The sequence below is a fragment of the Kitasatospora sp. NPDC090091 genome (assembly GCF_044747365.1).
Classification (GTDB): Bacteria; Actinomycetota; Actinomycetes; order Streptomycetales; family Streptomycetaceae; genus Kitasatospora.
Map to the genome: position 1 here is coordinate 112,051 of NZ_JBIVDY010000010.1, position 113,005 is coordinate 225,055.

At 72.7% G+C, this 113,005-nt stretch carries 103 protein-coding genes and 2 pseudogenes (1 of these 105 cut by a window edge); 61 read left to right on the plus strand and 44 right to left on the minus strand.

What is annotated here, in order from left to right:
• Positions 1–175 precede the first annotated feature (175 nt).
• From ACIPSC_RS19040 to ACIPSC_RS19060, 5 genes are read left to right on the plus strand one after another with little or no spacing between them, the layout of a single operon-like run.
• Positions 176–2,194: an ATP-binding protein gene (locus ACIPSC_RS19040; RefSeq protein ID WP_400826953.1), complete on the plus strand. Its 2,019-nt coding sequence runs from the start codon at positions 176–178 to the stop codon at positions 2,192–2,194.
• Entirely contained in the window at positions 2,191–2,622 is a 432-nt protein-coding gene (locus tag ACIPSC_RS19045) for a roadblock/LC7 domain-containing protein (protein WP_400826954.1), read from the plus strand. The genes ACIPSC_RS19040 and ACIPSC_RS19045 overlap by 4 nt, the downstream gene beginning before the upstream one ends.
• Positions 2,619–2,981 carry a DUF742 domain-containing protein gene (locus ACIPSC_RS19050; protein WP_400826955.1) on the plus strand — a complete coding sequence of 121 codons (363 nt, stop codon included), beginning with the start codon at positions 2,619–2,621 and terminating at the stop codon, positions 2,979–2,981. Before ACIPSC_RS19045 ends, ACIPSC_RS19050 begins: the two co-directional genes overlap by 4 nt.
• Entirely contained in the window at positions 2,959–3,606 is a 648-nt protein-coding gene (locus tag ACIPSC_RS19055; RefSeq protein WP_400826956.1) for a GTP-binding protein, read from the plus strand. The genes ACIPSC_RS19050 and ACIPSC_RS19055 overlap by 23 nt, the downstream gene beginning before the upstream one ends.
• Positions 3,603–4,865 carry a cytochrome P450 gene (locus ACIPSC_RS19060; protein ID WP_400826957.1) on the plus strand — a complete coding sequence of 421 codons (1,263 nt, stop codon included), beginning with the start codon at positions 3,603–3,605 and terminating at the stop codon, positions 4,863–4,865. Before ACIPSC_RS19055 ends, ACIPSC_RS19060 begins: the two co-directional genes overlap by 4 nt.
• A 54-nt stretch (positions 4,866–4,919) precedes the next feature.
• Here the strand turns inward: ACIPSC_RS19060 and msrB are convergent, their stop codons facing one another.
• The 4 genes from msrB to ACIPSC_RS19080 form a co-directional block, all read right to left on the minus strand.
• Positions 4,920–5,330, minus strand: coding sequence for a peptide-methionine (R)-S-oxide reductase MsrB (msrB, locus tag ACIPSC_RS19065; RefSeq protein ID WP_400826959.1), 411 nt, complete (start codon positions 5,328–5,330; stop codon positions 4,920–4,922).
• Positions 5,331–5,351: 21 nt separating this feature from the next.
• On the minus strand, positions 5,352–6,761 hold the full coding sequence (gene murC / locus ACIPSC_RS19070; protein WP_400826960.1) for a UDP-N-acetylmuramate--L-alanine ligase: 1,410 nt from the start codon (positions 6,759–6,761) through the stop codon (positions 5,352–5,354).
• A gap of 151 nt (positions 6,762–6,912) precedes the next feature.
• On the minus strand, positions 6,913–7,374 hold the full coding sequence (locus ACIPSC_RS19075; RefSeq protein WP_313765903.1) for an indole-3-glycerol phosphate synthase: 462 nt from the start codon (positions 7,372–7,374) through the stop codon (positions 6,913–6,915).
• A 142-nt stretch (positions 7,375–7,516) separates the two neighbouring features.
• On the minus strand, positions 7,517–8,302 hold the full coding sequence (locus tag ACIPSC_RS19080; RefSeq protein ID WP_400826962.1) for a dihydrofolate reductase family protein: 786 nt from the start codon (positions 8,300–8,302) through the stop codon (positions 7,517–7,519).
• A 75-nt stretch (positions 8,303–8,377) separates the two neighbouring features.
• On the opposite strand from ACIPSC_RS19080, the gene zapE reads away from it, so the two are divergent.
• From zapE to ACIPSC_RS19100, 4 genes are all read left to right on the plus strand, one after another.
• Complete coding sequence (zapE, locus tag ACIPSC_RS19085) at positions 8,378–9,463, plus strand: cell division protein ZapE (RefSeq protein WP_400826964.1); 1,086 nt, start codon at positions 8,378–8,380, stop codon at positions 9,461–9,463.
• Between the two features lie 104 nt (positions 9,464–9,567).
• The gene (gene uvrB / locus ACIPSC_RS19090) at positions 9,568–11,661 is read left to right on the plus strand and encodes an excinuclease ABC subunit UvrB (protein WP_400826965.1); all 2,094 of its coding nucleotides are present in this window, start codon (positions 9,568–9,570) and stop codon (positions 11,659–11,661) included.
• A 287-nt stretch (positions 11,662–11,948) separates the two neighbouring features.
• Complete coding sequence (locus ACIPSC_RS19095; protein WP_238863064.1) at positions 11,949–12,530, plus strand: TerD family protein; 582 nt, start codon at positions 11,949–11,951, stop codon at positions 12,528–12,530.
• Positions 12,531–12,770: 240 nt separating this feature from the next.
• Positions 12,771–13,754: a TerC family protein gene (locus tag ACIPSC_RS19100; protein WP_400826967.1), complete on the plus strand. Its 984-nt coding sequence runs from the start codon at positions 12,771–12,773 to the stop codon at positions 13,752–13,754.
• 74 nt (positions 13,755–13,828) lie between these two features.
• On the opposite strand, the gene ACIPSC_RS19105 is transcribed toward ACIPSC_RS19100, so the two are convergent.
• Positions 13,829–14,482, minus strand: a complete 654-nt coding sequence (locus ACIPSC_RS19105) for an MBL fold metallo-hydrolase (RefSeq protein WP_400826968.1) — start codon at positions 14,480–14,482, stop codon at positions 13,829–13,831.
• 45 nt (positions 14,483–14,527) lie between these two features.
• A complete protein-coding gene (locus ACIPSC_RS19110; RefSeq protein WP_400826969.1) occupies positions 14,528–15,262 on the minus strand; it encodes a maleylpyruvate isomerase family mycothiol-dependent enzyme in 735 nt (244 codons plus the stop codon).
• A gap of 267 nt (positions 15,263–15,529) precedes the next feature.
• On the opposite strand from ACIPSC_RS19110, the gene uvrA reads away from it, so the two are divergent.
• The 12 genes from uvrA (at position 15,530) to ACIPSC_RS19170 (ending at position 29,982) form a co-directional block, all read left to right on the plus strand.
• Entirely contained in the window at positions 15,530–18,430 is a 2,901-nt protein-coding gene (gene uvrA / locus ACIPSC_RS19115; RefSeq protein WP_400826971.1) for an excinuclease ABC subunit UvrA, read from the plus strand.
• Between the two features lie 126 nt (positions 18,431–18,556).
• Positions 18,557–19,009 carry a Rieske (2Fe-2S) protein gene (locus ACIPSC_RS19120; RefSeq protein WP_400826972.1) on the plus strand — a complete coding sequence of 151 codons (453 nt, stop codon included), beginning with the start codon at positions 18,557–18,559 and terminating at the stop codon, positions 19,007–19,009.
• Between the two features lie 203 nt (positions 19,010–19,212).
• Positions 19,213–20,235: a DUF5937 family protein gene (locus ACIPSC_RS19125; protein WP_400826973.1), complete on the plus strand. Its 1,023-nt coding sequence runs from the start codon at positions 19,213–19,215 to the stop codon at positions 20,233–20,235.
• Between the two features lie 111 nt (positions 20,236–20,346).
• Positions 20,347–22,521 (plus strand): excinuclease ABC subunit UvrC, encoded by a 2,175-nt coding sequence (uvrC, locus tag ACIPSC_RS19130; RefSeq protein WP_400826974.1) that lies wholly within the window; start codon positions 20,347–20,349, stop codon positions 22,519–22,521.
• A 124-nt stretch (positions 22,522–22,645) separates the two neighbouring features.
• Complete coding sequence (rapZ, locus tag ACIPSC_RS19135; protein WP_400826975.1) at positions 22,646–23,548, plus strand: RNase adapter RapZ; 903 nt, start codon at positions 22,646–22,648, stop codon at positions 23,546–23,548.
• Between the two features lie 224 nt (positions 23,549–23,772).
• Positions 23,773–24,744 (plus strand): uridine diphosphate-N-acetylglucosamine-binding protein YvcK, encoded by a 972-nt coding sequence (gene yvcK, locus ACIPSC_RS19140; RefSeq protein WP_400827176.1) that lies wholly within the window; start codon positions 23,773–23,775, stop codon positions 24,742–24,744.
• Entirely contained in the window at positions 24,735–25,715 is a 981-nt protein-coding gene (gene whiA, locus ACIPSC_RS19145; RefSeq protein ID WP_209411690.1) for a DNA-binding protein WhiA, read from the plus strand. The genes yvcK and whiA overlap by 10 nt, the downstream gene beginning before the upstream one ends.
• A gap of 300 nt (positions 25,716–26,015) precedes the next feature.
• A complete protein-coding gene (gene gap / locus ACIPSC_RS19150) occupies positions 26,016–27,020 on the plus strand; it encodes a type I glyceraldehyde-3-phosphate dehydrogenase (RefSeq protein ID WP_400826977.1) in 1,005 nt (334 codons plus the stop codon).
• Between the two features lie 147 nt (positions 27,021–27,167).
• Positions 27,168–28,373: a phosphoglycerate kinase gene (locus ACIPSC_RS19155; protein ID WP_400826979.1), complete on the plus strand. Its 1,206-nt coding sequence runs from the start codon at positions 27,168–27,170 to the stop codon at positions 28,371–28,373.
• A 4-nt stretch (positions 28,374–28,377) separates the two neighbouring features.
• The gene (gene tpiA / locus ACIPSC_RS19160) at positions 28,378–29,163 is read left to right on the plus strand and encodes a triose-phosphate isomerase (protein ID WP_400826980.1); all 786 of its coding nucleotides are present in this window, start codon (positions 28,378–28,380) and stop codon (positions 29,161–29,163) included.
• Positions 29,164–29,251: 88 nt separating this feature from the next.
• Positions 29,252–29,488, plus strand: coding sequence for a preprotein translocase subunit SecG (gene secG, locus ACIPSC_RS19165; protein ID WP_313765917.1), 237 nt, complete (start codon positions 29,252–29,254; stop codon positions 29,486–29,488).
• Between the two features lie 206 nt (positions 29,489–29,694).
• Entirely contained in the window at positions 29,695–29,982 is a 288-nt protein-coding gene (locus ACIPSC_RS19170) for an RNA polymerase-binding protein RbpA (RefSeq protein ID WP_030308030.1), read from the plus strand.
• 91 nt (positions 29,983–30,073) lie between these two features.
• Here ACIPSC_RS19170 and pgl read toward each other — a convergent pair whose 3' ends face one another.
• The 5 genes from pgl to tkt form a co-directional block, all read right to left on the minus strand.
• Positions 30,074–30,862, minus strand: a complete 789-nt coding sequence (gene pgl / locus ACIPSC_RS19175; protein ID WP_400826981.1) for a 6-phosphogluconolactonase — start codon at positions 30,860–30,862, stop codon at positions 30,074–30,076.
• 73 nt (positions 30,863–30,935) lie between these two features.
• Positions 30,936–32,027: a glucose-6-phosphate dehydrogenase assembly protein OpcA gene (opcA, locus tag ACIPSC_RS19180; protein ID WP_400826983.1), complete on the minus strand. Its 1,092-nt coding sequence runs from the start codon at positions 32,025–32,027 to the stop codon at positions 30,936–30,938.
• Positions 32,024–33,550, minus strand: a complete 1,527-nt coding sequence (gene zwf, locus ACIPSC_RS19185; protein ID WP_400827178.1) for a glucose-6-phosphate dehydrogenase — start codon at positions 33,548–33,550, stop codon at positions 32,024–32,026. Before zwf ends, opcA begins: the two co-directional genes overlap by 4 nt.
• Positions 33,551–33,641: 91 nt before the next feature.
• Entirely contained in the window at positions 33,642–34,784 is a 1,143-nt protein-coding gene (gene tal, locus ACIPSC_RS19190) for a transaldolase (protein ID WP_400826984.1), read from the minus strand.
• 110 nt (positions 34,785–34,894) lie between these two features.
• Positions 34,895–36,994, minus strand: coding sequence for a transketolase (tkt, locus tag ACIPSC_RS19195; protein ID WP_400826986.1), 2,100 nt, complete (start codon positions 36,992–36,994; stop codon positions 34,895–34,897).
• Positions 36,995–37,449: 455 nt separating this feature from the next.
• On the opposite strand from tkt, the gene ACIPSC_RS19200 reads away from it, so the two are divergent.
• Positions 37,450–38,391: a heme o synthase gene (locus ACIPSC_RS19200; protein ID WP_400826987.1), complete on the plus strand. Its 942-nt coding sequence runs from the start codon at positions 37,450–37,452 to the stop codon at positions 38,389–38,391.
• A gap of 85 nt (positions 38,392–38,476) precedes the next feature.
• Here ACIPSC_RS19200 and ACIPSC_RS19205 read toward each other — a convergent pair whose 3' ends face one another.
• Entirely contained in the window at positions 38,477–39,118 is a 642-nt protein-coding gene (locus ACIPSC_RS19205; protein WP_400826989.1) for a DUF2461 domain-containing protein, read from the minus strand.
• Between the two features lie 72 nt (positions 39,119–39,190).
• On the opposite strand from ACIPSC_RS19205, the gene ACIPSC_RS19210 reads away from it, so the two are divergent.
• Complete coding sequence (locus tag ACIPSC_RS19210; protein ID WP_400826990.1) at positions 39,191–39,529, plus strand: hypothetical protein; 339 nt, start codon at positions 39,191–39,193, stop codon at positions 39,527–39,529.
• A gap of 77 nt (positions 39,530–39,606) precedes the next feature.
• On the opposite strand, the gene ACIPSC_RS19215 is transcribed toward ACIPSC_RS19210, so the two are convergent.
• On the minus strand, positions 39,607–40,614 hold the full coding sequence (locus tag ACIPSC_RS19215; protein WP_400827179.1) for a heme A synthase: 1,008 nt from the start codon (positions 40,612–40,614) through the stop codon (positions 39,607–39,609).
• Between the two features lie 227 nt (positions 40,615–40,841).
• On the opposite strand from ACIPSC_RS19215, the gene ACIPSC_RS19220 reads away from it, so the two are divergent.
• Complete coding sequence (locus ACIPSC_RS19220; protein WP_400826992.1) at positions 40,842–42,209, plus strand: choice-of-anchor A family protein; 1,368 nt, start codon at positions 40,842–40,844, stop codon at positions 42,207–42,209.
• A 297-nt stretch (positions 42,210–42,506) separates the two neighbouring features.
• Positions 42,507–43,214, plus strand: coding sequence for an LAETG motif-containing sortase-dependent surface protein (locus tag ACIPSC_RS19225; protein WP_400826994.1), 708 nt, complete (start codon positions 42,507–42,509; stop codon positions 43,212–43,214).
• Between the two features lie 201 nt (positions 43,215–43,415).
• Here the strand turns inward: ACIPSC_RS19225 and ACIPSC_RS19230 are convergent, their stop codons facing one another.
• Complete coding sequence (locus ACIPSC_RS19230) at positions 43,416–44,582, minus strand: damage-control phosphatase ARMT1 family protein (RefSeq protein WP_400826995.1); 1,167 nt, start codon at positions 44,580–44,582, stop codon at positions 43,416–43,418.
• 405 nt (positions 44,583–44,987) lie between these two features.
• On the opposite strand from ACIPSC_RS19230, the gene ACIPSC_RS19235 reads away from it, so the two are divergent.
• The 3 genes from ACIPSC_RS19235 to ACIPSC_RS19245 all read left to right on the plus strand — a co-directional run bounded on the left by ACIPSC_RS19235 (position 44,988) and on the right by ACIPSC_RS19245 (position 47,235).
• Positions 44,988–45,155, plus strand: coding sequence for a hypothetical protein (locus tag ACIPSC_RS19235; protein WP_400826996.1), 168 nt, complete (start codon positions 44,988–44,990; stop codon positions 45,153–45,155).
• Positions 45,156–45,241: 86 nt separating this feature from the next.
• On the plus strand, positions 45,242–46,438 hold the full coding sequence (locus ACIPSC_RS19240; protein WP_400827181.1) for a JmjC domain-containing protein: 1,197 nt from the start codon (positions 45,242–45,244) through the stop codon (positions 46,436–46,438).
• Positions 46,439–46,446: 8 nt separating this feature from the next.
• Complete coding sequence (locus tag ACIPSC_RS19245; RefSeq protein WP_400826997.1) at positions 46,447–47,235, plus strand: aldo/keto reductase; 789 nt, start codon at positions 46,447–46,449, stop codon at positions 47,233–47,235.
• Here the strand turns inward: ACIPSC_RS19245 and ACIPSC_RS19250 are convergent.
• From ACIPSC_RS19250 to ACIPSC_RS19265, 4 genes and pseudogenes are all read right to left on the minus strand, one after another.
• Positions 47,223–48,074: a hypothetical protein gene (locus tag ACIPSC_RS19250; RefSeq protein WP_400826998.1), complete on the minus strand. Its 852-nt coding sequence runs from the start codon at positions 48,072–48,074 to the stop codon at positions 47,223–47,225. The genes ACIPSC_RS19245 and ACIPSC_RS19250 overlap by 13 nt on opposite strands.
• Positions 48,075–48,164: 90 nt before the next feature.
• Positions 48,165–48,887 (minus strand): HAD family hydrolase, encoded by a 723-nt coding sequence (locus ACIPSC_RS19255; RefSeq protein ID WP_400826999.1) that lies wholly within the window; start codon positions 48,885–48,887, stop codon positions 48,165–48,167.
• Positions 48,884–49,912, minus strand: coding sequence for an XRE family transcriptional regulator (locus ACIPSC_RS19260; RefSeq protein ID WP_400827194.1), 1,029 nt, complete (start codon positions 49,910–49,912; stop codon positions 48,884–48,886). The genes ACIPSC_RS19255 and ACIPSC_RS19260 overlap by 4 nt, the downstream gene beginning before the upstream one ends.
• Positions 49,913–50,065: 153 nt before the next feature.
• A pseudogene (locus ACIPSC_RS19265) lies at positions 50,066–50,704 on the minus strand (helix-turn-helix domain-containing protein); the annotation flags it as partial.
• 18 nt (positions 50,705–50,722) lie between these two features.
• On the opposite strand from ACIPSC_RS19265, the gene ACIPSC_RS19270 reads away from it, so the two are divergent.
• Entirely contained in the window at positions 50,723–51,898 is a 1,176-nt protein-coding gene (locus tag ACIPSC_RS19270) for a serine hydrolase domain-containing protein (protein WP_400827001.1), read from the plus strand.
• Positions 51,899–51,939: 41 nt separating this feature from the next.
• Here the strand turns inward: ACIPSC_RS19270 and ACIPSC_RS19275 are convergent, their stop codons facing one another.
• From ACIPSC_RS19275 to ACIPSC_RS19285, 3 genes are all read right to left on the minus strand, one after another.
• The gene (locus ACIPSC_RS19275) at positions 51,940–52,143 is read right to left on the minus strand and encodes a DUF397 domain-containing protein (protein ID WP_400827002.1); all 204 of its coding nucleotides are present in this window, start codon (positions 52,141–52,143) and stop codon (positions 51,940–51,942) included.
• 85 nt (positions 52,144–52,228) lie between these two features.
• Entirely contained in the window at positions 52,229–52,423 is a 195-nt protein-coding gene (locus tag ACIPSC_RS19280; RefSeq protein ID WP_400827004.1) for a DUF397 domain-containing protein, read from the minus strand.
• Positions 52,416–53,279 carry a helix-turn-helix domain-containing protein gene (locus ACIPSC_RS19285; protein WP_400827005.1) on the minus strand — a complete coding sequence of 288 codons (864 nt, stop codon included), beginning with the start codon at positions 53,277–53,279 and terminating at the stop codon, positions 52,416–52,418. Before ACIPSC_RS19285 ends, ACIPSC_RS19280 begins: the two co-directional genes overlap by 8 nt.
• Before the next feature lie 298 nt (positions 53,280–53,577).
• Between ACIPSC_RS19285 and ACIPSC_RS19290 the strand changes: the two genes are divergently transcribed.
• The gene (locus ACIPSC_RS19290) at positions 53,578–53,961 is read left to right on the plus strand and encodes an ATP-binding protein (protein ID WP_400827007.1); all 384 of its coding nucleotides are present in this window, start codon (positions 53,578–53,580) and stop codon (positions 53,959–53,961) included.
• Between the two features lie 10 nt (positions 53,962–53,971).
• Positions 53,972–54,241, plus strand: coding sequence for a hypothetical protein (locus ACIPSC_RS19295; protein WP_400827008.1), 270 nt, complete (start codon positions 53,972–53,974; stop codon positions 54,239–54,241).
• A gap of 63 nt (positions 54,242–54,304) precedes the next feature.
• On the opposite strand, the gene ACIPSC_RS19300 is transcribed toward ACIPSC_RS19295, so the two are convergent.
• Both ACIPSC_RS19300 and ACIPSC_RS19305 read right to left on the minus strand, forming a co-directional pair.
• Positions 54,305–55,024 (minus strand): ABC transporter permease, encoded by a 720-nt coding sequence (locus tag ACIPSC_RS19300; protein ID WP_400827182.1) that lies wholly within the window; start codon positions 55,022–55,024, stop codon positions 54,305–54,307.
• 47 nt (positions 55,025–55,071) lie between these two features.
• Positions 55,072–55,998: an ABC transporter ATP-binding protein gene (locus ACIPSC_RS19305; protein WP_400827010.1), complete on the minus strand. Its 927-nt coding sequence runs from the start codon at positions 55,996–55,998 to the stop codon at positions 55,072–55,074.
• Positions 55,999–56,299: 301 nt separating this feature from the next.
• Between ACIPSC_RS19305 and ACIPSC_RS19310 the strand changes: the two genes are divergently transcribed.
• The 9 genes from ACIPSC_RS19310 (at position 56,300) to ACIPSC_RS19350 (ending at position 63,877) form a co-directional block, all read left to right on the plus strand.
• Entirely contained in the window at positions 56,300–57,139 is an 840-nt protein-coding gene (locus ACIPSC_RS19310; RefSeq protein ID WP_400827011.1) for a helix-turn-helix transcriptional regulator, read from the plus strand.
• A gap of 9 nt (positions 57,140–57,148) precedes the next feature.
• Complete coding sequence (sufB, locus tag ACIPSC_RS19315) at positions 57,149–58,564, plus strand: Fe-S cluster assembly protein SufB (RefSeq protein WP_313765939.1); 1,416 nt, start codon at positions 57,149–57,151, stop codon at positions 58,562–58,564.
• Between the two features lie 57 nt (positions 58,565–58,621).
• Positions 58,622–59,854: a Fe-S cluster assembly protein SufD gene (gene sufD / locus ACIPSC_RS19320; RefSeq protein WP_400827012.1), complete on the plus strand. Its 1,233-nt coding sequence runs from the start codon at positions 58,622–58,624 to the stop codon at positions 59,852–59,854.
• 5 nt (positions 59,855–59,859) lie between these two features.
• Complete coding sequence (locus ACIPSC_RS19325; RefSeq protein ID WP_238863127.1) at positions 59,860–60,177, plus strand: bifunctional 3-phenylpropionate/cinnamic acid dioxygenase ferredoxin subunit; 318 nt, start codon at positions 59,860–59,862, stop codon at positions 60,175–60,177.
• Positions 60,178–60,183: 6 nt separating this feature from the next.
• The gene (gene sufC, locus ACIPSC_RS19330; protein WP_400827014.1) at positions 60,184–60,948 is read left to right on the plus strand and encodes a Fe-S cluster assembly ATPase SufC; all 765 of its coding nucleotides are present in this window, start codon (positions 60,184–60,186) and stop codon (positions 60,946–60,948) included.
• A gap of 23 nt (positions 60,949–60,971) precedes the next feature.
• Complete coding sequence (locus tag ACIPSC_RS19335; protein ID WP_400827183.1) at positions 60,972–62,219, plus strand: cysteine desulfurase; 1,248 nt, start codon at positions 60,972–60,974, stop codon at positions 62,217–62,219.
• 19 nt (positions 62,220–62,238) lie between these two features.
• Positions 62,239–62,691, plus strand: coding sequence for a Fe-S cluster assembly sulfur transfer protein SufU (gene sufU, locus ACIPSC_RS19340; protein WP_400827015.1), 453 nt, complete (start codon positions 62,239–62,241; stop codon positions 62,689–62,691).
• 21 nt (positions 62,692–62,712) lie between these two features.
• Complete coding sequence (locus ACIPSC_RS19345; protein WP_400827017.1) at positions 62,713–63,093, plus strand: metal-sulfur cluster assembly factor; 381 nt, start codon at positions 62,713–62,715, stop codon at positions 63,091–63,093.
• Between the two features lie 124 nt (positions 63,094–63,217).
• On the plus strand, positions 63,218–63,877 hold the full coding sequence (locus ACIPSC_RS19350; RefSeq protein WP_400827019.1) for a Uma2 family endonuclease: 660 nt from the start codon (positions 63,218–63,220) through the stop codon (positions 63,875–63,877).
• Between the two features lie 67 nt (positions 63,878–63,944).
• On the opposite strand, the gene ACIPSC_RS19355 is transcribed toward ACIPSC_RS19350, so the two are convergent.
• Positions 63,945–65,276, minus strand: coding sequence for an MFS transporter (locus ACIPSC_RS19355; protein WP_400827021.1), 1,332 nt, complete (start codon positions 65,274–65,276; stop codon positions 63,945–63,947).
• 327 nt (positions 65,277–65,603) lie between these two features.
• Here ACIPSC_RS19355 and ACIPSC_RS19360 point away from each other — a divergent pair, with 327 nt between their 5' ends.
• On the plus strand, positions 65,604–67,256 hold the full coding sequence (locus ACIPSC_RS19360; protein WP_400827023.1) for a hypothetical protein: 1,653 nt from the start codon (positions 65,604–65,606) through the stop codon (positions 67,254–67,256).
• A 136-nt stretch (positions 67,257–67,392) separates the two neighbouring features.
• On the opposite strand, the gene ACIPSC_RS19365 is transcribed toward ACIPSC_RS19360, so the two are convergent.
• Entirely contained in the window at positions 67,393–67,836 is a 444-nt protein-coding gene (locus tag ACIPSC_RS19365) for a VOC family protein (protein WP_400827025.1), read from the minus strand.
• Between the two features lie 248 nt (positions 67,837–68,084).
• On the opposite strand from ACIPSC_RS19365, the gene ACIPSC_RS19370 reads away from it, so the two are divergent.
• Together ACIPSC_RS19370 and ACIPSC_RS19375 are read left to right on the plus strand one after the other, a co-directional pair.
• Complete coding sequence (locus tag ACIPSC_RS19370) at positions 68,085–69,290, plus strand: hypothetical protein (protein WP_400827027.1); 1,206 nt, start codon at positions 68,085–68,087, stop codon at positions 69,288–69,290.
• 238 nt (positions 69,291–69,528) lie between these two features.
• On the plus strand, positions 69,529–71,010 hold the full coding sequence (locus ACIPSC_RS19375; RefSeq protein ID WP_400827029.1) for an alkaline phosphatase PhoX: 1,482 nt from the start codon (positions 69,529–69,531) through the stop codon (positions 71,008–71,010).
• A 127-nt stretch (positions 71,011–71,137) separates the two neighbouring features.
• Here ACIPSC_RS19375 and ACIPSC_RS19380 read toward each other — a convergent pair whose 3' ends face one another.
• A complete protein-coding gene (locus ACIPSC_RS19380) occupies positions 71,138–72,739 on the minus strand; it encodes a PucR family transcriptional regulator (protein ID WP_400827030.1) in 1,602 nt (533 codons plus the stop codon).
• A gap of 319 nt (positions 72,740–73,058) precedes the next feature.
• Here ACIPSC_RS19380 and pruA point away from each other — a divergent pair, with 319 nt between their 5' ends.
• The 3 genes from pruA to ACIPSC_RS19395 all read left to right on the plus strand — a co-directional run bounded on the left by pruA (position 73,059) and on the right by ACIPSC_RS19395 (position 76,621).
• Entirely contained in the window at positions 73,059–74,687 is a 1,629-nt protein-coding gene (gene pruA, locus ACIPSC_RS19385) for an L-glutamate gamma-semialdehyde dehydrogenase (RefSeq protein WP_400827031.1), read from the plus strand.
• Positions 74,688–74,809: 122 nt separating this feature from the next.
• The gene (locus tag ACIPSC_RS19390; protein WP_400827033.1) at positions 74,810–75,739 is read left to right on the plus strand and encodes a proline dehydrogenase family protein; all 930 of its coding nucleotides are present in this window, start codon (positions 74,810–74,812) and stop codon (positions 75,737–75,739) included.
• Between the two features lie 189 nt (positions 75,740–75,928).
• Positions 75,929–76,621 (plus strand): RraA family protein, encoded by a 693-nt coding sequence (locus ACIPSC_RS19395; RefSeq protein ID WP_400827035.1) that lies wholly within the window; start codon positions 75,929–75,931, stop codon positions 76,619–76,621.
• Positions 76,622–76,691: 70 nt separating this feature from the next.
• On the opposite strand, the gene ACIPSC_RS19400 is transcribed toward ACIPSC_RS19395, so the two are convergent.
• The 3 genes from ACIPSC_RS19400 to ACIPSC_RS19410 all read right to left on the minus strand — a co-directional run bounded on the left by ACIPSC_RS19400 (position 76,692) and on the right by ACIPSC_RS19410 (position 80,223).
• Entirely contained in the window at positions 76,692–77,183 is a 492-nt protein-coding gene (locus tag ACIPSC_RS19400) for a GNAT family N-acetyltransferase (RefSeq protein WP_400827037.1), read from the minus strand.
• An 85-nt stretch (positions 77,184–77,268) separates the two neighbouring features.
• On the minus strand, positions 77,269–78,546 hold the full coding sequence (locus ACIPSC_RS19405) for a TerD family protein (RefSeq protein WP_400827184.1): 1,278 nt from the start codon (positions 78,544–78,546) through the stop codon (positions 77,269–77,271).
• 150 nt (positions 78,547–78,696) lie between these two features.
• The gene (locus ACIPSC_RS19410) at positions 78,697–80,223 is read right to left on the minus strand and encodes a hypothetical protein (RefSeq protein ID WP_400827039.1); all 1,527 of its coding nucleotides are present in this window, start codon (positions 80,221–80,223) and stop codon (positions 78,697–78,699) included.
• Between the two features lie 423 nt (positions 80,224–80,646).
• Here ACIPSC_RS19410 and ACIPSC_RS19415 point away from each other — a divergent pair, with 423 nt between their 5' ends.
• Positions 80,647–81,147, plus strand: coding sequence for an SsgA family sporulation/cell division regulator (locus ACIPSC_RS19415; protein WP_400827041.1), 501 nt, complete (start codon positions 80,647–80,649; stop codon positions 81,145–81,147).
• Here the strand turns inward: ACIPSC_RS19415 and ACIPSC_RS19420 are convergent.
• Entirely contained in the window at positions 81,066–82,640 is a 1,575-nt protein-coding gene (locus tag ACIPSC_RS19420) for a GAF domain-containing protein (RefSeq protein WP_400827042.1), read from the minus strand. The two genes, ACIPSC_RS19415 and ACIPSC_RS19420, sit on opposite strands and share 82 nt — an antisense overlap.
• A gap of 347 nt (positions 82,641–82,987) precedes the next feature.
• On the opposite strand from ACIPSC_RS19420, the gene ACIPSC_RS19425 reads away from it, so the two are divergent.
• The 5 genes from ACIPSC_RS19425 (at position 82,988) to ACIPSC_RS19445 (ending at position 86,980) form a co-directional block, all read left to right on the plus strand.
• Complete coding sequence (locus tag ACIPSC_RS19425; protein ID WP_400827185.1) at positions 82,988–83,659, plus strand: DedA family protein; 672 nt, start codon at positions 82,988–82,990, stop codon at positions 83,657–83,659.
• Positions 83,656–84,348, plus strand: coding sequence for a phosphatase PAP2 family protein (locus ACIPSC_RS19430; RefSeq protein ID WP_400827043.1), 693 nt, complete (start codon positions 83,656–83,658; stop codon positions 84,346–84,348). The genes ACIPSC_RS19425 and ACIPSC_RS19430 overlap by 4 nt, the downstream gene beginning before the upstream one ends.
• Positions 84,349–84,541: 193 nt before the next feature.
• Positions 84,542–85,054 carry a pyridoxamine 5'-phosphate oxidase family protein gene (locus tag ACIPSC_RS19435; protein ID WP_400827045.1) on the plus strand — a complete coding sequence of 171 codons (513 nt, stop codon included), beginning with the start codon at positions 84,542–84,544 and terminating at the stop codon, positions 85,052–85,054.
• Between the two features lie 114 nt (positions 85,055–85,168).
• Entirely contained in the window at positions 85,169–86,290 is a 1,122-nt protein-coding gene (locus tag ACIPSC_RS19440) for a TIGR03364 family FAD-dependent oxidoreductase (protein WP_400827047.1), read from the plus strand.
• Positions 86,291–86,302: 12 nt separating this feature from the next.
• A complete protein-coding gene (locus ACIPSC_RS19445; RefSeq protein WP_400827049.1) occupies positions 86,303–86,980 on the plus strand; it encodes a phosphonatase-like hydrolase in 678 nt (225 codons plus the stop codon).
• Between the two features lie 42 nt (positions 86,981–87,022).
• Here ACIPSC_RS19445 and ACIPSC_RS19450 read toward each other — a convergent pair whose 3' ends face one another.
• The gene (locus tag ACIPSC_RS19450; RefSeq protein WP_400827050.1) at positions 87,023–87,844 is read right to left on the minus strand and encodes a hypothetical protein; all 822 of its coding nucleotides are present in this window, start codon (positions 87,842–87,844) and stop codon (positions 87,023–87,025) included.
• A gap of 51 nt (positions 87,845–87,895) precedes the next feature.
• Positions 87,896–88,405, minus strand: coding sequence for a SigE family RNA polymerase sigma factor (locus tag ACIPSC_RS19455; RefSeq protein WP_400827052.1), 510 nt, complete (start codon positions 88,403–88,405; stop codon positions 87,896–87,898).
• A gap of 85 nt (positions 88,406–88,490) precedes the next feature.
• Here ACIPSC_RS19455 and ACIPSC_RS19460 point away from each other — a divergent pair, with 85 nt between their 5' ends.
• Positions 88,491–88,856 (plus strand): VOC family protein, encoded by a 366-nt coding sequence (locus ACIPSC_RS19460; protein WP_400827054.1) that lies wholly within the window; start codon positions 88,491–88,493, stop codon positions 88,854–88,856.
• A gap of 40 nt (positions 88,857–88,896) precedes the next feature.
• Here ACIPSC_RS19460 and ACIPSC_RS19465 read toward each other — a convergent pair whose 3' ends face one another.
• From ACIPSC_RS19465 to ACIPSC_RS19505, 9 genes are all read right to left on the minus strand, one after another.
• On the minus strand, positions 88,897–89,547 hold the full coding sequence (locus tag ACIPSC_RS19465; RefSeq protein ID WP_400827055.1) for an HAD family hydrolase: 651 nt from the start codon (positions 89,545–89,547) through the stop codon (positions 88,897–88,899).
• A 166-nt stretch (positions 89,548–89,713) separates the two neighbouring features.
• Entirely contained in the window at positions 89,714–91,663 is a 1,950-nt protein-coding gene (locus tag ACIPSC_RS19470) for a phosphocholine-specific phospholipase C (RefSeq protein WP_400827057.1), read from the minus strand.
• Positions 91,664–91,677: 14 nt separating this feature from the next.
• Positions 91,678–93,099, minus strand: coding sequence for an endonuclease/exonuclease/phosphatase family protein (locus ACIPSC_RS19475; RefSeq protein WP_400827058.1), 1,422 nt, complete (start codon positions 93,097–93,099; stop codon positions 91,678–91,680).
• 210 nt (positions 93,100–93,309) lie between these two features.
• Positions 93,310–93,630 (minus strand): multidrug efflux SMR transporter, encoded by a 321-nt coding sequence (locus ACIPSC_RS19480; protein WP_313765969.1) that lies wholly within the window; start codon positions 93,628–93,630, stop codon positions 93,310–93,312.
• Between the two features lie 7 nt (positions 93,631–93,637).
• Positions 93,638–94,321, minus strand: coding sequence for an HAD family hydrolase (locus tag ACIPSC_RS19485; protein WP_400827060.1), 684 nt, complete (start codon positions 94,319–94,321; stop codon positions 93,638–93,640).
• A 42-nt stretch (positions 94,322–94,363) separates the two neighbouring features.
• Positions 94,364–95,449 (minus strand): ABC transporter ATP-binding protein, encoded by a 1,086-nt coding sequence (locus ACIPSC_RS19490; RefSeq protein ID WP_400827061.1) that lies wholly within the window; start codon positions 95,447–95,449, stop codon positions 94,364–94,366.
• Positions 95,450–95,469: 20 nt separating this feature from the next.
• Positions 95,470–96,315: an ABC transporter permease gene (locus ACIPSC_RS19495; RefSeq protein ID WP_400827062.1), complete on the minus strand. Its 846-nt coding sequence runs from the start codon at positions 96,313–96,315 to the stop codon at positions 95,470–95,472.
• Positions 96,303–97,268, minus strand: a complete 966-nt coding sequence (locus ACIPSC_RS19500; protein ID WP_400827063.1) for an ABC transporter permease — start codon at positions 97,266–97,268, stop codon at positions 96,303–96,305. The genes ACIPSC_RS19495 and ACIPSC_RS19500 overlap by 13 nt, the downstream gene beginning before the upstream one ends.
• A 38-nt stretch (positions 97,269–97,306) precedes the next feature.
• Positions 97,307–98,479, minus strand: a complete 1,173-nt coding sequence (locus ACIPSC_RS19505; protein WP_400827064.1) for an ABC transporter substrate-binding protein — start codon at positions 98,477–98,479, stop codon at positions 97,307–97,309.
• A 307-nt stretch (positions 98,480–98,786) separates the two neighbouring features.
• Here ACIPSC_RS19505 and ACIPSC_RS19510 point away from each other — a divergent pair, with 307 nt between their 5' ends.
• The gene (locus ACIPSC_RS19510; RefSeq protein WP_395298533.1) at positions 98,787–99,572 is read left to right on the plus strand and encodes a GntR family transcriptional regulator; all 786 of its coding nucleotides are present in this window, start codon (positions 98,787–98,789) and stop codon (positions 99,570–99,572) included.
• 148 nt (positions 99,573–99,720) lie between these two features.
• On the opposite strand, the gene ACIPSC_RS19515 is transcribed toward ACIPSC_RS19510, so the two are convergent.
• The gene (locus ACIPSC_RS19515; protein ID WP_400827066.1) at positions 99,721–101,301 is read right to left on the minus strand and encodes a phosphonate degradation HD-domain oxygenase; all 1,581 of its coding nucleotides are present in this window, start codon (positions 101,299–101,301) and stop codon (positions 99,721–99,723) included.
• Between the two features lie 370 nt (positions 101,302–101,671).
• On the opposite strand from ACIPSC_RS19515, the gene ACIPSC_RS19520 reads away from it, so the two are divergent.
• Positions 101,672–103,246: an APC family permease gene (locus ACIPSC_RS19520; protein ID WP_400827068.1), complete on the plus strand. Its 1,575-nt coding sequence runs from the start codon at positions 101,672–101,674 to the stop codon at positions 103,244–103,246.
• A 56-nt stretch (positions 103,247–103,302) separates the two neighbouring features.
• Here the strand turns inward: ACIPSC_RS19520 and ACIPSC_RS19525 are convergent.
• Positions 103,303–104,405, minus strand: a pseudogene (locus ACIPSC_RS19525) (pyridoxal-phosphate-dependent aminotransferase family protein).
• A gap of 95 nt (positions 104,406–104,500) precedes the next feature.
• On the opposite strand from ACIPSC_RS19525, the gene ACIPSC_RS19530 reads away from it, so the two are divergent.
• The 5 genes from ACIPSC_RS19530 to ACIPSC_RS19550 all read left to right on the plus strand — a co-directional run bounded on the left by ACIPSC_RS19530 (position 104,501) and on the right by ACIPSC_RS19550 (position 110,179).
• The gene (locus tag ACIPSC_RS19530; RefSeq protein ID WP_400827070.1) at positions 104,501–105,592 is read left to right on the plus strand and encodes an amidohydrolase family protein; all 1,092 of its coding nucleotides are present in this window, start codon (positions 104,501–104,503) and stop codon (positions 105,590–105,592) included.
• A gap of 114 nt (positions 105,593–105,706) precedes the next feature.
• Positions 105,707–106,384 carry a uracil-DNA glycosylase gene (locus ACIPSC_RS19535; protein ID WP_400827072.1) on the plus strand — a complete coding sequence of 226 codons (678 nt, stop codon included), beginning with the start codon at positions 105,707–105,709 and terminating at the stop codon, positions 106,382–106,384.
• Between the two features lie 216 nt (positions 106,385–106,600).
• Positions 106,601–107,647, plus strand: coding sequence for an SCO1860 family LAETG-anchored protein (locus ACIPSC_RS19540; RefSeq protein WP_400827073.1), 1,047 nt, complete (start codon positions 106,601–106,603; stop codon positions 107,645–107,647).
• 167 nt (positions 107,648–107,814) lie between these two features.
• Positions 107,815–108,837: a glutamine synthetase GlnII gene (glnII, locus tag ACIPSC_RS19545; protein WP_313765981.1), complete on the plus strand. Its 1,023-nt coding sequence runs from the start codon at positions 107,815–107,817 to the stop codon at positions 108,835–108,837.
• A 244-nt stretch (positions 108,838–109,081) separates the two neighbouring features.
• On the plus strand, positions 109,082–110,179 hold the full coding sequence (locus ACIPSC_RS19550) for an LLM class flavin-dependent oxidoreductase (protein ID WP_400827074.1): 1,098 nt from the start codon (positions 109,082–109,084) through the stop codon (positions 110,177–110,179).
• Positions 110,180–110,206: 27 nt separating this feature from the next.
• Here the strand turns inward: ACIPSC_RS19550 and ACIPSC_RS19555 are convergent, their stop codons facing one another.
• Positions 110,207–112,231, minus strand: a complete 2,025-nt coding sequence (locus ACIPSC_RS19555) for a serine/threonine-protein kinase (RefSeq protein WP_400827076.1) — start codon at positions 112,229–112,231, stop codon at positions 110,207–110,209.
• Positions 112,232–112,579: 348 nt separating this feature from the next.
• Between ACIPSC_RS19555 and ACIPSC_RS19560 the strand changes: the two genes are divergently transcribed.
• On the plus strand, positions 112,580–113,005 hold the 5' portion of the coding sequence (locus ACIPSC_RS19560; protein WP_400827077.1) for a hypothetical protein. Its footprint extends 108 nt past the window's final position; the window shows 426 of its 534 coding nt (coding positions 1–426); the start codon lies at positions 112,580–112,582; the stop codon falls past the right edge of the window.

Consider the following 113,005-nt stretch of genomic DNA (forward strand, 5'->3'; position numbering starts at 1 on the left):
GGGCGGCGCGGGGGCGCGCGCGGCCCGCCCGCCCGCCGCCCCGCGCGCGGGGGGGGGGGGGGGGGGGGGGCCCCCCCCCCCCCCCCCCCCCCGCGGCCGCCCGTCCGGGCCGCGCCACCCGTCCCGCCCCGCGCCACCCTCCAGCCCCTTCGACCGAGGACCTCCGAGGACTTCGATGACGCAGATCGCGCTGCTCGCCCTGGCCGTGACGGCGGTCGCCGCGCTCGCGGCGGCCGGCCTCCTCGCCCGCGGACGGTCCCGGGCCCTCGCCCGCGCCGGCACGGCCGAGACGGCCGCCGCCCACGGCGAGGAGCGCGCCCGCGCCGCCGACGCCCGGCTGGCCCGGGGCGAGCAACAGCTCCGCGACGCGCAGGCGGTCACCCGCCGGGCCACCGAGGAGACCAAGCGCGCCGAGACCCGCGCGCTGGCCGCCGAGGGCCGGGTCCGCGAGGCGGACCAGCGCACCGCGACGGCGGAACACCGGGCCGCCGAGGCCGAACTGCACGCCCGCGCCGCCGAGGACCGCACCGCCGAGGCCGGCCGGCTGCTCGCCGCCGCCGAGGAGCGCACCGCGGCGCTGCTGGCCGAGATCGGCCACCTGGCCGGCGAACGGGTGGCCACCGGCGCGCTGCGGCTCAGCCACCCCAACGCCCCCGCCGCCGGGCCGCTGGACGCCGAGGCGGTCGGCCCGGAGGCGGTCCGGCTGCTGCAGACCGTGCTGGACGCCTCGGCCGCCGCGGTGACCGAGGAGCGCGAGCGGGTCGACGCCGCCGCCCGGGCCGCGATGCGCGGCGCCACCTCCAAGATCCAGACCCTGCTCTACCAGATCCAGAGCCTCGTCCAGCAGCTCCAGAACGACAACGACGACCCGCGGCTGCTGGAGGTCGACTTCCGCAACGAGGTCGCGCTGCGCCGGATCCAGACCATCGCCGTGCTCTGCGAGGCCTGGCCGGGCCTGGCCCGGACCGACTCGCCGCTGGCCGAGGTCGTGATCGGCGCGCTCTCCCGGGTGCCCGGCTACGCCCGGATCAAGGTGGCCAACCACCTGCGGGAGAACCGGCTGGCGGTGGTGGCCCGCGCCGCCGAGCCGCTCGCCATCACCATCGCCGAGCTGCTCGCCAACGCCACCTCGTACTCGCACCCGGAGACGGACGTGCCGGTCACCGTCCAGCAGGGCGGCCGCGGGGCGCTGGTGATCGTCGACGACAGCGGGATCGGGATGGAGGAGGACCAGCTGGGCCGGGCCCGCCGGCTGCTGGCCGGCCCGCCCGAGGTGCTGCTGACCGAACTGGGCAACCCGCCGAAGACCGGCTTCGCGGTGGTCGGCAAGCTCGCCCGGCAGTACGGCTTCTCCTGTCACATCGAACCCTCGCCGTACGGCGGCATGCGGACCATCGTGCGGATCCCGGCAGCCCTGCTGACCCTGGTCGACGGCGAGCAGCCGCTCTCGGTGCTCACCCCGCTGCCGCTGCGGGCCGGCTCCGGCCCGGCCCCGGCCTCCACCGTGCAGGCGCTGCCCACGCGGCGGGGCGGGGCGGACGAACCGGCCGGGCACGAGGTGCCGGACCGGCAGCACGCGCCGGCCATGCACGTCGTGCCGCCGGTGCACGCCGTGCCGGACGACGGCACCGGACTGCCCAGCCGCCGCCGGCGGCAGCCGCTCGGCCACCGTCCGCAGCCCGCCGACGGCGCGGCCGCGGCCGACCCGGCGACGGCGTCGGGGGCTTCGACGGAGGCTCCGACGGCCGAGGCCGCGGTGGACGCGGACGCGCGGACGCCGGAGCAGGCGGCCGCCCGCTGGCAGGCGCTGCAGCAGGGCACCGGCTCCGGCCGGGCCGCCGTCGCAGCGGCCGCAGCCGCCGACGGGGCCACGACCGGCACCGACCCCGCTGCCGCTCTCGCCCCCGAGACCGACCCCATCTCCGCTGCCGCTCTCGCTGTCGCCCCCGAGACCGACCCGGCCGCCGTCCCGACGGCCGGCACCGCCCCCGAGACCGACCCGGCCCCCGCGGCCACCCCGTCCCCCGCCCCGACCACCACGCAGCCCCTCACTGCGAGGACCAGCACCGACGCCCGGGCCGCCGACCACGGCGACCCCGACGACGGCGCGGCCGACCACACCGGCCCCGCCGCCGCCCGCACGGGCCAGACCGGCCACCGTCCCGCCCCCTCCCCCGAAGGAGCCGAGCAGTGAGCAGCACGCCCAGCCCCACCGCCACCGACGAGATCTCGTGGGTGCTGACCCCGCTGCTGGAGCTGCCGGGCGTCCTGCACGCGGTCATCGCCACCGGTGACGGTCTCGTCGAGGGCGCCTCGGACGGCCTCGGCCGCGCCTCTGCCGAGCGGGTCGCCGCGATGACGGCCACCCTGCACGCCGCCTCCCGGGCGTTCACCACCTCGTTCACCGACGTCGAACAGCCCCGGCTGGCCCAGACCGTGGTCGAGTCCGACCTCGGCTTCGCCATCGTCGTCCCGGCCGGCGAGAACACCTCGCTCGCGGTGTTCACCACCCCGGAGGCCCAACTCGGCAACGTGGCCTACCAGATGCAGGTCCAGGTGGCCGCCCTCGGCCGCGCCCTGGCGAGCCCGGCCAGGCGGCAGGACGCGACAGCGCGGTCATGACCGCCGTCCCCCGCAGGCGGATGGTCCCCGCCTACCTGGCCACCGGCGGCCGGTCGCGGCCGGGCACCGCCGGCTTCGAGCGGCTCACCGTGCTGTGCGCGACGGGCACCGAGCCGTCGCCGGAGTCGCCGGAGCTGGAGGCCGAGCACCGCCGGCTCTGGGAGTTGCTGAGGCCCGGAGCACTGACCGTGGTGGAGGCCGCCGCGCACCTGCGGCTCCCGGTGAGCGCCACCGTCTTCCTTGCGGCCGATCTGGTCGAGGCGGGCTGCCTCCGGGCCCGTGCCCCGATCCCCCGCGCCCAGCAGACCGACCGCACCATCGTCGAGAGGCTCCTCGTTGGACTCCGCGCACTCCGGTAGCCCGGCCGACCGCACCGGTCGGGCGAGCCGCGTGGGCTACCTGCCCGACCGGGACCAGACCCTGATGAAGCTGGTCGTCGCCGGCCCGTTCGGCGTCGGCAAGACGACGCTGATCCGCACCCTGTCGGAGATCGCGACCCTCCACACCGAGGAGGCGATGACCGAGACCGGGGCGCCCGTCGACGACGCCGCACTGCTGCCCGGCAAGAGCACCACCACGGTGGCGGTCGACTTCGGCCGCCTCACCCTGCCCGGCCAAGTGGTGCTGTACCTGTTCGGCACCCCCGGACAGCGCCGGTTCTTCCCGCTCTGGCAGGACATCGCCCGCGGCGCCGTGGGCGCGCTGGTGCTGGCCGACACCCGCCGGCTGGCCGACTCCTTCGAGATCATGGACATGGTCGAGGAGCAGGGCCTGCCCTACGCGGTGGCGGTCAACGGCTTCCCCGACGCGCCGGTGCACTCCGTCGACGTGCTCCGGGCCCACCTGGACCTGCACCCCGCCACCCCGCTGGTGCTCTGCGACGCCCGCGAGCGCCGTTCCAGCCTGGACGCGCTGATCGCGCTCGCCGAGCACGTCCTGCACGGCCTGCCCCCAGCCCCCGATCCCGCCCCGGAGGGGCCGTGACCGACACCCGCACCGCCACCGACGCCCCGGCCACGGAGGTCGCCGAGGCTCCGGCCCCCACCGCCCCCGCGACGGCCGCGCGGCCGACCCCGATCTACGGCCCGGCGTTCGCCGCCGACCCGCAGCTCGTCTACGACCGGCTGCGCCGCCACGGCGCCGTCGCCCCGGTGGAGATCGCCCCCGGCGTCGAGGCCCTGCTGGTCACCGACTACCAGGCGGCCCTGGACCTGCTGCGCGACACCGACACCTTCTCCAAGGACTCCCGGGCCTGGCAGCAGACCCTCCCGCCGGCCTCCCCGCTGCTGCCGATGCTCGGCTACCGCCCCACCGCCCTGTTCAGCGACGGCGAGGTGCACGCCCGCTACCGCCGGGTGATCACCGACGGGCTCGCCCTGCTCGAACCGCACCTGCTCCAGCGCAAGGTGGCCGAGGTCGCCCACCGGCTGATCGGCGCCTTCGAGTCGGTCGGCACCGCCGACCTGATCGCCGAGTACGCCCGGCAGCTGCCGATCTCCGTCGTCACCACCTGGTTCGGCGTGCCCGAGGAGCACAGCGACCGGCTGGTGGCCGGCATCGCCGGGATGATCGAGTCCACCGAGAAGGCCGTGGCCGCCTACGGGGACCTCATCGCGGTGGTCACCGCCATGGTCGCCGAGCGGCGCGAGCACCCCCGGCACGACCTCACCTCGTGGTTCGTCACCCACCCCGCCGGGCTGGACAACGAGGAGGTGATCCGGCAGATCACCCTGACCATGATCGCCGGGCACGAGCCGACCACCAACCTGATCGGCAACGCCCTGCTGCGCCTGCTCACCGACGCCCGCTACGCCGGCTCGCTGATCGGCGGCGCGATGACCGCCTACCAGGCGATCGACGAGGTGCTCTGGCACGAGCCGCCGATGGCCAACCTCTCGGCGCACTACCCGCGGTACGACATCACCTTCCACGGCCGGGAGATCCCGGCCGGCTCGCTGGTGCTGGTCTCCTACGCGGCCGCCAACTCCCAGGCCGCGCCGCCCGCGGAGGGCACCGGGCTGCGCAGCGGCGAGTCCGCGCACCTGGCCTGGGCGGCCGGCCCGCACGCCTGCCCGGCCCGCGACCCCGCGCTGCTGATCGCGATCACCGCGATCGAGCAGCTCACCAGCCGGCTCAGCGACCTCGAACTGACCACCCCCGCCACGGAGCTCCTCTGGCGCCCGGGCCCGTTCCACCGCGCCCTGGTCCACCTCCCGGTCCGCTTCCACCCGGTCTCCGGATAGCACGCGGGCCCGGGAGCCGATGATCGGCTCCCGGGCCCGCGCGGCCCTGCTCCGTCAGGCCTCGTCGGCCGGCTTCAGGGTCAGCGAGATGCTGTTGATGCAGTACCGCTGGTCCGTCGGCGTGCCGTAGCCCTCGCCCTCGAAGACGTGGCCGAGGTGCCCGCCGCAGCGGGCGCAACGGACCTCGACCCGGCGCATGCCGAGCGAGGTGTCCTCGATGTACTGGACGCGGTCCTCGGCCAGCGGCGCGAAGTAGGACGGCCAGCCGCAGTGGCTGTCGAACTTGGTCTCCGAGCTGAACAGCTCGGCGCCGCAGGCCCGGCAGCCGTAGACGCCGACCGTCTTGGTGTCGGTGTACTCACCGGTGAAGGGGCGCTCGGTGCCCGCCTCGCGGAGGACGTGGTACTCCTCCGGCGTGAGCTGGGCGCGCCACTCGGCGTCGGACTTCTCGATCTCGTAGCTCATCACGGCTCCCGTCGGGCGGAATCAGACGTTGGTGGCAACGCTTTCGAGGTGCGTCAGGATTTCCGGGCCCAGGTTGGTGACGTCGCCGGCGCCCATGGTCAGCAGCAGGTCGCCCGGGCGGGCCAGGCCGGCCAGCAGCGCGGGGGCGGCGTCGAAGGCGTGCTCGGCGGTGACGTCGGCGCCGGCCCGGCGGGCCGCGTCGATGATCAGTTCGCTGGTGACGCCGGGGATCGGGTCCTCGCGGGCCGGGTAGATGTCCAGGACGACGGAGGCGTCGGCCAGGGCCAGAGCGGCGCCCATCTCCTCGGCGAGCTGCTGGGTGCGGCTGAACAGGTGCGGCTGGAAGACCACCAGCACCCGGCCGGCGCCCTCCAGACCCTCGCGGATCGCCTCCAGGTCGGCGGTCATCTCGGTCGGGTGGTGGGCGTAGGAGTCGATCACCTGGACGCCGGCGGCCTCGCCCTTGAGCTGGAGCCGGCGCCGCACGCCGGTGTAGGAGCCGAGCGCCTTGGCCAGGTCGGCGGCCGGGACGCCGAGGGCCGCGCCGGCGGCCAGGGCGGCGACCGCGTTGTGGGCGTAGTGGCGGCCGGGCACCGAGACGGTGAAGGCCAGCTCCTCGCCGTCCAGCAGGACGGTGACCTCGCTGGTCATGCCGCGGGCGGTGACCGACAGGACGCGGACGTCGGCGTCCTCGGCAGCGCCGACGGTGACCACGTTCAGGCCCTCGCGTCCGGCCACCCGGGAGGTCAGCTCGCGGGCGCCGTCGTGGTCGGCGGAGACGACCAGGGTGCCGCCGGGGGTGATCCGGCCGACGAAGGTCTCGAAGGACTCGTAGATCTCGTCGATCGAGGCGTAGTTGGCGTGGTGGTCCAGCTCCACGTTGAGCACGATCGCCACCTCGGGCGCGTACTTGTGGAAGCTGCGGTCGCTCTCGTCGGCCTCGGCGACGAAGATCTCGCCGGTGCCGTGGTGGGCGTTGGAGCCGGGAGCGTCGAGGTCGCCGCCGATCGCGTACGAGGGGTCGAGGCCCAGCTCGCCGAGGGCGACGGCGAGCATGCTGGTGGTGGTGGTCTTGCCGTGGGTGCCGGCCACCGCCAGCGCCCGGCGGCCGCCCATCAGCGCGGCCAGCGCGTCGGAGCGGTGGACGACCGGGATGCCGCGCTCGCGGGCGGCGGCCAGCTCCGGGTTGTCCGCGCGGATCGCGCTGGAGACGACGACGCTGCTGACGCCGTCCGGGACGTGCTCGGCGGCGTGGCCGATGTGCACGCTGGCGCCGAGCGCACGCAGCGCGAGGACGGTCTCGGACTCCTTGGAGTCGCTGCCGGAGACGCTGGCGCCGCGCACCGCGAGGATCTTCGCCAGGCCGGACATCCCGGCGCCGCCGATGCCGATGAAGTGCGGGGCGTGCAGGTCGTGCGCGGCGTCGTTCAAGGCGGGGCTCCGTACAGGCGATGGGTCCCTCCCGCCCGTACGGCGGGCAAGGAGGGAAGGACAGGGGTGTGCGGCCGGGTCCGCGAGCCGATGTGCGAATCGTCCTCGCGGGCGGACCGCAAGGACGATTCTGCACCACGTGCGCGTCCGGTCAGGAGTCGCTGGCGAACAGCCGCAGGACCGGGACGCCCACCTTGTGCCGGGCCTGGGAGGCCCAGTCGCGGTGGAAGAACTCCTCCACGAAGTGCGGCGAGGTGAGCACGACGACCTCGTCGGCCCGGTGTTCCTCGACCACCGAGCGCAGCCGGTCCAGCGGCTTGTCCTCGACCAGCTCGCCGACCGCCTCGGCCCCGGCGGCCCGCAGGTGGCGCAGGCTGTGCGCCAGCGACTCGTCGCCCACCGTCGGCCCGCTCTCGGACTCGTCGTGCTCGTGCACCACCTTGTCCAGGTGGCCGAGGGCGACGTCGTCCAGCGCCCGCAGCAGCTCGTCCTGCTTGCCGCGCGGCTGCATCAGGACGACGAAGGACACCTTCTCGTCGCTGTGGAGCGTGGTGACCAGCTCCACGTCGGCGTCGGAGAGCGCCTTCTCGATCATCAGTACCGTCTTGAACACGTGAGTCCCTTCCAGTGGCCGGCCCCCGGGCCCCGGCATCGCATCCCATACTGCCCGGCGGAAGCTGTCCGCACGCTGCTCCGCGGGCCACCGGGCCGCGCGGGCGGGCCGTCCCCGGAGGGAGTGCGGCCGCGTCCGGCGATCAGGGGGCCGAGGAGGCGGACTGCGGGTGAAGACGCAGGTAGCGGGTGAAGAGGAATCCTTTCTGCTCGATCAATGAGACCAGCCGCATCCGCTGCGCGTCAGGCATTTGCGCATCGCGGATGATCCGCGGCGCGTCGCCGGCCGTGACCAGCGGCGCGACCGACAGGCACAGCTCGTCCAGCAGCCCCGCCGCGGCCAGCTGGCCGAGCAGCCGCGGGCCGCCCTCGGTCAGCAGCCGCGTCCAGCCCCGGTCGACCAGTGCCGCCACCGCCGCCGCCAGGTCCACCGAGTCCCGCCCGGCGACGATCACGTCGGCCACCCCGGCGACCTCGGCGAGGCGCGCGGGCGGCGCGTCCTCGACGGTGATCACCACCGTCGGGACCAGCGGCTCGGTGAACAGCGGCGCCGCCAGGTCCAGCCCCAGCGAGCGGCTGACCACTGCGATCGCGGGCGCCGCTGCCTGCCCGGCCGCGCGGCGCGCCGCAGCGAACTCGGCCCGCGCCCGCCCCGGCCGGTAGCCCTCGGCGCGGACCGTCTCGGCGCCGACCAGCACCACGTCGGCCAGCGCCCGCAGCACCCCGAAGATCCGCTTGTCGGCGTCCCCGGAGAGCCCCTCCGAGAGCCCGTCCAGCTTCGCCGCCCCGTCCAGGCCGGCCACCATGTTGGCGCGCAGCCACGGCAGGCCCCGATTCACCTGGTCGGGGTACGCGTAGACGGCGGCCAGCGACTCCAGCGAGGCGGGATCGGCGAACGGCTCGGCCAGCGGGCTGATCAACTGATGCATGCCACCAGTCTTCCACCGGCCCCCGCCGGCGGCCCCGAACAGGCCGGTGCGCGACCAGGCGTACCCTCTAGTACCGTGCCCGCAGCAGCCCCACACTCCGACGCCGCGACCGAGTCCATAGCGACCGCCGTCCCGTCCGCCGCCCCCACCGCCCTCACCGACCGGCGCCCCGTCGTCCCCGCCGAGCGCCTGGTGGCCGAGATGGTCCCGCCGCCGCGCTTCTCCGACGTCAGCTTCGGGACGTACCTCCCGGACCCGGGCCAGCCCAGCCAGTACGAGGCCGTGCAGGTCCTGGAGCAGTTCGCCGGCGGCCTCAACGGGGCGGACGGGTCCGCGCCCAGGCGCAGCTGGTTCCGCCGCAGCGCCCCCGCGCCCACCGGCCCGGCCGGCGTCTACCTCGACGGCGGCTACGGCGTCGGCAAGACCCACCTGCTCGCCTCGCTCTGGCACGCCGCCCCCGGCCCCAAGGCCTTCGGCACCTTCGTCGAGCTCACCAACCTGGTCGGCGCGCTCGGCTTCCAGCAGGCCGTGACCACCCTCTCCGGGCACAAGCTGCTCTGCATCGACGAGTTCGAGCTGGACGACCCGGGCGACACCGTGCTGGTCTCCACCCTGCTCGGCCGGCTGGTCGACAACGGCGTCAAGCTCTGCGCCACCTCCAACACCCTGCCCGAGAAGCTCGGCGAGGGCCGGTTCGCCGCCGCCGACTTCCTGCGCGAGATCCAGGGCCTGTCCGCGCACTTCCGCCCGATGCGGATCGACGGCCAGGACTACCGCCACCGCGGCCTGCCGGACGCCCCGCCGCCGTACACCGACGCCCGCGTCGAGGCCGTGGCCGCCGGCACCCCGGGCGCCTCGCTGGACGACTTCGGCGCCCTGCTCGACCACCTGTCCGCCGTCCACCCCAGCCGCTACGGCGCGCTGCTGGACGACGTGACCGCGGTCTGCCTGCGCGGCGTGCGCCAGGTCGACGACCAGTCCACCGCGCTGCGCCTGGTCGTCCTCGCCGACCGGATGTACGACCGCGAGCTGCCGATCACCGCCTCCGGCGTGCCCTTCGACGAGGTGTTCCCGGAGGAGATGCTGCGCGGCGGCTACCGGAAGAAGTACCTCCGGGCGATCTCCCGCCTGGTCGCCCTGGCCCGGGACAGCGCCCGGTAGGGCGCCCCGGCGGAGCGCCCCGGGAGAGTGCCCCGACGGGCGCCGGCCGGGGCCGGGTCGCGGAGTGGGTCATCTTTGTCGGTGGTGGGTCGTACGGTGGACACGTGCGACCCATCACGAGCATTGAGCGGTCAGTGGCGCCCTTCGAGGTCGTCAGTCCCTACCAGCCCAACGGCGACCAGCCCGCGGCCATCGCCGAGCTGGAGCGCCGGATCCGCGCGGGGGAGAAGGACGTCGTCCTGCTCGGCGCCACCGGCACCGGCAAGTCGGCCACCACGGCCTGGATGATCGAGAAGCTGCAGCGCCCCACCCTGGTGATGGCGCCGAACAAGACGCTGGCCGCCCAGCTGGCCAACGAGTTCCGCGAGCTGCTGCCGAACAACGCCGTCGAGTACTTCGTCTCGTACTACGACTACTACCAGCCCGAGGCGTACGTCCCGCAGACGGACACCTACATCGAGAAGGACTCCTCGATCAACGAGGAGGTCGAGCGGCTGCGCCACTCCGCCACCAACTCGCTGCTCACCCGCCGGGACGTGATCGTGGTCGCCTCCGTCTCCTGCATCTACGGCCTCGGCACCCCGCAGGAGTACGTCGACCGGATGGTGCAGCTCAAGGTCGGCGAGGAGATCGACCGCGACGTGTTGCTGCGCCGCTTCGTCGACATCCAGTACACCCGCAACGACCTCGCCTTCACCCGCGGCACCTTCCGGGTCCGCGGCGACACCATCGAGATCTTCCCGGTGTACGAGGAGCTCGCCGTCCGGATCGAGATGTTCGGCGACGAGATCGAGGCGCTGTACACGCTGCACCCGCTCACCGGCGAGATCATCAGCCAGGACGACGCCGTCCACGTCTTCCCCGCCTCGCACTACGTGGCCGGGCCGGAGCGGATGGAGCGTGCCGTCAACGGCATCGAGCAGGAGCTGGAGCAGACGCTCGCCAGGCTGGAGAAGCAGGGCAAGCTGCTGGAGGCCCAGCGGCTGCGGATGCGCACCACGTACGACATCGAGATGCTCCGGCAGATCGGCACCTGCTCCGGTGTCGAGAACTACTCGATGCACTTCGACGGCCGCGAGCCCGGCTCCCCGCCGAACACCCTGCTCGACTACTTCCCGGAGGACTTCCTCCTGGTGATCGACGAGTCGCACGTCACCGTCCCGCAGATCGGCGCGATGTACGAGGGCGACGCCTCGCGCAAGCGCACCCTGGTCGAGCACGGCTTCCGGCTGCCCTCCGCGATGGACAACCGCCCGCTCAAGTGGGAGGAGTTCCTGGAGCGGATCGACCAGACCGTCTACCTGTCGGCCACCCCCGGCCCGTACGAGCTGTCCCGCGGCGACGGCCAGGTCGAGCAGATCATCCGCCCGACCGGCCTGATCGACCCCGAGGTGATCGTCAAGCCCACCGAGGGCCAGATCGACGACCTGGTGCACGAGGTGCGCAAGCGGGTGGAGCGGGACGAGCGCGTCCTGGTCACCACCCTCACCAAGAAGATGGCCGAGGACCTCACCGACTACATGCTCGGCCTGGACATCCGGGTCCGCTACCTGCACAGCGACGTCGACACGCTGCGCCGGGTCGAGCTGCTGCGCGAGCTGCGGGCGGGCAGGTACGACGTGCTGGTCGGAATCAACCTGCTCCGCGAGGGCCTCGACCTGCCCGAGGTCTCCCTGGTGGCGATCCTGGACGCGGACAAGGAGGGCTTCCTGCGCTCCGGGACGTCGCTGATCCAGACCATCGGCCGCGCCGCCCGTAACGTCTCCGGCCAGGTCCACATGTACGCGGACCGGATCACCCCCTCGATGGAGAAGGCGATCGAGGAGACCAACCGCCGTCGGGCCGTGCAGCAGGCCTACAACAAGGAGCACGGGATCGACCCGCAGCCGCTGCGGAAGAAGATCGGCGACATCCTGGACACCCTCGCCCGCGAGGACGTCGACACCGACGAGCTGCTCTCCACCGGTTACCGGGGCGGGGCGGCCAAGGGCAAGGCCCCGGTGCCGGCGCTGGGCGCGGACCGCAAGCCGGCCAAGTCGATGCCGGCCGCCGAGCTGGCCGAGCTGATCCAGTCGATGACGGACCGGATGCACGCCGCCGCGACGGACCTCCAGTTCGAGGTCGCGGCCCGGCTGCGGGACGAGGTCAAGGAGCTGAAGAAGGAGCTGCGGCAGATGCGCGAGGCCGGGATCGCGTAGGCCCCGTGGCTCGGGCCCGGGCCCTGTCCGGGTCCCGCCCCGGATCCGCACCCCCGCCGGGTTTGGCCGGTTCCGGCACCGGTCAAGCCCGGCGGTGTCTCAGGCTTGCCACAAACGGGTAGGCGGCGGGCGAAGCGCCGGACCGCAGGCCCTAGGCTTTCCTGCGGTGCCGCCTCCGAAACGGGGCGGGAGCACCAGGGGGCATCAGCCGGGGGACGGCAACGGGGTGTTCCACCGTGGAGCCTGTGCGGCGAACCGCCGCACGGCTGGGCAGAGAGGACGACGCCGTGTCGGTGAACCTTGCCAAGGGGCAGCAGGTCAGCCTGCAGAAGGGGACGGGCGAGTCGCTGACGGTCGTCCGGATGGGGCTGGGCTGGAAAGCGGCGCCCAAGCGGGGCCTGTTCGGCAGCCGGACCAGGCAGATCGACCTGGACGCCTCGGCGCTGCTCTACGCCGAGCAGACGCCGTCCGACGTGGTGTTCTTCCAGCACCTGGAGAGCAACGACGGCTCGGTCAGGCACACTGGGGACAACCTGGTCGGCGGCACCGGCGCGGGCGGCGACGACGAGTCGATCCTGGTCGACCTCGTGCACGTGCCGGCGCACATCACCCAGGTGGTGTTCACGGTGAGCTCCTACACCGGGCAGACCTTCGCCGAGGTGCAGAACGCCTACTGCCGGCTGGTGGACGAGTCCACCGGGCTGGAGCTCGCCCGGTACGAGCTCGCCGGCGGCGGGCCGCACACCGGGCAGATCATGGCCAAGGTCTTCCGCGAGCCGTCCGGCGGCTGGGGGATGCAGGCGATCGGTGCGCCCGCCCGCGGCCGGACCTTCCAGGACCTGCTGCCGGCCATCGAGCCGTTCCTCTAGGCGGCCGCCGGCCCGTTCCCCAAGGGGCTCTTTACCTTCTTTACCTTCCCTTGGAATTCCTGTTACCCTCGATGGCAGCGGAGGGGAGTATTCCCTGCAGCAGTAGTCCCGTCATCACGGGCGCCCTGGAAGCGGCGTCCCGGGGCGCTGGTCCGAGCGCTCGCAGTCGCGAGCCCGTCGGGCGGAAGAGACCTCCGGCAGTGACGATGACTGTCTCGCCTACCTGCCGGAGGAGCAGTAGTGGACGTTTCCGTAAGCATGTGGGTCGGCACGATCGGTGTGCTGTTGGCGCTGATCGTGGCCGACTTCTTCATCGGCGGCCGCAAGCCGCACGAGGTCTCGATCAAGGAAGCGGGAATCTGGACCACGGTCTGGATCGTGCTCGCCGCGGTCTTCGGCGGGTTCCTCTGGTGGCACTCCGGTTCGCAGCCGGCCGGTGAGTTCTTCGCCGGGTACATCACCGAGAAGTCGCTCAGCGTCGACAACCTCTTCGTGTTCATCCTGATCATGGGCAAGTTCGCGGTGCCGAGGATCTACCAGCAGCGCGTGCTGATGTTCGGTGTGATCATCGCGCTGGTGCTGCGCGCGGTCTTCATCGCCGGCGGCGCGGCCCTGGTGGCCCAGTTCTCGTGGGTGTTCTTCATCTTCGGCGGCTTCCTGGTCTGGACGGCGTGGAAGCTGATCAAGGAGGCCCGGGCCGAGGAGGAGGACGAGGAGTTCGAGGAGAACCGCCTGCTCAAGTCGATCGAGCGGCGCTTCCCGTCCACCGACAAGTACCACGGCACCAAGCTCTTCATCCGGGAGAACGGCCGTCGGCTGATGACGCCGATGCTGATCGTGATGCTGGCGATCGGCACCACCGACGTGCTGTTCGCGCTGGACTCGATCCCCGCGATCTTCGGCCTGACCCAGGACCCGTACATCGTCTTCACCGCCAACGCCTTCGCCCTGATGGGTCTGCGCCAGCTGTACTTCCTGATCGGCGGGCTGCTGAAGAAGCTGGTCCACCTCTCGTACGGCCTGTCGGTGATCCTCGGCTTCATCGGGGTGAAGCTGGTGCTGCACGCGCTGCACGAGCAGGGTGTGCACGTGCCGGAGATCGGCATCCCGTTCTCGCTGGGCTTCATCGTGGTGGTGCTCGCCGTCACCACCGTGACCAGCCTGGTGGCCGCGAAGAAGCAGGAGCGGGAGGCGGTCGAGCAGGCGGAGAAGGTCGACGCCTGACCGTCGCCCGACCCCTCGGACGGCAGTGGCCCCCGCGACCGGAGACGGTCGCGGGGGCCACTGCGCGTCCGGGGCTACCAGCCGCGCTCGCGCCACTCCTGGAGGTGCGGGCGCTCGGCGCCGAGCGTGGTGTCGTTGCCGTGCCCGGGGTAGACCCAGGCCTCGTCCGGCAGGACGTCGAAGATCTTCTCGTTGACGTCCTTGTACAGGCTCTCGAAGGCCGCCGCGTCGCCCCAGGTGTTGCCCACCCCGCCGGGGAACAGGCAGTCGCCGGTGAAGACGTGCGGGTGGCCCTGCGGGTCGTCGTAGACCAGCACGATCGCCCCCGGGGTGTGGCCGACCAGGTGCCGGACGGTCAGCTCGACCTGGCCGACCCGCAGCCGGCCGCCGTCGGCCAGCCGCAGCTCGGTCGGGACGTCGATGCCCTCGGCGTCGTGCTCGCCGGCCGCGGTCCGGGCGCCGGTGGTGGCGACCACCTCGGCGAGCGCGCCCCAGTGGTCGTGGTGGCGGTGGGTGGTGACCACCGTGGCGAGTTCGTCGCCGACGGTCTCCAGCAGGACGGGCGCGTCGGCCGCGGCGTCGATCAGCAGCTGCTCGTCGGTGGCCCGGCAGCGCAGCAGGTACGCATTGTTGTCGTACGGGCCGACGGCCACCTTGGTGATGATCAGGTGGGCCAGCTCGCGCACGTCCGGCGGTCCGCCGACCTTGACCGCTCCGTGGTACGTCATCCGTCCGCTCCTCGCTCTGTCGGTCCTGGGATCATCCTCGCGCGGTCAGCCCATGGGGGGAAGCTGGGGGAGCGCGGCGTCGGGGGTGCGGCGCAGTCCGTCGCCGCCGGAGCGGCCGGAGAGCCAGGCGAGCAGCGCCCGGACCGGCCCCTCGACGGTCAGCGACGGCGTGCCGGTGCCGATCACGCCGCGGTCCTCGGTGTCGTCGGCGACCAGCTCGACGGCGGGCAGGTCGGCGCCGGCCAGCCGGGCGGAGAGCTTGCGGAACTCGGTGACCGCGAACAGCTCCGGCCAGTGCGCGGGGGTGTAGCCGGCGTCCAGGTCCACGTGGTGGTACTCGACCTCGGCGAGGCGCTTCCAGGGGATGTCGGAGGCCGGGAAGACGTAGCCGGTGCGGTGGCGGACGTCGGCCGTCCAGGCCTCGGCGGGCAGCAGGGCGGCGGCAGCGGCGAAGCGCTCGTCCGACGCGCGCAGGTCGGCCAGCTGGACGTCCACCGGGCGCGGGGCGCCGTCCTCGATGCCCTGGTCGCGCACCTCGCCGCTGGGGTACTGCGGGATGTCGGTGCCGGTGCGGGCGCCGTCCAGGAGGTTGACCAGGGAGTCGGCGTTGCGGGCGACGTGCGCCAGTACGTGGCCCCTGGTCCAGCCGGGGAGCGCGGAGGGCTCGGCGACGGCCTCGGGCTTCAGTCCGGAGACGGTGTGCAGCAGGTGCCGGGTGCCCTCCTCGACCAGGCTCAGCCGGTCGGCGGCGAGGGCGGCGGCGGTCTGCGGGTCGGTCATCGAATCAGCCTTCCGGTGGGAGGCGGTGCGTTGCCCACGGGGGGCACCGCTCGTTCACCAGGTGACGCTATCGCCGATCCGGGCCCTGAGCAGGTGCTTTCCGGGACGGGGTGCGGACGGTCGGGGCCGGGCCGTCACTCGTTCGGGTGGACTCCGCTTGACCGGCTCGATAATCGAACGCCTGAGCTATAGGCTGGCTGCCGCATCCTGGAAGAAGAACACCTCTCACCGCAAGCCGTCTCGCCCCGGAGAAAGGCGCCAGAAGCAGTGGCCGACCGCCTCATCGTCCGCGGTGCTCGCGAGCACAATCTCAAGAACGTCTCGCTCGACCTGCCCCGCGACTCCCTCATCGTCTTCACGGGCCTCTCCGGCTCCGGCAAGTCCTCGCTGGCCTTCGACACGATCTTCGCCGAGGGTCAGCGCCGCTACGTCGAATCGCTCTCCTCCTACGCCCGGCAGTTCCTCGGGCAGATGGACAAGCCCGACGTCGACTTCATCGAGGGCCTCTCCCCGGCCGTCTCGATCGACCAGAAGTCCACCAACCGCAACCCGCGGTCGACCGTCGGCACCATCACCGAGGTCTACGACTACCTGCGCCTGCTGTTCGCGCGGATCGGCAAGCCGCACTGCCCGCACTGCGGCCGCCCGATCGCCAAGCAGTCCCCGCAGGCCATCGTGGACAAGGTGCTGGAGCTCGCCGAGGGCACCCGGTTCCAGGTGCTCAGCCCGGTGGTGCGCGAGCGCAAGGGCGAGTTCGTCGACCTCTTCGCCGACCTCCAGTCCAAGGGCTACGCCCGCGCCCGGGTGGACGGCGCGACGATCCAGCTCGCCGAGCCCCCCAAGCTCAAGAAGCAGGAGAAGCACACCGTCGAGGTGGTCATCGACCGGCTCACCGTCAAGGGGAGCGCCAAGCGGCGGCTGACCGACTCGGTGGAGACGGCCCTGCGGCTCAGCGGCGGCATGGTCGTGCTCGACTTCGTCGACCTTCCGGAGGACGACCCGGAGCGCGAGCGGATGTACTCCGAGCACCTCTACTGCCCGTACGACGACGTGTCGTTCGAGGAGCTGGAGCCGCGCTCGTTCTCGTTCAACTCGCCGTTCGGCGCCTGCCCGGACTGCTCCGGCCTCGGCAACCGGATGGAGGTGGACCCGGAGCTGGTGATCCCGGACGAGGAGCGCTCGCTGGACGAGGGCGCCATCCACCCGTGGTCCGGCGGCCACACCAAGGAGTACTTCCAGCGCCTGATCGACGCCCTCGCCGGCGAGCTGGGCTTCCGCACCGACATCCCGTGGGCCGGGCTGCCGGCCCGCGCCAAGAAGGCGCTGCTGTACGGGCACAAGCACCAGGTCGAGGTGCGCTACCGCAACCGCTACGGCCGGGACCGCTCGTACACCACGGGCTTCGAGGGCGCGGTGCCGTTCATCCAGCGCCGGCACAGCGAGGCGGAGAGCGACTCCAGCCGCGAGCGCTTCGAGGGCTACATGCGCGAGGTGCCCTGCCCGACCTGCGAGGGCACCAGGCTCAAGCCGATCGTGCTCGCGGTGACGGTCGAGGGCCGGTCCATCGCCGAGGTCTCGGCGATGTCGATCAGCGACTGCTCCGAGTTCCTGGGCGCGATGAAGCTCAACGCCCGCGACAAGAAGATCGCCGAGCGGGTCCTCAAGGAGGTCAACGAGCGGCTCCGCTTCCTGGTCGACGTCGGCCTGGACTACCTCTCGCTCAACCGCGCGGCCGGCACCCTCTCCGGCGGCGAGGCCCAGCGCATCCGGCTCGCCACCCAGATCGGCTCCGGCCTGGTCGGCGTGCTCTACGTGCTGGACGAGCCGTCCATCGGCCTGCACCAGCGGGACAACCACCGCCTGATCGAGACGCTGGTCCGCCTGCGGGACATCGGCAACACCCTGATCGTCGTCGAGCACGACGAGGACACCATCAAGACGGCCGACTGGGTGGTCGACATCGGCCCCGGCGCCGGCGAGCACGGCGGCAAGGTGGTGCACTCGGGCTCGCTGAAGGAGCTGCTCGGCAACAAGGAGTCGCTGACCGGCCAGTACCTCTCCGGCAAGCGCAGCATCCCGATCCCGGCCGCCCGCCGTCCGCGGGACGCCAAGCGCCAGCTGACCGTTCACGGCGCCCGCGAGCACAACCTCAAGGACGTCACGGTCGGCTTCCCGCTCGGCACCTTCACCGCGATCACCGGCGTCTCCGGCTCCGGCAAGTCCACGCTGGTCAACGACATCCTCTACACCCACCTCGCCCGGGAGCTGAACGGCGCCCGCAGCGTGCCCGGCCGGCACACCCGGATCACCGGCACCGACCTGGTGGACAAGGTGGTGCACGTCGACCAGTCGCCGATCGGCCGGACCCCGCGCTCCAACCCGGCCACCTACACCGGCGTGTTCGACCACGTCCGGCGGCTCTTCGCGGAGACGCAGGAGGCCAAGGTCCGCGGATACCTGCCCGGCCGGTTCTCGTTCAACGTCAAGGGCGGCCGCTGCGAGAACTGCTCCGGCGACGGCACCATCAAGATCGAGATGAACTTCCTGCCCGACGTCTACGTGCCGTGCGAGGTCTGCCACGGCGCCCGGTACAACCGGGAGACGCTGGAGGTGCACTACAAGGGCAAGTCCATCGCCGAGGTGCTGGACATGCCGATCGAGGAGGCGCTGCACTTCTTCGAGGCGGTCCCGGCGATCGCCCGGCACCTGCGGACGCTCAACGACGTCGGCCTCGGCTACGTCCGGCTCGGCCAGTCCGCGCCGACGCTCTCCGGCGGTGAGGCGCAGCGCGTCAAGCTCGCCTCCGAGCTGCAGAAGCGCTCCACCGGGCGCACGGTCTACGTGCTGGACGAGCCGACCACCGGCCTGCACTTCGAGGACATCAGCAAGCTGATCAAGGTCCTCACCGGCCTGGTGGAGAAGGGCAACACGGTGATCGTCATCGAGCACAACCTCGATGTGATCAAGACCGCCGACTGGATCGTCGACATGGGCCCCGAAGGCGGATCCGGCGGTGGCACGGTGGTCGCCGAGGGCACCCCGGAGCAGATCGCCGCCGTCCCGGACAGCCACACCGGCAAGTTCCTGCGGGACATCCTGCCGGGGGAGTTCAACGACGCCCCGGTCGCGGTGAAGGCCCCGCGCAAGCGGGCCGCCGCCAAGAAGTAGCCGGCCCGGCACCGCCGGCAGCCCGTCCGGTACCGCACCCGGCCGTCCCGCCTCGGGACGGCCGGGTGCGGCGCATAGACTGCCGCTGACCGTCGACCGCCCCCACCCCCCGAGGAGCAGCCACCGATGTCCGAGGCCCCCGAGAGCCCCGCCGCCTCCCGTCGCACCGTGCTCTGCGGTGCCGCCGCCGTCCTGGCCGCCGGGGGCACGGTCGCCCTGTCCGGCTGCGCCTCCGGCGGCTCCTCCACCACCGCCAAGTCCTCGGCCCCCGCCACGCCCAAGGAGCCGGTGGTGGTCGGCCCGGCCGCGGACGTGCCGGTGGGCGGCGGCAAGGTCTACCGCGAGAAGAAGATCGTCGTCACCCAGCCGTCCGCCGGCAAGTACGAGGCCTTCAGCGCGGTCTGCACGCACGCCGGGTGCGTGGTCGACAAGGTCGAGGACCACCTGATCAAGTGCCCGTGCCACGGCAGTTCGTTCAACATGGACACCGGCGCCCGCGTCGAGGGCCCGGCGATCAAGCCGCTGCCCCAGTACGCGGTGGCCGTCGACGGCGACAACCTCAAGGTCACCCCGGCCTGAGCCGCCGCACGCACCGCCCGGCCGGTGCTGCACCCCGCCTCGCCGCCCCACCCCCGTCGGGGCGGCGAGACCTCCTGCACGGGCTGCACGGCTCCATCGTGCGGTGCCCGGGCCGTGCAGCGACAGGCTTTTCGGCCCAGGCTTAAAGCCCCTGCTGGACGGCGCACGGCGGGGGGCGCGAGACTTCCGGCAGCGGCGGAGGCATGGGAGGGACTTCGGTGCTGCGGATCCACTTCACGGCCGACGATCTGGCGCGGACGAGGACGGTCTCCACGGTCGGGGCGGCGGCCGAGACCGGCCACGCGCTGACCCTGCTGACCTGCCCGAACGTCCCCGCGGTCTTCCACCCCTGGCGCCAGGGCCTGCGCGGCCGGCTGGACGCCCCGCTGAGCCGCCGGCTGCGCCCGCTCGCCTCGCTGTTACCGCACAGCGGGCCCGGCATCGACCTGATCGCCCTGACCGGCACCGAGCCGACCATCGAGTCCGGCGTCGACCGCCTGCTGAGCACCTCCGACACCGTGCTGCGCCTGGAGTTGGAGCACCTGTCGCTGCCCCGGGCCGCCCCGGGGTGGCTGCGGGCGCTGGCGGACGGCGACCAGGAGGCCCGGCGCGTCCTCGCCGACTCGCTGGAAGCCTGCTACCGCGCGGTGGTGCAGCCCCACTGGCAGCGGATGCGCGGGCAGTTGGACGCCGTCCGGGCCGACTGGGCGCGCACCGTCCTGGAGGGCGGCATCGAGCGGCTGCTGGAGGCCGTCTCCCCGACGCTGGTCCGGTGGGAGGCCCCCGTCCTGAAGGTCCGCTTCCCCCGGGAGGTGGACGTCTTCCTGAACGGCCGCGGGCTGGTCCTGGTGCCGACGGTGTTCCTGGTCGGCCATGCGGAACTGCTCACCGACCTCGCCGACGAGAGCGCACCGCCGGTCCTGGCCGTGCCCGCCCTCGCCGATCCGCTCGCCGCGGCCGCGTTCTGGGGCGACGGGGAGCCCGACCGCAAGCCCCTCGGCGCGCTGCTCGGCCGGACCAGGGCCGCCGCCCTGGGCGTCGTGGCGGAGGGCTGCAGCACCGGCGAACTGGCCCGCCGGCTCAACATCTCGCCCGCGGCGGCGAGCCAGCACGCGGGCGTCCTGCGCGAGGCGAACCTGATCACCACCCGGCGCCGCGGTGGCGCCGTGCTGCACTCGATCACCCCGCTCGGCACGGACCTGCTCAACCGGGGCGGCGGCCGGTGACCCCGCGCACCCCGGCCGCCCGCCGGGCCGGCGACCGCACCGCCCGCCGGGCCGCCGCCCGAGCTGCGGACCGGCCCACGGGACGCCCCGCCGACTGGGTACGGTGGACCCATGGCTGACCCGTCCACCTACCGCCCGGCGCCCGGCGCGATCCCGACGTCGCCCGGGGTCTACAAGTTCCGCGACGCCCACGGGCGGGTCATCTACGTCGGCAAGGCCAAGAGCCTGCGCCCCCGGCTCTCCTCCTACTTCCAGGACCTCGCAGGGCTGCACCCACGCACCGCGACGATGGTCACCACCGCGGCCTCGGTGGAGTGGACAGTGGTCACCACCGAGGTCGAGGCGCTCCAGCTGGAGTACTCCTGGATCAAGGAGTTCGACCCCCGTTTCAACGTCAAGTACCGCGACGACAAGAGCTATCCGGAGCTCGCGGTCACCCTCAACGAGGAGTACCCGCGGGTCCAGGTCATGCGCGGGGCGCACAAGAAGGGCGTGCGCTACTTCGGCCCCTACGGCCACGCCTGGGCGATCCGCGAGACGGTCGACCTGCTGCTGCGCGTCTTCCCCGTCCGCACCTGCTCCAACGGCGTCTTCAAGCGCGCCCGCCAGGTCGGCCGGCCCTGCCTGCTCGGCTACATCGGCAAGTGCGCCGCACCCTGTGTCGGCAAGGTCTCGGCGGACGAACACCGGGCGCTGGCCGAGGACTTCTGCGACTTCATGGCCGGCCGCACCGGCAACTACCTGCGCCGGCTGGAAGAGCAGATGCAGGAGGCCGCCGCGGAGATGGAGTACGAGAAGGCCGCCCGGCTGCGCGACGACATCGGCGCGCTCAAGCGCGCGATGGAGAAGAACGCGATCGTCCTCGCCGACGCCACCGACGCCGACCTGCTGGCCGTCGCCGAGGACGAACTGGAGGCGGCCGTCCAGATCTTCCACGTCCGCGGCGGCCGGGTCCGCGGCCAGCGCGGCTGGGTCACCGACAAGGTCGAGGACGTCGACACCGCAGGCCTGGTCGAGCACGCCCTGCAACAGCTCTACGGCGGTGCCGGTGCGGAGGAGCGGAGCGAGTCCGTCCCGCGCGAGGTGCTGGTGCCCGCGCTGCCCGAGCCCGTCGAGCCGGTGCGGGACTGGCTGTCCGGCCTGCGGGGCAGCCAGGTCGACCTGCGCGTCCCGCAGCGCGGCGACAAAAAGGACCTGATGGCCACCGTGCAGCGCAACGCCCAGCAGGCGCTGGCGCTGCACAAGACCAAGCGGGCCTCCGACCTCACCACCCGCAGCCGCGCCCTCCAGGAGATCGCGGACGCCCTGGAGCTGGACTCCGTGCCGCTGCGCATCGAGTGCTTCGACATCTCGCACCTCCAGGGCGAGGACGTGGTCGCCTCGATGGTGGTCTTCGAGGACGGCCTGGCCCGCAAGAGCGAGTACCGCCGGTTCCAGATCAAGGGCTTCGAGGGCCAGGACGACGTCCGCTCGATGCACGAGGTGATCAGTCGCCGGTTCCGCCGCTACCTCCAGGAGCGCGAGCAGACGGGGGAGTGGGCCGTCCCCGAGGCCGACGACCCGGTCGACCCGGTCGGCCCGGCCGGTCCGGACGAGCCGGGCAGCACGGTCGGCCCGGGCAGCCCGGTGGGCACGCCCGGCACGGACCGGCCCGGAACGGACGGCGCCGAGGCCCCGGCCGGCCCGGTCGACCCCGACACCGGCCGCCCGCGCCGCTTCGCCTACCCGCCGCAGCTGCTGGTCGTCGACGGCGGGCAGCCGCAGGTCGCCGCCGCCAGGCGCGCCCTGGACGAGCTGGGCATCGACGACGTCGCCCTCTGCGGCCTGGCCAAGCGCCTGGAGGAGGTCTGGCTGCCCGGCGAGGACGACCCGGTGGTCCTGCCGCGCAGCAGCGAGGGCCTCTACCTGCTCCAGCGGGTCCGCGACGAGGCCCACCGGTTCGCGATCACCTACCAGCGCACCAAGCGTTCCAAGCGACTCACCGCCGGGGAACTGGACTCCGTCCCCGGCCTCGGCGAGACTCGCCGCCAGGCACTGCTCAAGCACTTCGGCTCGCTGAAGAAGCTCCGGGCGGCCACTGTCGACGAACTCTGCGCCGTCCCCGGCATCGGACGCCGGACGGCGGAGACTGTTGCGGCAGCGTTGTCGTCCCGTACACCCGCGGCACCCGCAGTGAACACCGCCACCGGCGAGATCATCGATGACAGCGCGGACGCGGCCGGCCCGGCCGGCGACACCGTGGCCGACGCAGCGCCCCAGACCGCACCATCCCAGGAGACGCCATGACGGCCGACGCCGCCCGTCAGCCGGCGCGCCCCGAGCTCACTCGCCCGAGTGAGCCGGGGAAGCTTGCCCGCGCGACGCGCGTTCTCCTCAGCAGAACCACCGAGAGCGGGGAACCGAAGTGAGCATGTCCGACGATGGGGGCACCCGGCCGCTGGCCGGCGAGGAGAACGCCCCGGAGCTGGTGATCATCTCCGGTATGTCCGGAGCCGGCCGGTCCACCGCCGCCAAGTGCCTGGAGGACCTGGGCTGGTTCGTGGTGGACAACCTGCCGCCGGCCCTGATCCCGACCATGGTGGACCTCGGCGCCCGCTCCCAGGGCAACGTGGCCCGGATCGGCGTCGTGGTGGACGTCCGCGGCCGGCAGTTCTTCGACGACCTGCTCACCTCCCTGGACGAGCTGGAGAAGCGCGGAGTCCGGCTCCGGGTCGTCTTCCTGGACTCGTCCGACGACGCCCTGGTCCGCCGTTTCGAGAACGTCCGCCGCCCGCACCCGCTGCAGGCCGACGGCCGGATCGTCGACGGCATCGCCCAGGAGCGGGACCTGCTGCGCGAGCTGCGCGGCGAGGCCGACCTGGTGATCGACACCTCCAACCTCAACGTGCACCAGCTGCGGGCCAAGCTCGACGCCCAGTTCGCCGACCACGACGAGCCCGAGCTGCGCGCCACCGTGATGTCCTTCGGCTTCAAGTACGGTCTTCCGGTCGACGCCGACCTCGTGGTGGACTGTCGCTTCCTGCCGAACCCGCACTGGGTCCCCGAGCTGCGAGCCCGTACCGGCACCGACGCCGACGTCGCCGACTACGTGTTCCAGCAGCCCGGGGCCAACGAGTTCCTCGACGGCTACGCGGAGCTGCTTCGCATCGTCGCCGAGGGGTACCGGCGCGAGGGGAAGCGCTACATGACGCTTGCCGTAGGCTGCACCGGTGGAAAGCACCGCAGCGTCGCGATGTCCGAGCGCCTGACCAAGCGCCTCATCGCCGACGGTGTGGAAACGGTGCTGGTCCACCGTGACATGGGACGGGAGTAGCCGCCGCACCCCTGCCGGGCCGCCGGTGGAGGCCGGCGGCCGGCAAGTTGGAACGCGAGGTGGGTGTGACGGGATACGTGCCCGGGCGGCAGCTGCAGAACAGGACCGCCGACCGGACGGGGGTCCCGCCGCGAGCCGCGGCGCCCAGCCGGACGCGCACCGGGCCGGTCCGCACCAGCCAGAGCCGTGCCAGCCAGGCACCCCGCACCAACCAGGCGCCCCGGATCGCCGCCCTCGGCGGCGGCCAGGGCCTTTCCGCCTCGCTCTCCGCACTGCGCCGGCTCACCACCGACCTCACCGCGGTCGTCACGGTGGCCGACGACGGCGGCTCCAGCGGCCGGCTGCGCTCGGAGCTCGGCGTGCTGCCCCCGGGCGACCTGCGCAAGGCGCTGGCCGCGCTCTGCGGTGACGACGACTGGGGCCGGACGTGGTCCGAGGTGATCCAGCAGCGCTTCACCGGCACCGGCGACCTGGGCGGCCACGCCGTCGGCAACCTGCTGATCGTCGCGCTCTGGGAGAAGCTGGGCGACCCGGTCGCCGCGCTGGACTGGGTGGGGCGGCTGCTCAACGTCCAGGGCCGGGTACTGCCGATGTCGGCGGTCCCGCTGGACATCGAGGCGGTCGTCCGGGGCCACGACCCGGCCGCCCCCGCCGAGCTGTCCGCCGTCCGCGGCCAGGCCAGCGTCGCGGTGACGCCCGGCACCGTGCAGTCGATCCGGCTGCTGCCGGACGAGCCGCCGGCCGTCCCGGAGGCCGTCACCGCCGTCCGCGAGGCGGACTGGGTGGTGCTCGGCCCGGGCTCCTGGTTCACCAGCGTGCTGCCGCACCTGCTGGTGCCCGAGCTGGCCAAGGCGCTCACCGAGACCCGCGCCCGCCGCCTGCTCACCCTGAACCTCGCCCCCCAGCCCGGCGAGACGGAGGGCTTCACCCCGCAGCGTCACCTGGAGGTCATCGCCGACCACGCTCCGGACCTCGCGGTGGATGCGATCCTGGTGGACGAGCGGGCCGTCTCCGGCGGCGCCTTCGGGCAGGCGGACCTCGCCGGCCTGGAGAAGGCCGCGGAGCGGATGGGCGCCGCTCTGGTGCTCGGCCGGGTCGCCCGCGCGGACGGCACCCCGCGACACGACCCGGAGCTCTTGGCCGCCGCGTACGACCGGATTTTCCGGACACATGGAAGGATCGGGCCATGGCGATGACTCCAGCGGTGAAGGACGAAATCAGCCGGCTCCCGGTCACCCGGGCGTGCTGCCGCAAGGCGGAGGTGTCGGCGATCCTGCGATTCGCGGGCGGGCTGCACATCGTGAGCGGCCGCATCGTGATCGAGGCGGAGCTCGACACCGGAGCGGCGGCCCGGCGGCTGCGCAAGGACCTCCTGGAGATCTTCGGGCACTCCTCCGACCTCGTCGTGATGGCCCCCGGCGGCCTGCGCCGCGGCAGCCGCTACGTGGTCCGGGTGGTCAAGGACGGCGAGCTCCTCGCCCGCCAGACCGGTCTGGTCGACGGCCGCGGCCGACCGATCCGGGGCCTGCCCCCGGCCGTGGTCTCCGGGGCGACCTGTGACGCCGAGGCAGCCTGGCGCGGCGCCTTCCTGGCTCACGGCTCGCTCACCGAGCCCGGCCGTTCGTCCTCCCTGGAGATCACCTGCCCCGGCTCCGAGGCCGCCCTCGCGCTGGTCGGCGCCGCCCGCCGGCTGGGCATCCCGGCCAAGGCCCGCGAGGTGCGCGGCGTGGACCGGGTGGTGATCCGCGACGGCGACGCCATCGGTGCACTGCTGACCCGGCTCGGCGCCCACGAGTCGGTGCTGGCCTGGGAGGAGCGCCGGATGCGGCGCGAGGTCCGCGCCACCGCCAACCGCCTGGCCAACTTCGACGACGCCAACCTGCGCCGCTCGGCCCGTGCCGCGGTGGCGGCCGGCGCCCGGGTCCAGCGTGCGCTGGAGATCCTCGGCGACGAGGTGCCCGAGCACCTGGCCGCCGCCGGGCAGCTGCGGATGCAGCACAAGCAGGCCTCGCTGGAGGAGCTGGGCGCGCTGGCCGACCCGCCGCTCACCAAGGACGCGGTGGCCGGCCGGATCCGCCGCCTGCTGGCGATGGCCGACAAGCGCGCGTCCGAGCTGGGACTGCCCAGCACCGAGGCCAATCTGACCGACGAGATGGCGCTCAACTGACGCCCGCGCGCAGACGCGGCGAACGGCCGGTGTCCCGGGTCTCCGGGGCGCCGGCCGTTCCGTGTCCGAACCGTGGGACGGCGCGGTCCGCGCGCGGCCGCGCGGCGCGCGCCCCAACTTTCAAAGCGGACAAGGGTGGACGACCTGGTCACATCCTCTTGACACGCCACGCCCGGGCGGCGTACCGGGCGTGATGTGCCCAACCCGGCTTTGGAGGGGTAGGGTCGGAGGCGGTCGGGGACATCCCAAAATTCCACCCCGTCGGCTTAGCTCCGGCGTACCTAACGAGGAGATCGGTTCGTGACGATCCGGGTAGGCATCAACGGATTCGGCCGCATCGGCCGCAACTTCTTCCGGGCGGTGAAGTCCCAGGGCGCCGACATCGAGATCGTCGGTGTCAACGACCTCACCGACACGAAGACCCTGGCGCACCTTCTCAAGTACGACTCGATCCTGGGCACCTTCCCGGGCGAGGTGTCCCACACCGCGGACAGCATCACCGTCGACGGCAAGACCTTCAAGGTCGTCGCCGAGCGCGACCCGGCGAACCTGCCCTGGGGCGAGCTCGGTGCCGACATCGTCATCGAGTCCACCGGCATCTTCACCAAGGCCGAGGCGGCCCGCAAGCACGTCGCCGCCGGCGCCAAGAAGGTCATCATCTCGGCGCCCGCCACCGACGAGGACATCACCATCGTCATGGGCGTCAACGACGACAAGTACGACCCCGCCCAGCACACGATCATCTCCAACGCCTCCTGCACCACCAACTGCGTGGCGCCGCTGGCCAAGGTGCTGAACGAGAGCTTCGGCATCGTCAAGGGTCTGATGACCACGGTGCACGCGTACACCAACGACCAGGTCACCCTGGACTTCCCGCACAAGGACCTGCGGCGCGCCCGTGCCGCGGCCCTCAACATCATCCCGACGTCCACCGGTGCCGCCAAGGCGACCGCGCTCGTGCTGCCGGAGCTCAAGGGCAAGCTGGACGGCACCTCGCTGCGCGTCCCGGTGCCGACCGGCTCGATCACCGACCTGGTGGTGACGCTGGAGCGCGACGTCACCGTCGCCGAGGTCAACGAGGCCTTCAAGAAGGCCTCGGAGAGCTCGCTCAACGGCATCCTGCAGTACACCGAGGACCCGATCGTCTCCTCCGACATCGTCAACTCGCCGTTCTCCACGATCTTCGACTCGCTGCTGACCATGGCCCAGGGCAACCAGGTCAAGGTCTTCGGCTGGTACGACAACGAGTGGGGCTACTCGAACCGCCTCGTCAACCTGACCGCCCTCGTCGGCGGCCGGCTTTGACGCAGCGGGAGCTGAAGTGAAGTAAGGGGGAGGGCCCGGAAGGCTTCGACGCCGTCCGGGCCCTCGTCTGCGCACCCTCAACTCCCCCTTGACGGCCCACCGTTGTGCCGTCGCCTGCTCCACACTCTCCCCAGGAGACCGAAGACCGTGAAGACCATCGAAGACCTCGACGTCGCCGGCAAGCGCGTGTTCGTGCGCGCTGACCTGAACGTGCCGCTGTCCGGCGGGACGATCACCGACGACGGCCGGATCCGCGCCGTCGCCCCGACCATCGCCAAGCTCCTGGAGCGCGGTGCCAAGGTCGTGGTCGCCTCCCACCTCGGCCGCCCCAAGGGTGAGCCGGACCCGCAGTTCTCCCTCGCCCCGGTCGCCGTCCGGCTGGGCGAGATCCTCGGGAAGCCGGTCGCCTTCGCGGCCGACACCGTGGGCGAGAGCGCGAAGGCCACCGTCGCCGCCCTGGCCGACGGCGAGGTCACGCTGCTTGAGAACCTGCGCTTCAACGCCGGCGAGACCAGCAAGGACGACGCCGAGCGCGGCGCGTTCGCGGACGAGCTCGCCCGGCTCGCCGACCTCTACGTCGGCGACGGCTTCGGTGCGGTGCACCGCAAGCACGCCTCCGTCTACGACCTGCCGGCCCGCCTGCCGCACGCCGTCGGCGACCTGATCGCCACCGAGGTGGGCGTGCTCAAGCGCCTCACCGAGGAGGTCGAGCGCCCGTACGTGGTCGTGCTCGGCGGCTCCAAGGTGTCCGACAAGGTCGGCGTGATCGACAACCTGCTCGGCAAGGCCGACCGCATCCTGATCGGCGGCGGCATGGCGTACACCTTCCTGTACGCGCTGGGCAACGAGGTCGGCATCTCGCTGCTGCAGAAGGACCAGGTCCCGACCGTTCTGGAGTACCTGGAGCGGGGCAAGCAGAACAACGTCGAGTTCGTCCTCCCGCTGGACGTCGCGGTGTCCGCGAGCTTCCCGGACACCAAGACGCACGCCCCGGTCGAGGACTTCGAGGTCGTCGACGCGGACAGCATCCCGGCCGACAAGGAGGGCCTGGACATCGGCCCGAAGACCCGGGCCCTGTTCGCCGAGAAGCTGGCCGACGCGAAGACGGTGTTCTGGAACGGCCCGGTGGGCGTCTTCGAGCACCCCACCTTCGCCGAGGGCACCAAGGCCGTCGCGCAGGCCCTGACCGACAGCGACGCGTTCACCGTGGTCGGCGGCGGCGACTCCGCCGCGGCCGTCCGCATCCTGGGCTTCGACGAGGAGAAGTTCGGGCACATCTCGACCGGCGGTGGCGCGAGCCTCGAGTACCTGGAGGGCAAGACGCTCCCCGGTCTCGCCGCCCTGGAAGGCTGAAGCAATGACTGAGCGTCTCCCGCTGATGGCGGGCAACTGGAAGATGAACCTCAACCACCTTGAGGCCATCCAGCACACCCAGAAGCTGGCCTTCGCGCTGGCCGACAAGGACTACGAGTCGGTCGAGGTGGCGGTGCTGGTGCCGTTCACCGACCTGCGCTCGGTGCAGACCCTGGTCGACGGCGACAAGCTGAAGATCAAGTACGGCTCGCAGGACATCTCGCAGCACGACTCCGGTGCCTACACCGGCGAGGTCTCCGGCCCGATGCTGTCCAAGCTGAAGTGCACCTACGCGGTGATCGGCCACTCGGAGCGCCGCCAGTACCACGGCGAGAACGAGGAGATCGTCAACGCCAAGGTGAAGGCCGCCTTCCGCAGCGGGATCGTCCCGATCCTCTGCATCGGCGAGCCGCTGGACATCCGCAAGGCCGGCACCCACGTCGAGCACACCCTGGCCCAGCTCGACGGCGCCCTCCAGGACGTCCCGGCCGCTCAGGCCGAGACCCTGGTGGTGGCCTACGAGCCGGTCTGGGCGATCGGCACCGGCGAGGTGGCGACCCCCGAGGACGCCCAGGAGGTCTGCGCCGCGATCCGTGCGCGGCTCGCCGAGCTCTACAGCGCCGAGCTGGCCGGCAAGGTCCGGGTGCTCTACGGCGGTTCGGTCAAGTCCTCCAGCGCGGCCGGCCTGATGGCCAAGCCCGACATCGACGGCGGCCTGATCGGCGGTGCCTCCCTGGACGCCGACGAGTTCGTCAAGATCGTGCGCTACCGTGAGCAGGCAGTAGGCTAACGCCGCCGCAGCAACGTAGGCTTTGGGGCCGGACCGCCAATCGCGGATCCGGCCCCTTCGCCGAAGATACGAGAGAGTTGGTCCCGTCGTGGTTATCGGGTTCTCGATTGCCCTGATCATCTTCAGCCTGCTGATGATCCTCCTGGTGCTGCTGCACAAGGGGAAGGGCGGCGGCCTGTCCGACATGTTCGGCGGCGGTGCGATGTCCACCGGCGGTGGTTCGGCGGTGGCCGAGCGCAACCTGGACCGCATCACCATCGTGATCGGTGTCGCCTGGTTCGCCTGCATCATCGTGCTCGGCCTGGTGCTCAAGTACAAGAGCTGACGTATCTCTGACGCCCCGTCGCCCCGCGGCCTATGCTGGAACGGTCCGGGGCGGAGCCGGTGGGTCGCACATCCTTAACTCCTGCTTACACTAGGACGACTTTCGCCACCGACGCGCACCGCGGCGGGTCGGCGCACCAGCACGCAGGGAGTCAGACCGTGGCAAGTGGCAACGCCATCCGTGGCAGCAGGGTCGGAGCCGGCCCGATGGGGGAGGCGGAGCGCGGCGAGTCCGCCCCCCGCAACCGGATCTCCTTCTGGTGTGCCAACAAGCACGAGACCCGCCCCAGCTTCGCCGCCGAAGCGGTCATCCCGGACACCTGGGACTGCCCCCGCTGCGGCTTCCCGGCCGGCCAGGACGAGCACAACCCGCCCGCTCCCTCGCGCAACGAGCCGTACAAGACCCACCTGGCCTACGTCCGCGAGCGGCGCACCGACGCGGACGGCGAGGCGATCCTGGCCGAGGCGCTGGCCAAGCTGCGCGGCGAGATCTGAGCCCTGTCCGGCGAGTGACGAGCGACAACGGCGAAGGGCGCCACCGTCTTCCGACGGTGGCGCCCTTCGCCGTCTCCCGGCCCGGGGCCGGTCAGGCCGAGGCCGGCGGGTAGAGCTGGGGCGGGATACGGTCCGCCGCGGCCCGGTCCAGCAGCCACAACGTGCGGGCCCGCCCGTACGCGCCCGAGGCGGGCGCCTGCAGCGCGCCGGGGCCGGACAGCGCGAGCGCCACGGCGTCCGCCTTGTCCTCGCCGGCCGCCAGCAGCCAGACCTCGCGGGCCGCCCGGATCGCCGGGAGGGTCAGCGAGACGCGGGTCGGCGGGGGCTTGGGTGCGCCCCGCACCCCGACCACCGTCAGCTCGGTCTCCCGGACGCCCGGGTGCTCGGGGAAGAGCGAGGCGACATGGGTGTCCGGGCCGACGCCGAGCAGCAGCACGTCGAAGGCCGGGACGCCGAGCCGGTCGCCCGGCCCGGCCGCCTTGGCCAGCTGCTCGGCGTAGCGGGCGGCGGCCGCCTCCACGTCCGAGCCGTCCACGCCGTCCGAGGCGGGCATCTCGTGCACCCGCGCCGGGTCGAGCGGGACGGCGTCGAGCAGCTCAGCCCGGGCCTGGACGGCGTTGCGCTCCGGGTCCCCGGAGGGGACGAAGCGCTCGTCGCCCCACCAGAGGTCCAGCCGGCCCCAGTCGACCGCGTCCCGGGCCGGGGAGGCGGCGATGGCGGCCAGCAGCGCGTTGCCGTTGCGCCCGCCGGTGAGCACCACCGAGGCGGTGCCGCGGGCGGCCTGGGCGTCCACGATCCGGGTGATCAGCCGGGCCGCGGCCGCCTGGGCCATCAGTTCCTTGTCCCGGTGGACGACCAGCTGGGGGGTGGCGGCGGTCATGCGCCCTCCCCGTGCCGCCGGTCGGCGCCGGGCCGGCCGGGCGACCCCGCGACGGTGAACCCGCTGCGCCGGCTCACGAGTCGCTCTTCCGGGTCGTGCGCTTGCCCGCCGTCTTCTTCGGGCCCTTGGCCGCGGCGCCGTCCTCGGCCGCCGCGTCCTCGCCCGCCGCGTCCTCGCCCGCGTCCGTCCCGGCCGCCGCGGTCTCGGAGACGGCCGCCGCGGTCTCGGCGTGGGGGGCGGGCTCGCGCAGCCGGTCCACGGGCGTGCGCACGGCCGCCGCGTAGATGTCGTCCGGGTCCAGCCGGCGCAGCTCCTCCGCGATCAGCTCGGAGGTCTCGCGCCGCTTGAGCGCCACCTGGCGGTCCGGCGAGCCGGGCATGGAGAGCGTGCCCATCAGGCCGTCCGGGCGGTCCAGGGTGATGTCCCCGTCCTTGGTACGCAGGTGCACCGCGGTGATGCCCGGGCCGCCGGTGACGACCCGCTCGACCGGCACGTGCAGCCGGCTGTGCAGCCAGAGGCCGAGCAGCTCGACGCTGGGGTTGTACGACTCGCCCTCGACCGCCGCGGAGATGATCGTGGAGGGCCGCTGGTCCAGCGCGGCGGCCAGCATCGAGCGCCAGCCGGTGATCCGGGTCCAGGCCAGGTCGGTGTCGCCGGGGGTGTAGCTCTCGGCCCGCTGGGCGAGCTGTCCGACCGGCGACTCGGCGGTGACGGCGTCGCTGATCCGGCGCTGGGCGATCGAGCCCAGCGGGTCCTGCGCCGGGTGCAGCGGGGCGTTGTCCGGCCACCAGACCACCACCGGGGCGTCCGGCAGGAGCAGCGGCAGGACGACCGACTGCGCGTGCGCGACGAGCTCGCCGTGCATGCGCAGGATGACCGTCTCGCCGGAGCCGGCGTCGGAGCCGACCAGGATCTCGGCGTCCAGGCGGGTCTCGGCGCGGGCCCGGGGCGAGCGCCCGGCGCGCTTGATGACCGCCAGGGTGCGCATCGGGTGCTCGCGGGAGGCGTCGTTGGCGGCCTTGAGGGCGTCGTACGCGCTGCCCTCGTCGGTCACGATCACCAGGGTGAGCACCATGCCGGCCGCGGTGGAACCGCTGGCCCGCCGCGCCGCCATCAGCGCGGCGTTGATCTTGCTGGACGTGGTGTCCGTGAGGTCGATCTTCATGGCCGGCGCCAGCTCCTGCCGTCTCGTGCGAGCATCTCGTCCGCCTCGACGGGGCCCCAGGTCCCCGCCGCGTACTGGGCGGGCTTGCCGTGGGCGTCCCAGTACTCCTCGATCGGGTCGAGGATCCGCCAGGAGAGCTCGACCTCCTGGTGGCGCGGGAACAGGTTGGCGTCGCCGAGCAGCACGTCGAGGATGAGCCGCTCGTACGCCTCCGGGCTGGACTCGGTGAAGGACTCGCCGTAGGCGAAGTCCATCGTGACGTCCCGGACCTCGAAGGAGGTGCCCGGCACCTTGGACCCGAACCGGACCGTCACGCCCTCGTCCGGCTGCACCCGGATGACCAGGGCGTTCTGGCCCAGCTCCTCGGTCGCGTAGGAGTCGAACGGCAGGTACGGCGCGCGCTGGAAGACCACCGCGATCTCGGTGACCCGGCGGCCCAGCCGCTTGCCGGTGCGCAGGTAGAACGGCACACCCGCCCAGCGGCGGTTGTTGATCTCCAGCTTGATGGCGGCGTAGGTGTCGGTCTTGGAGTCCGGGTTGATGCCGTCCTCGTCGAGGTAGCCGACGACCTCCTCGCCGCCCTGCCAACCGGACGCGTACTGGCCGCGCACGGTGTGGTTGCCGAGGTCGGCCGGGAGCTTGACGGCGCTGAGTACCTTGAGCTTCTCGGCCACCAGCGCCTTCGGGTGGAAGGACGCCGGCTCCTCGATGGCGGTGAGCGCCATCAGCTGCAGCAGGTGGTTCTGGATGACGTCCCGGGCGGAGCCGATGCCGTCGTAGTAGCCGGCGCGGCCGCCGATGCCGATGTCCTCGGCCATGGTGATCTGCACGTGGTCGACGTACGACCGGTTCCAGATCGGCTCGAACATCTGGTTGGCGAAACGCAGCGCCAGGATGTTCTGGACCGTCTCCTTGCCCAGGTAGTGGTCGATCCGGAAGACCTCGTCCCGGGGGAAGACCTCGTGGACGATCCGGTTCAGCTCCTGGGCGCTCTCCAGGTTGTGGCCGAAGGGCTTCTCGATGACGGCGCGCCGCCAGGAGCCCTGCGGGGGGTCGGCCAGGCCGTGCTTCTTCAGCTGCTGGACGACGGTGGGGAAGAACTTCGGCGGGACGGACAGGTAGAAGGCGAAGTTGCCGCCGGTGCCCTGCGCCTTGTCGAGCTCCTCGATGGTCTCGCGGAGCTTGTCGAAGGCGTCGTCGTCGCCGAAGTCGCCCTGGACGAAGCGCATGCCCTTGGCGAGCTGCTGCCAGACCTCCTCGCGGAACGGGGTCCGCGCGTGCTCCTTGACCGCGTCGTGGACCTCCTTCGCGAAGTCCTCGTCCTCCCACTCGCGGCGGGCGAAGCCGACGAGCGAGAAGCCCGGCGGCAGCAGGCCGCGATTGGCCAGGTCGTAGATGGCCGGCATCAGCTTCTTGCGGGACAGGTCGCCGGTGACCCCGAAGATGACCAGGCCGGACGGCCCCGCGATGCGCGGGAGCCGCCGGTCTGCCGGGTCACGAAGCGGGTTGACGGGGATCGGCAGGGGGTTGCCCGTGTCCGAGTCCGACGTCAACTCAGGGAAATCAGTGCTCACTTGATGTGCTCCGCTTTCGTGCGCTGGCTGTGAGCAGGAATCACTTCTCGGCGGCGAAGGAGGCCAGCGAGGCGGTGACGGTGTCGAGCAGCTCGTTCCAGGACTGCTCGAACTTCTCGACGCCCTCGTCCTCCAGGACCTGGACGACGTCGTCGTAGTCCACGCCGGCGGCCGCGATCGCGTCCATGACGGCCTTGGCGTCGGCGTAGTTCGGGACGATGGTGCCGCCGGTGACGACACCGTGGTCGCCGGTGGCGTCCAGGGTGGCCTCGGGCATGGTGTTGACGGTGCCCGGGGCGACCAGCTCGGTCACGTACAGGGTGTCCGGCAGGGCCGGGTCCTTCACGCCGGTGGAGGCCCAGAGCGGGCGCTGCGGCTTGGCGCCGGCGGCCTCCAGGGCCTTCCAGCGGTCGCTGCCGGCGGCCTTGCCGTCGACGCTGCCGAAGACCTCCTCGTATGCCTGGTAGGCGAGGCGGGCGTTGGCCAGGGCCGCCTTGGAGCGCAGGTCCTTGGCGTCGCCGCCGATCTTGTCCAGGCGCTTGTCGATCTCGGTGTCCACGCGGGAGACGAAGAACGAGGCGACCGACTCGATCTGGGAGAGGTCCAGGCCCTTGGCCTTGGCGGCCTCCAGACCGGTCAGGTAGGCGTCCATGACGGCCTTGTAGCGGTCGAGCGAGAAGATCAGCGTGACGTTGACGCTGATGCCCTTGCCGATGACCTCGCTGATCGCGGGCAGGCCGGCCTTGGTGGCGGGGATCTTGATGAACACGTTCGGGCGGTCCACCAGCCACCACAGCTGCTTGGCCTCGGCAATGGTGGCCGCGGTCTCGTGGGCCAGGCGCGGGTCGACCTCGATGGAGACCCGGCCGTCGCGGCCGTTGGAGGCGTCGTAGACCGGGCGCAGCACGTCGGCGGCGTCGCGCACGTCCGAGGTGGTGATCATCCGGACGGCCTCGTCCGTGGTGACCTTGCGGACGGCGAGGTCGCGCAGCTGCCCGTCGTAGGAGCTGTCGCCGCTGCCGGCGATGGCCTTCTGGAAGATGGTCGGGTTGGTGGTGACACCGACCACGTGCTTGTTCTGCACCAGCTCGGCCAGGTTGCCGGTGTTCAGTCGCTTGCGGCTGAGGTCGTCCAGCCAGATCGCCACGCCTTCGTCGCTGAGGCGCTTCAGTGCGTCAGTCATGGTGCTTCAGTCCTTATTTCTTCTGTTCTTCGTGGGGTAGATCAGAGGGCCGCGCGCCCGCTGTGCGGGCGAGCGCGCGGCCGTGGGCCCGCGGGGGGCCGGGGCGACCGCTAGCGGTTGACGGCTTCCAGCGAGCGCAGCGCGTTGTGGGCCTCGGCGACGACGCGCTCGGCGGTCAGGCCGAACTCCTCGAACAGCACCTTGTAGTCGGCGGAGGCGCCGAAGTGCTCCAGCGAGACGATCCGGCCGTGGTCGCCGACCAGCTCGCGCCAGCCCTGGGCGATGCCGGCCTCGACCGAGACGCGGGCCTTGACCGACGGCGGCAGCACGCTGTCGCGGTAGGCCTGGTCCTGCTCCTGGAACCACTCGAAGGACGGCATCGAGACGACGCGGACCGCCACGCCCTCGGCCTCCAGGACCTCGCGGGCCTTGACGGCCAGCTGGACCTCGGAGCCGGTGCCGATCAGGATCACCTGCGGGTCGCCGTTGGAGGCCTCGGCCAGGATGTAGCCGCCCTTCGCGGTGCCCTCGGCGGAGCCGAACACCTCGCGGTCGAAGGTCGGCACGTTCTGGCGGGTGAGCGCCAGGCCGACCGGGCCGGGGTGGCTGGTCTGCCGCTCGATGACCGTGCGCCAGGCGACGGCCGTCTCGTTGGCGTCGGCCGGGCGGACCATGGAGAGGCCCGGGATGGCGCGCAGCGAGGCCAGGTGCTCGACCGGCTGGTGGGTCGGGCCGTCCTCGCCGAGGCCGATCGAGTCGTGCGTCCAGACGTAGGTGACCGGCAGCTTCATCAGCGCGGCCAGGCGGACGGCCGGGCGCATGTAGTCGGCGAAGACCAGGAAGGTGCCGCCGAACACGCGGGTCCGGCCGTGCAGCGCGATGCCGTTCATGGTGGAGCCCATGGCGTGCTCGCGGATGCCGAAGTGGATCGTCCGGCCGTACGGGCTGGCACTCTTCAGCGGGTTGCCCTCGGGCAGGAAGGAGCTGTCCTCGTCGATCGTGGTGAGGTTGGACTCCGCGAGGTCGGCCGAGCCGCCCCACAGCTCCGGGATCACCGCGCCGATCGCCTTGAGGGTCTCGCCGGACGCCTTGCGGGTGGCGACCTCCTTGCCGGCCTCGAAGACCGGGACGGTCTTCTTCCAGCCCTCGGGCAGCTCGCCCGCCTGGATGCGGTCGAACTCGGAGGCGCGGTGCGGGTGGGCCGCACGCCAGGTCTCGAAGGACTGCTGCCACGCGTCGCGGGCGGCCTTGCCGCGCTTGATCACCTGGCGGGCGTGCTCGATGACCTTGTCGCTGACCTCGAAGGTCTTCTCCGGGTCGAAGCCCAGGACCTTCTTGGTGGCGGCGATCTCGGCGGCGCCGAGGGCGGAGCCGTGGGCCTTGGCGGTGTTCTGGGCGTCCGGGGCCGGCCAGGCGATGATCGTGCGCATAGCGATCATCGACGGGCGGGAGGTCTCGGCCTTGGCGGCGGCCAGCGCGTCGGCCAGGGCGGCGACGTCGATGTCGCCGTTGGGCTTCGGCGTGACCCGCTGGACGTGCCAGCCGTAGGCCTCGTAGCGCTTGAGGACGTCCTCGGAGAAGGCCGTCTCGGTGTCGCCCTCGATCGAGATGTGGTTGTCGTCGTAGAGGGCGACCAGGTTGCCCAGCTTCTGGTGGCCGGCCAGCGAGGAGGCCTCGGCGGAGATGCCCTCCTCCAGGTCGCCGTCGGAGACGATGGCCCAGATGGTGTGGTCGAACGGGGACTCGCCGGCCGCGGCGTCCGGGTCGAAGAGGCCGCGCTCGTAGCGGGCGGCCATCGCCATGCCCACGGCGTTGGCGATGCCCTGGCCGAGCGGACCGGTGGTGGTCTCGACGCCCGCGGTGTGACCGTGCTCGGGGTGGCCGGGGGTACGGCTGCCGGCGACCCGGAAGGCCTTGAGGTCGTCCAGCTCCAGGCCGTAGCCGGAGAGGTAGAGCTGGGTGTAGAGGGTCAGGCTGGTGTGCCCGGGAGAGAGGACGAACCGGTCGCGGCCGGCCCAGGACGGGTCGGTCGGGTCGTGGCGCAGGAAGCGCTGGAAGATCAGGTACGCGGCCGGGGCCAGCGACATGGCCGTCCCGGGGTGCCCGTTGCCGACCTTCTGGACCGCGTCCATCGCCAGGACTCGCGCCGTGTCCACGGTCCGCTCGTCCAGTTCGGACCACTCGAATGCATTCGTCGGCGTCGTGCTCACCCTGTCTCAGGGCTCCTTCCGTATTGAAGAGTGACCCCGTGAGGGGGACCGGGTCGGCCACGTCGCTGGGGCCTGCCGCTTGGGTCGTACCGGTCACGGAGGGTAGATCCCGCTTCTCGGTGTGAGCCTACCGTCCGTGCCGAGGCTCACCCTCCGTGCTGAGAGAACGGTGATTTCGGTATGGCGATTCCCACGAGAGCCCTGTGGGCGGGTTTGTCCCAGGCTCTCCTGTTTTCGCGGCCTCCGCCTGCCCGAGGGCCGGGACGGGGGACCGGTGCCGCACGGAACCAGCTTCGTCTGTTCACCCAGGGGTGTGCGTTACGCCTCGCCGGGGGACCCCGGAGCCGGTGGGGAGATATGGAGCGTCTAAGGTGGCGTGGTACGCGCAGAGCGGACGATTCGGGAACTTCGTTCCGGAGGACGCCTGCGAAGGTTCATCTTCAGTTGGGGTGTTAGTGACCGCCGTCGAATCCCGTCCCGCCGGGGTCACCGGGGCGACGCCTGCGCACCGGCCGTTCGGGGCCCGTGTCGGCGCATTCGTCGCACTGACCAAGCCTCGGATCATCGAGCTGCTGCTGATCACCACCGTACCGGTGATGTTCCTGGCGCAGCGCGGTGTTCCGGATCCGCTGCTGGTCCTGAAGGTGGTCGTCGGCGGCTACCTCTCGGCGGGCGGCGCCAACGCCCTCAACATGTACATCGACCGGGACATCGACGCGGTCATGTCGCGCACCGAGCGGCGTCCGCTCGTCACCGGCATGGTCTCGCCGCGCGAGGCGCTGGTCTTCGGCATCACGCTGGCGGTCGGCTCGACGCTCTGGCTGGCCGCGCTGGTCAACCCGCTGTCGTCGCTGCTGGCGCTCTCGGCACTGCTCTTCTACGTCTTCGTCTACACGCTGGGCCTGAAGCGGCGCACCGCGCAGAACATCGTCTGGGGCGGCATCGCCGGCTGCATGCCGGTCTTCGTCGGCTGGGCGGCGGTCACCAACTCGGTGTCCTGGTCGGCGCTGGTGCTCTTCCTCGTCATCTTCTTCTGGACGCCGCCGCACTACTGGCCGCTGTCGATGAAGGTGCGCGAGGACTACGAGCGGGCCGGCGTCCCGATGCTCCCGGTGATCAAGGGCAACCTGGCGGTCGCCAAGCAGATCGTCGCCTACTCCTGGGTGATGGTGGCCGTCTCGCTGGCGCTCTGGCCGCTGGCGGAGACCAGCTGGCTGTACCCGGTCTCCGCGGTGGTGCTGGGCGGCGCCTGGCTGAAGGAGGCGCACGGGCTGTACGCCCGGGCCAAGGCCGGGATCGTCGGCGCGAAGCTGAAGGAGATGCGGCTGTTCCACTGGTCGATCACCTACCTGACGCTGCTCTTCGTGGTGATCGCGATCGACCCGTTCGTGAAGTAGCCCTGCTTGTGAGGAAGAGCCCCGGTCTGCGGACCGGGGCTCTTCGTCGTTCCGGGGCCTCGTGCGCCCCTGGGCCCTGCGCGCCTCAGCGGGGCGGGAGCTCGGACGGGCCGACGTGGCCGTCCAGCCAGTCCTTGAGCGGCTGGGAGGCGCGCAGGAAGGCGGTGATCCGCTGGTAGGCCGTCCGGGTGCCGAGCCACTTCGCCGGCGGCCACTCCTGCCAGGCGATCAGCCCCTTGTGACGGAGCAGCTCGATCCGGGGGTGGTCCTTGGGGTAGCCGCGCGGGGCGGACTTCAGGCTGTCCCGGCCGACCACCTGCGGGCCGGCCGCGCGGACGGCGTCGATCACCCGCTCCAACTCGGCACCGGTGACGTCCTCGGCGACGGCCGCCCGGTAACGCTCCAGCTGGTCGGGCGCGAGCTGGTAGAGCCCGTTGCCGCAGGCCAGGCCGTCGGCGGAGAGCTGGACGTAGCCGCCGGCCGTGAGGTGGGCGCCGATGTGCGTCTTGTACGGGGACTTGTCCGCGCTGAACCGGACGTCGCGGTTGGGGCGGAAGATCTTCCCCGGCCCGAACTCCGGCTCCAGCTCGGCCAGCAGCCGTTCCATCGGCTCGCGGACGGCCTCTTCGTACTGCTCCTTGTGGGACTGCCAGAAGGTCCTGGAGTTGTCGGCCTCCAGGTGTTCGTAGAAGTCGAGGGCCTCGGCGGGCCAGCCTTGGAAGGTCACGCCACCAGTATGTGGCCCGGTGCACAGCCCGCTCCCGTCGCCAGCGCCGCTACCGATGGGTAGCATGCGGGCATGAGCAGCGCAGAGACCGCCACCCCCGCCGCGCCGGACGCCCGCGCCGAGCGCCGCGCCAAGCGCATCGCCAAGAACCTCACCAGCTTCGCCAAGCAGCACGGCGGCAGCGCCGACGGCGTCGTCGAGTACATCGGCGGCGTCGCCACCCGGATCGTCGTGGTCGGCGCGGACGGCGCCTGGGGCGACCAGGTCGCGCCGAGCTACGCGGTCGGCCGCCGGGCCGCCGAGCTGGCCGGGATCACCCTGCACGACGACTTCGAGGGCGAGCTGGCCCTCAAGGTGAAGACCGGCCCGTACGAGTGGAAGCGCATGGCCGGCATCCAGATCGGCGGCTGACCGCCGCGGTCGCACGAACGCCGCAGGGCCCCCGGTCTCGTCGACCGGGGGCCCTGCTTCGTTGTGTGTGTGGGGGATCAGGCCGCTGCGGGCTGGCGCTCGTCGGCGGGGCGGAAGGCCGCGGGCGCGCCGTCCGTGCGGACCCGCAGGGCGAGCGGGATGCGCAGCACGGCGATCCAGGTGAGCGCGGCGCCCAGCATGTGCAGGCCGACCAGGAGCTCCGGGACGTCGGTGAAGTACTGGACGAAACCGAGCACGCCCTGGAGCAGCAGCACCGCGAGCAGCTCCTTGGCCCGCGCCCGGGCCGCCGGCGGGGCCTTCACCGCGGCGAACACGAAGATCACCGCGACGGCGAGGCCGACCGACAGGAAGGCCAGGTCGGCGTGGACCTGCGCGAGGCGGTCGTAGTCGATCGGGATGCGCGGGACGATCTTGTTGTCCCGCGGGGTGCCCGGGTGGTGGCCGGCGCCGGTGACCAGGCTGCCGGCCGCGACCAGCAGGCCGACCACGGTGACCAGGACGTACGAGAGCTGGACGACCGGGCGGGCCACCGAGGGCTGCGCCGGACCGTCGCCCTCCTTGGCGCGCTCCCACATCAGCAGGGCGACCCAGACCAGCGCCATCGCGGAGATCAGGTGTACCGCGACGGTGTACGGGTTGAGGCCGGTCAGCACGGTGATGCCGCCGATCACGGCGTTGCTCATCACCAGCCAGAACTGCGCCCAGCCGAGCTTGGTGAGGCTGCGCCGCCAGGGGGTGGCGGACCCCTCGGCCGACGGCCGGCGGTGGCAGCGGGCGGCGAGGATGGCCCAGCCGACCGCTGCGCTCAGCACGTAGGTGAGCATCCGGTTGGTGAACTCGACGATGCCGTGGAAGCCCATCTCGGGGGTGGGCGTCAGGCTCTCGCCGGTGCAACGGGGCCAGGTGGTGCAGCCGAGGCCGGAGGCGGTGAGCCGGACGGCGCCGCCGGTGACCACGATCACCACGCTCATCACCAGCGCGGCGAACGCGGCGCGCCTGACCATGGCGGCGGACGGCTGCCAGCGCTCGGCGAGCAGGGAAAAGGGGGTACGCACGGGGTCAATCGTAGGCGGCCTTACAGGCGATCTTGGGGCGGGGCGGGGTGTGGTCGCGTCCGCCGTGGGTGCGCAGGTCCGCCCCGGCGAGGTGCGGGTCAAACGGGACTGTTCGGGCAAGGCGGTCATTGGTCTTGACCAATCGGCGGCTTGATCGAGAGAGTGCGCTTTGGTCCATACCATTCTGAGGTCTCGGGCCGCACCCACCCCCGCACCTCCCAGCGGAGATCCTGCACATGCGCATACCCGTACCCGCCGCCGCGCTCGCACTCGGCGGATCCCTCGCCCTGGCCGGCCTCGTCGCCCCGATCGCTCTCCCGGCCCCGGCGGCGCACGCCGCCGAGGCCGGCGCGCCTGCTGCGCAGTGCCGGAGCCTCGGCGTCGCCAACCTCTACGGCGAGTTCGTCGAGGGCGACGACACCCACACCCCGGACGCCGAGGGCGCGGTCGCGGTCGGCGGCAACGCCGACTTCACCGGCGGCTTCTCGGTCGGCCAGGAGCTCACCCCCGAGCAGGTCGCCGCGCTGCCGGGCGGGAACGCGCTGGTCGTGGCCGGCACCGTGACCGGGCACAACACCCAGGTCATGAAGGGCAACGGCGTCTACGGCGCGAAGGCCCCCGGCGCCGTGGTCGAGGCGCACCGGGGCCGGGTCGGCCAGGGCGCGTCGCCGATCGACTTCAAGGCCGAGTTCGCCGGACTGCGGGCCGCCTCCGCCGCGCTCGCCGCCGTGCCGCAGACCGCGGGGGCCACCGTCGAGGCCAAGGGCTCCGACCTCTACCTGGGCGGCGCCGACACCGAGCTGAACAGCTTCACCGTCGCCGCCGGGAAGCTCCAGGGCGCCACCGACGTCTTCGTGAAGGTCCCGGCCGGATCGGTCACCGTGGTCAACGTGACCGGCGACGCGTACGACATGGCGGCGGCGAGGACCACCGGCTTCCACCTCTGGGACGAGGGCCGGAAGGCCTACGTGCTGGACGACAAGCTGCAGAGCGCCGAGGGCGGGGCCGTCCGTGCCAAGCTGCTCTGGAACTTCCCGACCGCCGGCAAGGTGGTCAAGAACAGCGCGGCGGCCTGGGCCGGCACCGTGCTCGCGCCGAACGCCGCCTTCGACCTCGGCAGCGGCGGCCCGGTCAACGGCTCGGTGATCGCCAAGTCGCTGACCGGCAAGGGCGGCGCGGAGACGCACCACTACCCGTTCACCGGCTGCCTGCCGGCCGTCGTCCCGACGCCGACCGCCGTTCCGACCGTGCCCTCGGTGCCGCCGGTGGTGCCGAGCGGTTCGCCTTCGGCGACCGCGCCTTCGGGCACGCCGTCCACCTCCGGCAGCCCGTCCACGTCGGCAAGCGGGCGGCCGACCCCGGGCGTCTCGGGCAGCCCGTCGGCCTCCCTCTCGGCCTCCTCCTCGGTCTCCTCCTCGGCATCCGCCCCCGGGGGCGCGCCGAGTGCTCCCGCGAGCCCGTCCGCCACGCCGACCGCCGGTGGCAACCTCGCGCACACCGGCTCCGGCCCGGTCGTCCCGCTGGCGATCGGCGGCGCGGTCGTCATCGCCGCCGGCGGCGCGATCGTGGTGGCCACCCGTCGACGGGCGGCCAGGAAGGCCTGAGCGGTCCGCGGTTGACCGTTCCTACGCCCCGGTGGTCGGGTTCGGCCACCGGGGCATCGCTTTTTGGCCGGTGTGACGGAAACCGTTCAAGTTTGCCGATTCGGTGTTCTCCGAGGTCGCGGATGTGATGGGCTTCCGATGCACATCCGGGGCCGGGCGGACAGCCGAAATCCGGCCGTGCGGTGGGGTGTGGGAGGGCGCGGGAGTGCCGGTAGAGTCCCCCGGACAGTCGTAGCGGGCCACCGCCAGACCACTCAACACGCCTGCTGCGCAAGACCGTTCGGAGGAGACAACGAAATGGCGCGACAGCAGCGGCAGCGGGGGATCAGGGGCGCGGCACTGGCCGGGACGGCGGCGGCCGCCGTCCTGCTGCCCCTCGTCCTGGCGGGGAACGCCTCGGCACACTCGCCCAAGTGGCAGGTGACCTGCGACAAGATCGTCATCGACCTGACCAACTACAGCGACAAGGCGGGCGTGAAGAACGTCGTCAGCCTGACGGTCGACGGCGAGAAGGTGCTGGACCAGAAGGAGTTCGGCAAGGAGTTCCACCAGACGTTCCCGGTGAAGGACCACGACAAGCCGGTCAGTGCGACCTTCACGGTCACCACCACGGAAGACCCGAAGAACGGCGACTGGAACAAGAGCGAGACGAAGTCGATCGAGGTCTGCCACACGCCGACCCCGACCCCGACGCCCACCAAGACACCTACGCCCACGCCCACCCCCACGGTGACGCCCACCCCCACTGCCACCCCGACCCCGCCCCCCACCGGGACGCCCTCGCCCACCGCGACCGTCAGCCCGACGGCGACGGCGACCCCCACCCCGACCCGCACGCCCACCCCGGCGCCGACCAGCAGCACCCCGGCCCCGGTCCCCGCGCTCGCCGCGACCGGTAGCAGCGACGCCACCCCGCTGATCGCCGCCGTCGGCGGCGGCGTCCTCCTCCTCGGCGGCGCCCTCGTCCTCGTCGCCCGCAAGCGCCGCAGCAGCAACGAGAGCTGACACCCACGATCAGTACCCCAGTGGCCCCGCGCTCGCCGGGTGGTTTCTAGAGGCCACTGCGCTTCTCCCTCGGGCACGGAGCAGGAAGTCGGCGTGGCCGACTTCCTGCTCCGTGGCTGGGGCAGACTTTCGGCCTTGTGGCACTGGCTCGATGCATCCGGGGGAACCGAGCGAGGGGTCGCGAGGTCAGGGGCACGTGCCTCAGTGGCGCAGGTGGACCTGGACGAGGGCGTGGTGGCCGTTGGTTCGCCACGAAGTCCCCGAGCTGTCCAGTCGGGTGGCGGTGGTCGCGTCGAGGCCGACGATGACGTCCGACTTCAGGGTGCGCAGGGCGGCGACGGAGCAAGGGAAGTGGCTCGCGGCCTCGGCGAACGGCGTCGTGGGCGGCCACATCTGGTCGCCCACCAGGCGGCGGTAGTTGAGGTCGCCCTTGAGGATCGCCATCGATGCTCCGGCGAGCTCGGTCCGCAGGTCGACGGGCATGTCGTCGAACGGCAGCGGCGCGCAGAAGAACGGGTGCGTGCGGATCGTGAGGTCGCCGAGGTTCATCGCCTGCCACAGCCGTCGCCCGATCGCCTCCGCCGGGCCAGAGGACGAGGCGCGCAGGCGTTCCACCGTGGCGAGGACGTCGTTCATGGTCGCGTCCGACACGAAGTACGGCTGCGGCTTCACGTACAGGACGACCTCGGCGGCAAGGCCGGAGGCCAGGAGATGGTCGATGAGGATGAGGTCCGGAAGCAGTTCCCGGCCGGCGTTGTCCGCGACGACGCAGATCCGCCCGCCCCGGGCCCGGGCCAGCTCTGCCCAGAGCGCCGCGGTGTCGTCGGCGACCAGGTCGGAAGCGGCCGACCCGGCGGCCTCCGCAGTGATCCGGAAGCTGAGGTCCGCCCGATTGCCCCAGAGGGCGGATGACAGCAGTGCCTCCGCCCGCCGGGACGCCGGCAGGCCGTCGAGCTCGCTCAGGGCGGCCAGCTCGTCGTCCACCGCCGAGCCGGCGAGCTCCGCGTTCTTGAACGGCGCGAACGGGTCGACCCCCTGCCACACACCGGGCCGAAAATAGCCGGTCGCGTCCAGCAGCCTGCGGTAGAAGTAGCTTTCGGCCCACAGGAACGGCGCCTCACCCCAGGGGCGGCCCCACAGATCCTGGCCCCACTCCTGCCACTGGGCGTAGTCGTGGGCGCTCTCCGCGAGCGGTTCGAGCACACCGGTGGTGCTCTCCGTGAGAAGCCGTTTGACCGCAGCCCGCTCGCCGGGACCGTACGGCAACGCGTCGAGCACCTGCTCGATGAGCTTGGGGTGACGCTCGTGAAAGACCCCCCAGGCGAACGACCCCGGGACGTCAATACGGATCACAGGCGCGGTCGGCACGTGGGAGCTCGTCTCTCTCGTCATCATCAGCGGCCTCGAACCGGAGCAGGGCCGGCCCGACGCTACTACCGACGAGGACGAGCTTCTGGTCGGGCAGGCCGCTTCCTCGGGAGCTTCATATGCGGAGCAGGAAGTCGGTGTGGCCGACTTCCTGCTCCGCGCAACCGAGTACGCGGTCTCATGCGCGCCGCGTATTCGCGCAGAAATATCACGCTCGGATCATCAGTGGTCATCATGGGTGACCGGCCGGGCTGTAGGTGCGAGAGCACCGCTGCCTACAGGATTTCGGCCGATTCCGACCGAGGCATCGTGCTTGACGCGTTCGACCGGCGCAGCAGCACGCTGTCTCGCTTCAACGGTGCCCTGCTGGGCTTCCAGCAGGGCACCGCAACGGAAGGAGTACGAGTGGCCGAGCACGTAACGCCGCAGTCGACCAGGGACAGCCTGCTGGTCGCAGTTGAGGAGCTGGTGGTCGTTCAGGACCGCTATGACAGCCTCCGGTCCGACAACGCCGGGAGCTCCGGCGATGCGCCGTGGCCGGGCGGTGACGGCAACCTGCACGACGCGGAGTAGCGCCGCTGCGAGGGCCGGGCGGCTCTGCTCGGCCCTCGCAGACCACCCGGACCAGCTCAGCTGATCGCCTCGTCCCAGGAGGAATGATGAAACATCGATTGATCCGCACCATCGAGACGACTTTCGGATGGAGCGGCGCGGAACAGCTCGGACGGTCCTTCGTTCGAGGAAGCACGGACGACGTCGAACTGCTGTCGCGCTTGCTGACGCCCAACCGCCTGCTCGACATGGTCATGCGCCGCAGCCTGTACCGCCCGCAGTTCCGGGTGTTCCGAGAGGGCGAGGAGGTTCACCCCGCCGTCTACTTCACCGACAGTGTGAGCCCGAGGGGCCAGAGCATTCCGATGGTGAACATGCACAGCCTCGGTCGGCTGCTGAGCGAGGGGGCCACGATCATCCTCGACCAGGCCAATGTCTTCGATCCGACGATGGAGGCGGCCTGTCGGGCACTGCAGTGGTGGTCGCAGGAGCGGGTCCAGGTCAACGCCTATCTCACGACGAACGAGGCGTCCGGATTCCCCTTGCACTGGGACGATCACGACGTAGTGATCATCCAGCTCGCGGGCGAGAAGGCGTGGGAGGTGCGCGGCACCTCCAGGAACGTGCCGATGTACCGGGATTCCGACCCCAACACGAGTCCGAGCGAGGAGACGGTCTGGTCGGGGGTGATGCGGCCGGGCGACGTGATGCACATTCCCCGCGGCCACTGGCACCAGGCGACCCGGAACGGCAGCGGCTCGGGTACGAGCCTGCACGTCACCTTCGGGATCACCAAGCGTACGGGGGCCAGTTGGCTGGCGTGGCTCGGCGACTGGTGCCGCGAGAACGAGCTCTTCCGAAAGGACTTGGACCGTCGGCCCGGCGCGGCGACGGCGGAGCTTGTCGTCGCGGCCGGCCGTTTGATCGAGGAACGGCCGCCGGCGGACTTCCTGACCACCTACGAACAGACGGTCGGGCCGACCCGGAACGTCCCGTACCTCGACATCCTTGGCCCGCTCGATGCCGTCGTGTGCACCACTCACTTCCGGCCTCGCATCCGTGAGAACGGCGACGTCGCCGACGTGTTCGCCTCCGGGAAGAAGCTGACGTTCGCGGCCAAGGCACTGCCCGCCCTGCGGCTGCTGCTCTCCGGCCGGCCCGTTGACCTGCATGAGGCCGCGACGAGCGTCGGATCCGAGGTGGCCGAGCTCGCCGAGATCCTGGTGAAGGAGGATGTGTGCGCCCTGCTCACCCCCGAGTTGTCCTCGGGCTACATCGGTCTCGTCACCAACGAAGCCTCCTGACCGAGGCATTGAAGCTGGGCGTCGATGCGGTCGACACCAGCTTCAACTACCGGGGCTTCACGTCGCACAGCACGCTGGCGGCGGTCGCGGGCGACCTGCTTCCCCATCTGTCGCTCTCCACCAAGGTCGGATACTTTCCGGCACCGGGCGGGGCCCGGCATTCCCTGTCTCCCATCCTTCTGCGACGAGCCTTGGAGCAGACCGACCGGGAGCTCGGCCGACCGCCCGAGGTGGTCTTCCTCCACAACCCGGAGGCCTCCGTACAAGACGCCTCCGACCGGTCACGGGACACCCTGGCGGCAGCCTGCGAGGCTCTTGCCACGGCGACGGCGGACGGGCTCTGTGGGACGTGGGGCATCGCAACATGGAACCCGCGGGTCCTTGCCGGCCTCACCGACGGCTACTCGGTGCCGAGGCCGTCGGTTCTGATGGTCCGCGCCGGCCTTCTGGTCGGCGTGACCGTCCTGGACGCAGCCGAGAGCCTCTCTGCGAGGTGGGGCCTTTCCCCGGAGGCTCTGTGGGGAATGAGCCCGTTCGGGGGCAATGCTGCGGAACCCGTCTGGGACGCCGTGGACCCGAGGCTCTTCCTCAAGAGATCCGAAACAGGCGTCTCACGGGTGCAAGCCGGTTTTCGGGTCTCGTTCCTCCTGCCTCGGGTGGCCTCCGTGGCCGTTGGCACCGACGACCCGGCCCACCTCCGGCAGCTGAAGTCCTGTCTGCACCACGAGGTCGACGAGGAGATGGTGGTCCGTTATCGAGAGCTTCTTCGCATGCGCAGCGGGAGTCAGGCGCTCTGAAGCTCGCTGACGATGCGCGCGGCCTCCCGTCGAGCGGGCTCGACCCGGGGGTCGTCAGGGTGGGCGTCAGCCCCGGCGAACTTCGCGAACACGAAGAGCGTCATCACCTTGCCGTCCCGGCTCTCCAGGTCGTCACGCCGTTCCGACCGCACACGGTCGGCGAGAGTCGGGACGGCGAGGGAGGCCCCCAGCAGCGAGGCGGAGTCCAACCCGCGCGGTGCCATTCCCCAGTCCTCCCAGTCGAACAGGCAGAAGTGCGGAGCTGTGATGTTCGCCCAGTTGAGATCGGCGTGTGCAGGGCTCCAACGGCGAATCGTCGTGTCGGCTCGGGTGGGAAAGGCGGTCTGAACCGTCGTCGTGACGAGCGTCTGGGTGATCACCTCGGTGTCCGGTGTGGCGACGCGGGTCGTGTCCTGGCCGGCGAGAGCGTCCAGCGACGTGGTCAGCGATTGCCACCAGGCCTCCGGAAGCTGCGGATCGGTGGCGAGCACGCTGGATCCGATCGGTGGTCCGGGCAGCAGGCCGGTTTCGTCCGCGCGCCACATCGTGGCCTCGACCGGGTCGCGCCAGGAAACCGACTCCTGCCACTCGGGCTTGGCGATGCCGCCCAAGGCAGAGGCGCACTCGGTACCGTTCCAGCCTTGCCCAAGGATCTTCTCCACCGGTCGTCGCTCGATGCGAACCCAGGAGTCGCGGTTCGTGCGTGCCCCGATGGATCGGCGCTTGCGGACCAGCGTGTTCCGGTCGAGGTGGACGTGAAGGGATCTTTCGACCCGATCGAGTACGTCACCGATCGGTGCGATCCGAAGGTCCGTCGCGCGGCCGTCGGTTGGCGTCATGGAAGCGACCGTAGCAGCGTCAGCGGTCTCGCGGGCCGCTTCGTCGGCCACTCCCGTTCGGTTGACGGATTCCGTGGTCAGGAGGCCCCGTCAGTGTCCCAGGCCGGTCAGGTCCAGGATCGCCCGAATCAGGGCTTCCGGGTCCTGCAGGTCGTCCAGCACCCGGTCGGCCCCGGCCGCTGCAAGATCCTCGGCAGGGGTAGTGCCGGAGGCCACGGCGATCACGAAGGCGCCACCCTCAAGCCCGGTTCGGACGTCCTCCAGGGAATCTCCGACGATCACAGTGTTGGAGCGGTCGAACCGGATGCCGTACCTGGTCCGGGCTCGACGTTGGGCAACCGCGACAAGAGCCGGCCTGTGCGAGTCGTCGGAGGCGTAGCCGCCGATGCTCGGATCGACCAGATCACCGAGGCCGAACGCGGAGAGCTTGATGGTGGCGCTCTGCTGGAGGTTTCCGGTGACCACCGTGGGGATCAGCACGGGATGCGCGTGAACGGCTTCCAGGGCAGGTCGCGCTCCTGGCATCAGTCGGCCGGTGGACTGAAGTGCCGGAATCCGGTCGGAGAGGAGGAGTGGCAGCCTCTCTACGATCTGCGTGGCGCTCGCCTCGATGCCCTCCTGCGGTACACCGTTGGCCAGGAGCAGTTCGCGAACTGCGAGGGGCATGGTCGTTCCGGTCCCGCGCTTCGGCAGCGAGGCGGGCTCATGGCCGACGACCTCCGTGAACGCCTCGCGGTAGACGGCCCGATCGGTCTCGCCGACGTAGAGCAGTGTTCGATCGATGTCCCACAGGACGAGGACGCGGGTGCTCACGATTGCGGCTCCTTGGGGGTGATCACGAGCTTCGAGCGTTCCACAAGCTCGGCGGCGTGCGGGCCGGGAAGCGCCTGCACGCCATCGATCATGTCTATGAGATGGTCGGCCAGGCGTGAAGACCGGACGTTCGCTGCGAGTGTCAGTGCCGATTCAGCAGCAGCGAGGCCACCTTCGGCGTCGCCGCTCAGCAGGTGGGCGGACGCCGCCCGTGAGGCGAACAGCGCGCGGGTCCGCGCATCGGCTGGGTTCAGCGTGGAGTCCGCGGCCTCGAAGAAGCCGGCGGCTTCGCGGTACTCACCGAGTTCGAGGCGGCAACTGCCCGTCTGTCCGAGAACCTCTCCGGGGTTCATCCAGTAGAGCCATGTCGGATCTTGTTCGGACGGCCCTTCTGCGGCGAGCGAGGCAGCCACGCCGAGGGCTCGGAAGCAGGCCTGACGCTCGCCGAGCTTGGCGTGACCGCGCGCCTGGCGGGTCAGCAGCATTGCCTCCAGAGCGGGCGACCGGATGGTTCGAACCTTCTCCCTCGCGGCTTCCATGGCGGTGACGGTGTCGTGCGGATCTCCTGCCGAGTAGCCATGGATCGCCAGGTAGGAGAGAGTCCCGGCGCCCAGCCGCGGGTCGCCCGAAGCGTGGGCTGCTCGCAACGCTGCCAGTAACACGCGTTGTGCTTCGGAGTGATGGCCCGCATCGAAGTAGAACCACCCCAGCTGGGTGGCAGTGTCGGCGGCGATCCCCGCGAGGCGGCGTCCGGTGGGCTCGTCGTAGGCCGCGTTCTCCAGCGTGGAGACGACGACCGCAAGGTGGGTCCGGGCCAGGCTTGCGAGTGTTCCGCTTCCGTTGCTGGCGTCCATGGTCCGCAGGGCATCGATCGTTCCCTGGAGGTGATCGACCAGTGTTGGCGTGACCCGGGAACCGTGCAGCGCCCGTTCCAGAGGGCCTGGGTCCTCTGCGGTCCACTGATGGATGAAGGCCGAGAGCGCTGTGCCGGAGAGAACGAGAAAGCCGCGACGATCCAGACCCATGATGGGCCCCCCTTGAGCCGCGTCGTGCAGTGCCCTCACCATACGGCTCGTCGTCCACGGTCGGGCGGCGTCCTCGTGAGGTGCGAGTGAACCCGGAACCACGCCACTCGACGAGCCGGGAAGCGTTGCCCGCAAGGGGAGCGCCACCAACTCGGCGGGAACGTTCAGCCCATTCAGGAACTCGACGATCCGATCGATGCGGGTCAGCCGGACCCGTCCTGCTTCCAACCTCGACAGGTATCCCTGGCTCAGGCCGGTCAGTTCTGCCAGCTCGGACTGTCGGAGGGGGACGAGCTCCCGTAATCGCCGACTCAACCGGCCGAAACCCGACTCGGCGAGTGCCGACCGTACCTCGCGATCGCGCCAGACGCTGCTCGGTACGGCCGGGGGAATAAGCGGCGGAGCGACCCTTCCGCACGGGCTGCAGACCTCCCTGTTCGGGTTGTACCTACTGAGCCTGCACCCACAGCGTTCGCACCGATGCTTGCCCACCGGTCTCCTTCCACGACGAGACGCACACTCACTCAGGCACGTTACTGAGGCCAGCCACTCGGAGTGAGGAGAACGTGTCGGAGTCGGCCAGTTAGGCGTTGGGCTGCCGCCGCAGCTGGAGCAGGAAGAGGCCCTGCAGACGCCCGAGGGTCCTGAGCGCCGAGCCCGTCGGCCGCGAACGGGTCCGCCCCGCTCGCCATGGACGGAGTGGTGAGGAAAACCGCCGTACCGAACCGGGTGCCAGCACGCTGGGCGACCGGTGCGAGGTCCGGCACGGTGGACGTGAACGGGGACGGACACCAGGAACAGGGGAGAGCGATGAGGGTACGTGCGGGGGCCGCAGCACTGTGGGCGGGAATGTGCGTGGTGGCGGTGTCGGGGTTCCTCCCGTCGGCGGCCGCTGCGGAGCGGGTGTCGGCCGCGCCGCCCACCGGCGTCAGGGAGGGCATCGAGCAGGCGGTCGCGGACGGATTCCCGGGAGTCGTGGCATACACCAGGCGCGGAGAGCGGGAGTCACGGGTGGCGGCCGGGCTCGCGGACACGGCGAGCGGCGAGCGGGCCCGTCCGGACCAGCGGTTCCGGATCGCCAGTAACACCAAGTCGTTCGTGTCGACGGTGCTTCTCCAACTGGAGGGCGAAGGGCGGCTCTCGCTGGACGACAGCGTGGAGAAGTGGCTGCCCGGTGTGGTCCGGGGAAACGGCAACGACGGCCGGACCATCACCGTTCGGCAGCTGCTCAACCACACCTCGGGCATCTACGACCCCACCACCGAGCCGGAGTTCTTCGCCCCCTATCTGGAGCGCCAGGACCGGGACTACGTCTACACCCCGCGGGAGGTGATCGCCCGTGCCGTCCGGCACAAGCCGCTGTTCGCGCCCGGCGAGCGCTGGAACTACTCCAACACCAACTACCTACTCGCCGGTCTGGTGATCGAGGCGGCCACACACCACAGCGCACCCGCCGAGATCCGTCGGCGGATTCTCGACCCGCTCGGCCTCAAGGACACCTCCTTCCCGCTGACCGACCCAGCCATTCACGGCCCTCATCTGCACGGTTACGACCTCAAGGGACAGGACGTCACCCGATTCAGCCCGTCGTACGACTGGACCGCCGGCGCCATGGTCTCCACGGTCGACGACCTGGCCCGATTCCACCGGGCCCTGTTCGCCGGCAAGCTGCTGCGCCCCGCCCAGCAGCGCGAACTCCTGACCACGGTGCAGTTCCCCGACATGCGGGCGGCGTACGGACTCGGCGTGCAGCGCATGGACCTGCCGTGCGGCTCGGGGCCGGACACCAGGACGCCGGTCGGTGTCTGGGAGACCGACGGCGGCGGACCCGGGTTCACCAGCATCTCGCTCACCACCGTCGACGGTGAGCGACAGCTGGTCCTCGCCGCCAACGTCTTCGACCTCGGGGCCGACCTGAGGAACGGCGAGAGCATCCCCCGGAGTACGGGACTGGTGAAGGCGCAAGTGGCAGCCCTGTGCGACTGACGCGGCTCACGCTGCAGGTGCCCACCGCATGGCCCGCACGGCTATGCGGTGGGCTGGGTGTAGTGGTCGAACTGGCCGGCTTTGATGGCCTGGAGGAGCTTGGCGAAGTTGGTGGGGGTGGTGCGGAGGATGGTGGTGGCGTCGTCGGATTCGCGGAGTTCGATCAGGTCGTTGGCCGTGCGTACCTCGACGCAGTCGGCGTTTGCGCCGGAGTAGCTGGACTTCTGCCAGGGGGTGTCAGGCATCCGGGGCCTCTCGGGAAGTTGAGTCCGGGATTGGCGTAGGAAGTCGGCGGATCCGACTTCCTACGCCGGGTGAGGTGATGGGTGTTCAGCGGGTGTGGTGGTCGAACTGGCCGGCTTTGATGGCCTGGAGGAGCTTGGCGAAGTTGGTGGGGGTGGTGCGGAGGATGGTGGTGGCGTCGTCGGATTCGCGGAGTTCGATCAGGTCGTTGGCCGTGCGTACCTCGATGCAAGCGTTATTGGCACTGGAGTAGCTGGACTTCTGCCACGCGGGACTAGCCATTCTTGCTCTCGATCTCCTTCTTGATGGACAGGATGAACTCGCGTGAGTCCTCTTCGGTGAGGGCTACGGACGCCATGCGAGTCAGGATCTCCCTGTAATTTGCGAGTTGCGCCGGAGCATCGAGTAGAAGGTGGCCGTAGCTGACGTCCATCTGGATGGTGTCGAGCTCTGGGACCGGGCCTCTTGCATAGGTGAAGTTCTCGCTGGGGCCGGGAAGGGACTCGATCTCGAACGGCACGACGCGAACTGTGATGCTCTGGCTTTCGGAGTCCTTGATGAGGGAATCGAGCTGTTCGGCAAGAACCGTCGGCCCGCTGAACTGCATGCGGAGCGCAGCTTCGTGGATGAAGGCCGAGTACGTGGTTTTGCCGGACCGAACGACGTTCTGCCTCTGAAGGCGGAATGCCAGCCTGGTATCGACTTCATGCTGGGGCAGCGGCGGGATCGCCCGATTGAAAACCGAGGTGGCATACGCCTTGGTTTGAAGCAGTCCTGGAACGAAGGTGATGGTGTAGGTGACGATCCCGTCCGCGTAGCCTTCCAGCTCTGCCACATCGAGGAAGGCTGCGCCCAGGGTTCCCCGGTACTCGTCCCACCAGTTCCTCGTCCGCTCGGCTGCCACGCCGGCGAGGGCATCGATGAGCGGCTGGTTGGTGCACTTGCATGCCGCTGCGAAGCTCCGGAGCCTGTCTGCGCTGACACTGCTCTTCCCGGTCTCCAGCTGGGTTACGTGGGCGGCACTCACGCCGAGCGTGCGGGCGAGTTCGCTGCCACCGAGGCCGGCTTGTTCTCGCATCCTTCGCAACTCGGCACCCAGGCGGCGCTGGCGGAGGGTCGGGTTGTGGCGACCGGGCATGGTGTCCTCTCGGCGTCTCGTGGGATCAGTCTGCCGCTCTGCTCGTCGGCACGGCCATCCGTCCCCCTGGGGAGGTAACTTCCCGGATCGCTACTTAATTTTAGGTAGCTGTGCGCTATGGTCTTCATCACAGCGATCCGACGGATCGTCAGTAACGCCTGTCTCCTTGGCAGTAGGCGCCTGCTGCCCTCGCACCGCAGAGCAGCCATGCGCGGCATCAACCAGCCCCGCTCTGGCTCGGCTCACGGCGATGTCTCCGCCGGATCACCTCGCACCCCACCTCTCTCGGAGGTTTCCCATGTGTGCCCTCAATCCGTCCAACCCGCCCGACTGGTCCGCCGCCAGGGACGAGCTGCGTGACGTCCTCACCGCCGCCGGCTGGCCGGACGACCTCATCTCCGACGCCGAACTCGCCCTGCACGAGCTGTTCGTCAATGCCTGGAAGCACGGAGGCGACCCCGCGCCGACCGTGGTGGTCGTCCTGTCCGCCGACCGCACGGTGCGCGTCTCCGTTGCGGACGGCAGCCCGGTGCTTCCCGCGCCCCGCCTCTCCGCCGACCCCTACGAGGAGTCCGGCCGGGGCCTGCACCTCGTCCGCTCGCTCACCCACCGCTTTGGTGCGGCCCCGCGCAGACGCGGCAAGGGCAAGTGCGTCTGGTTCGAGCTGGACCGCGCCGCGTGAGCGCCCGCCGATGAACACCGGTACCGCGAACTTCCTCGTCGGCGCGGCGCTCCTCACCCTGCTCGCGCTCGCCTTCGTCACGGTCGCTCTCGGCGTCGTCACGGCCCTCAAGGTCAACGACGTCGCCCCGGAGCCGATCACCCCCCACGGCCGGTGGGAGCTGCGCCCGCTTCCCGACGGCACCCACGAGTACGCCTGGATCGCCAGGCAGGCCGGTCACTACGGTCCCGAGATCCCGAGGCCGCCCAGCGCGACCGGCCGCCACCGCATACCGACCTGAGTCGCCAACGCGAAGGCCCCCGCCCACCAGGGGCGGGGGCCTCGCGGCGTAGCTCGAACCGGGCTACTCCCAGCGGAAGAAGCGGGCCGCGGCGGCCAGAGCGACGACCGCCCAGCCGCCCAGGATGCCGAGGTCGGCCCACGGCACCCCGGCGCCGGTCTGCAGCACCGACCGCAGACCGTCGGAGAGCGCGGCGATCGGCAGCAGCTCCAGCACCGACTGCACCGCCGCCGGGAACTTCGACAGCGGGACGATCACCCCGCCCGCCAGCAGCAGCAGGATGAACACCAGGTTCGCCGCGGCCAGCGTGGCCTCCGCCCGGAGCGTCCCGGCCATCAGCAGGCCGAGGCCCGAGAAGGCCGCCGTCCCGAGAACCAGGAGCGCCAGGACACTGAACGGGTCGCCCTGCGGGGACCAGCCCAGCGCCAGCGCGATCGCCGACAGCAGCGCCACCTGAAGCGCCTCCGTCACCAGCACGCACCCCGTCTTCGCGGTGAGCAGCGCCCACCGCGGCAGCGGGCTGGCGCCCAGCCGCTTCAGCACCCCGTAACGCCGCTCGAAGCCGGTGGCGATGGCCTGCCCGGTGAAGGCGGTGGACATCACGGCCAGCGCCAGCAGCCCCGGCGCCAGGAAGTCGACCCGCTTGCCGGGCCCGTCCACTGCGACGATGTCCACGGCCGAGAAGAGCACCAGCAGCACGGTCGGGATGACGACGGTGAGCAGCAGCTGCTCACCGTTGCGCAGCAGCATCTTCGTCTCGAACGCCGTCTGGGCGAGCAGCATCCGGCCGACGGGCGCGGCGCCCGGCTTGGGGGAGTAGTCCACGGAGGTCACGAGCGCAGGTCCCGTCCGGTCAGGTCGAGGAAGACGTCTTCGAGGCTGCGGCGCTGCACGGCGAGCCGCTCGGGCAGGATGCCGGAGGCCGCGCACCAGCCAGTGACGGTGGCCAGCAGCTGCGGGTCGACGGGCGCCTCGATGCGGTAGCTGCCGGGGGCGGGCTCGGTGGCGGTGGCGCCCTCGGGCAGCTCCTTGAGCAGCGGGCCGAGGTCCAGGCCGGGCGGGCCGTCGAAGCGCAGCGACGACTCGGCGCCGCCGCGGCAGAGCTCGTCCGTCGTCCCCTCGGCGATCACCCGGCCGTGGTCGACGACGGCGACCCGGTCGGCCAGCTGCTCGGCCTCGTCCATGTGGTGGGTGGTGACGACCACGGTGACGCCGTCCCGGCGGAGGTCGCGGACGAGGTCCCAGGTGGCGCGGCGGGCCTGCGGGTCGAGGCCGGCGGTGGGCTCGTCCAGGAAGACCAGCTCGGGGCGGCCGACCACGGCCATCGCCAGGGCGAGCCGCTGCTGCTGGCCGCCGGAGAGCCGGCGGTAGGTGGTGCGGCCGCAGGAGCCGAGGCCGAGCCGCTCCACCAGCGCGTCCACGTCCAGCGGGTGGGCGTGCAGCTTCGCGGTGTGCCGGAGCATCTCGACGGCGCGGGCGCCCGCGTACACGCCGCCGGACTGCAGCATCACGCCGATCCGGGGGCGCAGCGCGGCGCTCTGCGTGACCGGGTCGAGGCCGAGCACCCGGACGGTGCCGGCGTCGGGGCGGCGGTAGCCCTCGCAGGTCTCGATGGTGGTCGTCTTGCCGGCGCCGTTGGGGCCGAGCACGGCGGTGACGGCGCCGCGGGCGATGGTGAGGTCGAGACCGTCCACCGCGGTCTTCTCGCCGTAGCGCTTGACCAGCCCGGTGATCTGGACCGCGGGTTCGGAATGCATACCGGCGAGTCTAAGAGGGGTGAACACGGCGCCCCGCGCCGAGGCCACGTCGACGCAGGGCAGACGCACGGCAGGCGCGCGGCAGACGCGGGGCCGCCCCCGCCCCACCCCACCCCGTAGCTGCGCAGGTCAGCCCGCTGCGGCCCGGTGCGGCCCCGGCGCAACCGGGTGCGACGGCCCCCACCGTGATCGTTTTCGCAGGTCAGGTAAGCCTTACCTGCGTGACAGATGACACGAGTGAGGCCTGCATCACGGCTTGTCCTGTCGGAAGTAATTACGCAACACTGGTGTTGTGAAAAACATGCGCGAGCACGCCCCGCAGGAGGAGGCCGAGTCGGCCCCCGGCTGCGCCGTGCCCGCGACGGCGGCCGAGGTGCTGCTGGAGGGTCACCGCGCGACCCGGGACCGGGTCGCCCGTTCGATCCTCGACCACGGCCCCTCCTCCGCCGCCGACCTGGCGACCAGGCTCGGCCTCACCACCGCGGCCGTCCGCCGCCACCTGGACGGACTGGCCGCCGCCGGCCTGGTCGACGCCCGCGAGCAGCGGGTGTACGGCAGCCGGGGCCGGGGCCGCCCGGCCAAGGTCTTCGCCCTCACCGACGCCGGCCGGGACGCCTTCTACCAGGCGTACGACCAGCTCGCCGCCGACGCGCTGCGCTGGATCTCGGACGCCGTGGGCGGCGGCAAGGCCGGCGAGGAGGCGGTCGCCGCCTTCGCCCGGGCCCGGTTCGGGCGGCAGGGCGAGCGCTACCTCGACGCCGTGCGTCAGGCCGAGGCGGGGGAGCGCGCCGAGGCGCTCGCCCAGGCGCTGAGCGCCGACGGGTACGCTGCCACGGTGCGGCGGGTCCCGTCGGCCGCGGCGAAAGCCCCGGCGGGCGCCCAGCTCTGCCAGCACCACTGCCCGGTCGCGCACATCGCCGAGCAGTTCCCGCAGCTGTGCGAGGCGGAGACCGAGGTCTTCTCCCAGCTGCTGGGCACCCATGTGCAACGGCTGGCCACGATCGCCCACGGCGACGGGGTCTGCACCACCTATGTGCCGGCACCCGGTGCCGCATCGTCGCCCACCCTGCGTTCCGCGGGCGGTTCCGATGCAGTGCCGACTGCCGGTACGTCCACCGAAGACTCAGCGTCCGCGCGTTAGGAAGCTCGCATGACTGACACCGTTTCGCACCCGGAGCTCGAAGGCCTGGGCACCTACGAGTACGGCTGGGCCGACCCGGACACCGCGGGTGCCGCTGCCAAGCGCGGTCTCAGCGAGGACGTCGTCCGCGACATCTCCGCGAAGAAGAACGAGTCCGAGTGGATGCTGAACCTGCGGCTCAAGGGCCTCAAGCTGTTCGGCAAGAAGCCCATGCCGACCTGGGGCTCCGACCTCTCCGGCATCGACTTCGACAACATCAAGTACTTCGTCCGCTCGACCGAGAAGCAGGCCGAGTCCTGGGAGGACCTGCCGGCCGACATCAAGGCGACGTACGACAAGCTGGGCATCCCGGAGGCGGAGAAGCAGCGCCTGGTCGCCGGTGTCGCCGCGCAGTACGAGTCCGAGGTCGTCTACCACCAGATCCGCGAGGACCTGGAGGAGCAGGGCGTCATCTTCCTGGACACCGACACCGCGCTGCGCGAGCACCCGGAGATCTTCAAGGAGTACTTCGGCACCGTCATCCCGGCCGGCGACAACAAGTTCGCCGCGCTGAACACCGCGGTGTGGTCCGGCGGCTCCTTCATCTACGTGCCGAAGGGTGTCCACGTCGACATCCCGCTGCAGGCCTACTTCCGGATCAACACCGAGAACATGGGCCAGTTCGAGCGGACGCTGATCATCGTCGACGAGGACGCCTACGTCCACTACGTCGAGGGCTGCACCGCGCCGATCTACTCCTCCGACTCGCTGCACTCCGCGGTCGTCGAGATCATCGTCAAGAAGGGCGGCCGCTGCCGCTACACGACGATCCAGAACTGGTCGAACAACGTCTACAACCTGGTCACCAAGCGCGCCGTGGCGTACGAGGGCGCGACCATGGAGTGGATCGACGGCAACATCGGTTCCAAGGTCACCATGAAGTACCCGGCCGTCTACCTGATGGGCGAGCACGCCAAGGGCGAGACCCTGTCGATCGCCTTCGCCGGCGAGGGGCAGCACCAGGACGCCGGCGCCAAGATGGTCCACATGGCGCCGAACACCTCCTCCAACATCGTCTCCAAGTCGGTGGCGCGGGGTGGTGGCCGCACCTCCTACCGCGGTCTGATCGAGATCGGCGAGGGCTCCAAGGGCGCCAAGTCCAACGTGCTCTGCGACGCCCTGCTGGTCGACACCATCTCCCGCTCGGACACCTACCCGTACGTGGACGTCCGCGAGGACGACGTGTCCATGGGCCACGAGGCGACGGTCTCCAAGGTCAGCGAGGACCAGCTCTTCTACCTGATGAGCCGCGGCATGACCGAGTTCGAGGCGATGGCGATGATCGTCCGCGGCTTCGTCGAGCCGATCGCGCGTGAGCTGCCGATGGAGTACGCGCTGGAGCTGAACCGGCTGATCGAGCTGCAGATGGAGGGCTCCGTCGGCTGACGAGCAGCCGCACGCAGTCCTTGTCCGCATTCTTAGGAAGAGAGCACTACGACAGCCATGGCTGACGTCAACACCCCCACCGGCTCCACCACCGCCGGGTCGATCGAGGTCGGTACCGCCGGCGCCGGCGCGCAGCTCGCCGGCCCCGGCACCGGCCGTGCCACCGTCCAGCAGCCGATCGACGCCCGCGTCGCGGTCGAGCCCTCCTACGAGGTCGGCGACTTCCCGGTGCCGACCGGCCGCGAGGAGGACTGGCGGTTCACCCCGCTGCACCGCCTCGGCGGTCTGCACGACGGCAGCGCCGCCTCCGCCGACAAGGGCGAGGACAAGGTCGAGCTGAGCCTGCCGGACGGCGTCACCGCCGAGACCGTCGGCCGCGACGACGCCCGCCTCGGCAAGGCCGGCAAGCCGGTCGACCGGGTCGCCGCGCAGGCGTTCAGCGCCTTCGAGCAGGCGCTGGTCGTCACCGTCCCCAAGGAGACGGTGCTCACCGAGCCGGTGAAGATCGACGTGCACGGCGAGGGCGGCACCCGCTTCGCGCACGTGGTCATCGACGTCAAGCCGTTCGCCGAGGCCGTCGTGGTGCTGAACCACACCGGCACCGGCACCCGCGCCGCCAACGTCGAGCTGCTGCTCGGCGACGGCGCCAAGCTCACCTTCGTCTCGGTCCAGGACTGGGACCGGGACGCGGTGCACGCCGCCCAGCAGACCGCCCTGGTCGGCCGGGACGCCTCGCTGAAGTCCGTGGTCGTCACCTTCGGCGGCGACCTGGTCCGCATCCACCCGCGGGTCACCTACGCGGCGCCCGGCGGCGAGGCCGAGCTGTTCGGCCTCTACTTCGCCGACGCCGGCCAGCACCTGGAGCACCGTCTGGTCATCGACCACGACACCCCGCACTGCCGCTCCAACGTCGTCTACAAGGGCGCGCTGCAGGGCCAGGACGCGCACGCGGTCTGGGTCGGCGACGTGCTGATCCGCGCGGCCGCCGAGGGCACCGACACCTACGAGCACAACCGCAACCTGGTGCTCACCGACGGCGCCCGGGTCGACTCGATCCCCAACCTGGAGATCGAGACCGGCGAGATCGTCGGCGCCGGACACGCCTCCGCCACCGGCCGCTTCGACGACGAGCAGCTGTTCTACCTGCAGGCCCGCGGCATCCCGGCCGACGAGGCCCGCCGCCTGGTGGTGCGCGGCTTCTTCGCCGAGCTGGTCCAGCAGATCGGTGTCGCCGAGATCCAGGACCACCTGATGGAGAAGATCGAGGCCGAGCTGGAAGCGGCGGTCTGAACCCGATGAGTTTTCTCCGCGCCTGCGCGCTCAGTGAGCTGGCCGAGGACGTGCCCAAGCGGGTCGACCTCAACGGCGTGCCGGTGTCCGTCGTCCGCACCGACGAGGGGGTGTTCGCGATCAACGACACCTGCTCGCACGCGAACGTCTCGCTCTCCGAGGGCGAGGTCGAGGACTGCATGATCGAGTGCTGGCTGCACGGCTCCAGCTTCGACCTGCGCACCGGCAAGCCCTCCGGCCTGCCCGCCACCAAGCCGGTCGCTGTCTACCCCGTAAAGATCGAAGGGGACGATGTGCTCGTCTCCGTCAACCAGGAGTCCTGAGTACACATGGCAACCCTTGAAATCCGTGACCTGCACGTCTCCGTCGAGGCGGAGAACGGCCCCCGGGAGATCCTGAAGGGCGTCGACCTGACCGTGAAGCAGGGCGAGACCCACGCCATCATGGGTCCGAACGGCTCCGGCAAGTCCACCCTGGCCTACTCGCTCGCCGGCCACCCCAAGTACACCGTCACCGGCGGCTCGGTGCTGCTGGACGGCGAGGACGTGCTGGAGATGTCGGTCGACGAGCGCGCCCGCGCCGGCGTCTTCCTGGCGATGCAGTACCCGGTCGAGGTCCCCGGTGTCTCGGTCTCCAACTTCCTGCGCACCGCCGCCACCGCGGTCCGCGGCGAGGCCCCCAAGCTGCGCACCTGGGTGAAGGAGGTCAAGGAGGCGATGGCCGCCCTCCAGATGGACCCGGCCTTCGCCGAGCGCAACGTCAACGAGGGCTTCTCCGGCGGTGAGAAGAAGCGCCACGAGATCCTCCAGCTGGAGCTGCTCAAGCCGAAGATCGCGATCCTCGACGAGACCGACTCCGGCCTGGACGTCGACGCGCTGCGCATCGTCTCCGAGGGCATCAACCGGGTCCGCGAGTCCGGCGAGGTCGGCACCCTGCTGGTGACCCACTACACCCGCATCCTGCGCTACATCAAGCCCGACCACGTCCACGTCTTCGCGGGCGGCCGCATCGTCGAGTCCGGCGGTGCCGAGCTGGCCGACAAGCTGGAGGAGGAGGGCTACGAGGCCTACGTGAAGGGGGGCGCATCCGAGTGACCCGTGCTCACGAGTCGGCGGCCCTGAAGGGCCTGCTCGACACCGACGCGATCCGCAAGGACTTCCCCGTCCTGCAGCGGCTGCTGCACGAGGAGAAGCCGCTCGTCTACCTGGACAACGCGGCCACCTCGCAGAAGCCGCGCCAGGTGCTGGACGCGCTGAACGCCTACTACGAGCGGCACAACGCCAACGTCCACCGCGGCGTGCACGTGCTGGCCGAGGAGGCCACGGCGCTGTACGAGGGCGCCCGTGACAAGGTCGCGGCGTTCATCAACGCGCCCAGCCGCAACGAGGTGATCTTCACCAAGAACGCCTCGGAGTCGCTCAACCTGGTCGCCAACATGCTCGGCTGGGCCGACGAGCCCTACCGGGTGGACCAGGACTCCGAGATCGTCATCACGGAGATGGAGCACCACTCCAACATCGTGCCGTGGCAGCTGCTCTCGCAGCGCACCGGCGCGAAGCTGAAGTGGTTCGGGCTGACCGACGAGGGCCGGCTCGACCTCTCGAACATCGACGAGCTGATCACCGAGAAGACCAAGGTGGTCTCCTTCACCCTGGTCTCCAACCTGCTCGGCACCGTCAACCCGGTCGAGACGATCGTGCGCAAGGCCCAGTCGGTCGGCGCGCTGGTCCTGATCGACGCCTCGCAGGCCGCGCCGCACATGGTGCTGGACGTGCAGGCGCTGGAGGCCGACTTCGTCGCCTTCACCGGCCACAAGATGCTGGCCCCGACCGGCATCGGCGTGCTCTGGGGCCGCCAGGAGCTGCTGGAGGACCTCCCGCCGTTCCTCGGCGGCGGCGAGATGATCGAGACCGTCACCATGGGCTCGTCCACCTACGCCCCGGCGCCGCACAAGTTCGAGGCCGGCACCCCGCCGATCGCCCAGGCGGTCGGGCTGGGCGCGGCCGTCGACTACCTGTCCGGCATCGGCATGGAGAAGATCGCCGCCCACGAGCACGCGATCACCGAGTACGCGGTCGAGCGCCTGCTGGAGGTCCCGGACCTGCGGATCATCGGCCCGCGCACGGCCGTGGACCGCGGTGCCGCGATCTCGTTCACGCTGGGCGACATCCACCCGCACGACGTGGGCCAGGTGCTGGACGAGCAGGGTATCGCCGTCCGGGTCGGGCACCACTGCGCGCGGCCGGTCTGCCTGCGGTACGGAATTCCTGCGACCACGCGGGCGTCGTTCTATCTGTACTCGACGCCGGGCGAGGTCGACGCCCTGATCGCCGGCCTGCACCACGTCCGGAACTTCTTCGGCTGACGGGACGGGGCACGCGATCATGAAGCTCGACTCGATGTACCAGGACATCATCCTGGACCACTACCGCAACCCCCACGGCAAGGGGCTGCGGGACGGCGACGCCGAGGTGCACCACGTCAACCCGACCTGCGGCGACGAGATCACCCTGCGGGTGAGGCTCGACGGTGCCAAGGTCGCGGACGTCTCGTACGAGTCGCAGGGCTGTTCCATCAGCCAGGCCAGCGCCTCGGTGCTGAACGACCTGGTGGTCGGCAAGACCGTGGGCGAGGCGCAGACCGTCCAGGAGGCCTTCCTGGAGCTGATGCAGAGCAAGGGCCAGGGCGAGGGCGACGAGGAGGTGCTGGAGGACGCGATCGCGTTCGCCGGCGTCTCCAAGTACCCGGCCCGGGTCAAGTGCGCGCTGCTGAGCTGGATGGCCTGGAAGGACGCCACCGCCCAGGCGCTGGCCGCACGGCCCGCCGTCAACGACTGAAGCAGAAGAGGAGGACAGACCATGAGTGACACCGAGACGCCCGCCCCTTCCGCCGAAGAGGCGCCGCCGGGCATCGTCGGCACCACCGCCGGCACCGTCTCCGTCGAGGACCTGACCGAGGCCTTGATGGACGTCGTCGACCCCGAGCTGGGGATCGACGTCGTCAACCTGGGCCTGATCTACGGCATCCACATCGACGAGTCCGACGTGGCCACCATCGACATGACGCTCACCTCGGCGGCCTGCCCGCTGACCGACGTCATCGAGGACCAGGCCAAGACCGCCACCGACGGCCTCGTCCAGGACCTGCGCATCAACTGGGTCTGGATGCCGCCGTGGGGCCCGGACAAGATCACCGACGACGGCCGCGAGCAGCTCCGCGCCCTCGGCTTCAACGTCTGACGGTCGGGCCTTCGTCAACCCACTGCCGCGCGAGTCTCTCCTTCGGGGGAAGTATTCGTGCGGCAGTGGTATATCTGCCAACGGGCGGCCAGGCTGGTGCCGCGACCACGGAGGGAGCGACGTGATGGCTGTGGAAGCGGTCGGACACTGGACGTTGCCCGACTCGCCGTACGCCATGTGGGTCCGGGGGGAGCTCGACGAGTATCTGCGGATCCCGGACGACGGTACGCGGGTCGAGGTGATCGGAGGGGAGTTCGTCGTGTCACCGGCGCCTGTCTTCATCCATGCAGTGATCCTCTCGGACATCCAGCGCGGCATCGAGTACGCCCGCTTCAAGGATCGGACCTACCCTTGGCGGGTGGTTCAGACGGTCAACGTCGATCTCGTGGAGATCGGGGACGGCTACATTCCGGATCTCGTCGTGGTGGACGCGGATGTGGAGGAGCGCGGGGTGGCGGATAACGTGACGCACCTCCTGCCGGATCAGGTCGGCCTGGTGGTCGAGGTGACGTCCTCCTCCAACGCGCACAACGATCGCCGTCCCGTACTCGGCCGACGGGTCAAGCCCACGAAGTGGAGCGGTTACGCCCGCACCGGTGTGCCGTACTACTTGCTGGTGGACCGCGACCCGCGGAACCCGGGGATCACGTTGTTCGGTGACCCGGACCGCAAGGAAGGCAGCTACGCGGTGCTCGGGGAGTGGAAGTTCGGCGATCAGGTGCGGCTACCGGATCCGTTCCGTTTTGACTTCGGTACGAGCGCCTGGAAGCCCTGGACCGCGTAGGCCCCGGACACGACGCCGCCGGCCCGGGACGGAGATCCGTCCCGGGCCGGCGGCGTTCGTGGGTGGGTCAGGCGCGCTTCGGGCTCCTGGCCACAGCGAGGGCCAGGCCCGCGCAGGCGACGGCGGCGACGGTGGCGAAGCCGCTGACGGCGGGGAGGAGGCCGTAGCGCTGGGTGAGGGCGCCGACGGCGATGATCGGCGCGGAGCTGCCCAGGTAGACGATGATCCACAGTGAGCTCAGCTCCGAGCCCCGCCGCTCCGGGTTCATCGCGGCGACGGCGGTGGTGAAGAGCGAGCGGAACGCGACGCCCTGGCAGATGCCGCCGAGGACGCTGCCGATGAACAGCAGCGCCGGGGTGCCGGTGTACTGGGCGGTGACGACCAGGCCGAGGCCGGTCGCCAGGCCGGTCATGCCGAGGGCGATGACCAGGCGGTCCGCGGTCGGCGGGACGAGCAGCTGGGCGGCGGCGGAGGAGCCGAGCAGCAGCGCGGCCACGACCGCGCCGGTCAGGTGCGAGGAGGTGTGCAGCAGCCGGGCGGAGAAGGCCGGGGCGAGGGCCAGGTAGACGCCGAAGACCCCGTAGGAGATGAACCCGGCGCCGGCGGCCAGCAGGAACTCCCGGCGGCCGGTGGTCGGCAGGGCGAGGCGCTGCGGGCGCAGGTGCGCCGGGGTGGTGATGCGCGGCGGGGCGGCCGGCGGGCGGTTGCGGCCGGGCATCCGCGGGTGCACCAGGGCGAGCGGCACGCAGAGCGCCAGCAGGCCGACGGCGTGCAGCAGGAACGGCGTCAGCAGCGGGTCGGACCCGCCGGACAGCAGCGCGCCGACGATCGGGCCGATCGCGACGCCGCCCGCGGAACAGGCCAGCGTGAGCTTGGCGGCCAGGGTGGGGCGGTCCGGCAGCAGGTCGCCGAGGGCGGCGCCGGCGGCGCCGGTGGACAGGCCCACCGCGATGCCCTGGACGGCGCGGCCGGCGGCGAGCTGCCAGAAGCCGCCCGCGGTGGCGAACACGACGTCGCCGGCGGCGGCCAGTGCCACGGCGGGCAGGATCAGGGCGCGCCGGCCGAGGTGGTCGGACCAGTGGCCGACCACGGCCAGGACGGGGACCAGCGCGAACACGTAGACCGTGAAGAGGATCGTGGTGTCGAGCGGGGTCAGGGAGAGGCGCTGCTGGAGGAGCGGGTAGATCGGCGTCGCAAGATTGGCACCGATCAGCATCAGCAGCAGCGCGGTCGACACCAGGCCGACCCGGACACCGCGCAGCGCGTTCCAGCGGCTGATCGCGGCGAGCTGGAGCTGGGCGCGCGGCGCGAGCTCCAGGGGAAGCAGGGCCTCCGACAGTCGGCGTCCGTCGAGCTGCGCGGTGCGCAGGCCGGGGCCGGCGGGGGAGAGGTCCGCCATGTAAGGGATCTCCTGAGGCAGGGCACCACCGGGTCGGCGGGGTGTGCCGGCGCACCCGTCCTGAGGCGCTGTGGTGGTGGCCGCGGTGCGGGGCTCCCTGGTGGAGCGGATGAGCTGAGGGATGGGCGTCGTTGCCCGGTGGTCCGCGCGGGGTGGGCACGGCACCGTTTCGAAGGATAAGGGGTGGGCGCACGGTTGCGGCGCGCGCCCCTGGAGGCCGGGCGCCGGAGGTGCCCGGCCTATACGCTGAGGTAGTGGACCGGCACACGGAGCTGATTTCCGGAGTGTCGATCGGCTGACCGCTCGGTGTAGGGAGAACGCACAACGATGGCCGGACGACGTCGGAAGAACGCTGGGGCCTCGTCGGAGGGCGCACCGGACGAGGGGTCGGCCGGGGCGGTGCTGCCGGCGGATCTGGAGCTGCAGGACCTCTACGGGGCGTTCGCCGCGCACGGGCTGGACGACGAGGACCTGGACGACGCGGCCGTGCTGGTGCCGCCGGTCATGCTGCCGTCCGAGGCGGAGCTGACCGCGCAGGCGAAGGCCGTGCCGATGTTCGGGTACGCGCTGAAGCTGGCCCGCTGGACGGCCCCGCACCGGCCGGTGGACGAGCACGGCGACCTGACCGGCCCGGACCGGGCGCCCGCCGCCCGGCTGCTGGGCCTCGCCCCGGAGCAGGGCGACGCGCCGGAGGAGGCGGTGGTCGAGGCGATGCGGGCCTGGTCGCTGGCGTGCGACCTGGACCTGATCGAGATCGGCACCACCGCGGCCGGCGAGCACGTGGCCATCCCGGGGCCGGACCTGGAGCCGGCCGAGGAGGGGGACCCGGAGACCGTCCTGGAGCTCTGGCTGACCGCCGCCGGGATCGTCCGGGAGCTGGCCGTGGAGGCGGACTCGCTGCCCGAGGGGGAGGAGGCCGGGGAGCCGGCCGAGCCCGGTGCCGAGACCGAGGAGGACGAGGACCGGCTGGCGCAGGTCGAGGACGCCCGGGACGAGGCCGCCGAACTGCTCGACGAGGCGCTCCAGGTGCTGTACGAGACCACCGCGTTCGCCGAGCCGGGCACCGAGACCGTGCCGCTGGGGGTGCTGGCCGCGCTGCTGGTGGTGCCCGAGGGGGAGGAGCCGAGCGAGGAGCTGCTCGGCGACATCACCGATGTGATGGTCGCCCTGGACCCGATGCTGGGCGATCTCGCCGAGCTGGGCGTGCTGGACTACCGCCCGATCGACCCGGAGCTCTTCGACGAGGAGGAGACCGAGGAGGGCGCGGAGCCGGCGCTCCCCGCGGTCGGCGAGGAGCCGCTGGACGAGGAGGAGTCGGCCCGCTTCGGGCTGGTCCGGCTGACCCCGCTCGGCCAGTACGGCATCCGGAAGTGGCTGCTGGAGGACGGTTACGACGCCCCGCTGGTCGGCGACCTGGCGCAGGGCGACGCCGTCGAGCTGCTGCGCGGCGTCTGCGAGGCCGCCAACGTCCTGCCGGACGAGGAGCTGAAGGTCTGGATCACCGACCGGGAGCCGGAGGCGGCGGCGCGCGAGCTGCTGGCCGCGGCGCGCGGCAGCGACGCGTACGCCCCGATGCGGCGGATGCTCTGCCAGCTCGCGCTGACCATGCTGGGCGAGGGCGCCGAGCCCGCCGTCCGGGAGGTGCTGGACGACCCGGAGCTGGGCGGGGGCGCGCGGGCCTGGCTGGTCGGCCGTGGGGCCGCCGACGTGCCGGCGCCGGAGCGGGCGATGGCGCTGTGGACCGTGGTGGACACCTTCGCCGCGCAGCTGCTGGACACGGGCGGCGATGCGGAGATGCTGCGTGAGCTGATCGCCGAGCTGCCGGTGACGGACAACCCGGCGAGCTACTTCGGCGAGCTCTGGCGGGTCGACCACCCGTACACGGCGGACGTGCTGGAGGTGGTGGGCGAGCTGCACCTGGACCGCGCGGTGGCCAAGGAGGCCCGCAAGGCCGCCTTCAAGGCGCGCTCCAAGGGCTGACGCCGGGATCCGGCGCCGGGTCTCTTCCCCGGCCCCCGCGGGAGCCCTCGGGCCCTGCGGGGGTGCCGGGGCTCACGGCGGGAACGGCTCACGGCGGGCCGGGCGTACGGCGGGCCGGGCGTACGGCGGGCCGGGCTCACGGGAGGTCGAGCGAGCCGTCCTCGGTGAACGGGAAGAAGGGGTTGTGGGCCAGCTCCCAGAGGTGGCCGTCCGGGTCCTCGAAGTAGCCGGAGTAGCCGCCCCAGCTGGTGGGCTCCGGCGGCTTGACCACCGTGGCGCCGGCCTCGACGGCCGTCCGCAGGGCGGCGTCCACCCGCTCGGGCGACTCCAGGTTCACCGCCAGGGTGACGCCCCGGAAGGACGGCTCGCCGGTGTCGGGCACGCCCGCGTCGGCGGCCAGATCGCCGCTGGGGAAGAGGCCGAGCACCGAGTCGGCGGTGCGGAACCAGACGATCTCCGGGCTGGAGGCCGACGAGCGGCTCCAGCCGAGCGCCTCGTAGAAGCGGGCGCTGCGGTCGAGGTCGCCGACGCCGAGGGTGACGATGCTGATCCGGGCCGGGAAGTCCTTGTGCGCTGTCATGCCCGACAGCGTAGGAAGCCGGACTGACAACCCGGGCCCTGACACGGCGGCGGCGCCCGGCGGATCCGCGCGCCGATCCGTGCCCCGCACCGGGCCCGGGCCGTGCCCCGGTCCGTGCTCCGGTCCGCCCGGCGAACCGCCCCCCGAACCGCCCGCCGGGGCGCCTGGGCTGATGACCCGGCAGGTCGGGCGACGTATCGTGTCCGGAGGCGGCACGCAGACGGCGAGGACAGGGGGTGCGGCCCGGGATGACGCGGGAGCGGGAGCGGGAGAGCGGTGGCCAGCGGGACGGCCTCCGGGGCGGCGGTGCGCGGCCCGCGGAGCCGTGGGGCCGGGAGGACGGCTGCGCCGAGCAGGAGGACTTCGCCCGCCGCGCCCTCGCCGCGGCGGACTTCCCGGTGTACGGCGTCGCGGGCGGGGTGCCCCCGGACGGCGACGCGCTGGCCGCGTTCGAGACCTCGGACGGCCTGCTCTGCTGGGTCGAGGTCCAGTCCGGCGACTGGGCCTGCGCCGACGGCCCGTACGTCACCGTGCGCACCTACCGGCCGGGCGCCGAACGGTTCGGTGCGCTGCCGGACCTGGAGGACGTGGTCGAGGACGAGCGCGACCGCGTCTACGAGCAGCTCGGTGTGGACGAGGGCGACTGCCCCGGGCGGGTCCGGGAGCTGCGCGAGTGGATCACCGTCGACGGCGAGCCGCAGGCGGTCGAGGTGCACGAGGACCTGCGTGAGCGCTGGGTCCGGCCGGACGCGCCGCTGCCCGACGTCTGCCCGCAGCCGGGTGCCGGGCCGGTCTGGGCCGGGCGGCTCCGGGTGGGCGGACTGACCGTCACCGTCTGCGCGCGCGGGGTCCGGCCCGGGGGCCTCGAACTGGCACCCGTGGCGGAGACCGAGCGGTACCTGGTGGGCCGCACGGCGCTGCTGCGCTCGCTCGCCGCGAGCCGCGGCCGGTACGTGCCGGTGGAGGAGCGCGAGCTCCCGCCGGTCACCGGGCTGGAGGCGCACCGGGCGGTGATCGCGCACAGCATCGCCGAGTCGGCCGCGATCGAGGCGCAGGTCCGGGCCGGCCGGACGCCCCGGCTCCCGCGCGACCTGCGCGGCGAGACCGGGGCGCTGCGCTGGGAGGCCGCGGTGCGCCAGCAGATGCGGCTCGCCTCGGAGTCCCGGACGGAGGCGGTGGCGGCGGTGACCGCGATGGTCAACCACCTGGACCGGCTCGCCCGGCAGATCCCGTGGGCGCTCGGCACCCCGGACGGGGCGGCCGCCGTCGAGGAGGTGATCCGCCACACGGTGTTCGCCAGCGAGGTGCCGAGCCTGCCGGCCCAGCGCGCCTGGGCGCAGGTGTGGCGGGACCGGTCCCGCGCCGAGGGTGAGCACTGGGAGGAGCACCGGCTCGCCGAGCAGCTCTGGCTCGCCGCCTGGGATCAGTGGCGGGTGGCGCGCACCGGGCGGTGAGCCGGCTACGGGGCGGTGCGGGCCGGCCGACCCCGCGTGACCTGTGGTGCTCACGGCAAAGGGCGGGTCATGGGTTCGAATACGGTTGGCAAATGACCACCCTGACGAGGTGTCCGATTCACCGGGTGTTCACCGGAACCGCGGAGTCTGCTGGGCGTCGACGACCTGCCTCGACACCTCGCTCGCCACGCACCGGGCCGTGCCCGGTCGGCGGCCCCACCTCTCAGGAGTGACTGACATGTCGCTGTCCCGCCGGGACTTCGTCAACCGTTCCACCCTCGTCGGGGCCGGTGTCCTGATCGCCGGCAGCGCCGAGGCGCTGGCCAGCGCCCCGGGCGCGATCGCCGCCCCGGCCGGCGGCGAGGTGCAGGCCGCCGCGACCGCCGACGCCGAGCGCGCCGCGGTCGGCTACGGCCCGCTGGTCAAGGACGCCGAGGGCCTGCTCTCGCTGCCCCAGGGCTTCAAGTACACGGTGCTCAACCGCGCCGGCCAGACCAAGCTGCGCACGGGTGAGTTCACCCCGAGCAACCACGACGGCACCTCCGCCTTCGAGGACGAGCACGGCGGCAACCTGCTGGTCGTCAACCACGAGCTGAGCGGCGCCCGCGCCAACTGGCCGAACCCGGTGCCGCTGACCGAGGGCCACGTCTACGACCCGGGCGCGGCCGGCGGCTGCACCATCGTGCACGCCAAGGCCAACGGCAAGGTCGAGCAGTGGGTCGGCATCGCCGGCACCGCCACCAACTGCGCGGGCGGCGTGACCCCGTGGGGCACCTGGCTGTCCGGCGAGGAGACCGAGGACAAGGCCGGCAAGAACGGCTTCACCAAGGACCACGGCTACATCTTCGAGGTCGACCCGTTCGACGACGACTACAACCGCGACCCGCAGCCGGTGAAGGCCTTCGGCCGGTTCGCGCACGAGGCCGTCGTCGTGGACCCGAAGCGCGGCCACGTCTACCTGACCGAGGACGCCTCCAACCCGAACGGCCTGCTCTTCCGCTGGACCCCGCCGGCCGGCTTCAAGCACGGCCGCTACCAGCTGCGCAAGCTCGCCGCCGACGCCGGTGTGCTGGAGGCCTTCAAGGTCTTCGACGCGCAGGGCAAGCTGATCGACGACCTGTCGCGCGCCACCACGGTCGGCACCACCTACGGTGTGGACTGGGTCAAGGTCCAGGACCGCGACGCCAGGACGGTGTCCATCCGCAAGCAGTTCAAGGACGGCGAGGTCACCCGCGCCCGCAAGCTGGAGGGCATGTGGTGGGGTGACGGCGGCTTCTACTTCGTCTCCAGCTTCGCCCGCTCCGAGAGCCCGCTGCAGCACGACGGCCAGGTCTGGTTCTACAACCCGACCCGCCGCACCATCACCCTGAAGGTGCTGCTCGGCGTCAACACCGACGTCTGGGGCGACCACGACAACTACGACGGCCCGGACAACATCACCGTCTCGCCCTACGGCGGCATCGTGATCGCCGAGGACGGCGAGGGCGTCTCGCACCTGTTCGGCGCCACCGAGGAGGGCCTGACCTACCCGATCGCCCGCAACGAGCTGAACATCGGCACCGCCGAGAAGCCGGAGTTCAGCGAGTTCACCGGCGTCACCTTCTCGGACGACGGCAAGACCCTGTTCGCCAACATCCAGACCCCGGGCATCCAGCTGGCCATCACCGGCCCGTGGCACCGGCTGAAGGAGCACAAGCGCGGCCAGGGCTACGGCGAGTGAGTTCGCAGTGCTGACGGCAGCTGACGGAAGCTGACGGGAGGGGCCCGCTCCGGCGGGCCCCTCCCGGCGTTCCGGCGCCCCCTGACGGGTGCTCGGCGGTCGGCCCCGCTCTCGCTGCTCTCGGCGGTCAGCCCTCGGGCGGCAGCCGCAGCTGGAGCATGGCCAGCAGCCGCTGCTGCGGCTGGGCCAGGTCGATGCCGGTCAACTGCTCCGCCCGGCGGACCCGGTAGCGCAGGGTGTTGGGGTGGATGTGCAGGGCGTCCGCGGCCACCCGGACCTCGCCCAGCGCGTCCAGCCAGGCCAGCACCGACTCGGCGAGCCGGGTGCCGTGCCGCCGGTCGTACGCGGTGAGCGCGGTCAGCCGCGGGTCGCGCAGCCCGCCGCGCTCCTGGAGCAGCGCCAGCATCTCGCTCACCAGCACCTCGGCCTGGACGTCGATCAGTGCCGCGACCTCCAGGTCCACCCCGCCGCGGCCCATCGCGTCCAGAATCCGGTCCGCCTGGGCCCGGGAGTCCGGCACCCGGGCGAGGCCGTCCACGGTCGAGCCGATCGCCGCCCGCAGCGGGACCCCCAGGTGGTCATGCGCCGCCTCGACCACCTCCTGCGCCCAGCCGCGGACCGTCGTCATCGGCAGCCCCGGCGGCAGCTCGGGCAGCAGCACGTACACCCGGGACTCGATCGGGGCGAGCAGGGCGCTGCGGTGCCGGGCCGCGGTGTGCACCGAGATCAGGCCGGTCACCTCGGAGCGGGTGAGCGCCTCGGTGGTCCGGGCGCTGTACGCCAGCACGGTCGCCGGGTGGTGGAGGTCCAGCCCCAGGTGGGTGGCGAGCGACTGCGGGCCGGTGGAGCCCTCCAGCAGCCCGGTGAGCAGGGTCTGGGTCAGCCGGACGTCCGCCGACAGCTCGCGGCGCCGCCGGACCAGCTGCGCCGCCGCCACCCGGGCCGCGCCGACCAGCGCCTGGTCGGCGAGCGGGGCCAGCGGCTGCGCGCCCTCCTGCACCCAGATGGTGCCGAGCGGCTGCGCCCCGGCCCGGATGCCGATCGCCAGGCGCCGGCGCAGGCCCAGCTCCGGGTGCGGGTCGACCGCGATCGGCGCGTCGGAGGTGCGCAGGTGCTGGAAGATGCCCCACTCGCGGAGCTTGGAGAGGTACGGCTCGGGGCCCTGCCAGCCGAGGATGGAGAGCCGGCGGAGGTCGTCCACCTCGTCCGAGTCGGAGGAGCGGGAGTAGGCCAGCACCCGGCTGGAAGTGTCCTCGATCGAGACGATGCCGTTGGTGAGCACGGCGACGGTCTGGGCGAGGGAGAAGAGGTCGCCCGCGTTGTGCTCGGGGGCGCCGGCCGTGTCCGGGGCGTCCGGCCCGGCGATGATCGCGCGGGCCAGCGAGTCCAGGTGCTCCCAGCGCGTCTCGCGGCGGACCGAGAGCAGCGCGACGCCGGCCTCGGTGGCGGCCTCGCGCAGGGCGTCGGCCTGGCCCGGCGCGTCCAGCTTCACCGCGACGGCCGCGGCGCCGGCCCGGCCGGCCGCGCGCAGGGCCGGGAGGGCGGCCCGGCCGCGGGCGCCGATGGCGAGCACGAGCTCGCCGGACGCGGCGGTGGGCGGGTCCTCCGGGTCGAGGATCGCGACGTCGCGGACCGGGACGTCCAGCCCGTGCGGGGCGGCCTGGAGTTCTACCAGCGGCTCGCCGAGGGACATCAGCAGCTGGCGGAGCGGGAGTCCGGGGGTGGTCATCCGGCGCTCCTTCATCCGCTCGGACAATGCCGTGCGGCCGATTTTAGCCGGGCGGACAGGGTCCCGGGCGGTCGGTCGTGAAGGTGGCGGGAGCGGTGGTGGGGGCGCCGGGCTCGCCGGGGTCCGGCGGTGGGATCCCGCCTTCACGGGGGTGTCGTGACCCGCCCGTGACCCCCTTCGTCGGAGCGGACAACGCCGTACGGGGGACTTTAGCCGCCCGGCCAATCAAGTCGGGTCCTGCGCAGGAATAGCGTTCGTGCTGTGGCCGGCGTGCGAACCGCGCCGGTATCCCCCATGAACCGAAGGAGAGCGTGCGCTCATGGACGCTGTGACCCAGGTCCCCGCGCCGGTGAACGAGCCGGTCCACAGCTACGCCCCCGGCAGCCCGGAACGGGCTCGTCTGGAGGCCAAGCTGAAGGAGCTGGGCGGCCAGGAGCCGGTCCAGCTGACCATGACGATCAACGGTGAGCGCCGGATGGGCGGCGGCACCGAGATCCACGTCGTCCAGCCGCACAACCACGCGGCGAGGCTCGGCACCCTGCGCAACGCCACCCAGGCCGACGCGCAGGACGCCATCGACACTGCCCTGGCCGCTGCTCCGGCCTGGCAGGCGCTCTCCTTCGACTCCCGCGCCGCGATCTTCCTCAAGGCCGCCGACCTGCTGGCCGGCCCCTGGCGCGAGACCCTGGCCGCCGCCACCATGCTCGGCCAGTCCAAGACCGCGCAGCAGGCCGAGATCGACACCCCCTGCGAGCTGGTCGACTTCCTGCGCTTCAACGTGCACTTCGCCCGCCAGATCATGGCCGAGCAGCCGATCTCCTCGGACGGCGTGTGGAACCGCAGCGACCACCGCCCGCTGGAGGGCTTCGTCTACGCGATCACCCCGTTCAACTTCACCGCCATCGCCGGCAACCTGCCGACCGCGCCGGCGCTGATGGGCAACGTGGTGCTCTGGAAGCCGTCCCCGACCCAGCAGTTCTCCGCGCACCTGCTGATGCAGCTGCTGGAGGAGGCCGGGCTGCCCAAGGGCGTCATCAACATGGTCACCGGCGACGGCCTGGACGTCTCCGCCGTCGCGCTGAAGCACCCGGCGCTGGCCGGCATCCACTTCACCGGCTCCACCGCCACCTTCCAGCACCTGTGGCGCGAGGTCGGCACCAACATCGCCGGCTACCGCACCTACCCGCGGATCGTCGGCGAGACCGGCGGCAAGGACTTCCTGGTCGCCCACCCGTCCGCCGACCCGGCCGTGCTGAAGACCGCGATGACCCGCGGCGCCTTCGAGTTCCAGGGCCAGAAGTGCTCGGCGCTCTCCCGCGCCTACGTCCCGGCCTCGATCTGGGCCGGGCTGAAGGACGGGTTCCGCGACGAGGTCGAGGGCCTCACCATGGGCGACGTCACCGACCTGGGCAACTTCATGTCGGCCGTCATCGACGACCGCTCCTTCGCCAAGAACAAGGCCGCGATCGACCGCGCCCAGGCCGACCCGCAGGTCGAGGTCCTGGCCGGCGGCACCTACGACGACTCGGTGGGCTACTTCGTCCGCCCGACCGTACTGGTCTGCCAGGACCCGGCGAGCGAGTACTTCAAGGACGAGTACTTCGGCCCGATCCTCGCCGTGTACGTCTACGAGGACGAGAAGTACGAGGAGATGCTGGCCCAGATGGAGTCGGTGTCGGCCTACGGCCTGACCGGCTCGATCATCTCCCAGGACCGCGCCGCGGCCCAGGACGCCATGCACAAGCTGCGCTTCGCGGCCGGCAACTTCTACATCAACGACAAGCCGACCGGCGCGGTCGTCGGCCAGCAGCCGTTCGGCGGCGGCCGGGCCTCGGGCACCAACGACAAGGCCGGCGCCAAGCAGAACCTGGCGCGCTGGACCTCCACCCGTTCGGTGAAGGAGACCTTCGTCCCGCCGACGGACTACCGCTACCCGCACATGGGCTGACCCTCCGCCCATCGGCGCCCGGCCCCGCAGCCGGGCGCCGTCCGCCGGGGCGGCGGACCAACCCCCGAGCCGCCGCCCCGGCCCTTCTGCCACCCTTGGAAGCACCAGCCCCAGGAGTCACGATGCTCCGTTCCGCCCTCCTCGCGGCCTCGCGTTCGTCGCAGGTCCGCACCGTGGTCGAGAAGTTCCCGCCGACCCACGCCATAGTCGAGCGCTTCGTCGCCGGCGAGAAGCTCGACGACGCGGTCACCGCCTGCGACGACCTCGTCGCCACCGGCCGCACGGTCACCCTGGACCACCTCGGCGAGGACACCCAGGACGCCACCCAGGCCGCGGCCACCGCCGAGGCGTACGAGCACCTGCTCGCCGCGCTGAAGGACACCGGCCTCGCGGCCGGCGCCGAGGTCTCGGTGAAGCTGTCCGCGGTCGGCCAGTTCCTGCCGGTGGACGGCGAGAAGATCGCCCTGGAGAACGCCCGCCGGATCTGCGAGGCTGCTGCCGCCGCCGGCACCACGGTGACCCTCGACATGGAGGACCACACCACCACCGACTCCACCCTCTCCATCGCGCGCGAGCTGCGGGCCGACTTCCCCTGGCTGGGCGTCGTCCTCCAGGCCTACCTGCGCCGCACCGAGGCCGACTGCCGCGAGTTCGCCGGCGCCGGCTCCCGGGTGCGCCTGTGCAAGGGCGCCTACAAGGAGCCCGAGTCGGTGGCCTTCCAGGGCAAGCACGAGGTCGACCTCGCGTACGTCCGGGCGCTGAAGATCCTGATGGCCGGCGAGGGCTACCCGATGATCGCCTCGCACGACCCGCACATGATCAAGATCGCCGGCCAGCTGGCCGAGTGGAACGGCCGCAAGCGCGACTCCTTCGAGTACCAGATGCTGTACGGCATCCGCCCCGAGGAGCAGCTGCGCCTCGCCGGCGAGGGCAACACCATGCGCGTGTACCTGCCCTACGGCCAGGAGTGGTACGGATACTTCATGCGCCGCCTCGCCGAGCGCCCGGCCAACCTCACCTTCTTCCTGCGCGCGATGGCCACCCGCGGCTGACCCGCCGCCCCGCCGCCCCGCAGGACCGCTCGGCGGCGGTGCTGCCCGACCGCAGTGCCGCTGTACCCGGACGGCCCGCACCCCTTGTGGAAGGGGGGTGCGGGCCGTTCCGCGTGCTCGCCCGGGCGGCGGAGGCGGCATAGGATCGCCGCAGGCCGGTCAACCGGCCTCGTAGCGGGAGGAGTTGGCGTGCAGAAGAGATTCGCCGAGTTGTCGACGCCGCTGCTGGCGGACGCCTGTGTGCGGCTGGGCGTGGAGCCGCGCCCCGCGCCGGCCGGGATCGCGCCGGTCGCCGCCGGGAGCCGGATCGCCGGGCGGGCGCTGCCGGTACGGCACTACGGGAGCGTGGACGTCTTCCTGGAGGCGTACGGCGCGGCCGGGCCGGGCGACGTGCTGGTGATCGACAACGACGGGCGCACGGACGAGGCCTGCGTCGGCGACCTCGCGGTGCTGGAGGCGCGGGCCGCCGGGGTGGCCGGGGTGGTGGTGTGGGGCCTGCACCGGGACACCCCGGAGCTGGTGGAGATCGGGCTGCCGGTGTTCAGCTACGGGTCGCTGCCGCTCGGCCCGCTGCGGCTCGACGAGCGGGAGCCGGAGGCGCTGGTCACCGCGCGCTTCGGGCCGCACCTGGTGAGTGCCGGGGACGCGGTGTTCGGGGACGCCGACGGCGTGCTGTTCGTGCCGGGCGACCAGGTGGACGAGCTGCTGGAGACGGCCGCCGGGATCGCGCGCACCGAGCGCGCGCAGGCCGACCGGATCCGCTCGGGCGACACGCTGCGCCGGCAGACGGCCTTCGACGAGTACCTGGCGCGGCGCGCCGCCGATCCGTCCTACAGCTTCCGGCAGCACCTGCGGCGGGTCGGCGGCGCGATCGAGGAGTAGCCGGCTCGGGCTCCGGCTCCGGGCTCAGAGCCCCGGACTCGGGCCTCGGCATCGGGCGCCGGCGCAGGGCTCAGAGCGCGCGGTGCATGATGTGCAGGCCGACGTAGCCCAGCCCGGGGTGGCGGAACCCCTCGGGGAGGGTGCCGATGATGTCGAAGCCCAGCGACCGGTAGAGCTGCACGGCCCGCTCGTTGGCGGCGACCACCGCGTTGAACTGCATCGCCCGGTAGCCGGACTCGCGCGCCCAGTCGAGGGTGTACTCGGCCAGGGCCCGGCCGACGCCGCGGCCGGAGTGCGCCGGGTCGACCATGTAGCTGGCGCTGGCGATGTGCGAGCCGTTGCCCTGGTGGTTGCGGTTCATCTTGGCGCTGCCGAGCACCGCGCCGGTCGTCTCGTCGACGGCGACCACCGTGCGGTTCGGGGCGTCGAGGAGCCACCAGCCCCGGCCCTGCTCGGCGTCGAGGTCGAGCGGGAAGGTGAAGGTCTCGCCGGCGGCGACGATGGTGTGGAAGAACGGCCAGATGGCCGGCCAGTCCTCGGCGGTCGCTTCCCTGATCAGCATGAGGACAGGATGCCAGCGGGGCGGATCGGGTGCCACCGGTTTGCGGTGGTGCCCGGGGCGCTGCCCGGGCACCACCGACGGGGCGTCAGAGCATCGACGCGGCGGGCTGGACCATGGCGCGCGCGGTCTTGGCGTCGACGTACTCGCCGATCGCGGTCATCACCCACTCGCCCGAGTACTGGCGGACCAGCTTGCACATCACCACACCGGTGTGCGGCTCGGAGGAGGTGAGGTCGAAGCGGACCAGCTCCTGGCCCGAACCGGCGTCCACCAGGCGGCAGTAGGCGTTCTTGACCTCGGTGAACTTCTGGCCGGAGAAGGAGTTCACCACGAAGACCAGCCCGCAGACCTCGGGCGGCAGGCCGTTCAGGTGGACGGTGATCGACTCGTCGTCACCGCCGCCCTCGCCGGTGAGGTTGTCGCCGGAGTGGGCGACGGCGCCGTTGAAGATGCCCAGCTTCATGAACCAGGCGGTGTCCAGCTTCTGGCGCTGGGCGTCGAAGGCGATGCAGGAGGCGTCCAGGTCGATGTTGCGGCCGCGGCCGGCGGGCTCCCAGCCCAGGCCCATCCGGACCGAGGAGAGGAAGGGCTTGCCGTTCTTCTCCAGTGATACCGAGCCGCCCTTGGTGAGGCTGACCCGGCCCTTGTCCAGGGTGACCTTGGTGAGGGAGGGGGCGGGCTCGGCCGGCGGGGCGGGCGGCACCTGGCCGCCGGCGGCCATCGCGACGCGCGGGTCGACCGGCGCGGCGGGCGGGGCCGGGGGTGCCTGCGGGGCCACGGGCGGGGCCGGTGGCGCGGGCGGGGCGACCGGGGGCGCGACGGGGGCGGCGACCGGGGGCGCCACCGGGGCGGCGGCCGCGGGGGCGGGCGCGTCGTCGACGCTGACGCCGAAGTCGGTGGCGATGCCGGCCAGCCCGTCGGCGTAGCCCTGGCCGACCGCGCGCACCTTCCAGGCGCCGTTGCGCTGGTAGACCTCGACCACGATCAGCGCGGTCTCGCGGCTGAGCGGCGGCGGGGTGAAGGTCACCAGCACCTGGCCGGAGTCGGCGTCGCGGACGGTGGCGGTCGGCTCCATGCCGGCGAAGGTGGCGCCCGCCTCGTCGGGGCTGGCGGTCACCACGATCTTGGTGATGCCGGCCGGGACGGCGGCGGTGTCGATGGTGATGGCGTCCGGGGTGCCGGCGGCGGCCGGGCGGTGGGTGACGCCGGGGCCGTTCGGGGCGTTGTAGAAGACGAAGTCGGCGTCCGAGCGGACCTTACCGGCGTCGGTCAGCAACAGGCCGGAGACGTCCAGCGCCTTGGGCGCGGTGACCTCGACGGTCACCCGCGCGGCGGTCAGCGGGGCGTTGCCGCCTTGGGTCAGGACCGTGGACACGAACTCCTCCTCGGATGCGGTGGCACGGCATCGATCCCGCCTCGGGGGTGCCGTGCCGAGTGGTACCCACAGTAACGAACGGGCCTGCTCGGAAGAGCCCGAGCGGGCCGGTGACCTGTCGGGCTGTCGGACGGGCGGTCAGCGCGGCGCGGCGGTGAAGGTGCCGAGCGCGGCGACGGCCCGCGGGTGGTCGATGGCGAAGGCGGCGGCGTTCCAGCTCTCGACCGCGGGGGCCTTCGTGGCGGCAGCCGTGCGCGGTGCCCCGGCCGGCGCGGCCGCGCCGGTGGCGGCGCTCGGGCCGGTGGGCCCGGTGGGGGCTGCCAGGCCTGCCCCGGGGCGGCTCGCGGCGCTCGGGCCGGCGATTCCCGTGGGGCCACCGGTGCCCGTGGGGCCGGTGGGGCCGACGATGCCGGTGCCGGGGCGGCCCGGGACGGCGGCGGTGGGCAGCGGCGCGGTGGCCGGCAGCGAGGCGGCCGGCAGGGGCTCGGCGGCGGGCAGCAGGCGGACGCCCCGGACCCCGAAGCCGTACCGCCCGGGCCGGACGTCGGTGCCGGGCGGGGTGGTGAAGCGGTAGACCAGCGTGCCGCGCTCCTGCTGGACGGTGGCCACGGCGCCGGGGAGGTCGGTCCACGCGGTGCCGCTGCCGGGCGCCAGCTCGCCGGGGGAGAGGCGGAACTCGGCCTGCAGCGCGGTGACCGGCTCGGTGACGGTGAGGGTGAGCAGGTGGTGGCTGCCGTCGCGGCCGAGCGGCTGGACGACGGCGGTACCGGTGAGCGCCAGGTCGGCGGCCTCGTCCTCGGTGGGACCGCCGGTGGTACCGGCGCCGGTGCCCTTGTCGGTTCCGGTGGCTTTGCCGGGGCCGGTGGCCTTGCCCGGGACGGGTGCGCCGTCGGTCGGCCGGTCGTCCTGGCCCGACCCGGTGGTGAGGATCTCGGGGAGCTGCGGCCCGGGCGCGCCGGTGCCCGGGAGGAGCGGCCGCGGTGAGGCCGGCTGCTGCGTCGCCGGCTGCGGGGAGCCGGACTGCGAGGCGGACGGCGAGGCCGAGGGCGTCCCGGACGGGCCCGCGGTCGCCGGATCGGTGGCCGTCGGACCGGTGGCCGGCGCGCCCGGCGCGGCCGTACCGCCGGTCGCGGTCGCGCGGCCGTCCGGGACGGCCCCGAGCGCCTCGGCCGACGGGCCGGAGCCCCGGCCCGCATCGGCCCGGGCGGCGCGGCCGCCCTCGGCGAGCGGCAGGGACGTGGCCGGGGCCGAGGGCTGCGGCGCGGGCCCGCCGGAGGCCGGCGGGTGCGCGACGGCGGCGGTCGGCGAGGGCTCCTCCGCCGGACGGACCCCGGGGCGGCCGGCCGGCGGCGCGGTCCGGTCGCGCGGTGCGGCGGCGGAGGCGTCGTCCACCCCGTCGCCGGTGTCCGGCGTGGGCGGCGGCGTCGAGCCGACCCGGGACACCCCGGCGCGGCGGCCGATGCCCTGCTGCTCGTTGAGCAGGAAGGTGGTGGCGATGCTGATCCCGACCACGGTGGACATCGCCATCGCGGCACCCGAGAAGCGCAGGGTGGGCAACCGGAGCCGGCCGCCGAAGGGCTTGGGCCGGCCGTGCCGGCCGCGGCGCTCGCGCTGCCGCTCATGCCCGAACGGCGCCCCCTGCCCGGTGTCCTCGCGCACAGCCACCGGACCCCTCCCCTCCCCGAAGTCCCCCGAAGTCGCCGTTGCGGTCGCCGTATTCTCCCATGCGGCCACCGTCGGTCCCGAATCACCGCCCCGGGCCCCGGGGGTGTGCCCCGGTCACCCCTGGATCCGGCCGCGACGGTCCCCGGGCGCGCACGCGGGCGCGCCGGTGGACGCACGCGGGCCGGCGCCGGCAGGGGGACGAGCGTACCAGCGGGGGCCGGGCGGGCGGCCAGCCCCCGGACGGAACCAATCCGATCCGTGGACATCCTTTCGAGTAGCGGAAGTTGACGGTCCGTCCGACAAGGCCGCCGGGGGTGCTCCGGCCGGTGCCGGGGGTGGTTGCAACCCCCTTGCAACCCTTGCCGGTTCGGCGCCCGGTAGCGCAGGCTGAGGGCATCCCACGCCGTTCCCGGAGAGACCGTCATGCCGCCCGACCCGCTGCCCGCACCCTCCAGTGCCCCTCTCGCCGCCACCCCCACGGGCGGCGATGAGGCAGGCTCCACCGCCGCTCCGGCGGCGGTGGAGGAGGTGCTCACGCTGCGGATATCGCTGGGCGAGGAGGTCGTCGGCGAGGTTCGCACCCGGTTCCGGTTCGACGCCGAGCGCCCGTACGAGGTGCTGCTGACGTTCCACGTCGGCCGGCCGGACGAGGCCGACTGGGTGTTCTCGCGCGACCTGCTGCGCGACGGACTGCGCTCCCTGAGCGGCCAGGGCGACGTCAAGCTGTGGCCGGCGTACTGCCCGTGCCACGGCTCGACGTTGCACCTGGCGCTGGAATCGCCCCACGGCAGCGCCCTGTTGGAGGTCTCCAAACCCCGGGTGCAGGCCTGGCTGGACCGGACCTACGCGCTGGTCTCCGAGGAGGCCGAGCAGGCCTGCGGCCCGACCGACGCCCAGCTGTCCGCGCTGCTCGCCGGCGGCTGACGGCGGGTCGGCGGCGCCCCGGCGCTCCCGGGGCCGCGCGGCGCCGGAACGGGCACGGCGCCCGGCGGGACGGCCGAGGCCGGCGGCTGGACGCCGTTCAGGCCCGGGAGCCGGACCGTCCCGGCGGCCAGGCCGGCCCGCAGCCGGCGCACGGCCGGGGCCGAGGAGGCCGGCAGCAGGTCGTACGGATCCTCCGGCCCCAGCACCGTGACCAGCACCGAGTCGGCGAACCGGTAGGGCCGGTGGGCCAGCAGCCCGCCGAGGTGGCGCCGCAGCCGCGACAGTTCGGCCCGCACCGTCACCGTTCGCCCCGGGTCGCCGAACAGCGCGTCGGCGAGCTGGGCCGCGCTGCGCCCGTCGCGCTCGACGGCGAGCAGCAGGAGCAGCTCGGCGTGGCGCGGGCTCAGCGCGTGCGACCAGCTGCCGGCCACGCCGTGCACCGACAGCTCGGGGCGCTCCGGGCGGCGCAGGTCGACGCGGAGCCGGGCGCCCTGGGCCTGCTCGGCCACGGCCGCGCCGGCGTCGCCCGGCCGGCCGTTCTCGGGCCGGTGGACCGGGCGGATCAGCCAGCCGTCGGCCAGCGGCTCGATCGCGCACTCGCCCAGGCTGGGCAGCCAGTGCACGGCGGCCGAGTTCCAGCCCTCGGAGGGCAGGCGCAGCCGGGTGGGCGGCGGCAGCCCGGCCGCCGCGGCCGTCCAGCCCGCGGCGTCCACCACCAGCGCCGGGCCGTTCACCCGGGCCAGCAGCGGGGCGGCCAGTGTGCGCAGCTGGTGCAGCGACTCCAGGCGGCGGGCGCGCAGCTCGGTCTCGGCGAGCCGGGCGGCGGTGGCGGTGAGCTGCAGCAGGTAGGGCTGGACGGTGTGGGCCGGGCCGCTGAGGTTGATCGCGCCGACCAGCCGGCCGGTGCCCGGGTCGTGGACGGGGGCGGCGACGCAGGTCCAGGAGTGGTGGCTGCGCAGGTAGTGCTCGGCGGAGTGGACCTGCATCGGCCGCCGGGCGCGCAGGGCCGCGGCGATGCCGTTGGTGCCGACGGTCTCCTCGACCCAGCGGGCGCCGGTGAGGAAGCCGATCCGGTCGGCGCTGCGCCGCAGCCCCCGTTCGCCCTCCTGCCACAGCACGTGGCCCTCGGCGTCCGCGATGGCGAGGATCAGCGGGACGCCGCCGGCCTGGTCGAGCAGGGTGTCGCGCAGCACCGGCAGCAGCGGGTCGAGGCCGCTGGCCCGGCGGCGGTGCTCGACCTCGGCGGGGCCCAGGTGGACGGCGGCGGCGCCGGCGTCCGGGTCGAGGCCGAGGCGGCGCAGGCGGGCCCAGGAGTCGCCGATCTCGGGGCGGGGCTTCAGGAACGGCCGGTCGCCGTCGGACGGCGCGCCCTCCCGGGCGAGGTCGCGGGCGGCGGCTTCGGCGAGGGTGCGGTCGTGGACCTTGGCCAGCTCCGCCGCCGGCTGCGGGGATCGGCGCTCGGGTCGTCGGGTCTGCCGTCCGGTCTGCCGCACTCGGTTTGCTCCTCGCCGCCGTCCGAGGGCGCGCCGGGGCCGACGCGCTGACGAAAGCGTACGGGTGGCGTGCGCTCCCGCGGGTCGGGTCCGCCAAGTCGGCACGGGTGAGGCCATGAGAGTGGACATGCCAACGCGGAATGACGGGCCGTCGGCTCCGGGGCCCCGGACGGCCGCCCCCGCGCCGCGGCGGAGGACTCGCGCCGCGGCGGAGGACCCGCGGCGATTGCGCCCGGATCGACCGCAAAGGCCCTAGATTCGAGTGGATCGTCCGCCGCCCCGGAGGCGGGCGAGGGCGTCCGCCGCCGTGCCGCCGCCCGTCACCGCACGGAGGTCCGCCAGCCTTGATCCCGTCACCCGCCGGTCCGGCCGTCGCCGCCCTCGCGGTGGACCCGCTGGACGCCTCCTCACTGCTCACCGCGTTCGGCGCACTCGGCATCGCCGTGGTGCTCTTCGCCGAGACCGGTCTGCTGATCGGCTTCTTCCTGCCGGGTGACTCGCTGCTCTTCACCGCCGGGCTGCTCTGCGTCCCGGGTGCGACCGAGGGGCCGCAGCTGGAGCTGTACCAGGTGATCCCGGCGGCCCTGGCCGGCGCGCTGGCCGGCGCCCAGGTGGGCTACCTGATCGGCCGGCGGGGCGGGCGGGCGCTGCTGCGCCGCAGTAAGCGGAAGAGCCTGGAGGAGGGCGTGCAGCGGGCGGAGGGGCTGCTGGACCGGTACGGGCCCGGCAAGGCGATCGTGCTCGCCCGGTTCATCCCGGTGGTCCGCACCGTGCTGAACCCGCTCTGCGGAGTGCTGGAGGTCCCGGTCCGCCCCTTCACCTTCTGGCAGGTGCTCGGCGGTTCGGTCTGGGTGGTCGGCCTGGTGCTGGCCGGGTACGCCCTCGGCTCGTCCGTACCCAATATCGACCGTTATCTGCTACCGATCGTCGGTCTGGTAGTAGTTGTCTCCGTGATTCCGATTGTTCTCGAAGTGTTCCGCGCCCGGAAGTCCCGCCGTGGTGGCGGTGACCCCCGGTGACGGTGCCGGTGGCGCCCGCGGCGGCGCCCGTTCGCGCCCTCGCCGTGTACGACGGCAGCGGCATCGACGGCGGCCTCTACCACCGGGTGGTCGGGTGGGCGGACGCCGCACCGTACTGGTTGGACGAGCTGGTCCGGACCTGGTCCGCGCTCGGCCTCGGCCTGTTCGCCGTCCTGATGGCCGTGGCCTGGTGGCGGGCGCGCGGCGCCGGCCCGGCCGCGATGGCCCGGGTACTGGCCTCGCCGCTGATCGTGGTCGCGGCCTACGCCGTGAACTCGGTGTTCAAGGGCGTCGTGGAGGAGGTCCGCCCCTGCGCCCAGCTGGGGGTGCGCGGCACGCTGGAGGCCTGCCCGGGTATGGGCGACTGGTCGTTCCCGAGCAACCACACGGTGGTCGCCGTCGCCGCCGCGGCCGCGCTCTGGTGCGCGGACCGGCGGCTGGGCGCGATCGCCGCCGTCGCCGCCGTGCTGATGGGCGCCTCCCGGGTCTGGGTCGGCGTGCACTACCCGCACGACGTCCTGGTCGGTGCGGTGGTCGGCGTGCTGGTGGCCGTCCCGCTCGCGCTGGCCGCCGGGTGGGCCGCACCGCTGGTCGACCGGGCGCGCGGCGGGGCGCTGCGGCCGTTCCTCGGCGCCGGCGCCGCCGCGCCCGCACCGGGCGGCGTCCCGCTGGAGTCGCAGCGGCGTTAGGGCCTGTCGATCAGGCCGGACCGGGTCCTGGCCCCTGTCGATCGGGCCGTGGCGTAAGGCCCTTGTGCGGCCGGGGCGGCGGGGAGAGCATGTGAGCCGGGCGCGAGGCCCCTGGGGAACCGGGGCGTCCGCCCGGCTCAGTCGTGCGCGGGGCGCGACGGCGCCCGGCCGTGCCAGCGGAGGGATGTGCCAATTGCCGTACCGACTCGACATCACGCAGGGGGACTGGCCGGCCGGGGAGCTGCGCAAGGGCGTGGAGGGCCTGCTGGCCGAGGCCATGGTGCTCACCCTCGCCACTTCCGGGCACGAGCACGGCCCGCACGCCAACCTTGCCTTCTTCGCGTACGACGACGACCTCGTCCTGTACTTCGTCAGCGAGCGCGCCACCCGGCACAGCCACCACCTCGCCGAGGAGGCCCGGGCGGCGGCCACCGTCTTCCTGCCGCCGCCGGTCTTCGGCGAGCAGCTGCGCGGGATACAGCTGACCGGGAGCGCGGGCGAGGCGTGGGGGCGGCCGGCGGAGGCCGCGTTCGCGGCGTACCAGGGGCGGTTCCCGTCCTTCGGGCAGGACCCGGAGGTGCGTCGGCAGTACCTGGCCAACGCGGGTGCGGCGGCGCTGTACCGGTTCCAGGTGGAGGAGCTGACGGCGGTGGACGAGCCCAACTTCGGCCGGCGCAACTACCTGCGGGCCACCGTCGTCCGCTGACCGCCGGCGCCGGCCGGCCATCCGCTCGGGTTGTCTGTACAACTTTTCGACCGGTTCACCTCCGGGACCGGATTTGGACTCCCCTCGTCCACCTCGCCGCATCAGCCTGGCCGCATGAGAGTCATCGTCGTAGGAGCAGGCGTGCTCGGCACCATGCACGCCTGGCAGGCCGTCGAGCGCGGCCACGAGGTCGTCCACCTGGAGCGCGAGGCCGAGGCGCGCGGCGCCTCCGTGCGCAACTTCGGTCTGGTCTGGGTCAGCGGCCGCGCCGCGGGCGAGGAGCTGGACACCGCGCTGCGCGCCCGCGAGCTCTGGGAGCGGATCGGCGCGCGGGTGCCCGACCTCGGCTTCCGGGCCAACGGCTCGCTCACCGCGATCCGCACCGAGGCCGAACTCGCCGTCGCCGAGCAGGCGCTGACGCTGCCGGACGCCGCCGCGCGCGGCTACAAGCTGCTCGACGCCGACGAGGCCCGCGCCGCCAACCCGGCCCTGCGCGGCGAGCTGCTCGGCGCCCTGTGGTGCGAGCGGGACGCCGCCGTCGAGCCGCGCACCGCCCAGCCCGCACTGCGCGCCGCGCTGGAGGCCGGCGGCCGCTACACCTTCCTGCCCGGGCGCGAGGTCCGCGACGTGATCGGGGAGAACGCCGTCCGCGACGACCACGGCGACGTCCACACCGGTGACCTGGTCGTGCTCTGCACCGGTGCCTGGCTGGGTGGCCTGGTCCGCGAGCTGGCGCCCGCCCTGCCCGTCCGCAAGGTGCGGCTGCAGATGATGCAGACCGACCCGCTGGGCGAGGACCTCACCACCTCGGTCGCCGACGGCGACAGCTTCCGCTACTACCCCGCCTTCGCCGGCAGCGCGCTGGAGCGGCTCAAGGCCGCCCAGCCGCAGCCGCCGGTCGCCGCCGAGCACAAGATGCAGCTGCTCATGGTCCAGCGCCGCGACGGCGGCCTGACCATCGGCGACACCCACGAGTACGACCAGCCGTTCGGCTTCGACGTGGTCGAGGACCCGTACGACCACCTGGTCGGCGTGGCCGAGGAGCTGCTCGGCCGCCCGCTGCCCCGGATCCGCCGCCGCTGGGCCGGCGTGTACGCGCAGTGCGTCGACACCACCCGGGTCGTCCACCGCGAGCGCGTGCGCGACGGCGTCTGGCTGGTCACCGGCCCGGGCGGCCGCGGCATGACCTGCTCGCCGGCCATCGCCGAGACCACCGCCGACCTCGCCAACCTGTAAGGAACACCGCACATGTCGCTTGATATCCGCCTGGTCGTACTCGACATGGCCGGCACCACCGTCGCCGACGACGGCCTGGTCGAGCAGGCCTTCCAGGCCGCCGCCGGCAAGCTCGGCGTCGAGGCCGGCAGCCCCGAGCACGCGCGCATGCTGGAGCACGTCCGCGCCACCATGGGCGAGTCCAAGATCTCCGTCTTCCGGCACCTGTTCGGCGAGGAGGAGAAGGCCCGGACGGCCAACGCCGCCTTCGAGGCCGCGTACCACGACCTGGTCGACGCCGGCCACTGCGCCGCCCTCCCGGGTGCGGCCGAGGCGATCGCCGAACTCCGTGGCCAGGGCCGCAAGGTGGTCCTGACCACCGGCTTCTCCCGGTCCACCCAGGACCGCATCCTCACCGCGCTCGGCTGGGAGTCGATCGCCGACCTCACGCTCTGCCCGGCCGAGGCCGGCCGCGGCCGCCCGTACCCGGACCTCGCCCTCACCGCCCTGCTGCGGACGGCCACCGACTCCGTCCGGCAGATCGCCGTCGCCGGGGACACCGGCTACGACATGCTGACCGGCACCCGGTCCGGCGCCGCGGTGGTGGCCGGTGTGCTGACCGGCGCCCACGGCGAGGAGCGGCTGCGGGCGGACGGCGCCACCCACGTGCTGGCGTCCGTCGCCGAGCTGCCGGCCCTGCTGGCGGGCTGACCCCCCACCGGGCGGGCGCGGCGACCGGCCGCGCCCGCCCGGCTACCGCCGCCAGTGCGGGCTGAGTGCGATGGCCTTCAACCGGTCCAGGCTCAGCGGGGGTTCGGCGCGGGTCGGGCGGATCGGGGTCGCACTCAGACGCTGGTCGGTGTTGACCTCGGACACCGCGACGTAGCGGCCGTCCGGGCGCACCGACGAGACCTGCCACAGCTGGTACCCGCTCGGCAGCAGGGTCTTCTCCCCGGCCACGACGGTGCCGTCCGGGAGCACGTCGTGGAAGAGCTGGCTCGGGTTGCCGGTACCGGCGTCGGACTTGGCGTCCAGCAGCAGGACGTCGATGGTCACCGCGCCACTGCCGTCGTCGTAGACCAGTGAACCGCCGGCCGGGTTGCCGTCCGCGGACTCCGTCACGCGGCCGTCGGTGAAGCTGCCGTGGCTGGTGGCCCGGCTCACCGGGCCGGGCGGCAGGAACGCGGCCAGCTGGTCGGCGATCGGCCCGGACCGCGGTCCGCCGGTCGGCAGGTCCGCCGGTGCCGACGCGGTGGGCGACGTCGTTCCGGCGGCCGTGCCCGTCGGGGCGGGAGCGTTGCTCGCCGTGCCCGTCGCGGAGGCGACCGGTCCGGCCGGCGCCGCCGGTGCGGCCGTCTGCGGGGAGAGCTGCACCGCCCCGAGGACCGAGACACCGGCCACCGCGGCGGCGGCCGCGCCGAGCTGGACCCGGCGGACCAGACGCAGCCGCCGGCCGCGCGCGGCCGCGCGGAGGACGAGATCGGGCGAGTGCGGTGCGAAGTGCCGAGAGGCCTGCCGCAGCGCCGCGTGCAGGCGCTCGTCGGCGGAGGCCGGGGGAGTCTGATCGGGAGTCACGGTGCGGGTCTCCGTTCGGGTGGAGTGTGGGTGCCGGGCCTGCGGGCCCGATCAGATCCGTTCGAGGTCGGCGAGCAGGCCGTCGCCGAGGACGGCACGCAGCTTCTGCAGGGCCCGCAGGCTGCGGGTGCGGACGGTGCCCGCGCTGAGGTGGAGCATCCGGGCGGTCTCCTCGACCGGCCGGTCCTCCCAGTAGCGCAGCACCAGCACCGCGCGGTCCTTGGGCGCGAGCCGGGCCAGGCCGTCCAGCAGCGTCAGCCGGAGGTCCGGATCGCCGGAGGGGGCGGCGGGAGCGCTCTCGGGGAGGAAGTCGACCGGGCGCTCGTGGGCGCTGCGCCGGCGCCGGTACGAGACGAAGGTGCGGACCAGCACGGTGTGCGCGTAGGCGATCGGCGACTCGGTGCGGTCGATCCGGCGCCAGGACCGGTACATCTTGGCGAGGGTCTCCTGGACCAGGTCCTCGGCCAGGTACCGGTCGCCGGTGAGCAGGCACGCCGTGCGGAACAGCTGGTCGCTACGGGCATGGGCGAACTCCAGGAAGTCCGCGGGCGTTTCCCCCACCGTGTGATCCCCTCTCGAACGAACGTCACCCCAGACACGCGCTCGGAGGGCCTGCGCGTTACAGCCCGCTCGTACGATTCACTTCATGACCGTGCGCCTGTACCAGATCGTCGTCGACTCGCGCGATCCGTCCGCGCTGGCCCGCTTCTGGGCGGAGGCGCTGGGCTGGCGGGTGCTGCTGGAGGATCCGGACGAGGTGGTGGTCGGGGCCGACGAGGACGCCTGGCCGGGCCTGGTGTTCGTCCCGGTCCCCGAGGAGAAGGCCGGGAAGAACCGGCTCCACCTCGACCTCGCGCCGGGGGACCGCGCGGTCGAGGTGGCCCGGCTGGAGGCGCTCGGCGCCGTCCGGGTGGACGTCGGGCAGCCGGCCGACGCGCCGTGGACGGTGCTGGCGGACCCCGAGGGGAACGAATTCTGCGTGCTGGATCCGAAGCGCTCGCTGGTGGCCTGACGGCGCGCCGGCCGGGCCCGCCGCCGGTCCGGCGGCGGGCTCAGCCGGCGGCGAGCAGGGCCGGCAGGTCGCGCATGTCGTGGAAGACGGTGGCCCCCGCGCCCGCCAGCCGCTCGGCCGGGGTGAGGCCGCCGGCGTAGCCGAAGGCGCGCATGCCGGCGGCGCGGGCCGCCTCGACACCGGGCCGGCTGTCCTCGACCACCGCGCAGGCCGCCGGGTCGACGCCCAACTGCCGGGCGGCGTGCAGGAAGAGGTCCGGGGCCGGCTTGCCGCGGGCGACCTCGGTGGAGCTGAAGATGCGGCCGGCGAAGTGGTCGTACAGGCCGGTGCGGCCGAGGGTGTGACGCATCTTCTCGTGCGAGCCGCTGGAGGCCACGCAGGTCGGCAGGGTGATCGCGGCCAGCGCCTCGGGGAGGCCGTCGACCGGGGTGAGGCCGGCGTCCACGGCCTCGGCGTGCAGTTCCTCGAAGCGCTTCGACCAGACGGCGGCGGTCTCCGGGCCGAGCCGCTCGGCGACATGCTCCCCGATGGCGGCGTGGGACCGCCCGATGAACCGCTCGACCACCTCCGCCTCGGTGAGCGGCCAGCCCAGTTCGGCGCCCAGGGCGACCTGGACACGGGCCGCGATGCGCTCGCTGTCGACCAGGACGCCGTCGCAGTCGAAGACGACGAGTTCTATCGGCTTGATCATTCCGGCAGCCTACGGGCGGACGGCGAGCCGACGGGGCACGTTCACGCAACCCGGAGCGGCAACCCGGAGCGGCAACCCGGAGCGGCAACCCGGAGTGGGAAGTCGGAGTGGGAAGTCGGACGGGCCGACTTCCCACTCCGGAGGGGTGCCGCGGCGCGGCGCCGGGTCAGTGCAGGGTGCCGGCGTAGCGCTGGGCGAAGCGGGTGCCGGTCGGGGCGGTGACGGTGACGTCGTAGCGGGACTGGTCGAGGGGGTGGCCGGCGGTGGCCGAGCCGCCGGGCTGGACCCGGACGGTCTGGACGGTGCCCGCGTAGTCGTTCGGGGTGAGGGTGAAGGTGATCGGGACCTTCCCGGCGTTGGTGAGGGTGAAGGTCAGGGCGGTGGCGCCGGGGGCGGCGGTCACGACCGGCACCGCGATGTCGTCCTGTTCGGCGCGGACGACGCTGCCCGCGAAGCGGCGGACGAAGCCGTCCGGGCCGTGCACGGTGAAGTCGTAGCGGCCGTCGGTGGCCGCGGCGTCCCAGGTGTGGGTGCTGGTGGCGCCGGGGGCCACCGTGTAGGGCGTGCCGGCGAAGGCGTACACGATGTTCGGGTAGACGGTGAACGGGAAGGCCGCCGTGCCGCTGTTGCCCATGGTGCAGGTGACCAGGCCGGTGGACCGGTCGACGGTGACGTCCGCCCACGGCCGGTAGGGCAGCCGTCGGTGCGGGCGCGGGCCGGGCTCCGGCACCGGCATGGACTGGGTGCCGACCGCCGGCAGGGCCACGCCCGGCAGCTTGGCACCGGCGTCGGCCTTGGCCATCAGTGCGACGGTGTCCGGGAGTTGCGGGATCGAGTAGTCAGGTGCGGTGAAGTCGAAGCAGCTGGTGAGGTCGCCGCAGACGGCCCGGCGCCAGGCCGAGATGTTGGGCTCGGCCACGCCGGTGACCTGCTCCATGAAGCGGAGCACGGAGGTGTGGTCGAAGACCTGGGAGTTGACCCAGCCGCCGCGCGACCACGGGGAGGCGACCCAGAGCGGGACGCGGTTGCCCAGGCCGATGGCGCGGCCCTGGGTGAACTCCTCCGGGGTGCCCGGCTCGGGGGTGGGCGGGACCATGTGGTCGAAGTAGCCGTCGTTCTCGTCGTACATGACCAGGAACACGGTGTGCTGCCAGACCGCCGGGTTGGACATCAGCGACTGCAGCGCCGTGTTGACCCAGTGCGCGCCGTAGTCCGGGCTGGCGCTGGGGTGTTCGCAGAACAGGTAGGGCGCGACCAGCCAGGAGACGGTCGGCAGGGTGCCGTCCTTGCAGTGCTGGTCGAACGCGGTGAGGTCGAACTTGGTCATCGCGTTGATGTACCGCGGGTCGGTGGCGGGGAAGTTGTGGAACTGCTTGAAGTAGGACAACGCGTTGTCGTCGTAGTCGCCGGTCCGGTCGTCCTTGCTGGGGTTGTGGTAGACCCGCCAGGAGACGCCGGCGGCCTGGAGGCGTTCGGCGTAGGTGGTCCAGTCGGCGACCGGGTTGTCGGTGACGGGCGTGTTGTCGATCCAGGGGCCGGTGGTGCCGTCCCGGCCGGGGCCGGCGGTGCCGGTCCACAGGTAGAGCCGGTTCGGGTCGGTCGGGCCGGCGAGGGAGCAGAAGTAGGCGTCGCAGAGGGTGAAGGCGTCGGCCAGCGCGTACTGGTACGGGATGTCGGCGCGGGTGAAGTACCCCATGGTGCGCTCGCCCTTGGCGGCGATCCACTTGTTCATTGCGCCGTTGTTGATCGCCTGGTGACCGGTGGCCCAGTCGTGGGCGAGGCCGCCGGCGTTCTGCGCGTTGTACTTCGAGGTGTCCATCCGGTACGGCAGCATGACGCCGCCGTCGCTGCGCCCGGCGTCGGGCTGGCGGAACACGTCGGTGCCGTCGGGGAACTGCAGCGCCTGCTTGTCGGCGAAGCCGCGGACGCCGTTCAGCGTGCCGAAGTAGTGGTCGAAGCTGCGGTTCTCCTGCATGAGGACGACGACGTGCTTGACGTCGGCGATGCTGCCGGAGGCGGTGGCGGCCGAGGCGGCCGCGGTGGGCAGGCCGGTGAGGGCGGCGGCGCCGGCGGCCGCGGTGGCGCCGACGAAGGTGCGGCGGGAGAGTTCGGACATCGCGGGCTGGCCTCTCAGAGCTGGAAGGTGGCGATGGCGGCGGCGCAGTCCGAGGGCCAGCCGTTGCCGGCGGCGCTCGGCTCGGGCTGTGGCCAGCCGGTGGCGAGCGTGTGGGCCTCGACCAGGGTGAGCGGGCCGGTGGAGTGCACGGCCGCGATCCGGTCCTGCGGCTCGGGCTTGCCGGCGGCGCGCTGTTTGCGGGTCGGCGACCAGGTGACGCCGGGGGAGGCTGCCGGGTCCGGATGGGCGGCGCGGAAGCTGTCGGTCAGCCCGGCGCCCTGGAGAGCGGTGGTGACCGGCCAGGCGAGCGGGCCGACCCCGCTGTGGGCGGGGGCGGTGGCGGCCGTCCAGTCGAGGTGCGAGGGCGAGGCGAGGTCGGCGCCGAGCACGACGGCGCGGCCGCCCGCCGCGTCGGCCTGGACCGCGGCGGCCAGCGCCTTGGCCTGCTGGAGGCGGACGGAGGCGTTCTCGGCGGCCGTCACCTGGGCGGCGCTCTGGCCGTCCTGGACGGCGTACGGGCCGTAGCCGGACTCGTCGAGGTGGGCGGCCCAGAACCGGACGGTGCGGCCGCCGGGCAGCTGCAGGGTGGCCCCGGCGGCGGGCAGCGAGGCGGTGGGCGCGGTGACCGAGGCGAGCGGGTAGCGGCTGAGGATGCCGACGCTGCCGGCGCTCTGGTAGGCGTACCAGCCGAGCGCGGTGGCCAGCGTCTGGGCGGCGGAGCCGGCGGTCTCCTGGAGCGCGAGCACGTCCAGGCCCTGGGTGAGGATCACCCGCAGCTGCTTCTCCAGCCCGTCGGTGAAGGCGGCGCCCGCGTTGGCGAGGTTCCAGGCGGCGGCCTTGAGCCGCGGTGCGGTGGCCGGGTCGGCCACGGGGACGGTGAGCGTGAGGGCGTCGGCGGCGCCACCGGTGTCCTTGACGCCGACCAGCAGCTGGACCTCACCGGCGCTCGCGGGCGCCGTGCCGGTGACCGTGCCGTCGGCGGCCACCGAGAGCCAGGCCGGTCCGGAGACCTTGCGGAAGGCCGGCGTGCCGGCGGCGCGGCACCAGAGTCCGCCGAGCCGGACGGAGACCGGCGCGCCCGGGGCGACGGCGGTGGCGGTGAGCGCGTCCACGGCCAGGTGCGGGCGGACCGGCGCGGGCTTGGGCCTGAAGCTGAAGGGCGTCGTCTGCGCGAGGATCCCGTAGCCGTCCTTGGCCAGCAGGTAGGCGGTGTACGGGCCGCCGGTCAGCGCCGAGGTGTCGAGCTGGACGTCGCCGGAGCCGCCCGCGGTGTACTTCCAGAGCAGCGAGGCGCCGTTGCCGGGCCGGCGGGTCCCGTCGTAGATGCCGACCCAGTTCCTGGTGTCGGGGGCGTCGGTGGTCCAGTGGAAGGTGAGCTTGTCGCCCTCGGTGGGGCTGGTGGGCGAGGCGAGGGTGAGGGTGCTGCCTGTGGCCACGGAGGTCCTTCGGGTCGGATGGGGCCCGGCGGGGGAGCGGCGCCGAGTTGGCTGGACAACTGGACGCCCATTGACCCGAAGGACGGCGTACTGCGCGTGAACGCGGCATGACCGGTTGTAGGGAAGGTGGACAACTCACCATTGAGTCTTGGTCGTTGACGAACGGGCGGGGCCCGGCGGTGTCGTCACCGCCGGGCCCCCGCCCGTTCGTCAGTGGCTGCCCCTCAGATTGAGCACCACCACTCCGACGATCACCAGGGCTATGCCCAGCCACTGCAGCCGGCCCAGCGACTCGCCGAAGGCGACCACGCCGATGCCGGCCACCGCGGCCGTGCCGGCACCCGACCACACCGCGTACGCGACCGAGACCGGTATGTGCTTCAGGGCCCGGCCGAGCAGCACGAAGGAGAGGACGTAGCCGATGGCCACGCCCACGCTCGGCCAGAACCGGCTGAAGCCTTCGGTCAGCTTCAGGCAGCTGGTGGCGCAGACCTCGCTGAGGATCGCCAGGGAGAGGAGTACGTAGGGCATAGGAGAATCAAACGCCGGGCGCGGTGCTGATCTTTCCGAGGAGGGCGAGATCGGCCCGCTCCAGGCTGTCCAGCAGGGTGATCCGGGACCCGTCCGGGATCGCCACGTCGCTCGACGGCACGGCGAGCACCGCGCACCCCGCCGCGGTGGCGGAGGCCACGCCGGTCGGGGTGTCCTCGACGGCGACGCACGCGGCCGGGTCGAGGCCGAGGCGCTCGGCGGCGGCGAGGTACGGGTCCGGGGCGGGCTTGGTGCGCGGGGTGTCCTCGGCGGCGAGGGTGACCGCGAACCAGTCGCGGCCGATGGTGCCCAACACCATGTCGACCACCCGGCGGGGCGAGGCGGAGACCAGGGCGGTGGGCACCCGGGCGTCCCGCAGCTCGGCCAGCAGGGCGAGCGCCCCCGGCCGGGGGACGGTCTCGGCGGCGACCTTGCCGGCGAAGGAGTCGCCGAGCCGGGCGGCGAGCTCGGCCTCGCTGAGCGCGGTGCCGCTGACCCGGTGCAGGTGCGCGGCGGTGTGCTCGACGGCCTGGCCGAGCACCTCGGGTGCGTCGGACTCGGTGAGCGGGCGGTGCAGCTCGTCCGCGAGCTCGGCGGCGGCCTGCCACCAGAGGTGCTCGGTGTCGACCAGGGTGCCGTCCATGTCGAAGAGGACGGCGGCGGGCAGGGCGGGAACGGCGGAATCAGGCATGGCGGTACCTTCGGTGGATCGTCAGGAGGCGAAAGCGGCGGATCAGACGGTACGGCGGTCCACCAGGACCGGGCGCTCCGGCAGCGCCAGAGCGGCGCGCGATCCGATCGGCAGCGCGGCGGCGGCCTCGGTCGGCAGGTCGGCCTTGACCTCGGTGCCGTCGTCGAGCCGGACGGTCAGCCGGGTCACGGCGCCCAGGAAGGACGCGCCGACCACCAGCGCCCGGCCGTGCTCGTTCGGGGCGAGCGAGACGTTCTCGGGCCGGACGAGCACCTCCAGGGAGCCGTCGGCGGGCACCTCGCCGTCCACCGCGTGGCGGCGGCCGAGCACCTCGACGCCGTCCCCGCTGCGCACGCACGGGATCCGGCTCATGGTGCCGACGAACTCGGCGACGAAGGCGGTCGCCGGGCGGGCGTACAGCTCGGACGGGGTGGCGCACTGCTCCAGCCGGCCGGCGCGCAGCACCGCGACCCGGTCGGCCATCGACAGCGCCTCCTCCTGGTCGTGGGTGACGAACAGGGTGGTGATCCCGAGCTCCTGCTGCAGGCGGCGGATCTCCTCGCGCAGCGAGAGCCGCACCTTGGCGTCCAGCGCGGAGAGCGGCTCGTCCAGCAGCAGCACGCGCGGCTTGAGGGCCAGCGCCCGGGCGAGCGCGATGCGCTGCTGCTGGCCGCCGGACATCTGGTGCGGGTACCGGTCGGCGTGCTGCGGCAGGCCGACCAGCTCCAGCAGCTCCTGGGCGCGCCGGCGGCGCTCGGCCTTGGCGGTGCCGCGCATCCGCATGCCGAAGGCGACGTTGTCGGCGGCGGTCAGGTGCGGGAAGAGGCTGTAGGACTGGAACACCATGCCGGCGTCGCGCTTGTGCGCGGGGATCGCGGTGATGTCCTTGCCGTCGACCAGGACCTGGCCCGAGTCGTGCTGCTCGAAGCCGGCGAGGATGCGCAGCGCGGTGGTCTTGCCGCAGCCGGAGGGGCCGAGCAGGGCGAGCAGCTCGCCCGGGTGGACGGTCAGGTCGAGGCCGTCCAGCGCGGTGGTGGCGCCGAAGGTGCGGCGCAGCGAGCGGAACTCGACGGTCGCACCGCCGGGAGCGAGGGGGACGCCGGCGACGGGGGCGGTAACCGTGGTCATGGGGGGCAACTCCGGGGGTTTCAGGAGGTGGTCTTGGTGCCGCGCTCGCGGCCGACGGTGGCCAGCAGGAGCAGCAGCAGCCAGGTGATCAGCAGGCTCAGGATGGAGACCGCCACCGACATGTGGGCCTGGCTGTTGCCGACCGAGTAGATCCACACCGGGAAGGGCTGGTAGCCGAGGATGGAGGCGGCGGTGAACTCGCCGAGCACCAGCGCCAGCGTCAGGAAGGACGCGTTCAGCAGCGCGCCGCGCAGGTTGGGCAGCACGACGGTGAACACCGCGCGCGGCCAGGACGCGCCGCAGTTGCGGGCGGCCTCGACCAGGGTGCGGACGTCCACGGCGCGCAGACCGGCGTCGATCGCCCGGTAGGCGAGCGGGAGCGACATCAGCACGTAGGCGATGACCAGGACCAGCGGGAAGTCCGGGTCCTGGATGAACACGAAGGTCTGGAAGAACGGCGTGTCCATCAGGTAGTCCGGGCCCCAGCGGAGCACGCCGATCAGGCCGGCGGTCAGCGCGACCGGCGGGACGACCAGCGGCAGGGTGCAGAGCACGTCGATCACCGGGCGCAGCCGGGGCGAGCCGAGCCGGACCGCGACCAGGGCCGGCACCAGCAGGAGCAGCAGCACCACGACGGTGACGACGGCCAGGCCGAGGGTGAGCCAGAGGCTGTCCAGGAAGCCCTCGGCGCTCAGCAGGCCGGTGTAGGCCTCGAAGGAGAAGCCCTTCGGATCGTCGATCGAGAAGTACCCGGCGGCGGCCAGCGGCACGATGAAGTAGATCCCGGTGAGCAGCAGGACGGCGCCGCGCCACCAGCGCACCTTGCGGCGCGGGGGCGTGGTGCGGGCGGGGGTCAGCTGAGCCATCGGGCGCTCCGGCGCTGGAGGGGGAGGTAGACGGCCATCACCAGGACGGCCACCACGATCATGTTGAGGCTGAGGGCGAGGGCGAGGTTGCCCTGGCCGACCAGGACGTTGCCGGAGAGCGCGTCCGCGATCGAGCGGCTGACCAGCGGGACGGTCGCGCCGACCATGGCGGCGGCGGTGGCGTACGCGGCGAAGGCGCTGCCGAAGAGCAGGACGAAGCCGCCGAGCAGCGAGGGCAGCAGGATCGGCAGCGCGACGTGGCGCCAGTACTGCACGGTGGTGGCCCGGTTGTTGTGGGCGGCCTCGCGCCACTGGACCCGCAGGCCGTCCAGGGCCGGGGTGATGGTGAGCACCATCAGCGGGATCAGGAAGTACAGGTAGACGATCGTCAGACCGGTGAACGAGTAGAGCGTCCAGCCGTGGTCGGTGAGGTGCAGCAGCTTGGTGACCTCGCCGGCGTTGCCGAGGGTGGCGACGAACGCGAAGGCGAGCGGCAGGCCGCCGAAGTTGGCGAGCACGCCGGAGGCGGTCAGCATGGCCTGGCGCAGCCAGGTGTGCCGGGAGGTCACCACGGCCTGGGCGATCGGCAGGCCGATCACGGTGGCGAGCAGCGCGGTCAGCGCGGAGAGCTTGAGGCTGCTGACCATCGCCGTCCAGTACGCGCCCTGGACGGACGCGGTGACGTTGTCGAGGGTGAACTGGCCGCCGCCGCCCTCCGCGTCGGTGGAGGTGGTGAAGGCGCCGATCACGATCGCGACGGCCGGCAGGCCGAAGCCGATCACGAAGAAGAGGAAGAGCGGCACGGTGGCGAGCCAGGAGGCGCCGCCGAGGCGCCGGCGGGGGCGCCGGCGGGAGGTGGGGGTGGTCGTCGTGGCGGTGGCGGACGCCCCCGCGCCGCCACCGGTGTCGGTGGCGGCGGGGGTGGTCGGCACCGGGGTGGGAGCCGTGGTCATGTGTGGGATCAGCCCGTTCGAGTGTTGCTGACGGATCGTCAGCCAGCGATCGCCTTGGTCCAGTTCTCGGTGACGACCTTCTTGGCCGCGGTGATCTGGTCCTGGGTCGGGAAGGTGGTGAACGGCTTCTCGACGGTCGGCAGCTTGGCGGCGGCCGCGGCGTCGAGGGTGCCGTCCTTCTTCAGGGCGTCGAAGGTGGCCGGGGTGGCGTAGCCGCCCAGGAAGAGGTTCTGGCCCTCGGCGCTGAACAGGTACTCCTGCCACAGGCGGGCGGCCGCCGGGTGCGGGGCCCACTTGTTGATGCCCTGGTTGTAGAACTGGGCGTAGCTGCCGTCGCCGGGGACGGAGACCTTCCAGTCGACGCCCTTGTCCTTGAACTCGTCGGTGTAGCCGGCGTTCAGGTAGGACCAGTCGATCGAGATCGGGGTCTCGCCCTTCTCGATGGTGGCCGGGGTGGACTCGACCGGGTTGAAGTTGCCCGAGCTCTTCAGCTTGCCGAAGAAGTCGATGCCGGGCTGGATGTTGTCCAGCGAGCCGCCGTTGGCGAGCGCGGCCGCGTAGACGCCGCCGAAGGCGGAGCCGGACTTGGTCGGGTTGCCGTTGAGGGCGACCTGGCCCTTGTACTCGGGCTTGAGCAGGTCGGCGAAGGTCTTCGGGCAGTTGGGGATCTTCTTGGCGTCGCAGCCGATGGAGATGTAGCCGCCGTAGTCGTTGACGCGGGCGCCGCTCGGGTCCTTCATGGTGTCCGGGACCTTGTCGAAGGTGGCGACCTTGTAGGGGGCGAGCAGGCCGTCCTTGACCGCCTGGACGGCGAAGGCCGAGCCGAGGTCGACCACGTCGGGGGCGCGGTCCTGGCCCTTGCGGGAGGTGATCGCGTTGATCTCGTCCTGGCTGGAACCGTCCGGGTTCTCGTCCTCGATCTCGATGCCGTACTTGGCCTTGAACGAGTCCATGATCTTGCCGTAGTTGGCCCAGTCCTTGGGCAGCGTGATGACGTGCAGCTTGCCCTCCTTCTTGGCCGCGGCGACCAGGGCGTCCATCCCGCCGAAGTCGGCGGCCGAGGTCGCCTCCTTGGCGTCCTTGGCGCCGGCCTTGGCGGCGTCGCCCGACTTCGCGCTGGACGAACCGGCGGAGCCGCAGGCGGTGAGGGAGAGTGCGGCGGCGGTCAGTACGGCCGCGAAGGCGGCGGCGCGGGCACGGTGCACGGTCACGGGTCAGTCTCCTGATCGGGGGCGTACTGCGAGGGGGAGTTCGAGGCTTGGAGGTCGGGGGAGGCCGGTTCGGAAGATCCCGAGTTGACTAGCCAACTTCGTCCGACGGGGGTAAGTACGCCGGAGTCCGGTGACGGGAAGGTGAACGGATGGCCCAGAACCGGGGTCGGCTGTGGGAACGGTCGAATCAGGCCATCGGTGAGTGATCGGCCGAGTGCGATGCTTCGAGGGCGCAGCGGGATAAGGTCGGGCTGTCCGCGCCGGTACGGCTGCGCAGGACACCGCCCCAGGAGGGACATTGACTGACGTGGCACTGGAGCCCGAACGCCCCGCCGCTCAGGAGCGCGGCTCCGGCGCGCTGTACCGCAAGGTGGCCGCCGACCTGCGCGAGGCGATCACCACCGGCGCGTTCGGCGAGGCCGGCCGGCTGCCCGCGGAGGGCGCGCTCGCCGAGCAGTACGGCGTCTCGCGCGGCACCGTCCGGCAGGCGCTGGCCGTGCTGCGCTCGGACGGGCTGGTCACCTCCCGCCGCGGCACCCGCCGGGTCGTGCTGGGCACCGCCCGGGTGCAGAGCTTCTCCGAGCTGCTCAGCTTCACGCACTGGGCGTACTCGATGGGCGAGGAGCCCGGCGGCATCCTCGACTCGCTGGTGCGCCGGCCGGCCGACGCCGCCGAGCGCGAGCAGCTGCGCCTGGAGCAGGGCTCCGAGGTGTACGTGACGGTCCGTCTGCGCACCCTCTCCGGCACGCCGGTGATGGTCGAGCGGACGATCTACCCGCCCCGGGTCGGCGAGATCGTCGCCCAGCTGCCGCCGGACGTGGTCTCGCACACCGAGGTGCTGCGCGAGCACGGCATCCTCTTCACCGACGCCGACCACACCATCGACATCGTCGCGGCCAACGCCGAGGACGCCCGGCTGCTCGGCTGCCGCCGCGGCGGCCCGCTGCTGCGCGAGCGGCGCCGCACCACCGACCCGACCGGCACCCCGGTGGAGTGGTCCCAGGACCGCTACCTGCCTGGCACGGTGGCCTTCAGCGTGCACAACTCGCTGGCCACCTCGGCCCTCTCCCGCCACGCCCGGGAAGGCGACTGACCGGCCGAAGCGGCCGGAGCGCCAAGCCGGCCGGAGCGGCGGGACGGCCGGAGCGGCAGTCCGGAGCGGGAAGACGGAGCAGGCGGCCGGAGCGGGAGGCGCCGGCCGGCGCAGGGCCGGGGCCGGGGCGGCCTCCCGCTCCGGGGGCTCACGCCATCAGGGCGGCGAGCAGCGGCCGGAAGTGCTCGAAGCCCGGCGTCGCGGCGTCGGCGTCCTTCGCCTGCTCGTCCCAGCGGCGCACCGCCACCGCGTCCTCGGCGCCCGGGTGGGCGGCGAACGCGGCGGCCTGCTCCTCGTTCATCGGCCCGCCCTGCACCTGCAGGGTGTACTCGGAGGCCTCGGAGAGCCGCGCCCGGTAGCCCGGCTCGACCGCGCACAGGTAGCGCTTGGCGGCCACGTGCAGCCGGATCGGCTCGGTGACCTCCGGGCCGAACCACTGCGCCAGCCACTGCGCGCCGGTGTCGCTGTGCCGGTTGTCCTGCCCCTGCATCAGGTCACGCCCGTGCAGGGCCCCCTGGAAGTGGCCGACGTCGTGCAGCAGCGCGGCCGCGACCAGGTGCGGGGCGGCCCCGGCGGCCACGGCCAGCGCGCCGGCCTGCAGCATGTGCTCGGCCATGGTGACCGCCTCGCCCAGGTACTCGCCGGCGCCCTCGCCCGCGAACAGCTCGCCGATCGCGTCCAGCGCGGCGTTGCGGCGGTCCAGCACGGCGAGGGTGGAGGCCAGCGCGTCCAGGTCGGCGTAGCAGCCCTGGAGGTGGCGCGCGCCGTCCTGCTCGAACGCCGTCCGGGCGTGCAGGAGGCGGGTGTTGTCGAAGATCAGGCAGTCGCCGCGGTCGAGCCGGAACTCCAGCTGCAGCTCGGGGCGGAGCGTGATCGCGGCGAAGCGGCGGTAGGCGGCGTAGAAGGCCTCCAGCTCGGCGGCGGAGCCGCGCAGGGTGCCGATCGAGCGGTTGTTGAACCGCACCTCGCGGATCCGGCCCAGCGCGTCCACGTCGATCAGCGGCCGGTCGGCGCGCAGCTCGGTGCCGCGGTCGCGGAAGACGAACGGGACGGGGGTGCGGGTGAGCACCGCGAAGTCCTCCGGCGTCTCCTCGCGCAGGATCGCGGCCGCCCGGAAGCCGTCCACCAGCCCGGAGTCGCCGCCGGTCGCCGAGTTCTCCAGGCAGTGCAGCAGCTGGAGGGTGGGCACCGGGTCCCGGTACGGGTTGTCGGTGTGCGGGGTGATGGCGACGCTGGTGAAGGCCAGGTTGTTCGGGTCCGGCTCGACCCGGACGTCGAACAGCTCGCCGTAGTTGGTGACGCGGACGAACCCGAAGGTCTCGGCGACGGCGAGCACCTGCCGCTCCACCGCCGGCACCCCGCGGAGCACGGCGAAGCCGCTGCGCCGGACGGCGCCGAGCACGGCCGCCTGCTCGGTGGGGTTCCCGAGGTACTCGGTCCACTCGGCCTCCGGGATCCCGCGGGCGAAGTCCGCCGCCACCCAGAGCCGCTTGTCGGCCTCCGTCCGCCCGTCCCCGTCGCGCTCGGCGTCCAGCCAGGCCAACGGGTACCGCGACCGGTGCCCGTCCGACCAGAGCACCTCCAGGTTGCCGTCGATCCCGGTGCTCGCGGCGATCGAGAGGTCCTCGGGCAGGTCGTTGATCTGGAACAGCTTCTGCCCGTTCCGCGGGTCGCGGCACTCGGCACACGGGCAGTTGTCGCGCAGCCAGTACGGCGGCAGCTCGGACACGGTTCTCCTCCTGGGCGGCGTCTCTTCCGGTGAAGTTGTATAGCCAACTTCACCGGCTGGCTGGAGCCTGCCGGGCCTCGGTGAGCTCTGCGTGCCGCGCAGGTGAACGCCGGGGGAACTGTGCCGGGAGGTGCCGGCCGGGAGCCGTGACCCCCGGTGAAGGTGGCCCGGCCGGCGGCTTCGCCGGCCGGATGGGGCGGCCGTTCGGGTGAGGGAGGTGGGTCGCGGCGCGTTTCGGCGCGGGGAGGCGCGGGTGCTGGGGCACTGTCGGGGTGGATTTCCCTGATCTGAGAGGCGGCTGGGCATGGCTCACCCCACGACTGAAACCCCCGCTGCTTCGGGGCATACCGGGCTCAAACGAGAAGTCGGGATGATCGGGCTGCTCTGGGCCTCGGTCGGCGCGATCATCGGGTCCGGGTGGCTGTTCGGAGCGGAGAAGGCGGCGGTGGCGGCCGGCCCGGCGGCGCTCGTCTCGTGGGGGATCGGGGCGGTGGCGATCATCCTGCTGGCGCTGGTCCACGCCGAGCTGGGCGGGCTCTTCCCGGTGGCGGGCGGGACGGCGCGCTACCCGCACTACGCGTTCGGCGGGTTCGCGGGGATGTCGTTCGGCTGGTTCACCTGGCTGCAGGCGGCGACCATCGCACCGATCGAGGTGCAGGCGATGATCAACTACGCCCAGCACTGGACCTGGGCGGACGGCCTGCTGAACGCGAACCAGACGCTCACCACCGGGGGCTTCTTCGTCGCGGCCGCCCTGCTCGGCATCTTCGTGGCGATCAACTTCCTGGGCGTCCGGCTCCTCGCGCACACCAACAGCGTGGCCACCGTGTGGAAGGTCCTCGTCCCGGTCCTGGTCATCTTCGTCTTCGGGTTCACGGAGTTCCACGGCTCCAACTTCAGCGTCCACGGGTTCGCGCCCGTCGGCGCCAAGGGCGTGCTCGCGGCGATCAGCTCCAGCGGGGTGATCTTCGCCCTGCTCGGCTTCGAGCAGGCGATCCAGTGGGCGGGCGAGAGCCGCAACCCCCGCCGGGACATCCCGCGGGCCGTCCTCGGCTCGGTGGTGATCGGCACGCTGATCTACGTCCTGCTCCAGGTGGTGTTCATCGGCGCCCTGCCGCCGGAGACCCTCGCGGGCGGCTGGGCCGCCCTCGACTACCCCGGCATCAGCGGGCCGTTCGCCGGCCTCTCGACGCTGATCGGCCTCGGCTGGCTGGCCACCGTCCTGCGCATCGATGCGATCATCTCGCCCGCCGGCACCGGGCTCGTCTACATGACCTCCAGCTCGCGGGTCACCTACGGCCTGAGCCGCAACGGCTACGCCCCGCAGACCCTGCAGTTCACCGACAAGCGCTCGGTGCCCTGGCTCGGCCTGATCATCGCGTGGGTCGCGGGCGTGCTCTGCTTCCTGCCGTTCCCGAGCTGGCAGCGGCTGGTCGGCTTCATCACCTCGGCCGTCGTGCTGATGTACGCCGGTGCGCCGCTGGCCTTCGGCGTGCTGCGCAAGCGGCTGCCGGCCCTGGAGCGGTCGTACCACCTGCCCGCCGGGACGATCGTCTCGCCGATCGCCTTCGCGGTCGCGAGCCTGATCATCTTCTGGGCCGGCTGGGACACGCTCTGGCGGCTGGGCCTGGCGATCCTGATCGGCTACCTCCTGCTCGGCGGGTACTCCGCGTACGCGACGGCGAAGGGCGTCCCGAACGCGCCCCGGATGGACTTCAAGGCGGGCCAGTGGCTGCCGCCCTACCTGATCGGCATGGGCCTGATCTCCTGGCAGGGCACCTTCGGCGAGGGCGCCCAGGGCAACCTGCCGCTCTGGTGGGACATCCTCGTGGTGGTCGTGTTCTCCCTGGTCGTCTACTACTGGGCCCTGGCGGTCGCCCTGCCGACGGAGGAGATCGAACGGAACATCCGCGGCGTCGAGGTCGTGGAGGCCGGCGGCCACTGACCGCCGGACCCGGAGCGGCCCCCGTGCGAACGGGGGCCGCTCGCTGCTGCCGGGCCCTAGCTGTTCTGACCCGTGGCGGCCGCGGACCAGGCGGCGTCGGCCGCCGCCAGGGCCGGTGCGGCGTCCGCGCCGGTCGCCGTGGCCAGGGCGGCGAGGAAGCCGCGCACGGTGTCCCGGCCGGCCGCCGGGCCGTAGTGGTTGACCCGGAGCATCCCGGTGGCCAGCGCCCCGCCGCCGGGCTGGACGGGCAGTGCCGGTCGAGGCGGAGCAGCTCGGCGGCGAGGGCGCCGGCGTCCACGCCCGCCGGGGTGCGCAGGGTGGTGGCGACCGGGGCGGCGTGGGCGTCCTCGGGGACGAACGGGGTGAGCGTGCCGAGGGCGCGGACACCGGCCCGGGTGGCGGCCGAGGCGGCGCGGTGGCGGGCGATCACGGCGGGCAGGCCGTCGGCGCCGATCCGGTCCAGGCAGGCGCCGAGCGCGAGCATCTCCAACTGGGCCGGGGCGTGCGGCAGCACGGTGCGACCGGCGTCCGTCCAGCGCTCCTTCCAGTCCAGCAGGGACAGGTACGAGCGGCGCGGTGCGGCCGGGTTGGCGGCGATCCGCTCCCAGGCGCGCTCGGAGACCGAGACGGCGGAGACGCCGGCCGGGCCGCCCATCGCCTTCTGCCCGCCGATCACGCACAGGTCGATGCCCCAGGCGTCGGTGAGCAGCGGCTCGGCGGCCACCGAGGCCACGGCGTCCACCATCAGCAGCGCACCGTGCGCGCGGACCACGGCCGCGACCTCGGCGACCGGGTTGGTGTTGCCGGTGGCGGCCTCGGCGTGGACCAGGGAGACGAAGTCGACCGCCGGGTGCTCCCGCAGGGCCGCCTCGACCTGGGCGGCGGTGACCGCGCTGTCGAACGGCACCGCGAGGTCGACCACCTCGGCCCCGCAGGAGCGCAGCCAGTTGCCGAAGGTCTGGCCGTAGGGGCCGGTGACGATGTTCAGCGCGGTGGAGCCCGGGTGCGCGGCGCCGCGGATCGCGGCCTCCAGCGGCAGCAGCGCCTCGCCCTGGGTGACGATGACGTCGGCGGTGGTGTGCAGCAGGGCGGCCACCTGGTCCTCGATCGCCGCGAACTCGGCGGCGCTGAGCGGGGGCAGGTCGAGGTAGGGGGTCACGCGCCGGCCTTTCGGAGGTGGGTCGTTCGGGCGGGAATGAGTCTGCCGCACTTGCGGGGGTCCCGGGGAACCGGCCGCTCGGTAGAGTGCGGGCCATGAGCGATGGTGCGGTGCTGCACGTCCGGGGTCGGGTGCTGGTCGGTCCGGAGGACGTCCGGGACGAACTCTGGGTGGTGGACGGGCGGGTGGCCTTCGACCGGCCGGCCGGGGTGCGCGACGTGCGGACCGTGACCGGCTGGGTGCTGCCCGGCCTGGTGGACGCGCACTGCCACGTCGGCCTCGACGCGCACGGCGCCGTCGACGCCGCCACCAGCGAGAAGCAGGCGGTCACCGACCGCGACGCCGGCACGCTGCTGATCCGCGACGCCGGCTCGGCGGCCGACACCCGGTGGATCGACGAGCGCGAGGACCTGCCCCGGATCATCCGGGCCGGCCGGCACATCGCCCGCACCCGCCGCTACATCCGCAACTACGCGCACGAGATCGAGCCGGGCGACCTCGCCGCCTACGTCCGGGCCGAGGCCCGGCGCGGCGACGGCTGGGTGAAGCTGGTCGGCGACTGGATCGACCGCGACCGCGGCGACCTCTCCGCCTGCTGGCCCGGCGACGCGCTGGCCGAGGCGATCGCGGCGGCGCACGAGGAGGGCGCGCGGGTGACCGCGCACTGCTTCGCCGCCGAGTCGCTGCCCGACCTGCTGGCGGCCGGCATCGACTGCATCGAGCACGCCACCGGGCTGACCGAGGAGCTGATCCCGGTCTTCGCCGAGCGCGGCGTCGCGATCGTCCCGACCCTGGTCAACATCGCCACCTTCCCGCAGCTGGCGGCCGGTGGCGAGGCCAAGTTCCCGGCCTGGTCCGCCCACATGCGCCGGCTGCACGAGCGCCGCTACGACACCGTGGGCGCCGCGCACGAGGCGGGCATCCCGGTGTTCGTCGGGACGGACGCGGGCGGCTCGCTCGCGCACGGCCTGGTCGCGGACGAGGTGGCCGAGCTGGTGAAGGCCGGGCTCACGCCGGCCGAGGCGCTCTCGGCGGCCAGCTGGGGCGCGCGCCGGTGGCTGGGGCGACCGGGCCTGGAGGAGGGCGCGCCGGCCGACTTCGTGGTCTACGACGAGGACCCGCGGGCGGACGTCCGGGTGCTCGCGGACCCGCGGCTGGTGGTGCTGCGCGGGCGGCCGGTGGCGTGATCGCGGCGGTGGTTCGGGCCCGGCGGTGTCCCCGTGGTGGTGCCGTCGTGGTGGTGCCCCCGTGGTGATCATCCGGTGAACGGCCTGTCGGCGTAGGCCGATAGGGTGGCGGCCATGGCACCGCGTCCACTGAACGAGATCGTCGAGCCCGGTTGGGCCACCGCGCTGGAACCGGTCGCCGGGCGGGTGGCCGCCATGGGCGACTTCCTCCGCGCCGAGCTGGCCGCCGGCCGCACCTACCTGCCGTCCGGGCCGAACGTCCTGCGCGCCTTCCAGCAGCCGCTCGCCGACGTGCGGGTGCTCATCGTCGGCCAGGACCCGTACCCGACGCCCGGCCACGCGGTGGGGCTCAGCTTCTCGGTCGCGCCGGACGTACGGCCGATCCCGGCCAGTCTGATCAACATCTTCCAGGAGTACGGCAACGACCTCGGCCTGCCGCAGCCGTCCAACGGGGACCTCACCCCGTGGACGCAGCAGGGCGTGCTGCTGCTCAACCGCGCGCTGACCACCGCGCCGCGCAAGCCGGCCGCCCACCGCGGCAAGGGCTGGGAGGAGGTCACCGAGCAGGCGATCCGGGCGCTGGTGGCGCGCGGCGGCCCGCTGGTGGCGATCCTCTGGGGGCGCGACGCCCGCAATCTGCGCCCCCTGCTGGGCGATGTGCCGGCGATCGAGTCCGCGCACCCGAGCCCGTACTCCGCGAACGGCGGCTTCTTCGGCTCGCGGCCGTTCAGCCGGGCCAACGACCTGCTGGTTCGGCAGGGTGCCCAGCCCGTGGACTGGCGGCTGCCGTAGCGCCGGGTGCGGCGGATCGGCCCGAAACAGCGGTTCGGCAGCGGCGGGCGTCAACCTCACCCGAATGAGTGAAATGACGCTCCGTGTGGCTCATGTGACGGGCTGTTCGAGAAGACTGGCGGCTCGTCGTACGGAGCGCCAGCCCCTTGCCCCGCCCTGCGGGTGATGTCGGAGGAGGCGCGCTCTACCGAGATCACCACCCGTGGGGGTACCGCCATGTCGTCGTCCGTCCGTTCCGCCGCCGCCGTCGCGGCCGCCACCGCCGCGGTGTCGGCGCTGATAGCCGTCCCGTCCGCGCACGCCGCCGGGCCGTCGCAGGCCCCGGCCGCCCCGGCCGCGGCGCCCGCGGCGCAGGGCGGGAAGGCGCGCGCCGTCACCGCCGAACTCGACCTGGACGTCAGCCTGTTGAACAAGACGGTGGACGTGCCGGTGAACATCGCGCTCAACAAGGTCGAGACCCCGGCGCAGCGCTCGGGGGCCGCCCAGCCGGAGACCGGGGGCGGCGCGGTGCTCACGGCCAAGGTCGACGGCGTCGACCAGCAGGGGCCGGTCACCCTGGTCAAGGCGGACGTCGGCCGGTCCGTGGTGAAGGCCGACGCCGCGGGCGCCTCGGCCTCCGTCAAGCTGGTCAACGCCGACGTGCACGCACCCGGCCTGCCGGCGACCACGCTGCTCGGCCTGGAGTCGCTCAGCGCCTCGGCCACCTGCCCGGTCGACGGGCAGCCCGCCGCCGACGTCGTCGCGCCCGCGCGGCTGACCGTGCTCGGCAAGCCGGTCACCCTCAGCCTCTACGGGCCGACCAAGGTGGACGTGCCGCTGGTCGGCGGCGTCTCGGTGGAGTTCTCCAAGCGGACCACCACCTCCACCACGGCCGCCGCCTCCGCGCTGGAGGTGCAGATCGAGGTCAACCCGCTCAACCTCAACGTCGCCAAGGTCACCGGGAAGATCACCGTCGCCTCGGTGAGCTGCGAGAAGCCCACCGGGCCGGCCTCGCCGACCACCGCGCCCACTCCCTCGGCGGCCGGCACCGCGCCCGCCACCGGCGCCCCCGCCGTCCAGCCCGCCGTCGACACCACGGCGGGACCCACCACCCCGGCCGCGCGGACCGCCACCGGGAGCCCGTCGGGCGGGGGAAGCCTCGCCGCCACCGGAGGCAGCGCCGCCGCCGTCCCGCTCGCCGCGGGGGCCGCGGGCCTGGTCGTCGCCGGAGGCCTCGCCCTGCGGGCCACCCGCCGCCGCGCGGGGCACGCCCGGCGGCACTGAGCCGCGGGACGCGACGTGCGGGAGTGCCACGATCGGCACTCCCGCACAGTGACCGTGCCAATGCGGACGGTTGGTTCACGTGCGCGTTACATGAGAGGAACAACCGGGAAACGGCGGCTTGCAACGCTACGCGGGCACCCACCACCCAGTTTGCGAGGTACACCGCCGTGGCAATCAAGGCCGAGTACATCTGGATCGACGGCACCAAGCCGACCGCCAAGCTCCGTTCCAAGACTCGGGTCCTGGCCAACGCGGACAAGATCCCCACCTGGGGCTTCGACGGTTCCTCCACCAACCAGGCCGAGGGCCACGCGTCGGACCGGGTGCTGGAGCCGGTCAAGGTCGTCAAGGACCCGATCCGCGGCGGTGACAACATCCTGGTCCTCTGCGAGGTCCTGGAGACGAACGGTACCGCGCACGAGTCGAACACCCGCGCCCTGCTGCGCGAGGTCGCCGAGAAGTACGCGGCCCAGGAGTCGATCTTCGGCATCGAGCAGGAGTACACCTTCTTCAAGGGCTCCCGCCCGCTCGGCTTCCCGGAGGGCGGCTACCCGGCCCCGCAGGGCGGCTACTACTGCGGTGTCGGCGCCGAGGAGGTCTTCGGCCGCGAGATCGTCGAGCTGCACCTGGACCGCTGCATCGACGCCGGCCTGGCCATCTGCGGCATCAACGCCGAGGTCATGCCCGGCCAGTGGGAGTTCCAGATCGGCCCGGTCGACGCGCTGACCGTCTCGGACGACCTGTGGATCGCCCGCTACCTGCTCTACCGCACCGCCGAGGAGTTCGGCATCGACGCCACCCTCGACGCCAAGCCGGCCCGTGGCGACTGGAACGGCGCGGGTGCGCACACCAACTTCTCCACCAAGGCGATGCGCGAGGGCTACGACGCCATCATCACCGCCTGCGAGTCGCTCGGCGCCTCCCAGGAGATCGTCCTGGAGCACGTCAACCAGTACGGTGACGACATCCAGTCCCGCCTGACCGGCAAGCACGAGACCGCCCCGTGGAACGTCTACAGCTACGGCGTCTCCAACCGCGGTGCCTCGGTCCGCATCCCGTGGCAGGTCGAGGTGGAGCAGAAGGGCTACATCGAGGACCGTCGCCCGAACGCGAACGTCGACCCCTACGTCGTCACCCGCCTGCTGATCAACACCTGCTGCGAGGCCCTGGAGAAGGCCGGCCAGGTCTGATCCGCCCCTCCGTCGTACGGCCGTCGGCCCTTCCCCGCCCGGGGGAGGGCCGACGGCCGTTCGGCGCCCTTGATCGGTGCCGGGGCGGCGGCGGACAATGGCGCGCATGACCGCTCCCGCCCGCGTTCTCCTGGTGCGACGCCTCCACGTCGACCTGGTGCGGGTGTGCGCGGCCGGCTGTCGCGGGTGACGTCCCTCCGTTCCGTCCCCTCCCGCAACCGCCCGGCACCTGGAGCGCACCCGTATGTCCCTGACCTTCCACTGGTTCCTGCCCACCAACGGCGACAGCCGCCACATCGTCGGCGGCGGCCACGGCTCGACCCCCGGCACGGCCGGCTCGGACCGGCCGCCGAGCATCGCCTACCTGGGCCAGATCGCCCGCAGCGCCGAGCAGTTGGGCTTCGAGGGAGTGCTCACGCCGACCGGGGCGTGGTGCGAGGACGCGTGGCTGACCACCGCGATGCTCACCCAGGTCACCGAGCGGCTGAAGTACCTGGTGGCCTTCCGGCCGGGGCAGATCGGCCCGACGCTGGCCGCCCAGATGGCCGCGACGTACCAGCGGCAGTCCGGCGGACGGCTGCTGCTCAACGTGGTGACCGGCGGGGAGTCGGCGGAGCAGCGGGCCTACGGGGACTTCCTGGACAAGGACGCGCGGTACGCCCGGACCGACGAGTTCCTCGCCATCGCCCGGCGGCTCTGGGCGGGGGAGACCGTCGACCACGACGGGGCCCATCTGCGGGTCGAGCGGGCGGCGTTGACCCGGCTGCCGGATCCGGTGCCGCCGGTTTACTTCGGCGGTTCGTCCCCGGCGGCCGGCGAGGTCGCCGCCCGGCATGCCGACGTCTACCTCACCTGGGGCGAACCGCCCGCGATGGTCCGGGAGAAGCTCGCCCGGGTGCGCGAACTCGCCGCCGCCCGGGGGCGGGTGGTGCGGTTCGGCATCCGGCTGCACGTGATCACCCGGGACACCTCCGCCCAGGCCTGGGCGGAGACCGAGCGGCTGCTCGCCGGGATGGACCCGGCGCGGGTCCGGGCGACCCAGCGGGCGCTGGCCGAGAGCGAGTCGGTCGGGCAGCGCCGGATGCTTGCCCTGCACGGCGGTTCGGCCGAGCGCCTGGAGGTCCACCCGGGGCTCTGGGCGGGGATCGGCCTGCTGCGCGGCGGCGCGGGCACGGCGCTGGTGGGCAGCCACCGCGAGGTGGCCGACCTGATCACCGAGTACCACGAGCTGGGCATCGACGAGTTCGTCCTCTCCGGGATCCCGCACCTGGAGGAGGCCTACTGGTTCGGCGAGGGCGTCCTCCCGCTGCTCGCCGCCCGCCACCTCTGGCGCCGGCCGTGACCGGCGCCCGGCCCGACACGACTGGATCTAGGGGATGCGGAACTCCTGGGACTTGTTGCCGGGGGTGCAGGTGACCATGGTGGCCTGCCTGCCGGCGCCGTTGTCGGTCAGGCAGCTCTGCCCCATGTAGTCCTTGAGCGCGAACGCGCCGGGCGTGGAGGCGGCGGCCACCGTCCAGTTGTTCAGCACGCTGAAGCCGCCGGAGAGGGACACCCGCCCGTCCGTCTCCTGGACGAGGGCCGGGCCGCTCAGGTTGCACGGGTAGATCTGGTACCAGCCGCCGGGGTTCGGGTCCGAGCGCACCCAGCCGTAGGCGGTCGTCCCGCCCATCACCACCGCCTGGCCGCCGACCGGGCTGTCCTTGGAGAGACCGAGCTTGAGGCCGGACGCCACGCTGACGATGGCGCCCCACTTGCTGCCGCCGCAGCCGGCCGGCACCGACGGCTGCTGCGGTGCCGTGGTGGCGGGCGGAGGCTGGGGCGCGGAGGTGGTGGCGGGCGGGGCCTGGGTGGCGGCGGGCGGCGGGACGACGCCCCCGCCGTTGCCGTTGGCGCTTCCGCCACCGGTCGCGCTGCCGCTCCCACCGCTCCCGCTGCCGCCGTTCCCGCCACCGCCGGCGGCTCCGCCGGTGCGCGGGGGCGTGCCCTGGCCGCCCGCGGCCGCGCCGCCACCGCCGGCGGCCCCGCCGGCCACGGCGCCGCCGCCCGGGTTCTGGGCGGTTCCCGGCTGGTTGCCGGCGGCCGGTACGGGCTGCGTCCCGGGAGCGGGGGTGGTCGCCTCCGGCGCCGGGGTCTCGGTGGGCGACGGGCTGCTCGGGGGCAGGGTGCTCGGGGAGCCGGCCGGCGGCGTGGCGCCGGTGGTCGCGGGCGCGGTGACCACGACGGACGGCTGCCCGTTCGGCGTCTCGGCGTTGGACGAGAAGGGCGCGCGGTCGATCAGCAGGACGGTCGCGGTGGTCGCCGTGATGACGACCGGGAGGACGACGGGGACGAGGAAGCCGTGCCGCCTGCGGCGGTTGCCGGGTTCGGTCGCGTCGCGGTCCTTGACCTGGCCGACCTCGCCGGCGGCCGCGTCGGGCGCGGGCGCACTGGCCGCGGGCGCACCGGCCGCGGGCGCATCGGCCTCGGCGGCCGCCGGCTTCGCCGCGCCGCCCGCTGAGGCTGCGCCGCCGGCGGCTGCGCCACCCGCGCCACCGGCCGCCCCGGCCGCCGCCGGCCCCGGCCCGGCGCCGATCGCGGCCCGCGCCGCGGCCGCCATCGCGGCGGCGTCCGCGAACCGTTCCTCCGGCTGCTTTGCGAGCGCTCTGGAGACCAGATCCCGCACCGCCTCCGGGAAGGCCGCGGGCAGCTCCGGCACCGGCTCGCGGAGGTGCTTGAGCGCGACCTCCAGCACCGACTCGCCGACGAACGGCGGCTTCCCGGTGAGCAGTTCGTAGGCGACGACGCCGATCGAGTAGAGGTCCGAGGCCGGGGTGACGGACTTCCCCTCGGCCTGCTCGGGGGCCATGTACAGGGCCGTCCCGATCACCGCGTGGGAGGCGGTGAGCTTGGTGCTCGCGACCGCCCGCGCGATGCCGAAGTCGGTCACCGTCACCTGGCCGTCCGGGCGCAGCATCAGGTTGGACGGCTTGACGTCGCGGTGCACGATGTCCTGCCGGTGGGCGGCGGCCAGGGCGTCCAGCGCGGTGGCGAGCAGCCCGAGCGCGCGCTCCGGCTCCATCGGCCCGCCCTCGGCGAGCACCGTGTCCAGCGGCCGCCCTTCGACCAGCTCCATGACGATGTAGGCGGTCCGCTCCTCGCCGTCCCGGCCGCTCTCGCCGTAGTCGTGGACGTCCACGATGCCGGGGTGCTTGAGTCCCGCGAGCAGCTGGGCCTCGCGCCGGAAGCGCTGGACGAAGGTGCCGTCCTCGACCAGGCCCGGATGCAGGATCTTCACCGCGACCCGGCGCGCCAGCACCTGGTCGTCGGCGCGCCAGACGGAGCCCATGCCCCCGCCGCCGATCCGCTCGGTCAGTGTGTAGCGGCCCCCCAGCACGGTACCCCGGCTGCTCATGCCCCTGCCCCCATGTCATGCCCCGGCCCGGACCGGGCCCCCGTCGGTCGCACAGTGTGCCAGAGAGGTTCACACCTCCGGCCATGCTACGGACAAGGGGCCTGTCTTGTGGATCAGGCCGGGGCTGCGACGCCTGGGCACGCACCTCGCCGCGTTGTCGTCGGTCGCCGATGCTCCGCATGGACTCCCTCCTCCGCCTTGCGATGCACGCACCCAGACGCCGCGGCCTGATCCGACCTGATCCACAAGACAGGCCCCCGATCCGACTGTCCGTCAGGGGGATGCCGGTGCCGAACGGGCGTGAAATCGGCTGGCCGCGGGGCGTCCTGCGCGCCATGATGCGCGGGTATGACGCAGCCGCTGCTCCTGCTCGATGTCGACGGACCGCTGAACCCGTACGCCGCCAAGCCCCACCGCCGGCCGGAGGGCTACCGCACGCACCGGGTGAAGCCGGACTCCTGGGTGGCCCGCTTCCCGCGCCGACCCGCCGAGCACGTGCGCCCGCTGCGGCTCTGGATCAACCCCGACCACGGCCCCCACCTGCTCTCCCTGCCCTTCGAACTGGTGTGGGCCACCACATGGATGGACGAGGCCAACACCTGGATCGGGCCGTTGCTCGGCCTGCCCCGGCTGCCCTGGATCAACTGGCCCGAGCTGCACCGGGAGGACCCGGACGGCCTGCACTGGAAGACCCGCAGCCTGGTCGCGTGGGCGGCCGGGCGCCCGTTCGTCTGGGTGGACGACGAGTTGGGGCCGCAGGACACGGAGTGGATC

Excerpts from the sequence above, each read along its gene's own strand:
- ACIPSC_RS19040 (WP_400826953.1), top strand. The coding sequence starts at position 176 with ATGACGCAGATCGCGCTGCTCGCCCTGGCCGTGACGGCGGTCGCCGCG.
- ACIPSC_RS19050 (WP_400826955.1), top strand. The coding sequence starts at position 2,619 with ATGACCGCCGTCCCCCGCAGGCGGATGGTCCCCGCCTACCTGGCCACC.
- msrB (WP_400826959.1), bottom strand. The coding sequence starts at position 5,330 with ATGAGCTACGAGATCGAGAAGTCCGACGCCGAGTGGCGCGCCCAGCTC.
- ACIPSC_RS19080 (WP_400826962.1), bottom strand. The coding sequence starts at position 8,302 with ATGCATCAGTTGATCAGCCCGCTGGCCGAGCCGTTCGCCGATCCCGCC.
- ACIPSC_RS19105 (WP_400826968.1), bottom strand. The coding sequence starts at position 14,482 with ATGACGTACCACGGAGCGGTCAAGGTCGGCGGACCGCCGGACGTGCGC.
- ACIPSC_RS19110 (WP_400826969.1), bottom strand. The coding sequence starts at position 15,262 with ATGACCGACCCGCAGACCGCCGCCGCCCTCGCCGCCGACCGGCTGAGC.
- ACIPSC_RS19120 (WP_400826972.1), top strand. The coding sequence starts at position 18,557 with ATGTCCGAGGCCCCCGAGAGCCCCGCCGCCTCCCGTCGCACCGTGCTC.
- ACIPSC_RS19125 (WP_400826973.1), top strand. The coding sequence starts at position 19,213 with ATGGGAGGGACTTCGGTGCTGCGGATCCACTTCACGGCCGACGATCTG.
- uvrC (WP_400826974.1), top strand. The coding sequence starts at position 20,347 with ATGGCTGACCCGTCCACCTACCGCCCGGCGCCCGGCGCGATCCCGACG.
- rapZ (WP_400826975.1), top strand. The coding sequence starts at position 22,646 with ATGTCCGACGATGGGGGCACCCGGCCGCTGGCCGGCGAGGAGAACGCC.
- whiA (WP_209411690.1), top strand. The coding sequence starts at position 24,735 with ATGGCGATGACTCCAGCGGTGAAGGACGAAATCAGCCGGCTCCCGGTC.
- tpiA (WP_400826980.1), top strand. The coding sequence starts at position 28,378 with ATGACTGAGCGTCTCCCGCTGATGGCGGGCAACTGGAAGATGAACCTC.
- ACIPSC_RS19170 (WP_030308030.1), top strand. The coding sequence starts at position 29,695 with ATGGGGGAGGCGGAGCGCGGCGAGTCCGCCCCCCGCAACCGGATCTCC.
- pgl (WP_400826981.1), bottom strand. The coding sequence starts at position 30,862 with ATGACCGCCGCCACCCCCCAGCTGGTCGTCCACCGGGACAAGGAACTG.
- opcA (WP_400826983.1), bottom strand. The coding sequence starts at position 32,027 with ATGAAGATCGACCTCACGGACACCACGTCCAGCAAGATCAACGCCGCG.
- tal (WP_400826984.1), bottom strand. The coding sequence starts at position 34,784 with ATGACTGACGCACTGAAGCGCCTCAGCGACGAAGGCGTGGCGATCTGG.
- ACIPSC_RS19210 (WP_400826990.1), top strand. The coding sequence starts at position 39,191 with ATGAGCAGCGCAGAGACCGCCACCCCCGCCGCGCCGGACGCCCGCGCC.
- ACIPSC_RS19220 (WP_400826992.1), top strand. The coding sequence starts at position 40,842 with ATGCGCATACCCGTACCCGCCGCCGCGCTCGCACTCGGCGGATCCCTC.
- ACIPSC_RS19225 (WP_400826994.1), top strand. The coding sequence starts at position 42,507 with ATGGCGCGACAGCAGCGGCAGCGGGGGATCAGGGGCGCGGCACTGGCC.
- ACIPSC_RS19240 (WP_400827181.1), top strand. The coding sequence starts at position 45,242 with ATGAAACATCGATTGATCCGCACCATCGAGACGACTTTCGGATGGAGC.
- ACIPSC_RS19250 (WP_400826998.1), bottom strand. The coding sequence starts at position 48,074 with ATGACGCCAACCGACGGCCGCGCGACGGACCTTCGGATCGCACCGATC.
- ACIPSC_RS19260 (WP_400827194.1), bottom strand. The coding sequence starts at position 49,912 with ATGGGTCTGGATCGTCGCGGCTTTCTCGTTCTCTCCGGCACAGCGCTC.
- ACIPSC_RS19270 (WP_400827001.1), top strand. The coding sequence starts at position 50,723 with ATGAGGGTACGTGCGGGGGCCGCAGCACTGTGGGCGGGAATGTGCGTG.
- ACIPSC_RS19275 (WP_400827002.1), bottom strand. The coding sequence starts at position 52,143 with ATGCCTGACACCCCCTGGCAGAAGTCCAGCTACTCCGGCGCAAACGCC.
- ACIPSC_RS19280 (WP_400827004.1), bottom strand. The coding sequence starts at position 52,423 with ATGGCTAGTCCCGCGTGGCAGAAGTCCAGCTACTCCAGTGCCAATAAC.
- ACIPSC_RS19285 (WP_400827005.1), bottom strand. The coding sequence starts at position 53,279 with ATGCCCGGTCGCCACAACCCGACCCTCCGCCAGCGCCGCCTGGGTGCC.
- ACIPSC_RS19290 (WP_400827007.1), top strand. The coding sequence starts at position 53,578 with ATGTGTGCCCTCAATCCGTCCAACCCGCCCGACTGGTCCGCCGCCAGG.
- ACIPSC_RS19295 (WP_400827008.1), top strand. The coding sequence starts at position 53,972 with ATGAACACCGGTACCGCGAACTTCCTCGTCGGCGCGGCGCTCCTCACC.
- ACIPSC_RS19300 (WP_400827182.1), bottom strand. The coding sequence starts at position 55,024 with ATGCTGCTCGCCCAGACGGCGTTCGAGACGAAGATGCTGCTGCGCAAC.
- ACIPSC_RS19305 (WP_400827010.1), bottom strand. The coding sequence starts at position 55,998 with ATGCATTCCGAACCCGCGGTCCAGATCACCGGGCTGGTCAAGCGCTAC.
- ACIPSC_RS19310 (WP_400827011.1), top strand. The coding sequence starts at position 56,300 with ATGCGCGAGCACGCCCCGCAGGAGGAGGCCGAGTCGGCCCCCGGCTGC.
- sufB (WP_313765939.1), top strand. The coding sequence starts at position 57,149 with ATGACTGACACCGTTTCGCACCCGGAGCTCGAAGGCCTGGGCACCTAC.
- sufD (WP_400827012.1), top strand. The coding sequence starts at position 58,622 with ATGGCTGACGTCAACACCCCCACCGGCTCCACCACCGCCGGGTCGATC.
- ACIPSC_RS19325 (WP_238863127.1), top strand. The coding sequence starts at position 59,860 with ATGAGTTTTCTCCGCGCCTGCGCGCTCAGTGAGCTGGCCGAGGACGTG.
- sufC (WP_400827014.1), top strand. The coding sequence starts at position 60,184 with ATGGCAACCCTTGAAATCCGTGACCTGCACGTCTCCGTCGAGGCGGAG.
- sufU (WP_400827015.1), top strand. The coding sequence starts at position 62,239 with ATGAAGCTCGACTCGATGTACCAGGACATCATCCTGGACCACTACCGC.
- ACIPSC_RS19345 (WP_400827017.1), top strand. The coding sequence starts at position 62,713 with ATGAGTGACACCGAGACGCCCGCCCCTTCCGCCGAAGAGGCGCCGCCG.
- ACIPSC_RS19350 (WP_400827019.1), top strand. The coding sequence starts at position 63,218 with ATGGCTGTGGAAGCGGTCGGACACTGGACGTTGCCCGACTCGCCGTAC.
- ACIPSC_RS19355 (WP_400827021.1), bottom strand. The coding sequence starts at position 65,276 with ATGGCGGACCTCTCCCCCGCCGGCCCCGGCCTGCGCACCGCGCAGCTC.
- ACIPSC_RS19360 (WP_400827023.1), top strand. The coding sequence starts at position 65,604 with ATGGCCGGACGACGTCGGAAGAACGCTGGGGCCTCGTCGGAGGGCGCA.
- ACIPSC_RS19365 (WP_400827025.1), bottom strand. The coding sequence starts at position 67,836 with ATGACAGCGCACAAGGACTTCCCGGCCCGGATCAGCATCGTCACCCTC.
- ACIPSC_RS19370 (WP_400827027.1), top strand. The coding sequence starts at position 68,085 with ATGACGCGGGAGCGGGAGCGGGAGAGCGGTGGCCAGCGGGACGGCCTC.
- ACIPSC_RS19375 (WP_400827029.1), top strand. The coding sequence starts at position 69,529 with ATGTCGCTGTCCCGCCGGGACTTCGTCAACCGTTCCACCCTCGTCGGG.
- ACIPSC_RS19380 (WP_400827030.1), bottom strand. The coding sequence starts at position 72,739 with ATGACCACCCCCGGACTCCCGCTCCGCCAGCTGCTGATGTCCCTCGGC.
- pruA (WP_400827031.1), top strand. The coding sequence starts at position 73,059 with ATGGACGCTGTGACCCAGGTCCCCGCGCCGGTGAACGAGCCGGTCCAC.
- ACIPSC_RS19390 (WP_400827033.1), top strand. The coding sequence starts at position 74,810 with ATGCTCCGTTCCGCCCTCCTCGCGGCCTCGCGTTCGTCGCAGGTCCGC.
- ACIPSC_RS19400 (WP_400827037.1), bottom strand. The coding sequence starts at position 77,183 with ATGCTGATCAGGGAAGCGACCGCCGAGGACTGGCCGGCCATCTGGCCG.
- ACIPSC_RS19415 (WP_400827041.1), top strand. The coding sequence starts at position 80,647 with ATGCCGCCCGACCCGCTGCCCGCACCCTCCAGTGCCCCTCTCGCCGCC.
- ACIPSC_RS19440 (WP_400827047.1), top strand. The coding sequence starts at position 85,169 with ATGAGAGTCATCGTCGTAGGAGCAGGCGTGCTCGGCACCATGCACGCC.
- ACIPSC_RS19445 (WP_400827049.1), top strand. The coding sequence starts at position 86,303 with ATGTCGCTTGATATCCGCCTGGTCGTACTCGACATGGCCGGCACCACC.
- ACIPSC_RS19460 (WP_400827054.1), top strand. The coding sequence starts at position 88,491 with ATGACCGTGCGCCTGTACCAGATCGTCGTCGACTCGCGCGATCCGTCC.
- ACIPSC_RS19465 (WP_400827055.1), bottom strand. The coding sequence starts at position 89,547 with ATGATCAAGCCGATAGAACTCGTCGTCTTCGACTGCGACGGCGTCCTG.
- ACIPSC_RS19470 (WP_400827057.1), bottom strand. The coding sequence starts at position 91,663 with ATGTCCGAACTCTCCCGCCGCACCTTCGTCGGCGCCACCGCGGCCGCC.
- ACIPSC_RS19480 (WP_313765969.1), bottom strand. The coding sequence starts at position 93,630 with ATGCCCTACGTACTCCTCTCCCTGGCGATCCTCAGCGAGGTCTGCGCC.
- ACIPSC_RS19485 (WP_400827060.1), bottom strand. The coding sequence starts at position 94,321 with ATGCCTGATTCCGCCGTTCCCGCCCTGCCCGCCGCCGTCCTCTTCGAC.
- ACIPSC_RS19490 (WP_400827061.1), bottom strand. The coding sequence starts at position 95,449 with ATGACCACGGTTACCGCCCCCGTCGCCGGCGTCCCCCTCGCTCCCGGC.
- ACIPSC_RS19495 (WP_400827062.1), bottom strand. The coding sequence starts at position 96,315 with ATGGCTCAGCTGACCCCCGCCCGCACCACGCCCCCGCGCCGCAAGGTG.
- ACIPSC_RS19500 (WP_400827063.1), bottom strand. The coding sequence starts at position 97,268 with ATGACCACGGCTCCCACCCCGGTGCCGACCACCCCCGCCGCCACCGAC.
- ACIPSC_RS19520 (WP_400827068.1), top strand. The coding sequence starts at position 101,672 with ATGATCGGGCTGCTCTGGGCCTCGGTCGGCGCGATCATCGGGTCCGGG.
- ACIPSC_RS19530 (WP_400827070.1), top strand. The coding sequence starts at position 104,501 with ATGAGCGATGGTGCGGTGCTGCACGTCCGGGGTCGGGTGCTGGTCGGT.
- ACIPSC_RS19535 (WP_400827072.1), top strand. The coding sequence starts at position 105,707 with ATGGCACCGCGTCCACTGAACGAGATCGTCGAGCCCGGTTGGGCCACC.
- ACIPSC_RS19540 (WP_400827073.1), top strand. The coding sequence starts at position 106,601 with ATGTCGTCGTCCGTCCGTTCCGCCGCCGCCGTCGCGGCCGCCACCGCC.
- ACIPSC_RS19550 (WP_400827074.1), top strand. The coding sequence starts at position 109,082 with ATGTCCCTGACCTTCCACTGGTTCCTGCCCACCAACGGCGACAGCCGC.
- ACIPSC_RS19555 (WP_400827076.1), bottom strand. The coding sequence starts at position 112,231 with ATGAGCAGCCGGGGTACCGTGCTGGGGGGCCGCTACACACTGACCGAG.